This is a genomic window from Erwinia sp. QL-Z3, assembly GCF_004551645.1.
In the GTDB taxonomy this organism is placed as follows: domain Bacteria; phylum Pseudomonadota; class Gammaproteobacteria; order Enterobacterales; family Enterobacteriaceae; genus Erwinia; species Erwinia billingiae.
This window is the reverse complement of sequence record NZ_CP037950.1, coordinates 4,197,433-4,312,775: the sequence shown is the minus strand read 5'-3', so window position 1 is coordinate 4,312,775 and position 115,343 is coordinate 4,197,433. Positions and strand designations below refer to the sequence as shown.

At 52.6% G+C, this 115,343-nt stretch carries 103 protein-coding genes, 3 tRNA genes and 3 pseudogenes (2 of these 109 only partly in view); 62 read left to right on the top strand and 47 right to left on the bottom strand.

Going from position 1 to position 115,343, the window contains the following annotated elements:
• Positions 1-516: the 5' portion of a DUF1852 domain-containing protein gene (locus E2F51_RS20615; RefSeq protein ID WP_134824409.1), read on the bottom strand. Its footprint begins 462 nt before the window's first position; only the first 516 of its 978 coding nucleotides appear in the window; its start codon is at positions 514-516; its stop codon lies off the left edge, out of view.
• A gap of 294 nt (positions 517-810) precedes the next feature.
• Positions 811-1,158, bottom strand: coding sequence for an HNH nuclease YajD (gene yajD, locus E2F51_RS20610; RefSeq protein ID WP_013202720.1), 348 nt, complete (start codon positions 1,156-1,158; stop codon positions 811-813).
• A gap of 302 nt (positions 1,159-1,460) precedes the next feature.
• Here yajD and E2F51_RS20605 point away from each other — a divergent pair, with 302 nt between their 5' ends.
• The 3 genes from E2F51_RS20605 to E2F51_RS20595 all read left to right on the top strand — a co-directional run bounded on the left by E2F51_RS20605 (position 1,461) and on the right by E2F51_RS20595 (position 3,502).
• Positions 1,461-1,943, top strand: a complete 483-nt coding sequence (locus E2F51_RS20605) for a type VI secretion system tube protein Hcp (protein ID WP_134824408.1) — start codon at positions 1,461-1,463, stop codon at positions 1,941-1,943.
• Between the two features lie 17 nt (positions 1,944-1,960).
• On the top strand, positions 1,961-2,827 hold the full coding sequence (locus E2F51_RS20600; RefSeq protein WP_041692039.1) for a hypothetical protein: 867 nt from the start codon (positions 1,961-1,963) through the stop codon (positions 2,825-2,827).
• Positions 2,828-2,962: 135 nt separating this feature from the next.
• On the top strand, positions 2,963-3,502 hold the full coding sequence (locus tag E2F51_RS20595) for a DUF2058 domain-containing protein (protein ID WP_134824407.1): 540 nt from the start codon (positions 2,963-2,965) through the stop codon (positions 3,500-3,502).
• A 117-nt stretch (positions 3,503-3,619) separates the two neighbouring features.
• On the opposite strand, the gene E2F51_RS20590 is transcribed toward E2F51_RS20595, so the two are convergent.
• The 3 genes and pseudogenes from E2F51_RS20590 to E2F51_RS20580 form a co-directional block, all read right to left on the bottom strand.
• A complete protein-coding gene (locus E2F51_RS20590; protein ID WP_134824406.1) occupies positions 3,620-4,048 on the bottom strand; it encodes a putative T6SS immunity periplasmic lipoprotein in 429 nt (142 codons plus the stop codon).
• 2 nt (positions 4,049-4,050) lie between these two features.
• Positions 4,051-4,580: pseudogene (locus E2F51_RS20585) on the bottom strand (type IV secretion protein Rhs).
• 202 nt (positions 4,581-4,782) lie between these two features.
• Positions 4,783-5,481: an RluA family pseudouridine synthase gene (locus E2F51_RS20580; protein ID WP_134824405.1), complete on the bottom strand. Its 699-nt coding sequence runs from the start codon at positions 5,479-5,481 to the stop codon at positions 4,783-4,785.
• 201 nt (positions 5,482-5,682) lie between these two features.
• Between E2F51_RS20580 and E2F51_RS20575 the strand changes: the two genes are divergently transcribed.
• Positions 5,683-6,165 (top strand): cold-shock protein, encoded by a 483-nt coding sequence (locus E2F51_RS20575; protein WP_053142382.1) that lies wholly within the window; start codon positions 5,683-5,685, stop codon positions 6,163-6,165.
• A 103-nt stretch (positions 6,166-6,268) separates the two neighbouring features.
• Positions 6,269-6,514: a DUF2543 family protein gene (locus E2F51_RS20570; RefSeq protein WP_134824404.1), complete on the top strand. Its 246-nt coding sequence runs from the start codon at positions 6,269-6,271 to the stop codon at positions 6,512-6,514.
• A 917-nt stretch (positions 6,515-7,431) separates the two neighbouring features.
• Here E2F51_RS20570 and dgt read toward each other — a convergent pair.
• Positions 7,432-9,954 (bottom strand): dGTP triphosphohydrolase, encoded by a 2,523-nt coding sequence (dgt, locus tag E2F51_RS20565; protein ID WP_134824403.1) that lies wholly within the window; start codon positions 9,952-9,954, stop codon positions 7,432-7,434.
• Positions 9,955-10,169: 215 nt separating this feature from the next.
• Here dgt and E2F51_RS24145 point away from each other — a divergent pair.
• Positions 10,170-10,319 (top strand): annotated as a pseudogene (locus E2F51_RS24145) (IS3 family transposase); the annotation flags it as partial.
• A 201-nt stretch (positions 10,320-10,520) separates the two neighbouring features.
• Here E2F51_RS24145 and E2F51_RS20560 read toward each other — a convergent pair.
• Positions 10,521-13,187, bottom strand: a complete 2,667-nt coding sequence (locus tag E2F51_RS20560; RefSeq protein WP_134824402.1) for an AAA family ATPase — start codon at positions 13,185-13,187, stop codon at positions 10,521-10,523.
• Positions 13,188-13,754: 567 nt separating this feature from the next.
• On the opposite strand from E2F51_RS20560, the gene E2F51_RS20555 reads away from it, so the two are divergent.
• The 3 genes and pseudogenes from E2F51_RS20555 to E2F51_RS20545 form a co-directional block, all read left to right on the top strand.
• On the top strand, positions 13,755-15,968 hold the full coding sequence (locus E2F51_RS20555) for an AAA family ATPase (RefSeq protein ID WP_245174142.1): 2,214 nt from the start codon (positions 13,755-13,757) through the stop codon (positions 15,966-15,968).
• Between the two features lie 38 nt (positions 15,969-16,006).
• Positions 16,007-17,233: a hypothetical protein gene (locus E2F51_RS20550; protein WP_245174141.1), complete on the top strand. Its 1,227-nt coding sequence runs from the start codon at positions 16,007-16,009 to the stop codon at positions 17,231-17,233.
• A gap of 635 nt (positions 17,234-17,868) precedes the next feature.
• A pseudogene (locus E2F51_RS20545) lies at positions 17,869-18,694 on the top strand (ArdC family protein); the annotation flags it as partial.
• Between the two features lie 173 nt (positions 18,695-18,867).
• On the opposite strand, the gene E2F51_RS20540 reads toward E2F51_RS20545, so the two are convergent.
• From E2F51_RS20540 to E2F51_RS20530, 3 genes are all read right to left on the bottom strand, one after another.
• Positions 18,868-18,943, bottom strand: a tRNA-Asn gene (locus E2F51_RS20540).
• A 101-nt stretch (positions 18,944-19,044) separates the two neighbouring features.
• Complete coding sequence (mtfA, locus tag E2F51_RS20535) at positions 19,045-19,836, bottom strand: DgsA anti-repressor MtfA (RefSeq protein WP_053142398.1); 792 nt, start codon at positions 19,834-19,836, stop codon at positions 19,045-19,047.
• 186 nt (positions 19,837-20,022) lie between these two features.
• Positions 20,023-20,685: a hypothetical protein gene (locus tag E2F51_RS20530; protein ID WP_013202703.1), complete on the bottom strand. Its 663-nt coding sequence runs from the start codon at positions 20,683-20,685 to the stop codon at positions 20,023-20,025.
• A gap of 606 nt (positions 20,686-21,291) precedes the next feature.
• Here E2F51_RS20530 and E2F51_RS20525 point away from each other — a divergent pair.
• From E2F51_RS20525 to E2F51_RS20510, 4 genes are all read left to right on the top strand, one after another.
• A complete protein-coding gene (locus E2F51_RS20525; protein ID WP_013202701.1) occupies positions 21,292-21,987 on the top strand; it encodes a phosphohydrolase in 696 nt (231 codons plus the stop codon).
• A gap of 82 nt (positions 21,988-22,069) precedes the next feature.
• A complete protein-coding gene (locus E2F51_RS20520) occupies positions 22,070-22,318 on the top strand; it encodes a hypothetical protein (RefSeq protein ID WP_013202700.1) in 249 nt (82 codons plus the stop codon).
• A gap of 219 nt (positions 22,319-22,537) precedes the next feature.
• On the top strand, positions 22,538-23,938 hold the full coding sequence (locus tag E2F51_RS20515) for a DNA cytosine methyltransferase (protein ID WP_134824400.1): 1,401 nt from the start codon (positions 22,538-22,540) through the stop codon (positions 23,936-23,938).
• Positions 23,939-23,991: 53 nt separating this feature from the next.
• Complete coding sequence (locus E2F51_RS20510) at positions 23,992-24,459, top strand: very short patch repair endonuclease (protein WP_134824399.1); 468 nt, start codon at positions 23,992-23,994, stop codon at positions 24,457-24,459.
• A gap of 8 nt (positions 24,460-24,467) precedes the next feature.
• Here E2F51_RS20510 and yedA read toward each other — a convergent pair whose 3' ends face one another.
• Positions 24,468-25,385, bottom strand: a complete 918-nt coding sequence (gene yedA, locus E2F51_RS20505; protein ID WP_013202697.1) for a drug/metabolite exporter YedA — start codon at positions 25,383-25,385, stop codon at positions 24,468-24,470.
• 172 nt (positions 25,386-25,557) lie between these two features.
• Between yedA and E2F51_RS20500 the strand changes: the two genes are divergently transcribed.
• The 4 genes from E2F51_RS20500 (at position 25,558) to E2F51_RS20490 (ending at position 27,291) form a co-directional block, all read left to right on the top strand.
• A complete protein-coding gene (locus E2F51_RS20500) occupies positions 25,558-25,830 on the top strand; it encodes a hypothetical protein (RefSeq protein WP_013202696.1) in 273 nt (90 codons plus the stop codon).
• Positions 25,831-25,844: 14 nt separating this feature from the next.
• Positions 25,845-26,756 carry a DUF808 domain-containing protein gene (locus E2F51_RS20495; RefSeq protein WP_013202695.1) on the top strand — a complete coding sequence of 304 codons (912 nt, stop codon included), beginning with the start codon at positions 25,845-25,847 and terminating at the stop codon, positions 26,754-26,756.
• A 37-nt stretch (positions 26,757-26,793) separates the two neighbouring features.
• Complete coding sequence (locus tag E2F51_RS24205; RefSeq protein ID WP_013202694.1) at positions 26,794-26,925, top strand: hypothetical protein; 132 nt, start codon at positions 26,794-26,796, stop codon at positions 26,923-26,925.
• A 186-nt stretch (positions 26,926-27,111) separates the two neighbouring features.
• Entirely contained in the window at positions 27,112-27,291 is a 180-nt protein-coding gene (locus tag E2F51_RS20490; RefSeq protein WP_013202693.1) for a YodC family protein, read from the top strand.
• Positions 27,292-27,365: 74 nt separating this feature from the next.
• Here E2F51_RS20490 and E2F51_RS20485 read toward each other — a convergent pair whose 3' ends face one another.
• The 3 genes from E2F51_RS20485 to yodD all read right to left on the bottom strand — a co-directional run bounded on the left by E2F51_RS20485 (position 27,366) and on the right by yodD (position 30,032).
• Positions 27,366-28,586 carry a glycosyl transferase gene (locus tag E2F51_RS20485; protein WP_013202692.1) on the bottom strand — a complete coding sequence of 407 codons (1,221 nt, stop codon included), beginning with the start codon at positions 28,584-28,586 and terminating at the stop codon, positions 27,366-27,368.
• Positions 28,587-28,628: 42 nt separating this feature from the next.
• The gene (locus tag E2F51_RS20480; RefSeq protein WP_013202691.1) at positions 28,629-29,432 is read right to left on the bottom strand and encodes a mannosyl-3-phosphoglycerate phosphatase-related protein; all 804 of its coding nucleotides are present in this window, start codon (positions 29,430-29,432) and stop codon (positions 28,629-28,631) included.
• 366 nt (positions 29,433-29,798) lie between these two features.
• Positions 29,799-30,032 carry a YodD family peroxide/acid resistance protein gene (gene yodD, locus E2F51_RS20475; RefSeq protein ID WP_053142415.1) on the bottom strand — a complete coding sequence of 78 codons (234 nt, stop codon included), beginning with the start codon at positions 30,030-30,032 and terminating at the stop codon, positions 29,799-29,801.
• 330 nt (positions 30,033-30,362) lie between these two features.
• Here yodD and E2F51_RS20470 point away from each other — a divergent pair, with 330 nt between their 5' ends.
• Together E2F51_RS20470 and dsrB are read left to right on the top strand one after the other, a co-directional pair.
• Complete coding sequence (locus E2F51_RS20470; protein ID WP_013202689.1) at positions 30,363-30,521, top strand: YqaE/Pmp3 family membrane protein; 159 nt, start codon at positions 30,363-30,365, stop codon at positions 30,519-30,521.
• 65 nt (positions 30,522-30,586) lie between these two features.
• Positions 30,587-30,781 carry a protein DsrB gene (gene dsrB, locus E2F51_RS20465; protein ID WP_013202688.1) on the top strand — a complete coding sequence of 65 codons (195 nt, stop codon included), beginning with the start codon at positions 30,587-30,589 and terminating at the stop codon, positions 30,779-30,781.
• 91 nt (positions 30,782-30,872) lie between these two features.
• On the opposite strand, the gene E2F51_RS20460 is transcribed toward dsrB, so the two are convergent.
• From E2F51_RS20460 to fliF, 15 genes are all read right to left on the bottom strand, one after another.
• Positions 30,873-32,576, bottom strand: a complete 1,704-nt coding sequence (locus E2F51_RS20460) for a methyl-accepting chemotaxis protein (protein WP_134824398.1) — start codon at positions 32,574-32,576, stop codon at positions 30,873-30,875.
• 168 nt (positions 32,577-32,744) lie between these two features.
• Positions 32,745-33,380, bottom strand: coding sequence for a transcriptional regulator RcsA (gene rcsA, locus E2F51_RS20455; RefSeq protein ID WP_013202686.1), 636 nt, complete (start codon positions 33,378-33,380; stop codon positions 32,745-32,747).
• A gap of 652 nt (positions 33,381-34,032) precedes the next feature.
• Complete coding sequence (fliR, locus tag E2F51_RS20450) at positions 34,033-34,818, bottom strand: flagellar biosynthetic protein FliR (protein WP_013202685.1); 786 nt, start codon at positions 34,816-34,818, stop codon at positions 34,033-34,035.
• Positions 34,818-35,087 carry a flagellar biosynthesis protein FliQ gene (fliQ, locus tag E2F51_RS20445; RefSeq protein WP_013202684.1) on the bottom strand — a complete coding sequence of 90 codons (270 nt, stop codon included), beginning with the start codon at positions 35,085-35,087 and terminating at the stop codon, positions 34,818-34,820. The genes fliR and fliQ overlap by 1 nt, the downstream gene beginning before the upstream one ends.
• An 81-nt stretch (positions 35,088-35,168) precedes the next feature.
• Positions 35,169-35,903, bottom strand: coding sequence for a flagellar type III secretion system pore protein FliP (fliP, locus tag E2F51_RS20440; protein WP_013202683.1), 735 nt, complete (start codon positions 35,901-35,903; stop codon positions 35,169-35,171).
• Positions 35,903-36,298 (bottom strand): flagellar biosynthetic protein FliO, encoded by a 396-nt coding sequence (gene fliO, locus E2F51_RS20435; protein ID WP_053142421.1) that lies wholly within the window; start codon positions 36,296-36,298, stop codon positions 35,903-35,905. The genes fliP and fliO overlap by 1 nt, the downstream gene beginning before the upstream one ends.
• Positions 36,299-36,700, bottom strand: a complete 402-nt coding sequence (fliN, locus tag E2F51_RS20430) for a flagellar motor switch protein FliN (protein ID WP_013202681.1) — start codon at positions 36,698-36,700, stop codon at positions 36,299-36,301.
• On the bottom strand, positions 36,693-37,700 hold the full coding sequence (fliM, locus tag E2F51_RS20425) for a flagellar motor switch protein FliM (protein WP_134824397.1): 1,008 nt from the start codon (positions 37,698-37,700) through the stop codon (positions 36,693-36,695). Before fliM ends, fliN begins: the two co-directional genes overlap by 8 nt.
• A gap of 5 nt (positions 37,701-37,705) precedes the next feature.
• A complete protein-coding gene (gene fliL, locus E2F51_RS20420; RefSeq protein WP_013202679.1) occupies positions 37,706-38,185 on the bottom strand; it encodes a flagellar basal body-associated protein FliL in 480 nt (159 codons plus the stop codon).
• Positions 38,186-38,335: 150 nt separating this feature from the next.
• On the bottom strand, positions 38,336-39,643 hold the full coding sequence (locus E2F51_RS20415; RefSeq protein WP_134824396.1) for a flagellar hook-length control protein FliK: 1,308 nt from the start codon (positions 39,641-39,643) through the stop codon (positions 38,336-38,338).
• Entirely contained in the window at positions 39,640-40,086 is a 447-nt protein-coding gene (gene fliJ, locus E2F51_RS20410; RefSeq protein WP_013202677.1) for a flagellar export protein FliJ, read from the bottom strand. Before fliJ ends, E2F51_RS20415 begins: the two co-directional genes overlap by 4 nt.
• Positions 40,087-40,128: 42 nt before the next feature.
• The gene (gene fliI / locus E2F51_RS20405; protein WP_013202676.1) at positions 40,129-41,487 is read right to left on the bottom strand and encodes a flagellar protein export ATPase FliI; all 1,359 of its coding nucleotides are present in this window, start codon (positions 41,485-41,487) and stop codon (positions 40,129-40,131) included.
• Positions 41,487-42,176 (bottom strand): flagellar assembly protein FliH, encoded by a 690-nt coding sequence (gene fliH / locus E2F51_RS20400; RefSeq protein WP_134824395.1) that lies wholly within the window; start codon positions 42,174-42,176, stop codon positions 41,487-41,489. The genes fliI and fliH overlap by 1 nt, the downstream gene beginning before the upstream one ends.
• A complete protein-coding gene (fliG, locus tag E2F51_RS20395; RefSeq protein ID WP_013202674.1) occupies positions 42,169-43,161 on the bottom strand; it encodes a flagellar motor switch protein FliG in 993 nt (330 codons plus the stop codon). The genes fliH and fliG overlap by 8 nt, the downstream gene beginning before the upstream one ends.
• Positions 43,158-44,888 carry a flagellar basal-body MS-ring/collar protein FliF gene (fliF, locus tag E2F51_RS20390; protein ID WP_013202673.1) on the bottom strand — a complete coding sequence of 577 codons (1,731 nt, stop codon included), beginning with the start codon at positions 44,886-44,888 and terminating at the stop codon, positions 43,158-43,160. The genes fliG and fliF overlap by 4 nt, the downstream gene beginning before the upstream one ends.
• Before the next feature lie 238 nt (positions 44,889-45,126).
• Between fliF and fliE the strand changes: the two genes are divergently transcribed.
• A complete protein-coding gene (gene fliE / locus E2F51_RS20385) occupies positions 45,127-45,438 on the top strand; it encodes a flagellar hook-basal body complex protein FliE (protein WP_013202671.1) in 312 nt (103 codons plus the stop codon).
• 159 nt (positions 45,439-45,597) lie between these two features.
• Positions 45,598-45,795, top strand: coding sequence for a tail fiber assembly protein (locus tag E2F51_RS20380; protein ID WP_225309822.1), 198 nt, complete (start codon positions 45,598-45,600; stop codon positions 45,793-45,795).
• Between the two features lie 4 nt (positions 45,796-45,799).
• Here E2F51_RS20380 and E2F51_RS20375 read toward each other — a convergent pair whose 3' ends face one another.
• The 3 genes from E2F51_RS20375 to E2F51_RS20365 all read right to left on the bottom strand — a co-directional run bounded on the left by E2F51_RS20375 (position 45,800) and on the right by E2F51_RS20365 (position 48,956).
• Positions 45,800-46,864, bottom strand: coding sequence for an acyltransferase (locus E2F51_RS20375; RefSeq protein WP_134824394.1), 1,065 nt, complete (start codon positions 46,862-46,864; stop codon positions 45,800-45,802).
• 801 nt (positions 46,865-47,665) lie between these two features.
• Entirely contained in the window at positions 47,666-47,845 is a 180-nt protein-coding gene (locus tag E2F51_RS20370; RefSeq protein ID WP_134824393.1) for a hypothetical protein, read from the bottom strand.
• 391 nt (positions 47,846-48,236) lie between these two features.
• Positions 48,237-48,956: a LexA family transcriptional regulator gene (locus tag E2F51_RS20365; RefSeq protein ID WP_245174140.1), complete on the bottom strand. Its 720-nt coding sequence runs from the start codon at positions 48,954-48,956 to the stop codon at positions 48,237-48,239.
• Between the two features lie 199 nt (positions 48,957-49,155).
• Here E2F51_RS20365 and E2F51_RS20360 point away from each other — a divergent pair, with 199 nt between their 5' ends.
• The 6 genes from E2F51_RS20360 (at position 49,156) to E2F51_RS20335 (ending at position 53,209) form a co-directional block, all read left to right on the top strand.
• Positions 49,156-49,521, top strand: a complete 366-nt coding sequence (locus E2F51_RS20360) for an antiterminator Q family protein (RefSeq protein ID WP_134824392.1) — start codon at positions 49,156-49,158, stop codon at positions 49,519-49,521.
• Between the two features lie 152 nt (positions 49,522-49,673).
• Complete coding sequence (locus E2F51_RS20355) at positions 49,674-50,141, top strand: glycoside hydrolase family protein (RefSeq protein ID WP_013202667.1); 468 nt, start codon at positions 49,674-49,676, stop codon at positions 50,139-50,141.
• On the top strand, positions 50,138-50,482 hold the full coding sequence (locus tag E2F51_RS20350) for a hypothetical protein (RefSeq protein WP_134824391.1): 345 nt from the start codon (positions 50,138-50,140) through the stop codon (positions 50,480-50,482). Before E2F51_RS20355 ends, E2F51_RS20350 begins: the two co-directional genes overlap by 4 nt.
• Complete coding sequence (locus tag E2F51_RS20345) at positions 50,479-50,775, top strand: hypothetical protein (protein ID WP_134824390.1); 297 nt, start codon at positions 50,479-50,481, stop codon at positions 50,773-50,775. The genes E2F51_RS20350 and E2F51_RS20345 overlap by 4 nt, the downstream gene beginning before the upstream one ends.
• A 276-nt stretch (positions 50,776-51,051) precedes the next feature.
• Positions 51,052-52,800, top strand: a complete 1,749-nt coding sequence (locus E2F51_RS20340; RefSeq protein WP_134824389.1) for an amylovoran biosynthesis protein AmsF — start codon at positions 51,052-51,054, stop codon at positions 52,798-52,800.
• A gap of 139 nt (positions 52,801-52,939) precedes the next feature.
• Complete coding sequence (locus tag E2F51_RS20335) at positions 52,940-53,209, top strand: hypothetical protein (RefSeq protein WP_013202663.1); 270 nt, start codon at positions 52,940-52,942, stop codon at positions 53,207-53,209.
• Positions 53,210-53,269: 60 nt separating this feature from the next.
• On the opposite strand, the gene E2F51_RS20330 is transcribed toward E2F51_RS20335, so the two are convergent.
• Positions 53,270-54,526 carry a GGDEF domain-containing protein gene (locus tag E2F51_RS20330; RefSeq protein ID WP_245174139.1) on the bottom strand — a complete coding sequence of 419 codons (1,257 nt, stop codon included), beginning with the start codon at positions 54,524-54,526 and terminating at the stop codon, positions 53,270-53,272.
• Between the two features lie 565 nt (positions 54,527-55,091).
• Positions 55,092-55,415 (bottom strand): DUF6388 family protein, encoded by a 324-nt coding sequence (locus E2F51_RS20325; protein WP_134824387.1) that lies wholly within the window; start codon positions 55,413-55,415, stop codon positions 55,092-55,094.
• Positions 55,416-55,577: 162 nt separating this feature from the next.
• Here E2F51_RS20325 and yedD point away from each other — a divergent pair, with 162 nt between their 5' ends.
• Positions 55,578-56,063 (top strand): lipoprotein YedD, encoded by a 486-nt coding sequence (yedD, locus tag E2F51_RS20320; RefSeq protein WP_134824386.1) that lies wholly within the window; start codon positions 55,578-55,580, stop codon positions 56,061-56,063.
• Between the two features lie 108 nt (positions 56,064-56,171).
• On the opposite strand, the gene amyA is transcribed toward yedD, so the two are convergent.
• The 4 genes from amyA to fliD all read right to left on the bottom strand — a co-directional run bounded on the left by amyA (position 56,172) and on the right by fliD (position 59,988).
• The gene (gene amyA, locus E2F51_RS20315; RefSeq protein ID WP_134824385.1) at positions 56,172-57,653 is read right to left on the bottom strand and encodes an alpha-amylase; all 1,482 of its coding nucleotides are present in this window, start codon (positions 57,651-57,653) and stop codon (positions 56,172-56,174) included.
• A gap of 136 nt (positions 57,654-57,789) precedes the next feature.
• Positions 57,790-58,158, bottom strand: a complete 369-nt coding sequence (fliT, locus tag E2F51_RS20310; RefSeq protein WP_134824384.1) for a flagella biosynthesis regulatory protein FliT — start codon at positions 58,156-58,158, stop codon at positions 57,790-57,792.
• Complete coding sequence (fliS, locus tag E2F51_RS20305) at positions 58,159-58,566, bottom strand: flagellar export chaperone FliS (protein ID WP_134824383.1); 408 nt, start codon at positions 58,564-58,566, stop codon at positions 58,159-58,161.
• Positions 58,567-58,575: 9 nt separating this feature from the next.
• Positions 58,576-59,988: a flagellar filament capping protein FliD gene (gene fliD, locus E2F51_RS20300; RefSeq protein WP_134824382.1), complete on the bottom strand. Its 1,413-nt coding sequence runs from the start codon at positions 59,986-59,988 to the stop codon at positions 58,576-58,578.
• Between the two features lie 282 nt (positions 59,989-60,270).
• On the opposite strand from fliD, the gene E2F51_RS20295 reads away from it, so the two are divergent.
• The 11 genes from E2F51_RS20295 to E2F51_RS20245 all read left to right on the top strand — a co-directional run bounded on the left by E2F51_RS20295 (position 60,271) and on the right by E2F51_RS20245 (position 71,322).
• The gene (locus E2F51_RS20295) at positions 60,271-61,590 is read left to right on the top strand and encodes a FliC/FljB family flagellin (RefSeq protein WP_134824381.1); all 1,320 of its coding nucleotides are present in this window, start codon (positions 60,271-60,273) and stop codon (positions 61,588-61,590) included.
• 84 nt (positions 61,591-61,674) lie between these two features.
• On the top strand, positions 61,675-62,880 hold the full coding sequence (gene fliB / locus E2F51_RS20290) for a flagellin lysine-N-methylase (protein ID WP_134824380.1): 1,206 nt from the start codon (positions 61,675-61,677) through the stop codon (positions 62,878-62,880).
• 71 nt (positions 62,881-62,951) lie between these two features.
• Positions 62,952-63,920 carry an HNH endonuclease signature motif containing protein gene (locus E2F51_RS20285; protein ID WP_134824379.1) on the top strand — a complete coding sequence of 323 codons (969 nt, stop codon included), beginning with the start codon at positions 62,952-62,954 and terminating at the stop codon, positions 63,918-63,920.
• Positions 63,921-64,064: 144 nt separating this feature from the next.
• Positions 64,065-64,787, top strand: a complete 723-nt coding sequence (locus E2F51_RS20280; protein ID WP_013202652.1) for an RNA polymerase sigma factor FliA — start codon at positions 64,065-64,067, stop codon at positions 64,785-64,787.
• 43 nt (positions 64,788-64,830) lie between these two features.
• On the top strand, positions 64,831-65,334 hold the full coding sequence (gene fliZ, locus E2F51_RS20275; RefSeq protein ID WP_013202651.1) for a flagella biosynthesis regulatory protein FliZ: 504 nt from the start codon (positions 64,831-64,833) through the stop codon (positions 65,332-65,334).
• 90 nt (positions 65,335-65,424) lie between these two features.
• On the top strand, positions 65,425-66,411 hold the full coding sequence (locus E2F51_RS20270; protein WP_134824378.1) for a D-cysteine desulfhydrase: 987 nt from the start codon (positions 65,425-65,427) through the stop codon (positions 66,409-66,411).
• A 94-nt stretch (positions 66,412-66,505) separates the two neighbouring features.
• The gene (tcyJ, locus tag E2F51_RS20265) at positions 66,506-67,309 is read left to right on the top strand and encodes a cystine ABC transporter substrate-binding protein (RefSeq protein WP_013202649.1); all 804 of its coding nucleotides are present in this window, start codon (positions 66,506-66,508) and stop codon (positions 67,307-67,309) included.
• Positions 67,309-67,977 (top strand): cystine ABC transporter permease, encoded by a 669-nt coding sequence (gene tcyL / locus E2F51_RS20260; protein WP_134824377.1) that lies wholly within the window; start codon positions 67,309-67,311, stop codon positions 67,975-67,977. Before tcyJ ends, tcyL begins: the two co-directional genes overlap by 1 nt.
• The gene (gene tcyN, locus E2F51_RS20255) at positions 67,974-68,726 is read left to right on the top strand and encodes an L-cystine ABC transporter ATP-binding protein TcyN (protein ID WP_134824376.1); all 753 of its coding nucleotides are present in this window, start codon (positions 67,974-67,976) and stop codon (positions 68,724-68,726) included. Before tcyL ends, tcyN begins: the two co-directional genes overlap by 4 nt.
• Positions 68,727-68,987: 261 nt before the next feature.
• The gene (locus tag E2F51_RS20250) at positions 68,988-70,094 is read left to right on the top strand and encodes an acyltransferase family protein (protein WP_134824375.1); all 1,107 of its coding nucleotides are present in this window, start codon (positions 68,988-68,990) and stop codon (positions 70,092-70,094) included.
• Positions 70,095-70,245: 151 nt separating this feature from the next.
• Positions 70,246-71,322, top strand: coding sequence for an acyltransferase family protein (locus E2F51_RS20245; protein ID WP_134824374.1), 1,077 nt, complete (start codon positions 70,246-70,248; stop codon positions 71,320-71,322).
• Positions 71,323-71,390: 68 nt separating this feature from the next.
• Here the strand turns inward: E2F51_RS20245 and putA are convergent, their stop codons facing one another.
• On the bottom strand, positions 71,391-75,341 hold the full coding sequence (gene putA, locus E2F51_RS20240; protein WP_134824373.1) for a trifunctional transcriptional regulator/proline dehydrogenase/L-glutamate gamma-semialdehyde dehydrogenase: 3,951 nt from the start codon (positions 75,339-75,341) through the stop codon (positions 71,391-71,393).
• A 418-nt stretch (positions 75,342-75,759) separates the two neighbouring features.
• Here putA and putP point away from each other — a divergent pair, with 418 nt between their 5' ends.
• The 5 genes from putP to phoH all read left to right on the top strand — a co-directional run bounded on the left by putP (position 75,760) and on the right by phoH (position 82,136).
• A complete protein-coding gene (gene putP, locus E2F51_RS20235; protein WP_134824372.1) occupies positions 75,760-77,244 on the top strand; it encodes a sodium/proline symporter PutP in 1,485 nt (494 codons plus the stop codon).
• A 228-nt stretch (positions 77,245-77,472) separates the two neighbouring features.
• Positions 77,473-78,306 (top strand): iron uptake transporter permease EfeU, encoded by an 834-nt coding sequence (gene efeU / locus E2F51_RS20230; RefSeq protein WP_013202642.1) that lies wholly within the window; start codon positions 77,473-77,475, stop codon positions 78,304-78,306.
• Between the two features lie 53 nt (positions 78,307-78,359).
• The gene (gene efeO / locus E2F51_RS20225) at positions 78,360-79,484 is read left to right on the top strand and encodes an iron uptake system protein EfeO (RefSeq protein ID WP_013202641.1); all 1,125 of its coding nucleotides are present in this window, start codon (positions 78,360-78,362) and stop codon (positions 79,482-79,484) included.
• 6 nt (positions 79,485-79,490) lie between these two features.
• Positions 79,491-80,774 carry an iron uptake transporter deferrochelatase/peroxidase subunit gene (gene efeB, locus E2F51_RS20220; protein WP_134824371.1) on the top strand — a complete coding sequence of 428 codons (1,284 nt, stop codon included), beginning with the start codon at positions 79,491-79,493 and terminating at the stop codon, positions 80,772-80,774.
• Positions 80,775-81,347: 573 nt separating this feature from the next.
• Positions 81,348-82,136 carry a phosphate starvation-inducible protein PhoH gene (gene phoH, locus E2F51_RS20215; RefSeq protein ID WP_013202639.1) on the top strand — a complete coding sequence of 263 codons (789 nt, stop codon included), beginning with the start codon at positions 81,348-81,350 and terminating at the stop codon, positions 82,134-82,136.
• A 312-nt stretch (positions 82,137-82,448) separates the two neighbouring features.
• Here phoH and E2F51_RS20210 read toward each other — a convergent pair.
• Positions 82,449-82,536: transfer RNA gene (locus tag E2F51_RS20210), tRNA-Ser, on the bottom strand.
• Positions 82,537-82,781: 245 nt separating this feature from the next.
• On the opposite strand from E2F51_RS20210, the gene phoA reads away from it, so the two are divergent.
• Together phoA and E2F51_RS20200 are read left to right on the top strand one after the other, a co-directional pair.
• On the top strand, positions 82,782-84,188 hold the full coding sequence (gene phoA, locus E2F51_RS20205) for an alkaline phosphatase (RefSeq protein ID WP_134824370.1): 1,407 nt from the start codon (positions 82,782-82,784) through the stop codon (positions 84,186-84,188).
• 67 nt (positions 84,189-84,255) lie between these two features.
• Positions 84,256-85,416 carry a low temperature requirement protein A gene (locus E2F51_RS20200; protein ID WP_134824369.1) on the top strand — a complete coding sequence of 387 codons (1,161 nt, stop codon included), beginning with the start codon at positions 84,256-84,258 and terminating at the stop codon, positions 85,414-85,416.
• Between the two features lie 687 nt (positions 85,417-86,103).
• Here the strand turns inward: E2F51_RS20200 and E2F51_RS20195 are convergent.
• Positions 86,104-86,191, bottom strand: a tRNA-Ser gene (locus E2F51_RS20195).
• Between the two features lie 295 nt (positions 86,192-86,486).
• Here E2F51_RS20195 and ghrA point away from each other — a divergent pair.
• From ghrA to E2F51_RS20180, 3 genes are read left to right on the top strand one after another with little or no spacing between them, the layout of a single operon-like run.
• The gene (gene ghrA, locus E2F51_RS20190) at positions 86,487-87,428 is read left to right on the top strand and encodes a glyoxylate/hydroxypyruvate reductase GhrA (protein WP_134824368.1); all 942 of its coding nucleotides are present in this window, start codon (positions 86,487-86,489) and stop codon (positions 87,426-87,428) included.
• Positions 87,429-87,480: 52 nt separating this feature from the next.
• On the top strand, positions 87,481-88,218 hold the full coding sequence (locus tag E2F51_RS20185; protein ID WP_013202635.1) for a phosphatase: 738 nt from the start codon (positions 87,481-87,483) through the stop codon (positions 88,216-88,218).
• 36 nt (positions 88,219-88,254) lie between these two features.
• Entirely contained in the window at positions 88,255-88,809 is a 555-nt protein-coding gene (locus E2F51_RS20180; RefSeq protein ID WP_134824367.1) for a molecular chaperone, read from the top strand.
• Between the two features lie 77 nt (positions 88,810-88,886).
• Here E2F51_RS20180 and E2F51_RS20175 read toward each other — a convergent pair whose 3' ends face one another.
• Together E2F51_RS20175 and E2F51_RS20170 are read right to left on the bottom strand one after the other, a co-directional pair.
• A complete protein-coding gene (locus tag E2F51_RS20175) occupies positions 88,887-90,257 on the bottom strand; it encodes a CoA transferase (protein WP_134824366.1) in 1,371 nt (456 codons plus the stop codon).
• Between the two features lie 59 nt (positions 90,258-90,316).
• Positions 90,317-91,204, bottom strand: a complete 888-nt coding sequence (locus E2F51_RS20170) for a DMT family transporter (protein WP_134824365.1) — start codon at positions 91,202-91,204, stop codon at positions 90,317-90,319.
• Between the two features lie 220 nt (positions 91,205-91,424).
• Here E2F51_RS20170 and E2F51_RS20165 point away from each other — a divergent pair, with 220 nt between their 5' ends.
• The 3 genes from E2F51_RS20165 (at position 91,425) to E2F51_RS20155 (ending at position 95,559) form a co-directional block, all read left to right on the top strand.
• Positions 91,425-92,144, top strand: a complete 720-nt coding sequence (locus E2F51_RS20165) for a glutamine amidotransferase (protein ID WP_053143987.1) — start codon at positions 91,425-91,427, stop codon at positions 92,142-92,144.
• Positions 92,145-92,322: 178 nt separating this feature from the next.
• Complete coding sequence (locus tag E2F51_RS20160; protein ID WP_013202630.1) at positions 92,323-93,843, top strand: aldehyde dehydrogenase family protein; 1,521 nt, start codon at positions 92,323-92,325, stop codon at positions 93,841-93,843.
• Between the two features lie 291 nt (positions 93,844-94,134).
• Positions 94,135-95,559, top strand: coding sequence for a cytosine permease (locus E2F51_RS20155; protein ID WP_134824364.1), 1,425 nt, complete (start codon positions 94,135-94,137; stop codon positions 95,557-95,559).
• On the opposite strand, the gene E2F51_RS20150 is transcribed toward E2F51_RS20155, so the two are convergent.
• Positions 95,556-97,670, bottom strand: a complete 2,115-nt coding sequence (locus E2F51_RS20150) for an EAL domain-containing protein (RefSeq protein ID WP_245174138.1) — start codon at positions 97,668-97,670, stop codon at positions 95,556-95,558. The two genes, E2F51_RS20155 and E2F51_RS20150, sit on opposite strands and share 4 nt — an antisense overlap.
• A 924-nt stretch (positions 97,671-98,594) precedes the next feature.
• Between E2F51_RS20150 and E2F51_RS20145 the strand changes: the two genes are divergently transcribed.
• Positions 98,595-99,575 (top strand): glycosyltransferase family 2 protein, encoded by a 981-nt coding sequence (locus E2F51_RS20145; protein WP_134824362.1) that lies wholly within the window; start codon positions 98,595-98,597, stop codon positions 99,573-99,575.
• A gap of 15 nt (positions 99,576-99,590) precedes the next feature.
• Positions 99,591-100,895 carry a flippase gene (locus E2F51_RS20140; RefSeq protein WP_134824361.1) on the top strand — a complete coding sequence of 435 codons (1,305 nt, stop codon included), beginning with the start codon at positions 99,591-99,593 and terminating at the stop codon, positions 100,893-100,895.
• A gap of 18 nt (positions 100,896-100,913) precedes the next feature.
• On the opposite strand, the gene E2F51_RS20135 is transcribed toward E2F51_RS20140, so the two are convergent.
• The gene (locus E2F51_RS20135; protein ID WP_013202625.1) at positions 100,914-102,263 is read right to left on the bottom strand and encodes a sodium:proton antiporter; all 1,350 of its coding nucleotides are present in this window, start codon (positions 102,261-102,263) and stop codon (positions 100,914-100,916) included.
• Between the two features lie 174 nt (positions 102,264-102,437).
• On the opposite strand from E2F51_RS20135, the gene hemB reads away from it, so the two are divergent.
• Positions 102,438-103,415: a porphobilinogen synthase gene (hemB, locus tag E2F51_RS20130; RefSeq protein ID WP_053142491.1), complete on the top strand. Its 978-nt coding sequence runs from the start codon at positions 102,438-102,440 to the stop codon at positions 103,413-103,415.
• Positions 103,416-103,476: 61 nt separating this feature from the next.
• Here hemB and E2F51_RS20125 read toward each other — a convergent pair whose 3' ends face one another.
• Entirely contained in the window at positions 103,477-103,785 is a 309-nt protein-coding gene (locus E2F51_RS20125; protein ID WP_134824360.1) for an EthD family reductase, read from the bottom strand.
• A 168-nt stretch (positions 103,786-103,953) separates the two neighbouring features.
• Between E2F51_RS20125 and E2F51_RS20120 the strand changes: the two genes are divergently transcribed.
• The 3 genes from E2F51_RS20120 (at position 103,954) to E2F51_RS20110 (ending at position 107,097) form a co-directional block, all read left to right on the top strand.
• The gene (locus E2F51_RS20120) at positions 103,954-104,613 is read left to right on the top strand and encodes a TetR/AcrR family transcriptional regulator (RefSeq protein ID WP_167738417.1); all 660 of its coding nucleotides are present in this window, start codon (positions 103,954-103,956) and stop codon (positions 104,611-104,613) included.
• 99 nt (positions 104,614-104,712) lie between these two features.
• The gene (locus tag E2F51_RS20115; protein WP_134824358.1) at positions 104,713-105,795 is read left to right on the top strand and encodes an amidohydrolase family protein; all 1,083 of its coding nucleotides are present in this window, start codon (positions 104,713-104,715) and stop codon (positions 105,793-105,795) included.
• Positions 105,796-106,038: 243 nt separating this feature from the next.
• Positions 106,039-107,097, top strand: a complete 1,059-nt coding sequence (locus E2F51_RS20110; RefSeq protein ID WP_245174137.1) for an HPP family protein — start codon at positions 106,039-106,041, stop codon at positions 107,095-107,097.
• A 6-nt stretch (positions 107,098-107,103) separates the two neighbouring features.
• On the opposite strand, the gene E2F51_RS20105 is transcribed toward E2F51_RS20110, so the two are convergent.
• Positions 107,104-108,030, bottom strand: coding sequence for a LysR family transcriptional regulator (locus tag E2F51_RS20105; protein WP_371732144.1), 927 nt, complete (start codon positions 108,028-108,030; stop codon positions 107,104-107,106).
• 77 nt (positions 108,031-108,107) lie between these two features.
• Between E2F51_RS20105 and E2F51_RS20100 the strand changes: the two genes are divergently transcribed.
• From E2F51_RS20100 to E2F51_RS20085, 4 genes are all read left to right on the top strand, one after another.
• Positions 108,108-108,545 carry an ester cyclase gene (locus tag E2F51_RS20100; protein ID WP_134824357.1) on the top strand — a complete coding sequence of 146 codons (438 nt, stop codon included), beginning with the start codon at positions 108,108-108,110 and terminating at the stop codon, positions 108,543-108,545.
• A gap of 350 nt (positions 108,546-108,895) precedes the next feature.
• Positions 108,896-111,616, top strand: a complete 2,721-nt coding sequence (locus E2F51_RS20095) for a cation-transporting P-type ATPase (protein WP_371732143.1) — start codon at positions 108,896-108,898, stop codon at positions 111,614-111,616.
• 60 nt (positions 111,617-111,676) lie between these two features.
• Positions 111,677-112,768: an efflux RND transporter periplasmic adaptor subunit gene (locus E2F51_RS20090; protein ID WP_134824356.1), complete on the top strand. Its 1,092-nt coding sequence runs from the start codon at positions 111,677-111,679 to the stop codon at positions 112,766-112,768.
• A protein-coding gene (locus tag E2F51_RS20085) for an efflux RND transporter permease subunit (RefSeq protein ID WP_134824355.1) crosses the window boundary here: on the top strand, positions 112,768-115,343 show its 5' portion. The gene runs 520 nt beyond the window's last position; only the first 2,576 of its 3,096 coding nucleotides appear in the window; the start codon lies at positions 112,768-112,770; its stop codon lies beyond the right edge, outside the window. Before E2F51_RS20090 ends, E2F51_RS20085 begins: the two co-directional genes overlap by 1 nt.

Below are 115,343 nucleotides of genomic sequence, written 5' to 3'. Positions count from 1 at the left end.
ACAGATCACCGGCGCTTTATTGAAATGCGCTTTGTAGGCCGCAGAGTTAACGAAATATTTGAACAGGTTGCCATGCAAATCGCCGAAATTATCCGGCGTGGTGAAGGCCGTTTTGTTCTTGTTATGCTCTAACAGCACCACGCTAAAATCATAATCCCGTACGTAAGAGGAGAAGTTATTACCGACAATCCCTTCCGTGCGCTGGTTGGTCTTTTTATCAACGATGTGGGTTTTCAGAATTTCGATAACCGGGAAGGTATTTCCCTTGCCTTCAACGTCCATCTCAACGGAAATAATTTCCAGCTCGACGGAATAACGATCGCCATTGGCATTATCCTGCCGCGCCAGCGAGTTGAAACGATCGTCGATCATTTTCAAGGTGTTGCGCAGGTTATCCTGGCGTTTTTCACCACGTGCCAGATTGGCAAAATTGGTGGTAATACGCGTATTTTTTGAAGGATTATAATTTTCATCAAAAGAAAGACTTTTAATGGTAAAGGCGAATTCGTTATTCATTTTGATGGCTATCCTAATCTCAGATGTGACACTGAATGCGTTTATTTTAAGCAGTTCCAGAATTTACTTTCTGGTTTCTTATTCAGCTGTTGTCAAATTGTCTTGGGCGAAAAGCAGTGTCTAATTTATGCCATAGTCACTGAGTGAGGAAAAGTGATATAAATTCACCGAACATGAAGCAATTTCATGATCTGGATCAATTTTGAGGGGATTTCACGAGGAAGGCCGCTTAACCGGGGGAACCCGGGCTGGAGGTTAAGGCCAGCCAGGCGTCGGAAGCGGACAGGTTAACGCCTACTTCTTCTTGTTGAGCATCGACTTTAAATCGGCAAACGGATTGTAGGTCGCGGCATCCACGTCATTCTGCGCATCTTCGCCCGCCACCACCGAGGTGCCGTACTGGTCAGCTTCGGTGTACTTCGAATGCTCGTGATCATGGCAATACAGACACAACAGCTCCCAGTTACTGCCGTCTTCCGGGTTATTGGTATGGTCATGATCGATATGGTGAACCGTAAGTTCACGCAGGTTGGAGTAAACAAACTCACGCGAGCAGCGTCCACACACCCACGGATAGATCTTCAGGGCTTTCTCGCGGTAGCCGCTTTCCAGACGGGTGTAGTTTTTGGGGATCAGAGCCATGCCGATGTTACCTGTTAACAAGAAATCAATTCACGATAGTGCTGCCAATATATCCCAAAGCCCGGGTCATTCCTATCTCGCCTGAAACCAATACTTTTCCACCCGTTGCTCCCCTGATGCCGCGCCCATCCAACCCCCGTTCATCGCACAACGTCGGTGCCATTCTCCTTATCAGTGGACCTGTTTTCCAGGATAGTTCCTGGAATCAGGCGCTGGCGTTTCATCTTCTTGTAAAAAAAGTCTATTAAGTTTATTTAATAATTAGGTTGCTCATTTTTTATCTCTTTAAAAGGAACAAGCGAATGTCTGTTGATATGTATCTGAAAGTTGATGGTGTAACCGGTGAGTCCGCTGATTCGAATCATAAGAACTGGATTGATATTCAGTCCTTCAACTGGGGAGCCAGTCAGCCGGGCAACATGGCAGTAGGTGGTGGTGGCGGTGCCGGTAAGGTCCAGTTTAGCGACCTGGCGGTGCAGGCGTTTATTGATAAAGGCACTCCGGCGATCATGAAATTTTGTGCGTCAGGCAAACATGTCAACAGCGTTGAGCTTTCCGTTTGTAAGGCCGGTGGTCAGAAAGTTGAGTACACGCGTATCGTCCTTGAAGACGTGCTGGTCACAGGATGCAAATTCACCGGCGTGGGCAGCACCGATAAAATCATGGTCAGCTATTACTTCCAGGCAGCAAAAGTGAATCTTCATTACTGGGAGCAAAGCGATCAGGGTACCAAAGGCGCGGAAACGAAATCAGGATGGGACGTCAAACAGAATAAAGAAATCTAATTGTCTGGGGTATTACAATGGCTGGAATAGCATCTGCGATAACCAACGCTATTTTTAATGGTGGGTCATACGATCTTACTGAGATGAAACTGTTGGTGGATATCATCAATCACACACATGATGATGATTTATACAGTTTTGCCAATGATGATGTCGAACAGGCAATGAAAACCTACACGGCTCTGCTGAACAACACCAGTGGCCGTACGGCGATGAGCGAAGATGATGTTGAGATGGGGCTGTTATCCAACCGCGCCCATGCTGTGATGGTGACGCCCAATAACCAGAACTTCTTCAATAAACACACTGCGGGAAATTCCGGGTGGTGGAATCCCCTGAAGGTCCGGGATGTTTACAATAAGTCTAATCGGGATTTTTTATGGGAGATTCTGGCGCCCATCGGCACCTTTCTGACCTCCGGGAGTACTGTTGCCGCTATCTTGAGGGAAGTCAGCGTCAGGGTAGCGCTGTACTCCGCAGGCTCAACCTCGGCCCTGGTGTCTTTATTATTGGTGCTGAGATCAAGGAATAAAGAACATCAGCTCAAAGATAATAAAGACTTAATGAATGCGTTTAAGTCCCTTGCTAAGTCGAAAATTGAATTAAAGAAATCGTACTTGAAAGTTATTTCAAAGCTAAGGAATGATTTAGGACCGCATGTGAAAGAGGACAAGAAGGAAGATACTCTTGCTAATCTCAATAGCGATCTTAATATTTGGGGCGCGAGTGAGGGGATGAAAACCTTCATTCACGGCGGCTTTATGAATATTTCGGGCGATTCTAATCCCGAAATAAAGATTGTGGACAACGGTTGGGTGATCAATTTTGATCAAACGATGACCTTCAGTAAGAACGATATTGAGATTCTGGAAAGAATGGCTTAACCACCTTCCACCCGGCCATGAGCGATGAGGGACGCGCGCCGACTTCGTTCATGGCCTGTTCCTGCCTTGCCACCTGATTCGGCCTGAAAAAACAGGTATAATCCCCCAAAATCAGGTAACCAGTTAGAGATCAGCATGACAAAACTCACCTTACAAGAGCAGATGCTAAAAGCGGGATTAGTGTCGAGCAAGAAATTGGCCAAAGTGCAGAAGACGGCCAAGAAATCACGCGTTCAGGCGCGTGAAGCCAGAGAAGCGGTTGAAGAGAATAAAAAAGCGCAGGCCGAGCGTGATAAGCAGCTGAGTGAACAGCAAAAGCAGGCCGCGTTATCGAAAGAGCACAAGGCGCAGGTGAAGCAGCTGATTGAGATGAACCGGATCGCCATTGCCAAAGGCACCATCGATTTCAACTTCACCGACAATAATCTGATCAAGAAAATTGCCGTGGATAAAACCACGCAATCCCAGCTGATCAGCGGCCGTCTGGCCATTGCCCGCCTGAGTGCGGATAACAATGGTGAAAATATTTACGCCATTATTCCTGCCAGCGTCGCCGACAAGATTGCCCAACGTGATGCGAACAGCATTGTCCTGAACAGTGCATTGAGTCAGGAAGAGCAGGATGAAGACGATCCGTATGCGGACTTTAAAGTGCCCGATGATTTGATGTGGTGATTCGCTGGACGCTGACTGCATTTCCGGTTAAATGACCGGGTGCTTGCCGCCTGCAAACAGCAGGCGGTTTTGCCAGGAAAAAAACCTCTCTATCAGCGGCATTCTTTGCCATTCCGCTCAGCGCGTGGTTTCGTTCGCGTTTAGTGGAAAGGTTTTAACATCGCCGCCGGTGAACTCAACCCCAATCACGACGCTTCGTTGAGACTGCTGATCGTCAGGTTTCTGAAGAATGTATTGTACGATGTACTGGCGTTTCTCAGAGAATTGATAAAATGTGGGAGGGAGACAAAGTTTTCCATTTGCGACAGTCAAATCAGGTGAGTCCTTTATGGACAGCTTTTGTGGAGGCGTTCCTCTCGGGTTTATTGCGATGAGAGAAGGTTGGTAGTCACTGGCATCTGGAATATCGAAGCATATTTCAACCCCAACTTTACTGACCGTAGTCGTTTCGTCAGCTTTTAGCCTGTCACCTGAACCTGGGCATCCACTCAGGAAAATAACTGAGGCCGCTAAGATAGAGGAGCGTATTTTAATTAAGTTATTCATTATCATCCCCATGGGAAGTAACGCATCGTTTCTTGATATTTTTGTCTGATCACCGCTTCGCTTAAATCCCCGTCCAGGGTGATATCTCCCCTCCGCCTGAGGATCATCCACACGGCATAGCCGTAATGGCTCAGTATAAAGTGGTCAGCAATAATTTGAGCCTGTTGTTCCATGGGATAGCGTCTTAAAGGTCGTCCATCAAGTCTGTAGCGATAGCTGACTGCAAAGCTATTAATCCTCTTGCGATGACATTCATGCCTCTTTCACGCTGCCATACATGGCTCATCTCATGGATGAAAAGGTGCTTATAGGGATAGTCAGCTGCTGAGAAGTCATTGCAATACCAGGTCCTGAAATACAACTCTCCATTCGGAGTCATTGCGGTATCTTTATTTTGCAGGCCGAAGGGTAAGTAACTTCCATGATGAATCCAAACTTTGTTGTAATGAATCGCTTCTCCAAAAACAGACTTAGCGATTTTAATCTCACCCAGAGTAAGCAGCCTCAGACTGCCTTCCTTATTCTCACTCATTGAAACCTCCTTGTGTTTATCTAAGCTTAACATATGGATAGCTCAGTTCAATGCTTTGGTTGATGGCCAGAGAGCCTCTTTTCCTTGCTGCCAACTGATATTTCAGCCTGATATCACGTCAACCTTTCCGCTGCTAACCGCGCTCTCAGACAAGGTAAAGTCGGAAGGTCAGACAGGCAATTAGTAGCGGTTTAAAGGTTTGTCAGAACGGGCTGGGATGACAGGCGTTGATAGGGTCCAAGCTGATAGGATGCATAAAATGCAACTCGCTGGCATGCAACATCAGCCTTGGGGTCCGTTCGGTGCCGGGCAGCAACAGGCCGCCATACAGGTCACAGCCCAAAATCGGGTGGCCCAACTGCTGGCAGTGGATGCGCAGCTGGTGGGTGCGCCCGGTCTCCGGGATGAGCTGCACCCGCGTTACTGGCAGTGACGTGCCGTCTTCACTCTCACGATAAAAACGCTCAACGACCTGATAGCGCGAGCGAGCCGGCTTGCCGTTAACCGCGCAAATCGACATCAACGGGAACAGCGCCGGATCTTTCGCTATTGCGGCGTCGATAACCCCGTCATCTTCCGCCAGATGTCCGCATAGCAGAGCGCTGTACACCTTGGTCACCGTGCGCTGGCTGAACTGGTGACACAGAGCGGCATTGATCGCCTTATTGCGCGCAATCACCATCAGCCCGGAGGTGCCGAAATCCAGCCGGTGGATCAGCGTGCAGCCGGGGAACAGCTGCACCAGCCGGTGATGCACCGAATCGAGATTTTGCGGATTTTTGCCCGACAGGCTGAGCAGTCCGCTGGGCTTATTGATTAGCACCAGATGCGCGTCCTGATAAAGGATCTCAATCTGCTCAGGGCACGGCGGGGCAATAAAGGTATCGATAATCTTGGACATCAGGTGACCAGCAGCAAGAGTGGCAGCGGATGATAGCGAATTTTACGCCGACTGACGACTCTGGCGAAGGCCGCGTCAGATCACCGCCTCCTCGCAAGTCGGCAAATTATCGTCCAGACTTAAAGAAATGGTCTGCGCAGGCATTGTGATTTACACTGCGCGCTGCAAAAATTGAGCAAATAAACGATTAAGTAGGCGGTAATGGCGATGAACGGAACGATCACAACCTGGTTTAAAGATAAAGGCTTTGGATTTATCAAAGATGAAAACGGTGATAACCGGTATTTTCATGAGGTTAAGGTCGCCAACCCTGATCTGATCAAGAAAGATGCGGCGGTGACTTTCGAACCGACCACCAACAGCAAAGGGCTGTCAGCCTATGCGGTCAAGGTCGCACCGGAAAGCAAATACATTTATATCGCGGGTGAGCGCATTAAGCTTACCTCGATCAAGTCTTACGTGGTGTTCAGCGAAGAAGTGCCAGCTGATACCCGCATCGATAAAGAAAATGCCGTGCTTTCCGTGGGCATTCTGATGAGCAGCATCAAGCCGAAGTCCGCGACCACCGCGGGCGAAATGCGCTCGGTGAAAAAACTGGCGATCACCACCTTCCAGGGAACGACCTTAATCTTCTCGGAAGATGAGATCGACGTGGATACTACGGTGAAAATGCTGAAGGTCTGATTTTCGCTCCCGCGCTGAACAGCGTCGTGCAAATACGCCGGTGTTCAGCAGGGAAACATCCCCATCATTGATGACCGATCAAGACAGTAAATTTGGACTCTTTATGAATAACGAAATAGCGCTTAAATATTATGACATCGCCGATGATTATGTGGCGGAATCTGCCAAGCCGGTGAGCGAGCCACAGCGTGACGCGCTGGCTCATTATTTCCAGCTGCTGCTGACCCGCCTGTCTGATAATCAGGAAATCAGCGAAGACACGCAGAAAGAGATGGCCCGTGAAGCGGGTATCGACGCGCAGCAGATTGATGGCATCGCGAACTACCTGAATGAATGGGGCAACGAGTAGCGTTTGCCCGAAACACGTGAAGTGGATATAAGGTAACGCGCTTTATATCCGCTTCGGTTTGCGCCGAAAATTAACAGCAAAAAGCCCGCTTAAGTTTCCTTAAGCGGGCTTTTCTAATTTGGCTCCTCTGACTGGGATCGCCTTTGCCAGCAACTGGCTAATAAATAAGCTAATTCAATTGCGATGCTGTCAAGACCACCAAAATGACCACCTTTGATGATGTTAGTCGATCCGCCTCAAATATTAAACTCAGACTTTAGCTAGTGATGTCAGATTATCATTGTCTGTCTCATCGCTTCGACAGGGGAAGATAACCCCAGCGGGGTGAGATAATTCAGCATTGAATATAGATTGCAAACGTTATGATCCTGTCGCTATCCATCGCTGACATTACGCGCGTGCAGATGTCGGTTAGTCAATGCTCATTCAGACATTCATCGCGAAAGCATCCGTTAAAACCCTCTATAAATCTCTCATGCATAGACTTATGTTGTTGAAAAAACCGTAACTCGACATCATACTCATTAACCCAGAGTCCAACACCCCAAAGGTAAACTTAGGGCATTGATCTTTTCTTGATATTTTAAATATATTCTGAATAACGCAATACTGTCCAGTATTCGTAGGTAAAATTATAGTGCCGATATTGGGCTGATCTCAAAATACGTAAATATTAAAAAACACGGTTCTATAATCTGTGTGCTTACACTTAAAATGTCAATAAAATTAAAATGTTATTGATTTTATTCAAATGGTTTTTGAATGTTTCATTTTTAGAGGTTCATATAATAAATAGTAGCAATATGGAAGAGAGGGTATTTTTTTTGGTGTGAGATTGAGCTAGATATTATAAATCTAGCTCTGTATATTTATTTTATGTATATTAAAACTTTATCTATCATATTAAATTAAACTGATTAATCTAATAGCTCTTGGTAAACTCTCTTCAGCTTCTTGTCTGTTAGGCTTGCAACATAGTCCTTGGACAAAATTAAATTATACACATCTATATACTTGGTATTTCCTTGGTTGAAACCTATCATCATATCTAATGGTAAGAATCTTAAAATATTATACGGGATTTCTATGGTTTTATGTTGGTTTCTGTAATAGTTCATGTATTCAGTTGAGTTTAGTCTCTCATGCTCTATCCGAAATTGGGTGTTTATATGTTCAGGGAATAATGTGAAAAGCAATAATAATTCGCTTACCATTTTTGAAGCCTTCATGTTAGCAGATAAAACTCTTGGGTCTAAGTGAAGTTTGCTGACTTGAATTTTATCCCAGATCTCTCCCATATCACTATTTATCTGTTCACTATGAAATATGCAGTAATCACCAGCCTTAAAAACATCAGCTTTGGATTTTAATTTACTGATCCTCTTTGTGGACTCAAGAATGATATCTTCCATTAGTAGTTTTATTATCGAGCCTCTTTGCTCTATAAACTTACTATATATATTTTCGCCGCTTCTCATTCGAAAGTCTATTGGAGCCCGGTGGAACAGTCTACAACCTAATAGATCATGAATTTGTATGGCTCCTAATTTTATTCCATCCTCTATATCTGACAATAGATAAGATATTTTATCAGCAGCTCTCACGGCCTGACCTTCAAGGTGACTGTATCCTCCACATTTCAAGTATTTTTGATGTTTAGTGTGCTTCCATAAATTTTCTTGACTAGGCCCATCTCCATTGTGGCAATATGTATGTTTTAGAATGCAATCACATACCTCTGATGTTAAATTTAGCCCGTTATGTGAATCACCGATGCCATATTGATATGAGCCTTCTAAATAGCGAACAACATCTACACCATGCTCATAATGGTTAAAGCCACCTTTAAAACCTAGTTTTCGGAACATTTGGTCAATTGCGTGCTCGCCAGCATGACCAAATGGAGTATGCCCTATGTCATGAGCCAATGAGCCTGCCTCAATTAAGTCTTTATCTAAACCGAAAGCTGCTCCAATTGTTGATGCTAGTTGCATTACTTCTATACTGTGTGCCAGTCGTTGCCTTAAATGCTCATCTTCTTCAAGAGGGAATAATTGAGTTTTATCAGCAAGTTTTCTAAATCCATTAGACCAGATAATTCTATCTCGATCCCTTTGGAATTCGATACGAAAGCCATCACTTCTGCTCCCATGTTCCCTTTCAGAGGCTTTAGCTGCCCATTCACTAGATAAAGCATCGTTTATATTTTTTATTTCTTCAGATGTACGACGAACTGGGGATTCTGGGGTCATCTCCCAAAAACCAGTGTATTCCTCTAGCTGTTCTATTATCTGTTTAATTGATTTAACATTGCATTTTTTTGTTTCCCCAATAATTCTTGCTGTTTCCTCTATGTTATTTCCGTCACTCCATGATTTTATTACTTCATTAAAGAAGGCTACATCATTAACTTGGAATCCTTGTTTGCCTGAAGTCCATAAATTTACCTTCTCAACTCCATCACGATTGCTAATGGATTTCGAGAAATTATCAATCTTTCTAATGGGTAAACTAGATTCAATATCAATTTCTTCTAAGAAGACTCGAAAAATATTACTATTCCCAGCCCTGGAGAAAGATCTGACTTTGTTAATCATACCGGATTCAAAGCTAAGTGTTTTAGTACCATTGACTTTTATTACTAATAAATCGGAAGACCTCCATGGTAGATTCTTTGTCTCAATACCACTATTTTTTAATGCTTCTTCTTCAAAGTATGGAACTATATATTTCATCACATTAGGCTCAATATATAATATGCTGTGCCCACATTTTTGCAGAGATGAAATTAGCTCAGCTCTCTCTTCTCCAATCCCTGGTCGTGTAAGATGTTGGGGGATAGAACAATAAATTGTAGCCCCATCCCTTGATAATTTTATTGCTCTAGAAATGAATTTTTTAAATTCAGATGGATACCAAGGGGGATCAATAGTTATACAGTCATATTTTTTTTCATGTAAGCCAATGTTGGCATTGTTTACATCATAGACTTCGGCATTTGATACGCCTGTAAATACATCATTGAATAATGATACAACGTCTTCATCAATATCCAATAATGTTACTTTTTTGTTATGTGAAGAAATTGTTGCAGCTAAAGTCGGTGTGCCTAGACATGCAATATCATGATCATTATGATTATCCAGAAGCCTGGTGGTCATTAACTCCTGTGATTCAAGAGTATACCACCATTGGAAAAATTTAGGATTTGCAGCAGGTAGTTTGAAAAAAAATTTTGATTTATAGTCAAGAGAAGTGGTAGAACCTCTAAAGTCGGTATCTTTCAATTCGCTGAATATGCGGAATATATCTTTTGGTTGGGCTCCATCACACAGTGGTAATATATCATCAAAGTTTTTCAATCCTCGCTTAAGTAGATTTTTGATCTTTAATGTCAAGTTGGTCTCCCAAGCTTGTTCTTGATGTGATTGAGTGGTCATATACTTTCCTATTTAAAAATAGATGATTTGAAGTTATTGGTTAATAATGCTATTTATTGCCTAAAAATAATTCTTATCAACTAAAAAATCTAATATGATAAGGTGTGAGTTTTTCTGATAAAATAAATCGTCACGGGGTTAAAAAGCGCCTCAAAGTAATTTAAGACGACTGTTAAGTGTACATGAGCGGTCAACGTTATCCTTAAAAGTTTAAGATTGGAGCGGTCAAAAAAGTTGTTGAACGCGGTCATTCCATTTCAAGTGTCGCCACCCCTCTTGATATCCCCCCACATAGTCTCAATACCTAGATAGAAAAATACGGTCCTGATCCATCAATCACTAAAACGCAGTCCGATGCCCGTTCTTAGATTCGACGACTTAAGAAAGAAGCGAATTCGGTTACTGACGAGAGAGACATCCTATAACGTCAGTCCGGCTTCGACAGACTTCAGAACGGCGATGATTTGTTGTTCTGCGCATCGGGTTTTGTGCATGGCTATTTCCTCCATGGTCAGTATGCCGGAGATATTTAAAGGTAAATGGTCCGGCTAAGCGGGATACTTACACTAGCGCCCGGCTCGCAGATCGAGTCGGTCCAGTTCTTCAAGAGTTTGGACAACGGACTCCACAAGTTCTCCATCAAAGTCATCACGGTCTGCCTCCTCATGAGTACCTTTGTTGAGATAGGTCCAGACAAGATTGTTAACGGGAATGCCCAAAATACGTCCATAAGCTGTAAGAAGTGGCTCTTTGTTCGCGTGATTAAAGGTTGGAGAATCTCGCAATTTCTTGACCAATGCTTCGCATAAGTTTCTCAATCCGGGCTCAGCACCGACGCCAGCGAGCATTAGATTTAGCACACCAAGATCATGACTTCCAAGCCAGCGCCAAGTTTTCTCGCTCAGTATCTCCAAAGCTTGGCGTGACGCAGCCAACGCATCTCGGTCGTTCAGCGCTTCTCTTGCTGCTCTGGCCTTGGCGATATAGTTCGCGCTAGGTATGTTGCCGGTTACTCTCGGTTGATAGTTACCATCGTGATGTCTTAGTAGATAAACCTGGCACCCATTCCTACGCTGAGCAGGTAGGTGTTGCTGGATATCTTTTATAAACTCATTGCTATGACAGGTGACGATCAATTGGGTGTTTGTGAAGTGGTCACTTTCAAAAATAGCCTCTCGGATTCCACCTCTATGGTCATGGTCGATCGCATTGATGGCATCATCGAAAACGATAACTGGACAGCCGATGCTCTTCGCTTTAGTCATCAGGATTGCCAGTCCGAGACAGCGAATATGCCCCTCACTAAGAACATGGAGCGCATCGACGCGAACATCAGGATTACCCTGAAAACTGATTTCGATCTTGCCATCATCGGTTAAAGGCAGATACAGCGCTGATAGCTTGTCTTCTTCGCGATCATTACGATTGAAAGCGTTATAGAGATCTTTAGCTGCTTCGTTTAGGCCAGCCATTAACTGACCGGGTAGTTGATCTCTATAAGACCTCAATGTTTCAAGAAATCTGTCATAGGCAGCCTTGTATGCTGTGTCGCGGACGATATCTAGTGCTTCCTGATTCGCTTGAGCGATCAACCCAGTATTTGTTTCATCGAAGGCTTTGATTCGGTTACGCGCAGCTTCAATATCCGTTTGCAGTTGTTGCCGTTTGAGATCTTGCGCTTGGACCTTTAGTTGAAACTCATTGAGTCGACGACGTTCGTCGATGTGCGGTTGTCGCTCTCTCTGAGCCTTCCGTGACGAATCGTCTTGAGCTACCATGCGATCTACAAAAGAGAGAATATCTTCAAGTGACGGCAATCCGTGCGGACTTGCGGGCAACTGGGGGTAGATATTTGCCCACCATCGTCCGACAGGCTCAGCAGGAAGTTGCAAAACCCAACGACCGATTGCTGTTTCCTCTTCTTCATGAGCAGTTACAAAAGCGCAGAAGGAAGTTAGCATCTGCCGCAACGCGCGAGATGCCTGACCCAGTTTTACCTCAATAGTTTGCTGTTTGTCTTGAAGGGCACCCAGTTCTCCAAGCTGCACCAAGCCATCTGTTGCTTTCCTAAACGGATCTACGGCAACACGAGCATCACCTGTCAGTGGCGTATCGCAAGCGGGGCAACGATCTCCAATAGCCTTCTGCAGGGCGAGAACAGAGTTGTAAAGATTCTTGAAGGAAACCAGGTCGCTTTTGGCACGAAGATCATTGATTACTGCATCAAGTTCTTCGGAGTATTGATGTGCCTCAGCAAAAGCGTCTTGTAGACCTTGGCGTGTGGTGCCAAGAATATTCGGTGGAATCGCCCCCAAAATGTCATCAAGTTCTTGAAGACGACCTGGAGCTTCAGCAGTACCAATCAAGCCCTTGAGGGTTTGATATGTGAGTTCAACTGCGTACTCCTTCGCCAGAGACAACTCCTCTTCATCTAATATTTGCAGGGAGGCAGCGGCACCTTCAACGGCCAATCGATCTGCCGCCAACGCGTTACGGCGAAGTGACAAGGCATTCTGTTGATCACTAATTAGAACAAGTTGTCCATCGATGCTTTCGTTGAAGTTTCTTACGAACTCATTGAACTGGTCCATACCAAACAGCGTAGCAATCAGTTCAGCGCGTTGGGCATTGGGTCGGGCAGCGATTCTTGAGAATGCATCAATTCGGTTTTTTTCAATGAAGCAGAAGCGATATGTGTCGAGGTTGGCAACAACGTCAACCTCACGTCCTTGTTGATCCGTTGCCTTCAATACTGGGGGGGCGAATCTTTTATCGTGTATATTCGATAGGTACGTTCTCGCCGCAATGCGTTTGCTTCCGGCCTCTTCGACATCTCCAAGAAGGGCATATTCTAATCCTTCGCAAAGGCTGGTTTTCCCGCTACCATTTGGACCGTAGAATAGGATGATCTGCTTTGTTAGATCGAAAGGTTCAGGTGCACGGAATCCCCTAAATGGGCCGAGTGTCAGGTGACGCAACCTGTTCCAAGACCAAACACCTGCGTTTGCTTCAGCTACGTCGGCTGGAGGCACCTCAGCTATGCCGCCAAGCTCTCGCCGCATTAGACTGACGAGAAATGTGGAGCGCTGACTTCGCTGTCGCGAGGTTCCAGCTAATTCGTCAAAGTTAGCAAGGGCCAAAGTAGCCAAGCGGCGAACGTCACCCGGAACTTGCCTCTCTGGGTGGTATAGCCACCGAACAAAGCTTTCAAAATCCTGTCTCGCAGATGCCATGCCCATCTCCCTTTGAGTGACGCTATCATTGATTAACTTATCGCAACGGATGTTTGTAGCTCAATATAAAATTCTATCAACCACTAAGAAAATTGGAATTTTTTGACACAGGTTGGCACTTTACGAGGCGTAACCATTAGAAAGACCAAATGAATCTGGACCGCAGTCGATGCGGCACACACCAAACAACAGTCATCAAGCTAAGGGACAATCGCTGTGTAACACAGGCTGGTGCGTGAGATGAAAACGTTTTGGTGTATTGAGAGAATCACAATTCTCGAAATGATCGGCAAAAGACCTACCGAACACTGGTTAGGTCAACTATTAAACCCGTTACTTAGACATTACGTCAGAAATGACAATTTTCATTGGCTACTACTAACAGCAGTTCTTGTTTGAGTAAACGCTTACTTCACTCGCTTCTTGTAATCAATCCCTAGACATCCCCAACATGCACTTTAAAATAAGTATCTATTAAATCCTAAATTCTAAAAAACAATGCAATCAATCCAGTTCGACCTCCACAAACTTGGGTGGAAAGCTTTCGAGGATCTCGTATCATGTATCTTGAAAGAGACCCTTGGGCAGACATTTCAAGTATTCTCTGACGGCGTTGATGGCGGCCGCGATGGGGCTTTCTATGGCACTTGGGCTGGAACTGGTTTCGGCAATGACACCAGCAGTAGTTTTACTACTCAATGTAAACATTCCAGCAAACAAGATATGAAGCTTTCAAAGGGTGTTGTTAGTGATGAACTTCCTAAGATTGAGCGGCTTGTGAGTAAAGGGCTGGCCGATGTATACCTTCTATTCACGAATTGTTCAGTTTCCGCAGAAACAGCCGCCTTGATGGAAGAAGACATGCGGAAAGCTGGTGCAAAGTTCGCAATGATTTACGGTGCCGAATGGATAAACCATAGCATATCCTTACACCCAAGTCTTAGGCGTATGGTACCCCGAATATATGGCCTTGGTGACCTTTCCCAGATAATTACAAATCAGGCATTCCGGCAAGCAAAAAGTGTTCTCGATTCAATTGCTCCAGATCTTGCATGCTTCGTCCCCACAGAGGCATACCGACGTTGTGCACACGCTCTCAGGGATCACGGATTCGTGATGCTTATAGGTGAACCTGCAAGTGGTAAGACTATGATAGCTAATTTGTTAGCGCTCTCAGCGGCTGATGAGTGGGGGTTGCAAACGCTGATTTTAAGTTCGCCGGAAGATTTGGATAGGCAATGGAACCCAGACGATCCAGGACAATTTTTTTGGGTTGACGATGCTTTTGGATCTAATCATTGCGACTTCAACCGAGTCCAAGAGTGGAATCAAAGGCTCCCTAAGTTGAAAGCTGCTATACATAAGGGAGCGCGAGTGATTTTCACTTCGCGCAGCTATATCTTCCGTGCAGCCCAGAATCGCCTAAATACAAATAAATTCGAGTTATTCAAAGATAGCCGAGTCACAATTGAAGTTGAGAAACTCTCCGATCCCGAAAAGGCCATGATCCTGTACAACCATCTGAAGCTTGGGAAACAGACTAAAGCCTTTCGGAGGGCAATAAAGAGTTTTCTACCTTCAGTAGTATCAGTGCCCAAATTTCTTCCTGAAATTGCCCGGAGATTCGCCAATCCGCAGTTTACGAATAAGCTTGTGCCTAACGAAGTTGGGGTCGTTAATTTTTTCTCAAATCCCACTGGGGTCATGACAGACATTATTGGTGGGCTTGCACCCGCTGAAAGAGCGGCCTTAGCCCTCGTATTTGCTAATGGAGGGGAACTACCAATCCCACTGCGGCTAGAAAACCCTCAGACAACCAATATCATCACGTCCATGCAATCAAATCTTGGCGACGTAAAAGCTGCATTGTCAGCATTAGATGATTCACTCATCAGAATTAGCAAAACACAAGACGAACACTACTGGAAATTCCGCCATCCAACCATTCGCGATGCTTTCGCAACTGACGTTTCGGGTAATCCAGAACTCATCGATATCTACCTTTCCGGAGTCACAAAGGAAAGATTAATCGAGGAAATCAGTTGTGGGGATATGGGGATTGAGGGGATAAAACTGGTTGTGCCACATAGTATGTTCAACAGCGTTCTGGATATCATCGATCCTAGTGGCAACAGAGCCTCCATCAGTAAGCCAATACTCTCATTTTTGGCAAGCAGGTGTTCACCTGAATTCTTGGGACTTTATTTCAATAACAACAAAACAAAGGCTAATTTGCTTGATTTAATAAACTCTGCGAGAAAATACGATAATAGCCTTACAATATTGGGTAGGCTGAATGCAAATGGTCTACTGGGTGATGAGCTCAGAATAAAAGTACTGGACAGGCTGAGCGTTCTTGCCACAGTAAACCATTCAGATTGTTTCATCGATGCCGACTTTGTCGGAGTTTTACTCTCGCAAGAAGAGAATGCAGCCAGGCTTTCAGTCCAAAAAGTCGGGTTTTACTCTAACATGAATGAAATAATCCAAGATATAGAGGATTCCTGGGGTACAGATGATGATGTAGACGAAGCATTCTACGATGTCACACGCCTTTTGGAGCGATTTCGTGACGAGAACAATGAACTTTATTGTGCGGATTTTTATGATGAAGATGAATGGCAAAAATCTGAACAATTCATCCGTGAAATCGAAGCTAAGAAAGATATGTTGAAGCAGAAGCAATCCGAGGCAGTGGATTACGAAGAATTAGAAACAGAAGAAGCCCAGAGTACAAATTTGACTTCAGGACGAAGTATTTTCGACGATGTTGACGAGTAAAATCTTAGCATGATTATTAGTAATGATTGAGGTCTAAAATGGATTGGGAAATATTTAAACTCTCTCTTGCACAGCGAGACCTTACGGGTCTTGATTCAGAATTTACATTGTCAACAAAGCGTTTAGTTTCCCTTTTTAAAGCAGATGGGGCACATCTTAATAAATGGTGGGTTATGACCCCGGTAGAGTGGATTTGCCCCTGCTGCAGAAGGAAAAAATCAGAAATAGTGAGGCTGAATAAAAATAATTTTTTAAGCTGCCAACTACATGAACATCATGACCATATGAAAGAGGTCGTAAAGTCCCTTTTTGAGGAATTCTCAACAAAGAAGAAAACTATTGTTGCGGATGCTCTCTCTGAACGATTTGCCATAAAGACAGCATTTTCTTTATCAGCCTATGACAATACGATAATATGTTCTGACTGTAATAAAGCCGATGCTGATGCTAAGCGCTTAGTTAAATGCCATCGATTTTTTTCATTTTCACCAACGGAGATATCGGAATTTATTCATGTTGCCAGTAATCGCGAACATCAAATAAATGCTGAGGCCGCAAAAAAAGTGTGGGAGAGGGTAGAGCCTGTATTTAATATTCGTATGGATATGGCTAGAAAATTTGCAACTATAGCTGCCGAAAAACAAGACTGGTATCAACCATCAGAAAAAACCGCTAAACAGACAGAAACTTTAGCCAGGCATTTTTTTAGGATTAATGGATTGTTAGAGTTTGATCAGAATTGGCCTGAAAGTTTACTGTATAACACTGAAGTTTTTAAAGGAGCAACTAACTCTTGGAGGATGAAAAAAAGTTTTATCGCTAAACGTGAGCCAACATCAAATGAGATTTCCCACCTTTCCTCTACTAGGGGGAAATATTGGAATAGATATGATGAGCGATGGGTGTGCCCTTGTTGCAAAAGAAATAAAATTGAGTGTGTCAGAGCTTCGAAGAAAAATCCTTGGGTACTTGAAATAAAGAAAGTGCCTCTATTCAACTCTGAGAAAAAAACAGTGGATTATGAGAGCTCGCCAATGTGTGCAGATTGTATCGACTCAGTAATACACTTAGGTCGTGAGGCTTTGATCTTAGCTGGTTCAGATGCAGCTTTTCCAAGCTCGGTTATAACATTACAGGAGTTGTCTTCTGTAATATTACCTCGGCCATACTCCAAACATGCTTTAAGGAATGATTTAATAGATAATATGTTGCCATCGATTATTGAGAGATGCTCTATCTTTTTTGGATATCCAAAAAAAAGTTGAAATTAAACTTATGATTATATTTCGATAATGGCTGAGAATGGATGGTTTTTATAAAAACATCATTACATTTTGAAAATTAAAATCGGAACTGGAATTATAGAGGCAGTTTCTCCCTGCTCAGGGTTTGAAATAAATTACGTGTTTTTCATTTGTTGTCATTCAGGCTCAATAAGGAACTGAAACTCCAGATAATTACTTTTCGATGAAACTAAGGATTTTAAAATCGGCTTAGAGCATATTTATTTTTAAATTATAGGGTTGATTTTTTCAAAAAATTACTATTCATACATTTGCTATAGCTGCTACATGTAGCATGCCCTGTAAGAGTTTACACCCCTGCTTTTTATTTTACTTTTAGACCTTATCCGTAAGCCAATCAAGCCACTCCAAGTCTCTAGCCTTTACCTCTTTCACCACTGCGGCTCAAGGGGCGCTACGCTCGCCTATGCAGTGTCAGCTTTTTATCCTTGTGACTTCCGTTCTCGTATCAGCTTCCGGTTAATCGTTTCCCAACACAACCCGTCGCGCAAGGGTAAGTGGCACGCATTCTGCGCCCTTGCTGGCCGGAAAGATGCCGGGAAAGCGAACCGTCAGGCGATCCGAAGACGAAAATCACACACTGACGGAGAAAAACCATGACGATTTCCATGCATTCCCAGACAAGCGCCCCTAACACCGCAGTGGCGACCAGCGTATCCCCGCTGGACCCGTCAAGCTCCTCAAAAACGAAATTTTCCAAAAATAAAACTGATATTTATCAGACCGTCACTGACAGCATTATTTCTGCCCTTGAAACAGGCGTTAAGCCGTGGTCCTGCCCGTGGCAGCGCGTACCGGGTATGTCAGGATTGCCTTCAAATTACTCAACTGGAGCGGCTTACAGTGGGATGAATATCATGTTGCTGTGGTGCAGTGCGTCAGAACAGGGGTTCAATGATTCGCGTTAGATGACTTACAAACAGGCAAAAGCGGAAGGTGGGCAGGAACGCAAAGGAGAACACGGTACTACCGGCATTTTTTATACTTTGCTGGAACGGGAAAATGATGGAGAAACTGACTATATCCTGATGCTGAAGACGTTCACCGTGTTTAATGTTGAGCAAATTGATGGTTTGCCTCTGCGGGACGAAGCTGTTTGCCCGACAGAGTCCTTTGAGCAGTTAGCGCGTGGGGAAGCGCTTATCCGAAACAGCGGTGCAACCATCATTGAAAAGGAACAAAACGCCTTTTTTTGCACCGACAACCGACGAAATCCGGTTACCTGAGCGTTGCCTTTTTACCGATGCTGCCATTTTCTACGCAACCGGCCTGCATGAGCTGATTCACTGGAGTGGGGCAAAAAGTCGACTGAACCGTGATATGAAACGGAAGTTTGGCAGTGAGGGGTATGCGTTTGAGGAGTTGATCGCCGAACTGGGAGGCGCGTTCCTGATGGCGGATCTGGTAATCGCTGAAGAGGTGCATAGACTGATGGTCCATAATAATATGCGCGCCTGTATCGCGTGCTGCATCTAAGCCTTTCAGGGATGGTTTTGAAAGAGGGTATTTCAGCTCGTAAAGAAATATGCGATAGGGCGGCAGATATTGAAAAGCAAAAAGCCCGCTTAAGTTTCCTTAAGCGGGCTTTTCTAATATGGCTCCTCTGACTGGACTCGAACCAGTGACATACGGATTAACAGTCCGCCGTTCTACCGACTGAACTACAGAGGAATCGGTTTCGATGGGGCGCATATTAGCGAGGTAGCCCAGGTGTGTCAACAGCAAAAAACACGCTAGCTTTCAACTGGCTAGGATTAAATCAACCCGACGTATTAGTGAACAATTCCACGGTCATTTTGACGGGATTGCGCGTCTGAATAGCGTTTTGCCGGATCCTGGCGGTAAAACTGGCTAAAGCGTTGATAGAGGCTGGGGAAACGATCCTGCACAATGTCCGGCGCAGTGAAGAAGTACTCCGATAATACGGCGAAGCATTCGGCGGCATCGCTGGCGGCATAGGCATCAATGCTGGCGGCGTTCTCACCGACGGTATCGATCTCATCCTGAATATCCTTCATTGCCGCCTGCAAGTCCTGCTCCCAGCCCGCCACATCACGCAGCGCAATCGACGGTACGCCATTGGCATGGCCGCTACCGCGGCTGTCGAGCTTGTGCGCCACTTCGTGAATAATCAGGTTATAACCGGAGAGATCCCAGGAGTCCTGCACATCCAGCCAGTTCAGCACCACCGGACCTTGCTGCCAGCTCTGACCCGAATGCACCATCTTTTCATGGTGGACCAGACCAAACTCGTCCTGCCATTCATCGTCGACCATAAAAGGAGAAGGGTAGAGCAGCACTTCGTGAAAACCGTCCAGCCAGTCATAACCCAGATTCAACACGGGCAGGCAGAAGATCAGTGCGAGGCGGGTACTTTTGAGTTCATCAAGCTGGAAGTCTTGCAGCGGCACCAGGCGCTTTTGCTGTAAAAAGCGTTTCGCTAGAGAAATTAGTGATGTCTGTTCAGCATCGGTTAGCGCGCCAAGTAAGGGGATCGCCATTGCCTGCTGCCAGGGCAGGGCGTCTCTGGCATCTTCGTCGGTTTTCCACGGCCATTTGATCATGATGCACCCGGTTCGCTGAAGGGATCTTTACCATGCCGTAGCGCACCGTCTTACGCAACTGCTGCGTGGCAGCAACAGTGCCTAAGAAAGAAAGCTAAATGTGGGATACGCTGGCTTTAAGGCGCATATTCAATCACTTAAAACCAGCAGTGTCTGTGATGAAGTACAAAAAAGCGGCCTTTCGCCTCAGACGCGTTCGAACTCAATCACCCAGACCCAGGGGTTAACTTCCCAGCTGGTGCCACCGTACTGTAACGCCCATTGTTTACGATAGGCATCTTTGCTGGAAACCGCTTCGCTGTGCATGGTGAAAAAGTTATTCAGAAAATGGGAGTCGGTTTGCACACCCTCGGCGATCACATCGTCATCGCTGATATCCTGAATTTTCTCGACACGAATGCCGGTGACCACCAGATCGATACGGCTTGCCCAGCGGGGCATATGAATGCCGGCCTGCCAGCCAAACTGCTCTTGTTCATCCAGCTCGGCGGTTGCGAACTGGCTGGTATCGGCACGGTACTGGCAATAACGCGCGCTTTTAAATGCCGCTGGCGAACGCTGATATTCCGCCATTTCGTCAGGCTCGATAACCGGGCCGCGCCAGGTTTCACGGACCCAAAGCCTGTCGCCGGGTTGTCCGTAAGGGCAGTGGTAACTTAAGTTTTCCATACCCATAACCCGGTTGCCTTGCAGGTGATTATTCAGCACATCAATACCATAGCACCCCTCATGGTTATCCTGTCCGGGACCAAAGAGTTGTGACTTCATAATGCGCCGAGTTTGGCTCTGTTGGCCTGAGAGCAGCGCTCGCACCCGTTGATCGCTAAACAAAATCGGGCGTTCTTTCATGGTTTGACCTCTGTTACTTACATGTTGAACCGATGAACACAGCAACGCTAAAAAGACAAGACAGAATAATCTGAACATTAGCCTGAAGAAAAATACCAGAATCAAAAATTTAGGTAAACATTAGCTGTGCTTGTTGATTTCACTGCCAGGTTAGGGCCATCGCACCTGCTGAATGATCAGGTCGTCCTACCCGGTCTTACCCAAGATGATCCCCTAAAATAAAGGCGGGGTAACAAATTTGACATATGTCGTCTTTACAATCTCTTACAGTGCAGATGCTGAAACAGCGTACCGTCGCGAGGTAAAAATGCCCCAAAATAAGAGATTGTCGGGTAGCGTTAATTCTATCTCACTCTTTGCATAAAAGCCGACAGTTAATTTCACGGCGTTCATTATGTCTGTTTAACCATTTGCCTGAAAATTAATCAATAAATTTTCCTATGGCAAAAGGCTGAAAAGACGAAATATGTTGTGATTCCGTTAAAAATAGCGTTATAAACATGATGTGGATCTCGTTTTTGACCAATTGGTACAGGCGGGTTTCCAGCAGTGGACTGGCCTTCACCCACTGACATCTCTACAAGTCCAAACAATAAGGAGAAGTCTATGTCGCTTATTAACTGGCAACTGCGTTTTGAAAGCTGGCTCCATGAGACCTGGCCACAGGATGATAAAGCCCACGACGTGGCCCATTTGCGCCGGGTCTGGCAGACAGCACAGCGTATTATGAATGGCACCGAGGCGGATGAGCTGGTTGTGCTTACCGGCTGTTATTTCCACGATATTGTGAACCTGCCGAAAAATCACCCGGAACGTCATCTGGCGTCTGCGCAGGCCGCGGTCGAGACCCGCCGCGTATTGCGCGAGGTCTTTCCTGATTTCCCCAAAGACAAATACGAAGCGGTGGCCCACGCGGTTCATGCTCACAGCTTCAGTGCCGGCGTAACCGCTGAAACGCTGGAAGCAAAGATCGTGCAGGATGCCGACCGTCTGGAATCATTAGGCGCGATTGGATTAGCGCGGGTGTTTTATGTTTCTGGCGCGCTGGGGCGTTCACTGTTCGACAGTGCCGATCCGCTGGGACGTGAACGACAGCTAAATGATACCGAATGGGCGCTGGACCATTTCCAGAAGAAATTGCTGCGCCTGCCTGACACCATGCAAACCGTCGAAGGTAAACGTCTGGCTGAACACAATGCGCGTTTTCTGGTGACTTATATGGCCAAGCTGTGTGCAGAACTGAAAGGGGATTTCTGCGCCCTCGATGAAGACGTGCTACGAGAATTTAGTCCGGTTTCATAGAAATATTAAATTTTTATGACTGTATAGTTAAATCGCACAATACAGGCTACGTTATCTGGGACATTTTTCAGGAGAATCAGTGATGACCGATAACGTAAGCCTTACGATCAAGATTGACCCCACTTTAAAAGAAACCCTTAAATCTCTGGCGCTGGAAAATCAAATCTCCCTGAGTCAGGAAGTTTGCCAGCGTCTGCAAAACAGCCTGACCGCCGTGGAACACACCGCCGTCGATAACCAGGGCACTGCTGAAGAGACCGATGAGCAGCTGAACGCCAGCGAGCTTAAACAAATCCGCGCGTTACTGAAAAAATCTAAAAAGAAGAAGTAGGTCGCCTGTTTGTGCCCCTCACTATGGCGAGGGGCTTCCTTCCTGCCACAACCTACATCATCAACTTGTTACGCCTCCTTTTGCCGATGTCCAACCCGCCGATCTCATTATCCTGAATTAAATTTAATGCGCCGCCAGCCTTCCCGATCTTTTTTCCGCCTGGCGCGGGCGCAGCGAAGTGATAGACTGCAGGCGTTTACTTATTGATGTCGGGTGATTATGAGCGAGTTTGACAGCGTGGCGCTGCCGTTAGCCGAACAGGCAAGCCAGCAGAAATTTGATCAGGACTGCGAGTTACTGCACAGCGTGCTGGCGATTTATGACCAAAAACGGGTCCTGGCGGAATTACAGCAAACCAGCCAGCATGGCTGGACGCGCGACAGCCTGAGTCGCTGGATGAGCGGTAAAAGCGCCGCAACGCCGCTGACTGAAGCTGAACATCAGGCGCTAAGCCAGCTGCTGCCGACACCTCCCGCTCATCATCCGCATTATGCCTTCCGCTTTATCGATCTGTTTGCCGGCATCGGCGGCATTCGCAGTGGCTTTGAGGCCATTGGCGGCCAGTGCGTGTTCACCAGCGAGTGGAACAAATATTCGGTCAGAACCTATAAAGCCAACTGGTACTGCGATCCTGACGCACACCGCTTTAATCAGGATATCCGCGACGTCACCTTGAGCGGCAATCCGGCGGTGAGTGAGCAGCAGGCTTATCAACATATCGATAAGCAGGTGCCCGACCATGATGTGCTGCTGGCCGGATTCCCCTGCCAGCCGTTTTCACTGGCCGGCGTGTCGAAGAAAAATGCGCTGGGCCGGGCCCATGGATTTGAATGTGAAGCGCAGGGCACGCTGTTTTTCGACGTGGCGAGGATTATCACCGCCAAAAAGCCGGCGATCTTCGTGCTGGAAAACGTCAAAAATCTGAAGAGCCACGATAAGGGTAAAACCTTCCGCATCATCATGGATACGCTGGATGAGCTGGGTTACGACGTGGCAGATGCCGACGCCAGCGGCGCCGGGGATCCCAAGATCATTGATGGCAAACATTTCCTGCCGCAGCATCGCGAACGTATCGTGCTGGTCGGGATGCGTCGCGATCTGAAACTGCCGGAATTCACCCTGAAGTCGCTGTCCACGCTCTATCCCAAACAGCGCATCCCGCTGCGTGCCTTAATGGAGCCCGAGGTTGACGCCAAATACATTCTGACGCCGACTTTATGGAAGTACCTTTATAACTACGCCAAAAAGCATCAGGCAAAGGGTAACGGCTTTGGCTATGGCTTGGTGGATCCGCAGGTGGAGACCGGTGTGGTGCGCACGCTGTCCGCGCGCTATTACAAAGACGGCTCTGAAATTCTTATCGATCGCGGATGGGATCGTCAGCTGGGCGAAGTCGATTTTGACCAGCCCGAAAACCAGCTGCGCCGTCCGCGCCGTCTGACGCCAAGAGAGTGCGCCAGGCTGATGGGCTTCGAAGCGCCGGGCAGTTACCGCTTCCGCATTCCGGTTTCAGATACCCAGGCTTACCGCCAGTTCGGTAATTCGGTGGTCGTGCCGGCGTTTGCGGCGGTGGCAAAGCTGCTCCAGCCGTGGATAGCGTTGGCAGTGAAGCAGCGTTAACTGGCCTGATCCTAAGCTGGGCTATACTTAGCCAAAGCATAAGGATGATAACAATGGCCGACGTTCACTCCTCTGAAATCCGCAGCAAAAACATGCGCGCGATCCGCACGCGCGATACGGCGATTGAAACCCGGCTGGCAGAGTTGCTGACCGGCCTTGGCTTGCACTATCGGGTGCAGGACAAGGCACTCCCGGGCCGGCCCGATTTTGTGCTGGATGAGTATCACACCATTATCTTCGTCCACGGCTGTTTCTGGCACAAACACCATTGCCATCTGTTTAAGGTCCCGGCGACGCGGACGGCATTTTGGCTGGGGAAAATCGACAGCAATGTCGCGCGAGATAAGCGCTATATTGCCGAATTGAGCGCGGCGGGCTGGAAGGTGTTGCTGGTGTGGGAATGCGCGTTGCGGGGCAAAACGCGGCTGGAAGAAGACGCGATGACCAGCCGGCTGGAAGAGGGGATCTGTGCCGGAAAGGGAAACGGAGAGATCGATTCCCAGGGGATCCGGCAGATTTAAGGGCCGCGTTACTCGCCCAATACGCAAGGCTTTACGGTGGGCTTGGCCGGGAACAGATACTTGCCCAGCGTCACCAGAATGACCGCCAGCACAATAATCCCTAATGCCAGCCACTCTCTTGACGTCAGGCTCTCACCGCCAAATCCAATCCCCAGCAGCACGGCCACCACCGGATTCACATAGGCGTAGCTGGTGGCGATGGCCGGCGGCACATTGCGGATCAGGTACATATAGGCGTTAATGGCGATCACCGAGCCAAACAAGCTCAGATAACCCAGTGCCAGCAATCCTTCAATCCCCGGACGGGTGGTCAGATGCTCACCGCTTACGGTGCTGGCGATCAGCAGGACGATACCAGCGGTCAGCATTTCCACCGCACCTGCCATCATGCCGTGTGGCAGATTGATGCGTGAGCCCCAGACGGATCCAAACGCCCAGCTTAATGAGCCCAGTAGGATCATCAGCGCGCCCCAGGGATTTCCCCCCAGATGGCCGCCGCTATTCAGCAGCACGATGCCAACCAGCCCAACGGCAATCCCCAACCACTCAATCCAGCGGGTCTGAATGCCGAACAGTCGGCTAAAGCACATCGCAAACAGCGGCACCGTCGCCACCATCACCGCTGCAATGCCGGAAGGGACATTCTGGTGCTCAGCCACCGTCACCGCACCGTTACCAATCGCCAGCAGCATGATGCCGACCAGGGCGGCGTTTAGCGCAGGACGCCAGCCTGGCAGTTTTTCGCCACGCAGCAGCAGGAACACCAGCAACACGACACCGGCCAGCAGAAAACGCAGACCTGCCAGCATCATCGGCGGCCAGCTGGCAACGCCCACTTTAATCACGAAGTAGGTCGATCCCCAGATAAAGTAGAGGGCGAACAGCGCGGCCAACAGCGGCAGCAGGGCAGGAGCACGGCGTAACATGATATTTTTCTCGGCCTGTTAAAGGAGGGTTAACTTAACGCTAAAAAAACGTTTCAACCAGATGATAAAACACTTTTTTTCCGGCAGAAGGACGATTAGCGTCACACAAGTTGCATCCCTCGTTCATAATTGTTTAGATCACACTCTTTAACATCTCTCGGCAGGGTAAACCATGGCCAGTATCAAACTCACGGTAAGACGGCTGTATAAAATCAGCGGCGAGCGCATGGTGAATACCCATGCGACCGCACGGATATTTGTCGGTGAACACCTGGTGGCAACCGAAGAGATTAGCGGAATGACCGAAAGCCCGGTGAGTAAATACCTTCATCATCATCAGGCCGAAGGGCAACCGATCCGCGTTGAGTGGGATTGCGACGGTATTGCCGATATGGCAGTGGCCGAAATACAGGTTTGTCCCTGTTGTCAGCACGATGAACACTAATAAGGAACGTAATTTTGGCAGGAACGAGCTTACTGACACTTTTGGACGATATTGCCACGCTGCTGGATGATATTTCGGTAATGGGGAAGGTGGCGGTAAAGAAGACCGCTGGCGTCCTTGGGGACGATCTTTCGCTGAACGCGCAGCAGGTTAGCGGCGTTAAGGCCAATCGCGAACTTCCCGTGGTCTGGGGCGTCGCCAAAGGATCTTTCCTCAATAAGCTGATCCTGGTGCCGCTGGCGTTGGTGATCAGTGCGTTTGCGCCCTGGGCAATCACCCCTTTGCTGATGGTTGGCGGGGCTTACCTGTGTTACGAAGGCTTCGAGAAGGTGCTGCACAGTCTGCACAAGGACAAGTCGGCGAACACCCCGGAGGCGAGAGAAGCGCGCATCAAAAAACTCTCCCAGCAAAATGCGGCAGAGTTTGAGAAGAAGAAGGTCAAAGGCGCGATTCGGACCGACTTCATTCTGTCGGCAGAAATTGTCGCCATTACTCTGGGCATCGTCTCTGAAGCACCGTTAATGAACCAGGTGTTAATACTGGCGGGCGTGGCCATTTTGGTGACGGTGGGCGTGTACGGGATTGTGGCCGGCATCGTGAAAATTGACGATCTGGGCATGTGGCTGCAGGAGAAATCCTCGGCGGTGGCGAAAGCCATTGGCGGTGCACTGCTGGCGATGGCGCCGTGGATGATGAAGATCCTGACCGTGGTGGGCACCATTGCCATGTTCCTGGTTGGCGGTGGCATCATTGCCCATGGCGTGCCGGCCATTCATCACTTTATCGAGCATTACACCGCTGATTTTGCCGGGCTACTTGCCTCGGTAATGAGCAATCTGGCGCACCTGGTACTGGGCCTGATTGTGGGGTCAATCGTGCTGTTGGTGGTGAATTTGGTTGCCAGGATGCGGGGTAAATCAGTATAAAGGCAGCTTATTCGCGAGCAAGAACTCTGGAGTGATGATGAAAGACGACATTTTTGAATTTGATATTGATGCCGAGCTGGAACAAGCCGAAGCCAATGCGGAAAAAAAGGCCAGTGAAGTGCCTGCCGACTTAGGTGATGAAGCGGATTGTGAAGGTTGTAAAATCTGACGCCAGAGCGCCAGTACTTTCCCTTAAAAGGCGAATAACTTAGCTTATTCGCCTTTTTTATTTGCCTTAAATTGAGCGGCTTATCGGGATTTAACATAAGTTTTACTCCCCATTAACAGAATAATACTGGCCCGCCTGCTATACCTGAAGTTCCCGGTGTCAGGTCTGCAAACATGAGGGTCAGTTATGATCATGGTCAGTCAGGAAGTGCAGCTTAAAAGTGGTGGTCCGGCGATGGTGGTGACAGGCTATGCCAGTGGCATGGTTGAGTGTCGCTGGTATGACGGTCACAGCGTTCGTCGCGAAGCCTTCAGGGAGGAAGAACTCTCACCTTTGCTCACTGGCGAGAGCCAACTTGCCAGCTAGCACCATAAAGCAGGACGAAGTCGCTCTCGTCCTGCTTTTTCTTTCCTGAATTGCACTGCCGTCAGGCGCGATAATTACACGTTGCCGGCGTTATCCTCTTCTACCGCGTCATAAATCCGATGCAGAATATCCGGGAACGCTGACTGAACCCGACTCCAGCTCGGGATAAAAGGCTTCTCGTTTGGCCGTTCAATAAACGACTGACCAGCATCCAGAATCGACTGGGTAAACATCTCAACCGCCGCTTCCTCGGCATGCTGATCGAACTTCAGCCCGTTCATCGTCGCTTCGTGGTTATAGACTTCCATCATATCCAGCGCATTGCGGTAATAGGTCGCTTTCAGCACGCGGAACGAGTCGCTGGTGATGTTCACGCCCATCGTCGCCATCTTACGCAGCAGCGACTGCACAATGTCATTGCTCATCCTGCGCAAGCCACCGGTGCCATCCTCTTCCGATAATGGCTGATGCTTGTGGTCATAATTATCGGCAATCTCGACCTGACAACTCTGTCGGGTGGTGTAGTTGCGGTAAATTTCTGACAGCACGCCGATTTCCAGTCCCCAGTCGCCAGGGATCTTGATGCCGTTGAGCACGTGCGTGCGCATGGCGAATTCACCGGAGAGCGGATAACGGAAGCTGGAGAGGTAATCCAGATACTCAGAATGGCCATACACTTTTTGCAGTGAGCGCAGCAGCGGACCAACCAGCAGACGGCCCACGCGGCCATTCAGCTTGTTATCCGCCACGCGGGCATAGAAACCTTTGCAGAACTCATACTGGAACGAGGGATTGGCCAGCGGATAGAGCAGACGTGCCAGCATGCCGCGCTCGTAGGTGACAATGTCGCAGTCATGAAGCGCAACGCAGGAGGACTTGTCTGAGGCCAGCGTGTAGCCGGTACAGAACCAGACGTTGCGTCCTTTACCCGGCTGTGACGGCGACAGGCCTTCTTTATCCAGTTCCGCATCCAGCGCTTTCAGACGCGGTCCATCGTTCCACAAAATACGGTGCCGTTGTGGCAACCGCGAGAAGAACTCACGGGCAAACAGAAACTGCTCACGGTCAGCCTTGTCGAGGCCAATCACAATCTCTTCGAGATAGGGGACTTTCGCCAGCTCGTCAACGATGTTGCTTAACGCCGGTCCTTCCAGTTCAGAGAATAAAGAAGGCAGGATTAACGCCATTTTGCGCTTTTTGGAGAAACGCACCAAATCCTTCTCAAGTTCCTCAACCGGCCGGCCGGTGAGGTTATGGAAGTTGGTAATTACGCCGTTCTGGAAAAAATCACTCATCGCATTCCCCTTAATGGCGGGTTATCGGCAGCAGGCCGATCCTCACCCCTGGTTTAAAAAGTGCGTAAGACCTTCACTCCAGCCTTCAGGGCCGAAATACGCACTGTGGAAAACGTGCTCGTTATCTTCACGCTGCAGCGTGACGGGTGTTTTACTGTAACCCTTAATAATGACGGCAAAATCGACTTTATCCAGCATCGGCGCATCATTGGGACCGTCGCCTAAGCCCACCGTCAGCCAGTGTTGGCCGGATGGATTCGGGTAGTGGCTGAGCAAAAAGTCCAGCGCCGCGCCTTTTCCCGCACCCTGATTGGTGACACTCCAGAAACGTCCTCCCTGCAACAGGCCCAGCTGCTCGGCGGCCAGCGCCTGCTTAAAGGCCGTGAACTGTTGTTCGGTGTCCCGCCAGATCAGGCTTTCCGATCCTTCACGCATGCGCGCCAGCGAGGCGTTATGCAGCGTCAACCCGGTCCAGTCAGCCACTTCCTGTTCGGTCACATCGGCAAAACCGGTGAACTTGAAGTGATAGCGGTCGCGCAGCGCGTGCAGGGTCTGGCAAATCTCGGTGTAACCCTTTTGTGTCGGTTGAGCCAGGGCGTCCTTAAACCCTTCCCAATGGATAATGGCGCCATTTTCCGCAATATAGGGTGCGCCGGTCAGACCCAGCTGGCGCTGAAGCGGCAGGATTTCGGCGGCGGTTTTACTGGAACAAATGACCACCGGGATCTGCTGCTCATTAAGGCGATCCAGCCAGGGCTGAGCAGGCTGCCAACTGTAGGTATGATGATCGAGCAGGGAGCCATCTAAATCCGTCACAATCATCAGGGGATCATTCAGCGTGGGCATAAGCCATCCTCCTCGTTCACAACGATAAAAATGCAGGATAATCAGAGAGTATAACTCCGGCTGGAGACTCCGAAGGCTGAAGCGCAGAAATACTGTCCGTTAAGGCCGGAGAAGTGATGAGAATTATCCTAAAAAATAGCGGGGGTTGTACAAGGGCAAAATAAAATGAGAATGCCGTCTCAACACGCGGCAGCATTGGGTTGACCGATTTACGCCATGTACAATTTTCACAATCCTGTACAACTTTGGCGAAACTTGGGACTTGTCTTAGTAGAGAAGTCAGGTACTCTGCTGCAGTCAGAGAATTTCCTCTGTAACGAATTTCAAATGAATTTTTCATTCCCGGCCAGATGGCCGGGATTTTTTTTATCTGTTCACTTCCGAAACCGTAAAATCGCGGATATCGAGTTCGAAGGCGTCGGCCAGTTCGGTGTACGAACGGTACTCCCGACCATCCACCCTGACTTTGTGCGCGCGGTCATTATCCATAAACTCTTTGACCTCACCGCTGGAACGATCCTGGATCGCTTCCAGTAACGCCTCAACGTCAATATTGACTTCACGCTGAACGTTGTCGCTGTACTCTTTTGCAATAGTCATCATGGAGTTCCTCAGCCGATCGTATCAACTGAGTATAGATGGCGGGAAGGAAAGGGGAGGCGGGAAACAGGCAAAAAAAAGCCCGCGCTGCGCGGGCAAAAATCCTTGTTACTTTTAGGTTGACTGCGCCTTTGGGGATGGTGCAGTGGGGAGAGTGTATGCAATCTCCCTGTCAGAAGTCCCACCGCGAAACGTTAAGAAAGTGAAAAGAGGCGTTGCGCCAGACATTACGTTGTTTTACACGCTGCCACCGGGCGGCATTATGCATAACGGCTATACTTATCAGTCGATTAGACAATAATAAGTTTCAATCCACGCTATGGAGGCGACATGGACCTTTTACGTATCATTATTGCGATTATTTTACCGCCAGTTGGGGTGTTCATGCAGGTCGGTTTCGGCGGCGCGTTCTGGCTGAATATTCTGCTAACGCTTTGCGGTTATATCCCGGGAATTATCCACGCCGTGTGGGTAATTGCACGTCGTTAAGTGACTCCACTGCCAGAGGCGTTAATTTCGGTTAAACTTAGCGCATCTATCAAGGGAGGAACGCAATGAAAGTGAACGATCGGGTCACGGTCAAAACCGACGGAGGCCCACGCCGACCGGGCAAAGTGCTGGCTGTAGAAGATTTCAGTGAGGGAACGATGTTTCTGGTTGCGCTGGAAGACTATCCGCTGGGGATTTGGTTCTTCAATGAGATTGGGCACAGCGATGGCATCTTTGTGGAGCCACATCCGGAAGCCTGATGGCTGGAACGGTGTTGCGATCCTGCTGCCTCTGACCCGGCAGCCCGTTATTGAAGTGAAGGGGCGAACTGAAAAGTTCGCCCCTTTTCGATCAGAAGGTTTCCCAGTTATCGCTGTTCGCCAGCGCAGGGCGGCCGGTGGCCAGCGCGGCTTTAGGCTGAACTGCCTGCACCGGCTGCGCTACGCGGCGTGGCGCGCTGTCACTCAGATGGAAGGCGGCAACGGCCTGAGTCAGGCGTGAAGCCTGTTCTTCCAGAGAAGAGGCGGCCGCAGAGGCTTCCTCAACCAGCGAGGCGTTCTGCTGCGTTACGTTATCCATTTCGGTCACCGCCAGGCTGACCTGCTGGATCCCGCGACTCTGTTCATCAGAGGCGGCGGCAATCTCGGCCATAATGTCGGTAACACGGCGCACCGCACCGACAATGTCGGTCATGGTGTCGCCGGCATGGCTGACCTGCGAAGACCCTTTACCAATCAACTCCACCGATTCAGAAATCAATCCTTCAATCTCTTTCGCCGCGCCCGCACTGCGTTGGGCCAGGTTACGCACTTCGCTGGCGACCACGGCAAAACCGCGACCCTGTTCCCCCGCCCTGGCGGCTTCGACCGCCGCATTCAGCGCCAGAATATTGGTCTGGAAGGCGATGCTGTTGATCACCGTGGTAATTTCGGCAATTTTCTTTGAACTGGTGGAAATATTATTCATGGTGCTGATCACGCCAGAGACAATTTCACCGCCCTGACTGGCTTTACCTGAGGCATCGGCGGCCAGCTGGCTGGCATGATGCGCGTTCTCGGCATTCTGTTTCACCGTGGCGGTCAGCTGTTCCATACTGGCTGCGGTCTGTTCCAGCGCGGCGGCCTGCTGTTCGGTGCGCGAGGAGAGGTCGGTGTTCCCGGCGGAGATTTCGCTGGAACCCTGATAAATCGCCACCGCACCTTCACGGACGGTGCCGACGGTTTTCACCAGCGACTGCTGCATATTTTGCAGATTGCTGCCCAGCGTGCCGATTTCACTTCTTCCCCAGTTTTGCAGCGGCGCGGTCAAATCGCCACGGGAAATATGTTCAATTCGCTCAACCGCCTGACGCAGTGGCGTGATCACCACACGACGCAGGAAGATAAAGGTCGCCAGGGTGAGTAACAGCGCGGCAGCAAACGCGGCGGCCATCATAATAAAGCCCAGCCGGGTTTGTGATTCGGCCTGTTTATTAATGGCGTCGGCGCGTTGAGTACGAATGGCAATGGCTTTTAATAATACGGCGTTATACGCATCATCAAACTTACGGGTGTAATCCGTTTCCTGCGCAATCACCCCTTCGAAACTGCCATCTTTGGCGCTTTTCACCATCGGCAACAGGCCCTGAGTGACATAGGCATCGAATTTGGTTTTCAGCTCGCCATCCAGCGCCATATCTTCCGGGGTTTTCACCCGACGATTCAGGTAAGCATTAAAGCTTTCCGTCGCTTGCTGAATACGCTTTTCGGTTTGCTTAACATTATCGTTAAAGGCATCCATCTCGCCGATTCGGGCGGAGGCACCGGCATGGATGATATTCAGGCGGGCGGTACGTAAATGGTTAGAACTGTTCGAAATCGCCATTCGGACCTGAATTTCTTCCGTGACGTCCTTCAGTGACTGATTACTCTGGATAAGAAAATAGCTGGCCAGCGCAATACACAGGGCAAACAACAGCAGGATGCCACCCAGGATCGCGGAAAATAAAGGTACCAGTCGCAGATGTTGCCAGAAACTGATCCCGTTTTGTTCGGCATTGAGGTGTGATGATTTCATGTCCTTTTGCTCTCTGTAAGGGGTAAGCGAAGCGGGGAGCTTCGGTCTGTCTACAGAACATCGGCAACAGGCGGAAAAGGCTTAGCGGGGAAATGAGATCTGGTTAACACTTTGCTCAAAAAAAGAAAAAGCCGGCAAACGCCGGCATTTTTACTGTGCAGGATGTGATTATCTCACATTAACATAAATGCCACTGGTGACATTGTCCGTCAAACGGACCACATGATAAATAACTTGTTTGTTGTGTGTTTTAATTTTGCGTTTAATATTTCCTTTATGGGAGGAAACCGTCTTGGCCTTAATTTGCATTTTATCCGATATTTGAATTGTATCGTGGCCAGACATCCACATTTTAAGCATATTTGATTCTGTTTGGCTCAGCGTCAGTGGATGCACGTCGAAACCTGCGGAATACCGCGGGGAAACATTGAGTTTCTTTTGAAAATAAGACAGCAATAAATTATCCAGAGTGGCCGGCTTAATCGATTTTGATGTAATAATCAGGTTCTTACGAACGTAGAGATATTCCTCAAAATGGATGTTAGATATGGCCATGAAGATAAAGAACAGCGTGTCAGGATGCTGCATAATAATATTTCTTATGCGCTGACTGGCATCTGCTTCATGAATGAAACAATCTTCGTTAATAAAAACCACGCCTGGCTGATACTGTTGGCATTTTGCTTGTAATTGATCAATGTCAGTGACGGAAGTAATGTTTTTCTTTTTAACACCCTTCACAGTCATATAATCGGTAAGCCCTAGCCGTGTATAGCTGCATGAATCCATTATAATTGTTGGCATTGTAGCGACCCTCACCAAATTGTTATCCGTTTAAATCAACGATGAATTACGCGTTTGTGTAGTTACAAGAGTAAATTGTTCTTATGACGATCTTATTATTTACCCGGCAGTAAATCTGTGTGAGCGAGCGCCCACTGGTCAGATCTGTCCATGCCCGAGGTAATATTTAGGTTTAGTCAGCAGATAAAACCAGTCTTTCGACGCTGAAAATCCACGTTCAGAATGAGTGACTGGCAAATTTTCTTAGCACAGCATGCAGCATGTTTTTTGTGAGCCACGCCACTATCGCGCAAAACACAGAAAAGTCTGATAGGACGATTCCTAAAAAACATTCGTCATGCGAATGTGTGACGCTGTGTGGTGTGTTGACAATGCCGCAAAATGCGGTTTGACACAAGATAAACCACCAAAAATAAAATTTCCAGTAAAAACAGGTAGTTGTTTGTTTTATGAACGTTAACGTTCCCGTAACAATCTACCCGTTTCGAAAATCAAAATACGCTAACTGGGATTTAATAAGAATAATTTTCATTGTCCGAATTAACTTATCAGAATTTCCTTAATGAAATTCTGATAATTTTGGTTCGAAAAATGCACAAACACATTTCACATACTTAACAGTAGCGACATTATGATCTATGGATACATTAATTTATCTGGCGGGCATCTCGCTGAGTACACTGGCGAGTAAATCAAACACTTCACTGAACAAATGCTCACAGAATGGGGCGAGGAGGGGCATCATCAGGCTAATGAAGATGATCCCTATAGATAAGGTGACCGGGAAGCCAATAGCGAAAACCGACAGTTGAGGTGCAACACGGTTTAACAAACCCAGTGCCAGATTAAGGGTGAGGAGCAGAGTTATCAACGGTAGCGCTAATCGCAGACCGTTAAGGAAAATTAGACTGGCCGCTTTGGTCAGGGCAAGGAAAGCATTGCCGTTGATCGGATCGCCGCCGATTGGCAAGGTGTGAAAACTGTCGGCAACCATCGAGATCAGCCAGAGGTGTCCGTTGAAGGACAAAAACAGCAACATGGCCAGCATATCGAGAAATCTTGCCAGTACCGGCATGTTCAAACGGCTGGCCGGATCGAAGAAGGTGGCAAAGGACAGTCCCATTTGCAAACCAATCACTTCTCCCGCCGTCCGCACCGCAGCGAAGGCGAATTGCATCGTAAAACCTATCGCCACACCAATCAGAATTTGCTGAATCAACAGCCAGAATCCGCCAACTGAGAACAGCGTCACGTTTGTCGGCGGTAAAGAAGGCAGCAGAACGTAAGTGATCATCACGCCGAGGCCGATTTTCACTTTCTTGCTGATGGATTTCTCGCTCAGCAGTGGCGCGGTCATGATCAACGCCAGTACACGCGCCAGCGGCCAGAAGAGTTGGCTGATCCAGAACACCAGCTGACTGCTGTCGATGTTAATCATTAACCGATCATATACGGGAGGTTAGTGAACAGGGTACGCATATAGTCGAGTACCAGATTCAGCATCCACGGCCCGGCGATCACCATAGTGGCGACAACCGCGAGGATTTTCGGGATAAAAGAGAGGGTCTGTTCGTTGATCTGGGTCGCCGCCTGCAGCAGGCTGATAATCAGACCGCTGACCAACGCGGCCAGCAGCAGTGGGGCAGCAACCGCCAGGGCAACCTGCATTGCATCGTGCCCGATAACCATAACCGATTCAGGTGTCATAGAGACTCCGGAGAAATAAAAGGGAAGTGCATTTTTCGGGGCGAAGTGGCTCCGCCCTCAATTTTTTTGGCAAATAAACGGTTAACTGTAAAAACTTTGCGCCAGCGAGCTGACCAACAGCGACCAGCCGTCGACTAAAACAAACAGCATCAGCTTAAAGGGCAGCGAGATAGTGGCCGGTGGCACCATCATCATCCCCAGCGCCATCAGTACGCTGGCAACCACCAGGTCGATAATCAAAAACGGGATAAACACGGTAAAACCAATCTGGAAAGCCGTTTTTAATTCGCTGGTGACATAGGCGGGTAACAGGATGCGCATCGGCACGGCTTCCGGTCCCTGCAATGGCGGGGAGTTTGAAAGACGGGCAAACAGCGCAAGGTCGGCTTCACGGGTCTGGCGCAGCATAAACTCACGCAGCGGCTGTGCCCCTTTATCAATCGCATCCTGCATGCTGATCTTGTCCTGACTGAACGGCAGATAAGCATCCTGGTAAATTTTGTCGAACACCGGACCCATAATAAAGAAGGTCAGGAACAGCGCCAGACCGAGCAGCACCTGGTTCGGCGGGGCGGACGGCGTGCCCAGTGCGTTACGCAACAGGCCAAACACGATAATGATGCGGGTGAAGCTGGTCATCATCAGCAGGATGGCGGGCAGGAAGGTCAGCGAGGTGATGAATACCAGCGTCTGTACCGGTAATGACCAGCTCTGGCCGCCGTTGGCGGTTGGGTGGCTCATCAGGCCAGGCAGCTGCGCGTGCACATCAGGCGCGATCAGTAAAAACAGCGCCAGCAGAGGAAGAAAGCGTTTCATTATGGCTTACCGGGGCGTTTGAGTAAGGACTGTAACACCTGACGGAAGTCTGCCGTCGCAGCCGGAGGCTCCGGATTTTCCTGCTGCGGTTTAGGCGGCAGGGTATGTAAATGGGTAATCTGTTGACCGGTCACACCCAGCACCAAACGGGCATCTTCCACATCGACAATCACCACGCGTTCGCGCTGGCCAACCTGGCAACTGGCGCTGACGGTGAGGCTGCTTTGCCCGCGAATGCCGCGTTTCGGCGTAAAGCCGAAGCGTTTTGCTATCCAGGCACAGGCCAGGATCAGCAGGATAATCACCGCCAGCACGCTGCTGACCTGCGTCAGCATCGAACCGGTGGACACAGCAGGCTGACCTGCTGGCATTGGCTGGAGTGAACCGGTCTTCATTTAGCGGCTCAGACGACGCATACGTTCGGTCGGGGTGATGATGTCGGTGATACGCACGCCGTATTTATCGGCCACCACCACCACTTCACCCTGCGCAATCAGATAGCCGTTGATCAGGATATCCAGCGGCTCGCCCGCCAGGCCTTCCAGTGAGACCACGGAACCCTGAGTCAGACGCAGCAGCTCTTTAATGGTCATTTTGGTGCGGCCCAGCTCCACGGTCAGTTTGACCGGGATGTCCATAATCAGATCGATATCCTGCAGCGAACCGGTGATATCGTTGCTCTCCAGAGATTTAAACACCCCTTCAGAAGACGGCGTGCTGGCTTGCTCATTCATCGCGTCAGCCCACAGGTCGTCCGCGGAGATGTCGTCTTCGGACGGCTTATTCGTATCACTCATCGGGCTGTTCCTCGTTCATCGAATTCAAAATCGGGTTAATCAGATGTTCCACACGCAGCGCGTACTGCCCGTTAAGGGTGCCGTACTGGCTGGTTAACACCGGCACGCCGTCGACATGGGCGATGATGCGGTCCGGCTTTTCAATCGGTAAAACGTCACCTGGCTTCAGCGCCAGCAGACGGGAAATGCGCATCGACACTTCACCAAAGTTGGCAATCAGCTCCAGTTCGGAGTGCTGAACCTGCTTCACCAGCGTGTCGCGCCAGTTCTGGTCTTCCTGACGGGAGTTCTCCAGCGGTTGATTGACCAGCGTTTCACGCAGTGGCTCAATCATGCTGAACGGGATACAGATATTGAACTCGCCGACCAGGTTACCAATCTCGACCTGGAACGGCGTGGTGATCACGATATCGTTCGGCGAGGTGGTGATGTTGGTGAACTTCACCTGCATTTCTGAGCGCACATACTCTACGTCCAGCGGATAAATCGGCTTCCACGCTTCGCTATAGCCTTCAAGGGCCAGTTTCAGCATGCGGCGGATTACCCGCTGTTCGGTCGCGGTAAACTCGCGGCCTTCCACTTTTGTCGGGAAACGACCGTCACCGCCAAACAGGTTATCCACGGCGATAAACACCAGGCTTGGCGAGAACACCACCAACGCCGTACCGCGCAGCGGCTTCAGGTGGATCAAGTTCAGGTTGGTCGGCACCGGCAGGTTACGGGCAAACTCATGGTAAGGCTGAATTTTAATCGCCCCTACCGTGATGTCCGGGCTGCGGCGCAGCAGGTTAAACAACGCCATGCGATAAGAGCGGGCAAAACGTTCGTTGATGATCTCCAGCGCCTGCAGACGTTCGCGAACCATGCGACGCTGGGTATTAGGATCATACGGACGAATGTCGTTATCGCCCTTGCTGGTGGTGGTTTCTTCTGCCGCACTGTCGCTGTCGCCATTGAGCAGTGCGTCGATTTCCGCTTGTGAGAGAATGCTGTCGCCCATAATGTCTACCTCAGGATAAAGGCAGTGAACAGAACATCGTTCACAACCTGCTGAGGTTCACCTTGTACCAGCGGTGGTGCCAGTACAGCTTTGATTTGTTTCATCAGTTCCTGTTTGCCCTGCTCGCTGCTTAACGCGGAAGCGTCCTGGCGGGAGAGCAACAGAAGCAGACGGCTGCGAACTTCCGGCAGATAGTCGTTAATGCGACGACGGGTGTCTTCGTCAGGCAGACGCAGCGTAAAGCCAACATACAGCACCCGATCGGGATCGTTGTCTGGATTGATTAAGTTAACGGTGAAGGTGTCCAGCGCATAGAAGACCGGTGCGACAGGCACGGCAGGTTTTTCAGCCTTCGCACTGTCAGCAGGGGACTTCATCATGTGCCAGACCATATAGCCCGCCACGCTGCAAGCAACCACTGTTACGAGCAGTAACAGGGGTATCAGGAGCTTACGTTTGCCGCTTTTGGCTTTCTTATCAGTCATATGAGCTATAACTTCCTGTGATTATCTTCGAGGTGCGGTGCCACTTAATCCGCTATCCCACGGTGTTATGGGCAGATTATGGCGCGTCTTGCGCTAAACAATAGGCAGATAAGACGCGCGTTTTGCCACTAGCTTATGCGTTTGTCACCGTCAGGCGAAAATATCAACAGCGTTGGAACCGGCTGCACGCGCCTGTAATGAGGCTGGAACGGCAATCGCGGTGACATCACTGTCGTTTTCTGCTGCAAGACTAAATGTGTTACCACGTGAGTTATTACGCTGCGGATCCTGCTGGTTGCCAGAGCTCTGACCCTGCTGGAACGCATCGCTGCTAACGTTACTCTGGCCGAGGTTGATGCCGTTTTCTGCCAGTGCGGTACGCAGCTGCGGAATAGCCGCTTCCAACGCCGCACGAACCTGGCTGTGGCCCGACACCATATTCAACTGCGCCTGGTCGTTATCCAGCTTCAGACTGATCTGAATGCTGCCCAAATCCTGTGGATGCAAATGCAGTTCAGCCGTTTGCTGACCGTTTTTGCTGAACATCAGGATCTGCTGACCTAACGCCTGCTGCCACTCCTGGCTGCCAAGCTGTGAACTTAGCTGCGCGCTGGCCGGCGCCGTCACCAGTGAAGTTGTGACCGGCGTGGTCAGTGAAGAAGCCGCACTGATAACATTATTGGTTATCGTCGACGCGGGGGCAGAACTTGAATTTTCTTTATCTGTCTCTTTGCCCGCGTGGCCCATGGCCTGCTGGAAAGCGGTATTCAGCACGCTGGTATCCACCGTGGCTTTCTGAGACGCGCCGGCAGTGGATGCGGTGGTGGTGGCCGTATCAGCCTTGCCGCTGACGTTGCCTTTATCACTCTCTTCCGTGGTGTCCGCGCCGAGCAGCGAAGCGAGGGTCGACTGCTTCGCGCCCTTAATGCTTTGTTCGTCAGACAGCGATTCGGTGCCTTTGGCTTGCGTCGTCACCGGCTGGGCGGTGGTGGGTGGCAGCATGGCGAACAGCGCCTGCAGGGTTTGCATATCGCTCTGATTCAGCGTTGGCGCGGCGGCCTGACTTTCGTCCGTGGTTTTATCGTCGGTCTTGATGTCTTTGCCGGTTTTCTCTGGCTGCAGCAGGGCACTCAGGGTTTCCGGCTTGTCCAGCGCCGCCAGCAGGGCATTCAGCCTGGCTTTGGAAGACTGGCCCGCGTCGGCGGTTTCACCGGCAGCCGCGGTGGTGGCTGCGGCGGCAGTGGCCTGGCCTTTTTCGCTCTGTTGCGCCAGGGTCAGCAGCTTGTTTCCCAACAGGGTCAAAAAGCCTTTAGCGGTGCCTTCACCCGCAGCGGACGCTTCGCCTGCTGCGGCGGTGGTGGTATCGGTCCCCACGTCTGCTGACGCTGACGCAGAGGCGGAATGACTGGACGTCGTGGTTTTGGTCCCGGAAGTAACAACAAGTGGCAAAGTGATCATTCGCCTTTCCTCAATGATGCCCGTTGGGCAAATTCATCCATCCGTTTCTGATCGAGACGGTTTTCCTGTAATAATTCGTTGGCCTGCGCACGCGCATGCAGCGTTTCGTAGGCATGGAGCCGCTGCTGCTTATCGCGCCAGAAGGTCAGGGCGTTTTCCACCCGACTGCTCCAGTGCAGGAGCTGCTGACGATGCTGTTCGATGGCTTTTTCCAGCGTTTCAATAAACTGGTGGTAGTTGTACCAGCGGGTGCTGGCAATGCCTTCCGCCATGGTGTTGTTCAGCGTTTTACGGTATTCGTCCTGGTAGTTCAGCAGCATGGATAACTGTTCGTCGGCCTGCTTGTGCGCGCGCCGGACGTCACCCAACTGGATGGCCGCCTTCTCAAGATCTTTCTGTGCCAGACCGCACAGGGTTTCAATGGGTGATGCTTGTTTTGCCATGCTTCCTCCGCCAGGGTCGGACTTCTCCGCTCGGGCCGCCCGTTAGCCAAAGATTGCCTGTAGGTGCAAACAGGCATCGTCAAATGTGCTGCGCTCAAACATGCCCTGTTGCAGGAAGGTTTCCAGCTCGGGGTAGAGTTTGATTGCTTTATCCAGTGTCGGATCGCTGCCTGCGGCGTAAGCGCCGACGCTGACCAGATCGCGGTTACGCTGATAGCTCGACAGTAACTGCTTGAACTGGCGAACCCGCGCGTAGTGCGGCTCATCAATCAGGTGCGCCATCACGCGGCTGATTGAGGCTTCAATATCGATGGCCGGATAGTGGCCGGACTCCGCCAGACGGCGGGACAGCACAATGTGTCCGTCCAGAATGGCGCGGGCGGAGTCCGCAATCGGATCCTGCTGATCGTCGCCTTCGGTGAGAACGGTATAGAAAGCGGTAATCGAGCCGCCGCCATCAATGCCGTTACCGGCACGTTCAACCAGCGCCGGCAGCTTGGCGAAAACCGATGGCGGATAGCCTTTGGTTGCCGGCGGTTCGCCAATCGCCAGCGCGATTTCACGCTGTGCCATCGCGTAACGGGTCAGTGAATCCATAATCAGCAGCACGTGCTGGCCACGGTCACGGAAATCTTCGGCGATACGGGTAGCGTAAGACGCGCCCTGCATACGCAGCAGGGGGGAAACGTCAGCCGGCGCCGCAATCACTACCGCACGCGCACGGCCTTCGGTGCCGAGAATATTTTCGATAAAGTCTTTTACTTCGCGACCACGTTCGCCGATCAGGCCAACCACAATCACGTCCGCTTTGGTGTAGCGGGCCATCATGCCCAGCAGCACGCTTTTACCGACGCCCGAGCCGGCAAACAGGCCCATACGCTGTCCACGTCCGACCGTCAGCAGGGCGTTGATGGCGCGCACGCCGGTATCCAGTACGTCGGTTATCGGCGTTCTCTGCAACGGGTTGAATGGCGGGGTGATTAACGGTGCGCGATAACCGGTTTCCGGTGCCGGCAAACCATCCAGCGGACGACCGCTGCCATCCAGCACGCGGCCCAATAATTCCGGGCCGAGCATCAGCTGCTTGCCGCTGTGCTTATCGCCAGACAGACGGGCGTAAACGCGTGCGCCGGGTAAGATGCCTTCCACTTCTTCCAGTGGCATCAGGAACAGCCGCTGGCCATTGAAGCCAACCACTTCGGCCTCAACTTCCGCCACGCCATTATTGTCCGCGCGTTCAATCACGCAGGTGGCGCCGAGCGGCAGCTGCAAGCCGGTCGCTTCCAGCACCAGCCCGGTCGCACGGGTTAACCGTCCGTAGCGACGCACTTCGGGTAACTGGTTCAAACGTTGTTCGAACGATTCCATGGCGCCAAGCCAGCGTGAAAGGCGAGTGGTCATTACAGTTCTCCCGGTGCTGCAAGGCGGCAAAGTTCATGCCAGCGGGTGGCGAGGCTGGCATCCAGATCGCCATCTTCAGCGCTGACTTTGCAGCCGCCAGGATGGATCGTGCTGTCAGCCATCAGACGCCAGCCGTGCAGGCTGAGCGTGGCACCCAGCGTTTGTTCTACGCGCTGTAAATCGTCCGGATGCACCCGCAGCGTCGGTTTGCCGCTTAACATCGGTTCCTGCTGGATCATGCCCTGAATCTGACGAAGCAGGGCGGTGCCATCGACGTGCGGCGCCTGACCGATGACCTGACGCGCGGCTTCCAGCGCCAGCTGCATCAGTCGAGCGGCAATCACGCTGTCCAGCGCTTCCAGCGTATGGTTGAATTCTGATACCAGCTGCTGCATACGCGCCTGAAGCGGCGCCTGCTGCTGCTGTGCTTCCGCCAGACCCTGCTGAAAACCGGCGTCGTATCCCGCTTTCTGGCCTTCGGAAAAGCCTTTCTGCTGACCTTCGGCATAGCCCAGACCCTGGGCTTCACTGCGCACCTGGGTCTGGAGCTGCTCCAGCTCAAACTGCTGCCGGTTGAAGGGTTCTTCCGGCTGCTCTTCCTCGACGATTTCTTCGATCTTGGGCTTGTTCAACTGCCCGAGATCGTTGGGCTGCCAGCGCTGCCACGGTAAGGAAGATTTATCAGACATACTGTTCCTCGCCACCACCAATCACCATCTCGCCACTTTCTGCCAGACGACGAACGATAAGCAGGATGGCTTTCTGTTCGCTTTCCACCGCAGACATACGCATCGGGCCACGGTTGGACAGGTCGTCGCGCAGGATATCTGCCGCACGCGAGGACATGTTTTTCAGGAACTTCTCGCGCAACGGCTGCTCGGAACCTTTCAGAGCCACCAGCAGAGATTCGGATTCCACTTCCTGCAACAGGCGCTGGATGCTGCGATCGTCGACCTGGATAAGGTTTTCGAACAGGAACATCTCGTCGATAATTTTCTGTGCCAGCTCGCCGTCGAACTCGCGAACCGCTTCGATAACCGCTTCTTCCTGCTGGGTCTTCATCAGGTTGATGATTTCCGCCGCCGTTCTCACGCCGCCCATCTTCGCGCGCTTGAGGTTCTGGCCATCGAGCAGGCCGTTCAGCACTTCGGTCAGTTCTGCCAACGCCGCCGGCTGTACGCCGCCGAAGGTGGCAATACGCAGCATCACATCGTGGCGCAGACGTTCGTCGAACTGAGCAACAATATCCGCCGCCTGAGCACGTTTGAGGTGCACAAGGATGGTGGCGATAATCTGCGGGTGTTCGTCGCGGATAAGATCGGCCGCCGCTTGTGGCTCCATAAAGTTGAGGGTGTCCATGCCGCTGGTGGTTTCCCGCGTTTCGAGAATATCTTCCAGCAGGGTGGCGGCCTTCTCCTCGCCCAGCGCTTTAACCAGCACCGTACGCAGATAATCATTCGAGTTGACGCTCAGTGCCGCAAACTGCTCGGCATCGATTTCGAACTCGCGCAGCACATCGGTCAGCTGCTTGTGGGACACCTGACGCATATTAGAGATGGCAGAACTCAGGTGTTGGACTTCGCGGCTGTCGAGGTGTTTGAACACCTCAGCAGCGCGGTCTTCACCAATCGTCATCATCAGGATGGCGCTTTTTTCAGTACCGGTGAGACTCATAGCTCGTCCTTCATCCACTGGCGAATAACCAGAGCCACCACACGCGGGTCATTTTCTGACATATCGCGAATACGCTGGCTCATGACCTCAGCACTCATGCGGTGCTGAGATTTACGTTCCTGATCCTGCTCGTCTTTCGACAGGCTGACGGCCACGGCATCGTCACCGGATTCTTCCCGAGCCTGCTTAGCAACGGCCGCGGCTTCAACAGCAGCCTTCTCCAGCTCTGCCTTGCGGCGCAGCTGTGGGCGAACCAGCTTGCGGTAAAGGATCCAGGCAACAATCAGTACCAGTAACCAGCGTCCCAGTTCCATCATCTGGTCGATGAAGGCCGGCTGTTTCCAGAACGGTACGTCATCACTGGTGTCTTCAGTTACGGTGAACGGTGAGTTAACCACGTTCAGACTGTCTCCGCGTTTGTCCGAATAGCCCATCGCCTCACGGGTCAGGTTTTCAATCTGTTTCAACTGTGCATCGGTCAGCGCAATTGGCTTACCGGCTGCGTCTGCTTTGTAGTTCACCACCACCGCGACCGACAGGCGCTGGACTTCACCGACGTTCATCTTGGTGTGAAGGATGGTGCGGTCCACTTCATAGTTGGTGGTGTTGTCGGTGCGGGTATTCGACGGACCGGCCTTGGCGGTGCTGGCGCTGGAACCCTGATTCGCCGCTGCCGCGTTGCCGTTCTGTCCATTCTGACCGTTTTGGCCGTTCTGGTTGTTTGCCGCAGGCGTGGTCACCGGTGCGGTATTCGCCGGAGCAGGCTGGTTGGAAAGGGCACCCGGAACGCCGCCAGGATACTGTCCGCCAATCTGTTCGCTGTCGCTGGTCTGGCGAGAGCGGACAGCCTGAGTAGACGGGTCGCTGTTTGGCTGATATTTCTCGTCGGTCTGCTCACGGGCATTAAAGTCGATCTGCGCAGTCACCTGAGCATGAACGTTGCCGGTTCCGACAATAGGATTAAGGATGGCTTCGATGCGAGACTGGAAGCGGTTTTCAACATCGGTGGCGTATTTCAGCTGAGCATCATTCAGATCGCGGCCAGCATTATCTGATTGGGTCAGCAGGTGACCGGCCTGGTCAACAACGGTCACATTGCCCGGTGGCAGTCCGGCGACGCTGCTGGAAACCATATGCACGATGGCACTGATTTGCCCCTGATCGAGCGCACGACCCGGTTGCAGCGTTAAGGTGACGGAAGCGGTTGGGGATTTCTGCTCGCGGACAAACAGGGACGGTTTTGGCATCGCGAGGTGGACACGAACATTTTTAACCGGGCCCAGCGTTTCGATGGTCCGCGCGAGTTCACCTTCCAGCGCGCGCTGATAGTTAACCTGCTCGCTGAACTGGCTGATGCCGAATTTTTCCTGATCCAACAGCTCAAAGCCCACGGCTCCGCCTTTCGGCAGACCCTGTTGGGCTAAACGCAGGCGCAGCTCATGCACTTTTTCAGCCGGCACCATTAATGCACCGCCTTTATCATCAAACTGATAAGGGATGTTCATTTGGGTGAGCTGAGTAATGATTGCTCCGCCGTCTTCATCACTGAGGTTGTTGTACAGCACACGGTACTCAGGCTGTTTAGCCCAGAGCGCCATGGCGATAACGATGGCGATCACCGCCGCCGCCGCAATGATGATTGGGATGCGAGGATTAGCGCGTAAACGAGTAAAAAGGTCGTTCAGACCTTTCTTCTCGGGTTGATCCTGCGTGACAGTTGCATTCATGACTCTTTCCTGGCTGACAGTTGACCGGACTGTTTCGTGTAGTGTCGTAACAAAACTGACTCCCTGATGCGCTGGCGAAAAATTTTCACTTCTAATGGCTGCCATTATTTTCTGAATCAGGAAATTCGATGGCTGGATAAGCCGTGTTTTATGCGCTTATTTAGCGGCTTTGTCTTATTGACATTGTGTTAAGTTTTCACCCATCAAAAAAATCACCGTCCACTTAGCAAGGTAAAATATGTCAATTCAGGGTATCGAAAGTGTTATGCAGCAGCTGCAAACCGCAGCGATTCAGGCCAGCGGCAAGAGTACCGATGCCTCCAGCCATGCGGATTTTGCCGGTGAGCTGAAAGCCGCACTGAACAAGATCAGCGACACGCAGAATGAAGCCCGCACGCAAGCGCAGGACTTTGAGCTGGGTAAGCCAGGCATCAACCTGAACGATGTGATGGTGGATATGCAGAAGTCGTCGGTGTCGATGCAGATGGGGATTCAGGTGCGTAACAAGCTGGTGAGCGCGTACACCGACATCATGAATATGCAAGTATAAGTCGGTTAACTTATTGGCAGGAAAGGAATTAGAGGCTAGACGGCTTTGCTGTGGGACAGTGATGGGACAAAATCATTGAGCTTTTCGTTAAGCAGGCTCATTTGCGCTTCGTCATTTTCGCTCATCCATAAAGCGGCTTAAGATGCTGCGGGCGTTTCCTTGCATATCACCCTCAAGCCCACGCTCATAAATGAAGTTAGCCAGCGCATAAGCGTGCTACAGGATGCCGTAGGTCTTGAACTGGCAACCGCTTATGAAACAAAGACGCTTCTCTTTTGGAAGAAGTGTCGAGTTATACTTAGTCGGGTAAATGCTTATATTGCCTTGCCAGTCACATGTTCCTACAAGCCAAACTAATCTTTTAACGCTGGACTTTACCTTGAAGCTTTCTTCCAATTTTTATAAATGGTAACTCGACCAGCCTGTGCAACGCGTATGCAAACACAATGGCGATAAGCGTTGAAGTCACAAGCTTGATCAGGTTGCCAGCTTCCATCCAAAAAAACGGTGGGTGTTCAATAAGAAGATACATTATAAAAAAGTGCGAGATGTATATCGAAAAAGAAATGTCACCAAAAAAATACATTATTCGCGAATTAAATACTCGGAAGTTCGATTCGTGAATAATAATGGCAACAAACAATGGCAGCGCTATGAGATAGAACTTGGTTAAACCCGAGCCATAGACTATCTCTGAGAAATACAGCGAACCAGAAAGGGCAACTAATAGCATAATCATAGCACAAGCTATGATGGGGCTTATTTTCATCCATCCTCTATTGAACGTTTCGCACAGCCACATGCCGAGCAGGAATTCTAAATGAAGGGATGTGCTAAAGAACTTTAAGGCATGATCGACGTAGGAGCTATCTCCTAGAGCCGCGACATAGCTGGAGTTGAGCGATACCGAGCCTGTGAAGGTGAGCTGAAGTAAGAATACCTGAGCTAACAACATGGCTGATGCTATCAGCACTCTATATCTGTGACTTATCATCATTGCTATGCCGAACACAAAGTAAAACCAGATTTCGTATGAAAGCGTCCAGGCAGGGCCAATAAAATTAAAGTCGAATTCCGGAGCTGGCCGGTTATAGTCTTGAAGAATAAACATGCCTGATTTAATCATTGTCCATATGGGGTGGACGTTGTATCGGATCAGGAATATTGAGGAGATAACCAGTATGAATAGAAATAGCGGGTAGATTCGAAAAAAACGCTTAAGGAAGTACTTAGCGACATTATCCTTCTTTGCGGTGACATAAGTTATAATAAAGCCACTTATCAAAAAGAACAGATCAACGCCGAAACCGCCGTTCAACAATGCCCTGTTAAAAGGCTCTACCTTGCCGATATACATAAAAGAAAAGTGAAACAAAACGACCAGAAGCGCCGCAAATCCTCTTGTGTAATGAATGCTTTTTAACATAGTTAGTCCAAAGTTTTAGATACGCGCAAGTACGCGCCAGATAGTATCAATCAATCCCTCTGGCTGGTAGTCAAAAAAAACCGTGATGGGGTTCCACTTCTTTTGGATTCCAGCTCTAAGCCAATGTCTGAAGATGTGATCCGTTTTGAGTTTTACGTCGAGGGTGCTGGCATACGTGTCGGGCAGTCCATCATCACCCGTCACGGCTCAAAAAAAAGCCCGCATGGCACGGGGCTAGTTTCCCAAACTGTCATTGATGGCGTATGCGTTGGCCAAATTTAAGACATTAAACCGTTCTTCAGTCGGTAGTTAAGGCCTGTTGTTGCATGAATGTTACTTTTAAGACTAATACCCCCCAGATAATTCGGACAGAAGCGTCGGGGAGTGATATTGTAATTTCTTCTTGTTCACAGTTTATGAAGGTTACTATTCCTATTATCAGATTCAAATGCCCGTCATGTCATGGATGTCAGTTCCGTTTATCGCCCCATAACATCACGCCAAAAAATCCCCACGGTGCTAACTGTATTTTCTGCAAAGCCGGAATGCAGGCCAGCGCTCAGACTCTTACTCACTAACACACTTCGACCGTAAAAACTCTTGATTGCCGCGAATGAAAATCGGGTGAGTCACTAACCCAGCACTTCAGCGCTGCAATCAGGGTGTAAAACTGCTCTTACCCCTCGCTTACCCCGACAATCAATCTTCTATTTAAGAAATCAATCGCTTACCCCGATAATCAATTTTCTATTTCAGAAATCAGTCGCTCACCTCAAATCACTCTTTTACCTCAACAATCACTCACGTATCCCTGACCGATTTCACCACGCGTTGGCTGCACCCACTCAGCGCTTCAGCAATCTTACTGGCCAACCGACGATCGCGCTGTCGCCGCGCCAGGGCTTCTGCACGGCGGGCTTTGTAACGACTTTTGCTGGTGCCATGTTGCTGACACGCTTTCCAGATGATCGTGGTCATCATAACCTCCTGATTTTTACGGCTGGCTGGTATTCATTCAGGGAAAATATGACCATTAAATCAGTTAACAGCATAAATATATCCCCTCCTAAAAACGATAGCCATAGTTATTATTAATATCAATGGTTATGATGAAAATAACTGTGCTTATAGGTTTAATTCATTGAATTTAAATGAAAAAATGTTTTTTTATCGCTTTTTTTACGCTTTATTCTGGCGATGTTATAGAAAGCTTTACTAATCTATTCAGTTGAATCAATGCGTCAAAACCCCTGTGCAGGTTAACTGTCACAGAGGGGGGAATTTGCGAGGAGTAACTGATGATATCTGTACTGCACAGAGTATCCGGAGGGCGATACAAGGAAACCATTCTGCAAGGGCAGGATGTCAGTACTTACCGTCTTAAATCACGGATCAGGAAGATTGCAACACCCGTCAGTTCTGACTCGTCAGAGAGCTCTACAGCGGGCAATCTGGGATCATCTACGGTTAAAAAACCATTAGAGGGGCCCTCAAGATAACGGTATACGGAGAGGCGGGAATTGACCTTTGCAATCACCAAATCTCCAGATTCTGCTGGTACTTCAGTGTCGATGATGACGATGCTGCCGGCGGTGGCTTCTGAGCAACCGCTGTTGCGGTCAAGAATATAGGCTCGCCAGCTCTTCTTCGCCTTTGCGCCATTAGGAGCTGAGACCACTTCTCCTGTTTTTCCATCTGGCCCCCAAACGGAAATAGTAGTACCACTCTTTACTTTGTCAATGGCGCTAATGGCGGAGGCGCCGCGCATCTCTCCTTCGCCGTTAGCCAGCCACTGTACGTTCACGTCGAGGGCGCGGGCAATGTCGACCAGTTTGCGGGAGCCTTCTGCTTCCCCTTTGGTCAGACGCCAGATTGTAGGCTGCGATACGCCGGAGGCTTTAGCTAAAGCACCCTGGGTAATTCCCATCATGGACATAGCCATGTTCAGTCGGTAAGCGAGTGTATTCGGTTTCATATACCAGAATTTATAGCGAAGGCTATTTTTCGTCAAACACGCTTTGCTATTGACGAAGATAATAGCTATTGCTATTAATTTATCATAAGCAATAGCAAGGAGGATATTCAGCGCCACGGAATGCTATCGGATTTACCGCTCTTTCACAATCTGGCCGCCCAGCCTAATCGCTGGCAACGCATCCGACGTCTTCGTATGACGCAGATTTATCCCGATATTTGGCTCAGATCTGCCGACTTGAACTTAGCAGGTGTTTACGAAAAGTGCCGAAGAGATCGGCTCGTTACCTGCCTGAATGCTGATTTAAGGAGTCATTATGCGAGACATCAAGCTATTACTGGAAAGCTGGGGCGGCTGGGCGGCCACCGATCGCAATGGTATCGGTTACTCTTCTGTTGCGGCCGGTTTCCGTGGTCTGATTACCTCCTCACCGGTTCCCCGTCCTATCTGCAGTGACAACGACGGCATTCTGCTCGACAGCTGCATCAGCCGTCTGAAAAAAAATCATCCTGATGAACATGCGCTGCTGGTTGCTCACTATCTGTTCAGAATTTCACTTCGCTCCATTGCCCGCCGACGCCGTTGCGCCGACGGCACCATTCGCAAGCAACTCCAGACCGCAGAAGGTTTTGTCGAAGGGGTGTTATCCGCGCTGGATATAACGCTTGAATGTGAAAAATAATTTATTTTCAGAAAAAGTGGTTGCGTACGCAATTACCGATCCATGATGTTAAAAAGGCAATTTAATCTTCACCCTTGAAGCACTTTCAATACCGGGGAATTCACTTTACATGAATTCAGGCTGGTGCCTGTTTTCGCATGAGGAGGTGGGGAATGAGTAAGATAATACAGATATTAACCTATGAAGAAGGATATAAGGATCGGCCTTATATTGACACTGAAGGTTATCCAACCGTTGCCTGTGGGATCGTTATCGGTCCCAAAGACGCTTCGCTGGTTAATTATCAATTTACCGTGCCAAAAACGGTGGGCGATATTTGGATGCAAAAAATGCTGGATGACAAAATTCAGCTGATGAATACGCGTCCTTCTATTGTCGCTGCATTGAAGCAATGTAATCCAGCGCGTGCCGATGTGCTGTACAGCATGGCCTATCAGCTGGGTGTTGATGGCCTGGCAGCCTTCAAAAATACGCTAGTGATGATCTCAAACGGTCATTTCGATGGCGCGGCGGAAGGCATGCTCAGCAGCTTGTGGGCACGGCAAACGCCGCAGCGGGCAAAACGACTGGCGCAGGTGATGCGCAGCGGTACGTATGATGCTTATCAGGGGGTTATATGAAATTCATTCTGTTTTTACTGATTGTGCTGGCGGTGATTTTCCTGGTCTGGTGGGTAAGCAAGCACGGCAAAATCGAGTTGGTCTCCCATACCAAACTGCTGTTTAAGACCTGGTCGGTCTGGCTGGCGTCAGCCGGTTCCGCCATCGGCGCCTGGGCCCAGTCATTCCCGGATTCCGCGATGAATGCCTGGACCGCATTACCGGAAGATGTGAAGACCTTTATGCCTCAGCACTATCTCGGTCTGGTGGCCTCTTTTATGGTCGCGATGGCGGTTATCGCCCAGTTTGTTCGGCAGAAAACGTTAGCCATACAGCGCCAGGCAACGGAGGGTAAAGCATGAGCACACTTCTTTCTCTTTTCACCGGCAGCTGGCATGGGCTGGCTGCAATCGGGGTGGTGTTTGCCGCGTTAATCGCCAGCTGGTTTGGCGGCAAAAAAATCGGCAAGGTGCAGCAAAAAGCCACCTCTGACGTCACGGCGGCAAAGCAGGAAGCCGATCGTGTGGCTATCGTCGCCAATAAACAGGCTCTGGATATTAAGGAGGTTAAAAATGTTCAGGACAGTAATAACGTGCTTACTGATGACGCTGCTCGTAACAAGCTGCGCGACTCAACATGGAACAGCCCACAATAGTCCTCAGCTTATTCAGGACTCCTCCTGTACGTTATTTTCACCCATCCGCACTTACGGTAAGGACTGGCAGGTCATTGATATCAGGACGGTGAAGGAAATTAACGTCCACAACGATACCTGGAATAAAGTTTGCGCAACTAAAAAGGAAGATTAACCCATTCACCCACAGGGAAAGGGTGATTTTATCCCTCAGGAGTTATGACTTATCTTTTATTTTTCCTTTAATGAATTTTTCATTTAGGCGATTCGCTACGGCTTATTGCCGCGGAGGTTATTATGATTGAAGTTAACTCATTTGCTGAATTAAGAACAACTGCACCTGCCAAAGCTGGCGATTTGGCTATTCTGCGCCGTTATTACGATAAGGATTCCACATTCCGTGGCGGCGGTGATTTTGTCGGTTTCCTCAGCGCCACGCCGCCGGCGGATGATTCAGGCACGCTGGCAGCCGGCAGCACTTTTTACTGGAAACGCGTCATTCACGATCCGGATGAACTCAACATCTATCACTTTGGCGGGAAGGGTGACGGCGTGACCGATGACAGTGGCGCCTTCAAGCTGATGATGAGCTGGGCGCAGACCTTTAATACCAACGCCAAGGATCTCGGTGTGCGCTTCCCGGCCGGAAAGTTCCTGATTAATCCCATCGATTATACCGGGACCGACGCCGCCTTCTTTTATATCTACGGCGATGACAATCCCCATGGTGCCATGCCCCGTACCACCATCGTGTCCAACAAATCCACCGCACCGGTGTTCAAAGTGCAGGCACGGCGTGTGGCCATCAAAGGCATCGCGTGGAATGGCCAGGCCACGGCGGATATCACCACCAATAAAGCGGCGATTACCTCGGCGATGTGTACCAACCAGCAGCCGTTTTTTGAAAATACCATCGTTGCGGGGGAGTCGGTGGTGATCAATCGCTTCAGGGCGTCAAACAATGGCGGCACGGTCATCAAGCTGTTGGATACCCTGGATTCGAAGTTTGACCAGATCTATACCTTAACCACCTATGGCCGGGTGTTTGATATTGGCTGGTCCGATACCGCGGCCGGTGTCTGGGATCACTCAACGGCGATTGAGTTAACCAATGCGAATTTCCAGACCGGCTATGGTGATGCAACGCTGTATATGCCGCGCGTCACGCAAGGTATTTTGCGCAACGTGTGGAGTGAGCATACGCGCTTCCCGGGCGACCTGAGTGATGGCGGCTGGACGATTGATACCCTGAATCTGGAAGACTGTGCCAATCCGTTCAACATGAACAATGGACGCGTGCAGATCCGCCAGCTGAACCTGCAATCCGGCGGTAAAGTCAGTCTGGATACTACGTCTCCTCGCTGGCTTTCAGGCTATGAATACGGCTGGCGTCGCGATGAGAGTTTTGGCTCAACCATGACCGGTTCGATGAAGGCGGGCTGGTACACCGGCTTCAAGGTGACCAATACCTCGACCAGCGACAAATGGTACAAGCTGGGCAAAATCAACATGCCGAAGGATAATCAGCAGTGGGTGGTGGAGATGATCAGCAAAGCCACTAACGATGTCCTGACGGGCACGGCGGGTAACCCGGTCACGGCGCTCTCTTCCTGTATGACCTGGCTGAATATCTCGCGTTGTTCAACCGCCATCTATGCTGACATTCAGCATAAAGGTTCCCCGGCGGTGCTGGACGTGAAGTTGAACCGCATCGGTGTGACCTACGCCGAAATCTGGGTCAAGCTGAAAGCCGCCAGCGGCGACATGATGTTCAACCTGAAATCGACCGGGCCGAGTCGTTTTGAGTCGGGCGAATGTAACCTGTTCACCCCGGATCTCAGCGAAGTGACCGACAGCACCACCATCGGCACCACCTCACCGAACGCCCGGATGAGCCTGCATAACGGGCTGGCGGGAATTGGCGCGAACGAGAAGGGGGTACTTACGGTGGCTACCGTGGCGGCCACCGCGCCAACCACCACTACGGCAGCGGGCTATATCACCGTCAACATCAACGGTACGGACCGCAAAATCGCCTATTTTTGACCTGTAAAACAGCAGCGGCCGCCAGTAATGGCGGCCTTTTTCAGTGTTTTACTTTGTTGGTTAAAAAATTGTTGTGAACTTCTGCGAAACGCAGCGGTCAGAATTGATGAGTAATTTTTTAACCCAGAAGGATAAACGCATGAGTGATAACACCGAAGAACGTAAATCTCCGACTGAACACGTACGCGATGTGACTTCTCAGTTAAAAGAAATGCGCCACTATGCCCAATCCAATGTGGAAACGCTTTCAGCTCACTGGCTGGCTTTTGATCAGGGTGAGTACAAACATCCCGAATTCGCTGAAAGAGTGAACGACTTGCTAACTAAGCAGGGTCAGCTACTGGATGAGTTAGATAAAAACATTCAGGATATGGAAATTGAAGCGAACCGTATCGACAACGAAGCCTGATAATTCAGACTGAGTGAACGCAACCCGCCACGGCGGGTTGTTTTGTTTTTGTGGCAGGCACTACAGCACGAACTCCGGGCTGACGCGGTTTCTGCCGCTGCTTTTCGCAATGTACAGTTGCTCATCGGCATTTTTGATCGACTCGTCCAGACTGCCCGCATCTATCACGTGCAAGGTACTGATGCCAATACTCACCGTCACGCTGAGGTTCTGCTCGTTGAGCATAATGGTATTGCGCTCGATGCTCTGGCGCAGCCGATCGGCCAGCAGATACGCTCTTGGCTGAGAAATCCCCTCTATCAACACCAAAAACTCCTCGCCTCCCATCCTGCTGATGATTGCCGTCTGTTGCAGCGACTGGCGGATGCACTCCACCGTCTTCGCCAGCACCTGATCGCCGGCCGCGTGCCCGTAGGTATCATTGATGTTTTTGAAACGATCGATATCCACCACGAAAACCGCGCCGTAAAAGCCGCTGGTTTTATTCTTGCGGGCAATCAGCGCGTTCAGCTGCGAGGAGAGGCCGCTGCGGGTCAGTGCGCCGGTGAGGAAATCATAATCCGCCCGCTTGGTAATGCGCGCCACCAGCTTTTTATTGGCGGTGGTACTCAATGCCACAATCAGCGGGCTGATGGTCATCGCGGCAACGCCCAGTCGGGCGGATGCCAGGCTGTCGATGCGGAAGAAATCATCGGAGCCCTGGATAGTCAGCACCTTACTGGCCACCAGGATGATTTCAGTGATACCGGTTAACAGCGTGAGCAGGCAGGTAAAGAAGATCGGATAGCTGACCGCACACCACATCAGCGCAGGCAGCGGGAAGATCAGGCTGCCGCCGCCGCCAACATAAATGCCGCACACGGTGGAAACCAGCAGCATCACCAGCGGCATCAGATTGCTTTCGCGGAGTTCATTGAACAGCTGGTCCAGCTCATCACGGCGCGGGAAGGTGATCACCAATGGCAGGATCAGGATCGACGTGGACACCTGTTCGCAGAACCACGAGATCCATCCTTGCATCAGGTCATCATGAAAATAACGCTGGCCGGCGAAGGAGCCAATGGCGGCACACACCGCGGCGGCGATAATGGAAGCCGGGAAGACGCGAATCAAGGCCTGCAGTCGTCGCGGATAGGGACGCGTCAGATAGGGTGACAGCAGCACCGCCTTGCCCACCGTCACAAAGGCGATATTCGCGGCATCCATTCCCAGCGAAACAACAACCGGGGTGCCGTAAAGCATATCGGCGGCAACCATGCCGAGATACATCGCCGGCAGGCTGGAAAGGGTATCGAAGCGAGGAAAACGGATCAGCACCCCTAATAACAGGGCATTACACGGCCAGAAAAGAGAAAGTGCCTGATAACTACGGCAATGCAGGCCCAGGGTCGCTAAACATAATGCGAGAAAAAATAAGAATATAACCTGGTCAAACTTATATTTATTAATTTGCATTTTTTATGGCTCAAGGTGCTTACCGGAGTCCGGCGAAGACTGTCTGCGCGGTAACTACCGTGTCATGTCCGACTGCGGCCGGCTCCGTGGTACACATTTCTCAGGGTGAAAAGTGTGTAAGGGTGGCATCCACTCGCAGTAAAGCCATGGTTTAAGAATGTTCTTAATTCGGCTGGTGTGCCGCTCAGAATATCGCTAAGGCTGTTTAATTTCAATCACTACCAGGCGTAACTGGCGTGAACAACATAGCTGACAGGTTAAGGGCAATCGCTAGCATATATATCGTAATAGCCTGTGATTTTCGAACGATAATCTGCTGCCCTTTTCGATTTGGGAGCATTCTTAGCAGCTAAAAAGCAGAAAAAGTTGTGGGGGCAAAATGCGGGTCATCGTAATCACTGGCCCGATTACAGGCCAGTGAAGGGGATTACAGTTCGTTCTTGATGCAGAATTCTTCCCAGCTCATGCCGAGTGCGGTCGCATGTTGACGCAGGTAAGCTTCAATGGCCTCCGCTGCGACCGCTTTATCCGGTTCGGCTAGCTGAATGGCGAACAGCATGCCGTCGAGCTTTTTCTCACGGGTGAACGCGGCATAGGCGCGGTCGGTTTGCATATCCTGTAACTGGGGCAGGGTCATGCCCAGTTTGGCCGCATCGGCGTCGGTGAGTTGAGCAATGCCGGTTTTGATTTCCGGGTGTGCTTCAAGAAAAAGAACGCGCGCGATGGCGTAATACTCTTCAATGCTTTTCATAAAAAATCCTGCGGTCAGTAATGGGCGCTAGTTTACACGGCTGCGGGCTGCGGTGAAATGGCGACGGTAAGGTCAGTGCCTGCGGGAATTGTTGCGGTAATTGTTGCGGTGAATAAGGAGAAATTATACCGTAGCGCCTGACTGCAGAATTTGGAACTGAAAATGAAAAAGTGGATGATTACGACCTTAGCCGCCGTCACGCTGGCTGGCTGTGCAGATATACCCAACTATCAGGGTGCAGTAAAAACCCCACCGCCGGCGAACCTGGTCGGAAACTGGCAGAGCATGGGACCACAGAAAGGTCTGGTCAGTAAGGAGGCGATTGCCAGCCTGATTATTACTGCGCAAGGCGACACGCTGGATTGCCGTCAGTGGCAGCGGGTGATTGCTAAACCTGGCAAGATCACGCTGTTTAAAGGCGACTGGGTTAACGTCAATAAAGACGTCCGGGTGATGCCGCTGGAGCTGGAAGGCACCGAGTTGCATTATGACAAGCTGGTTCTGCAGCGCGTCAATCAGCCAACGGCAGAGTGTCAGCAGGCGCTGGCCCATGAAAACGATGCGGTTGCTACTGCCACCAAAGCCAAATCTGCCGAATCCGGCGCTAAAAAGCACCATAAAGCGTCGTTCAAAAACGCCAAGTCTTAAGCAAAACAGGCCGTCTGAGGATCCCCAGACGGCCTGTTGTTATTTAGAAACTGCCGAATCGAGCAAATCACCTTCGGGTTGCCCAATCATTACCCGTCAGTCCGGGCGCTATTCCGTCAGCACCCACACGCTGACGCTGCCGGGATTGCAGCGGAACACCGCGTTCCCCTGTTCGTCAGCGGTAATGGTCTCCGTCTGATGGCCAAGATAATCCCGCCAGCTTTTCCCTGCCAGCGCCTCGCCCATTGGCAACGATTTTTCTCCTGCGTCACCATTTGACAGGATCACCACGCAGCCCGGCTGTTCTTCGGTTCCGCTGCGCGCGAACGCCACACAGTTGGGATGATCGAACCACTCGGTCTGTACGCCGTGCGCATACAGCTGACGGGCGCGGATCAAGGCTTCCAGCTCCGGGATCACCGGCATATCGATGTGGTGATTTTCGCCGTCGCCACCTTCATCTTCATAGCTGGCACCGAACAGATCCGGATAGAACACCACCGGAACACCCTGTTCCCGCAGCAGGATCAGCGCGTAGGCCAGCGGTTTGAACCAGGGTTCGACCGGCGCTTCCAGCGACTGCAGCGGTTGCGTGTCGTGGTTGGCGACGATGGTCACCGCATGCCAGTGATCTTTCTCAACCAGGGTGTCATTAAAAATCTGGCTAAGGTCGTAGCTGGCGCCTTCGCGGGAGGCATTGTGGAATTTCATCTGCAGCGGGGCGTCGAACAGCATGGTTTTGCCCTCGACCTGATGGATGTACTGCTGCAGCTTATCCACTTCGTGCGACCAGTATTCCGCAACAATAAACAGCGGTTGTTCAGCGACTTCCTGAATATGCTCAATCCACTCTTTATAGAACCAGGCGGGAATATGTTTGACCGCATCCAGCCTGAAGCCGGTGCAGGGCAGTTGTTCCAGCATCCAGCGCGCCCAGTACTTCAACTCTTCCGTGACGGCATGATTGCGGAAGTCGATGTTGGCACCCATCAGATAATCGAAGTTGCCCAGTTCATCATCGACCTGATCGTTCCAGCCTTCGCCGGTGTAATCATTAACGATTTTGAATACGCCATTTTCGTCGGGGTTTTCGATGTAATCAACGCCGTTGAAGCACTTATAATCCCACACAAATTTTGAATACTGGCCCGCGCGGACCGGGAAGGTAAATTTGGTCCAGGCATCGGCTTCGAAGGCTTCAGGATCGATCTCATCGCGGTTGTCGGGGTTGGTGCGGTTAACCTGAATACGTTCCTTTTCATCTGCCCCCATTTTATGGTTGAGCACCACATCCATGATCACACCAACCTGGTGCGCGCGAAGGGCGTCCACCGCGGCTTTCAGCTGTTCTTTGTCGCCATACTTGGTGGCACGCGAGCCTTTCTGATCGAACTCGCCCAAATCAAACAGATCGTAACTGTCGTAGCCGACGGAGTAGCCGCCGGATTCGCCTTTATAGGCAGGCGGCAACCAGACGTCGGTGATGCCGATTTCAGCCAGTTTTTCCGCTCGTTCGGCGGCTTCGGGCCAGAGTTTACTGCCGTCGGGATAGTACCAATGGAAGAATTGCAACAGGGTCGAATTAGGCATGTCCTTGCTCCGGGTGTTCAGGCTGGGATCTGAAGTATGGAGCAGGCGGAGAGAAAAGCGCGGGTCAGAAGCTAAAAAAGTTTAGCGTTCTGCCCGCCGGCTGGTGTGAGTTGAATTCATACTGAAAAAGGTCTTTTTATGCGCCTTGTGATCCCTGCGGGAACAGCACAACACCCTGCATTCCGCTATAGGCTTTATTCACGGATTTCTGCCGGGTTGCCTGGCCAATCAGCGAGGAGAGCTCGCTCATCCGCGACTGCAAAAGGCTTTTCACTTCGGCTTCGTTGTTAAGAATATGGCGCAGCACAGGACGCAACTGATCCTGTGTCTGATCCGGAACAGGGGAAAGCTTGGTGCTCTCCGCCAGTATTTCTACCGCACTGACGTAATCGACTTCCATTTCAATGAGTTCATCCCATTTACCTTCGCTTGCCAGGCGCAACATAGACTGGCTGAGGACTAATAACTGTTGGTAAATCGTGAGCAGCTGCGGAGCAATATTCATTTAAACGGCGTCCTGAAGGGCGTTAGTTGCAGAAACTTCTTTCCAGGCATCGGCAATGTTGCGCAGCAACGTTTCGACTTCCAGAATCGCTTCGGCGTCATTATGCAGATTGGCTTTAAGCAGCCGGTGGACCATATAGCGGTAAAGACTGGCAAGATTATCAGCAAGTTCATCGCCTTTATTCTCATCCAGACCCTGCTTAAGGCCGTTCTCAATAATGTTGATGGCTTTGGAGAGCGACTCTCCTTTGCCAGCAATGTTGCCATCCAGCAAAAATAACCGGGCACGAACCAGGGCGCTAAGCGCCCCGTCGAACAGCATGGTGACCAGTTGATCCGATGTGGCGCTCATCACTGCGCTTTCCACACCGATTTTTGCATAGGCTTTGGTACCGCTTGCGCTATACATTTTGTCTCCTTATGACGATGAACTGCTTGAGCTGCTGGTAGTACTGAACTGCGACGTCAGATAGCTACTGGTACTGTTCAGTTTGCTCATCATGACATCCAGTGCGGTGAACTGGGTTTTGTAACGCGCGATGGTGGCATCGATGCGCGTGCTGGCCGCGTTGTACTGCGTGGTCAGGTTATTCAGCGTTTTGCTGACGCCATCTGTCGCCGCCTGCAATATGCCGGTGCTGGATAACCAGCCGGTGATATTGGTGGCGATGGTGGTCGCGATACCGTTGGTTTTGCCATCACCGATAATCATTGCCTTCACGCCGTCCGGATCGCTGGTCAGTGCCGTTGACAGCTTGTCGTCGTCCACCTCAAGCTCGCCAGTAGATGGGTCTGATGTGACACCAATCTGCGACAGTGATTTATAGGTAGAAGAGCTTTGCGCATTGGTCAGCATGGTCTTTAGCTGCGACTGAATAGTACGCAACGTACTGTCACCTAACAGGGCGCCGTTGCTGGTGTCCTGGGTATCGGTACCAACATCAACAGCGGTATATTTGGTCAGGCTGGCAAAGCTATCCTGCAAAGTATTGTACGCAGCGACCCAGCTGGTAATTGCGCTGGAAGCCTTTGAAGTATCGCTGGTAATAGTCAGCGTCTGGTTTCCGGTAGTCACGTCACTCAGGTTCAGCGTAATCCCTTCCAGCGCATCGCTGATGGTGTTGCTGCTGTTCTCGATTGCCACGTTATTCACGGTCAGCTGTGAGTTTTTCGCCTCGACGCTCTGCGTCATATTGCTGCTTGAGGTACCGTCGTAGCTCAACATGCTCTGAATGGCGCTGTCGCCGGTCACAGCAATGGTCACCGCGTTGTCAGTCCCAGTTTCTTTCGAGGTCATCGACAGACGATAGCTGCCGTCACCGGTTTTAATAATACTGGCGGTCACGCCGGCATCAGACTTATTGATCGCGTCACGAATGCCGGTCAGCGAGGACGTGCCTGCAGGAATAGAGACGCTAACCGCCGCATCACCTTTCGCATTCTGGAAGGTAAGGGTGCTGTCAGAGGTGGCCAGCGCCGTGGTGTTGCTGGTCTGCACTGCTGACGTCAGCGTTTGTGCGGCGGCCAGCTGGCTGACGCTTACCGTATATTTACCGGCGACGGCACCCGCAGCAGTCGTGGCGCTAAAGGCGCTGGAGCTGCTGGTGGTTTTGGTCGAGCTAAACAGGTCGGCATTGTTCAGCGTGGTGTTTGCGGTTTGAAAGGTGGTCAGCGCGCTTTTCAGCGTGCCGTAAGCACTGAGTTTGGCTGTATAGGAAGACTGCTGCGTAGAGATAGGTGTTAATGCAGCCTTCTCGGAAGTTTGCAGACTGTCCAGTATAGAAGCTAAATCAAGGCCTGAGCCGATACCCAACGTAGAAATAGTGGCCATAGATGTTTCCTTAATAGAGTCAACACGGAGAATGAATACCGTGGTTATCGGCCAGTGATGAGTAAAGTTTACGATTTTTTGCGCAGGGGTAATTCCACGAATAGCGGTAATAGAGAGGGGTATTTCAACGAGTAGGGAAGTGGAGAAAAAATTGCGGTTGGGAGTAAAAAAATTCTAAAGGTTAGTTAAGTGCTGACGATAATAAGTTTGACGGCGATGAAGCCGGGCGGCAAACAAGCCCCACTCCCTTAACAAGATTCGATTTTAATAGGAAACTTTATCATGGCACAAGTAATTAATACCAACAGCCTCTCGCTGATCACTCAGAACAACATCAACAAAAACCAGTCTGCTCTGTCTACTTCTATTGAGCGTCTGTCTTCTGGTCTGCGTATCAACAGCGCAAAAGATGATGCAGCTGGCCAGGCAATTGCCAACCGCTTCACTTCTAACATCAACGGCCTGACTCAGGCTGCTCGTAACGCCAACGACGGTATCTCTGCTGCGCAGACTACTGAAGGCGCACTGTCAGAAATAAACAACAACTTACAGCGTGTTCGTGAGCTGACTGTACAGTCTCAGAACGGCACCAACTCCGATTCCGACCTGTCTTCAATCCAGGACGAAATCAAATCCCGTCTGGACGAAATTGACCGCGTATCTGGTCAGACTCAGTTCAACGGCGTGAACGTGCTGGCGAAAGACGGCAAAATGTCTATCCAGGTTGGCGCTAACGATGGCCAGACTATCGATATCAACCTGCAGAAGATTGACTCGACTACCCTAGGTCTCTCTGGCTTTGCGGTAGACAAATCATCCTTGAGTTTGAGCGATTCAATCACTCAGGTTGGTGCAAGTGGAGCCCTTAAAGATGTGGACTTGTCCGCAGTAGCTACTGGCCTTAAGGTTGACGCCAGTTCATTAACGCTCCACAACGTACAAGATGCAAATGGTGCTGCGACTAAAACCTATGTAGTGTCTTCAGGTAACGATAACTACGCAGTTTCAATCGATGATACTACTGGTAAGGTCAATCTTAACAGTACCGATGTTAAATATACTGATACTGCAAACGGTGTCACCACCGCAGCAACTTTGACCGGAAAATATACTAAGGTTGGTTCTGATGGTAACGGTGGTTTAGTCGGATATGTAACTGTTCAGGGCAAAGACTATTCAGTTGACACTGCTGCTGCCGGCGCAGAAGGTACCAAGGCCCTGAAAAACAGTGGTGGGGCAGCTGGTTCAGTCAACCAATCAGTTGATATTAGTGATATTTCTCCAACTACAGGCACTAACGCCAGTCTTTATACCGGCTCAGCGACTTCTGACCCGCTGGCTCTGTTGGATAAAGCGATTTCTCAGGTTGACAAATTCCGTTCAAGCCTGGGTGCGGTACAGAACCGTCTGGATTCAGCGGTAACTAACCTGAACAACACCACCACTAACCTGTCTGAAGCACAGTCACGTATCCAGGATGCTGACTACGCAACAGAAGTGTCTAACCTGTCTAAAGCACAGATTATTCAGCAGGCTGGTAACTCGGTCTTGGCTAAAGCTAACTCCGTACCACAGCAGGTTCTGTCTCTGCTGCAGGGTTAATCAGCTAACTGAATATCATAAAAAAAGGCGACCATTGGTCGCCTTTTTATTGAAGAAATATTTCGATTTTGAGCGAGAATAGCTATGAAAGAGATTTCCGTCATTGAACCCCTGTTTGTTACATCATTCAAGTGCATTGGTAGCGAATGTCGCGATCATTGCTGTAAAGGATGGGATATCACGCTGGATAAAACCACGGTGAATCGCTACCTAAAAAGTTCTCAGATTGAAATCAGAAATATTGCTTCGGGAAACATTATCACGACTAAAGAGAGTTTCGCAAATTGGGGCAAGATGAAGCTATCAAAAAAAGGAGACTGCGCCTTCCTGGACGAATCCAGTCTGTGTAAAGTACATAAGAATTTAGGTGCTTCGGCATTGAGCACTACATGCTCTACGTACCCCCGCCAACAGAAAACATATAGAAGCGAAATAAATAAAAGTATTACGTTATCATGCCCGGAAGCCGCAAAAAAACTTCTTTCAGAACAGGATGCCATGCTGTTTTCCTGTGCCTCATCGATTCAGGGAAAACTAAACAACATGGCAAGCGTTGACCAGGAACAACGATTGGTTAACCTTATGTGCGCTAATTTGATTAAAGTAAGTCAAGCTAATGTAGCTAACGGGCTATATGGCATCGCTATACTTCTTGTCCATTTTGATAAAATGAAAAGTGAGGACAGGTTTTCTGCTGATGTGCTTGAACAGGCATACCTCGATATCATTAATTCGATAGAGCAGGGTGGGGTTTCCAAGTCAATTGCTGAGTTAAACAGTAACCACGAATTGCAGTGGGCTTTGCTAATGCGTATGCAAACCTATTTTGGCGCGAAATTTAGTGGGCGTGCATTGAGTACTTTCAATCATTACCTTGAAAAGTTAATTTACATTCAAGCTTCGGGAGCGGAGATCAATGATGTCGCTTCCTCAATGAAGCGCCTTGACTCGGTATGGAGTGCGAAAGTTTCACCATGGCTCTCCGAGCGTCCGCACTTGATGAGTAATTATTTGCAATATCGTATCTATAATGATGTTTTTCCTGGCTATGAAGGTCGTTCTCCTTTGGCTAGCCTTTATCTTCTTACTGCCGAATGGTTCTTGATAAAGTCGCTAATTTCGGCATGTGCAGAGCTTGTGGGTGATGTCCATGAAGAAGATGTTATCAATATCATTTATAGTTTCCATGCTGTGACTAAACACAGTTCCACCTCGACGGCAGCATTCTTCGAAGAAATTGATAAAGTTAAAGTTAATGATGATTTATCTCTCATCTTCTTGTTGAAATGAGTGTTTTTTTCAATCAATTAAATTTTTCACATAATCCCGCGCTCGCGGGGTTTTTTATATCTGGAGTGTCTATGCGCTTCAATGTCGATCTTACACCTGGGGACTTGCTGACCTTTGAGGAGATAGCGCAGCGCTATGCGTTGAAATATCCCGAAGAGAAGGAGCTGACGGCGCGTGCGCTGTTAAGCCCCTCGACCAGCTACCGCAACCTGGTGATCCGCGCGGTGTTTGCCAATGAAGAAACCAACAGTCCGTTAGAAGACCTGTTGTTCGTCTCCAATGACAACGAGCGCAAAAACTACCTGCGGCGATTTGAGTCCTATCTCAAACAGCAGCAGTCCTTCTTCTATTTCCGCCGCACGGCAGAAGCCAAGCAGGAGAACCGCTGGAAGGTGATGGGCGAAAGCCAGGTGTACGCCATGCTGGACCCCGCGTCGGCAGCGGCACAGAACCTGATATCGAGCCGGGGCTATAAACTGTCGCTGATGCGTAAAGAGGGCGAGGATGACTACTGGCAGCTGTTTGATGCCCAGGCGCATCCGTGCTTCACCGTGTCGCGGCGTATTCAGTTTGTGGTGGTGTTGACCAGCCCGTTACTGAAACTCCCGGCCGGGGTGATTGCCGGCACCCAGGTGGGCAGACAGGTGAAAGCCAACGTCTGGCAGCGCGCCAGTCAGGCGGAATTTGCCGCGTCGGTGAAAGCCCGTTATGGCGCCTGCGTCATCACCGGCACCCGGCTGATGGAGCACAGTCAGTATCCGTGGGTGGAAGCCTGTCATATTGATACTCAAGAGAATGACGATGGTTTCCTGCAGGACAACAGCGTCGACAATGGCCTGTTTTTGCGCAGCGATTTGCAACGGCTGTTCACCAGTCGCTTGCTGACCATCCATCCGACAACCGGAACGGTGAACTTCCGCCACGGTTTGCAGGAGGAAAGTCAAATAAGTGCGTTTTATCAAGAGATTGACGGCAAGATCTGTGCGCTTTGGCAGCAGGTTCCTGCCGCCACCCGCGAGAAACTTCATCCCCTAAGGTAAATCCTCAGCAGGCGGTTGCGCAACGCGCCGCCTTTTTAAACAAAAATGAAATAACCCGCCTTTAGTACCGCTATTCAGCCAATCAATCTCCCCTACAGAAACGGATAATCATGCCGATAACTTAACTAACGCAGGGTCGTCATCGTGAATGATCTCTATACCGCCGATGGTGTGATGGACAAAAACTCGCTCTGGCAGCGATACGTACCGCTGGTGCGCCATGAAGCGTTGCGCCTCCAGGTCCGGCTGCCAGCCAGCGTGGAATTGGATGATTTGTTACAGGCAGGGGGAATTGGTCTGTTGAATGCCGTGGAGCGCTATGACGCGTTACAGGGCACCGCCTTTACCACCTACGCGGTACAGCGCATCCGTGGCGCGATGTTGGACGAACTGCGCAGCCGTGACTGGGCACCTCGCAGCGTGCGGCGTAATGCACGTGAAGTGGCCGGCGCGATGCACAAGGTCGAGCAGTCGCTGGGGCGAACGGCGACCGAGCAGGAAGTTGCTGCATCGCTCGATGTTTCATTACAGGAATACCGGCAGATCTTGCTGGATACCAATAACAGCCAGTTGTTCTCCTACGACGAGTTTCGTGAAGAGCACGGCGATACCGCAGAACTGGTGACAGATGGCCACGAAGAGGCCAATCCACTGCACCAGTTAATGGAAGGGAATCTGCGCGAACGCGTCATTGAAGCGATTGAAGCCTTACCCGATCGCGAAAAGATGGTTCTGACGCTCTATTACCAGGAAGAGCTGAATCTGAAAGAGATTGGCGCAGTGCTGGAAGTGGGTGAATCCCGCGTAAGCCAACTGCACAGTCAGGCGATTAAACGCCTGCGCGCCCGGTTAACGGGAGCGCGCTGACGGAGTCAGTATTGCACTCTCAACACCAACCGGGGACTCTCAGATGGGATCCAAAACTAAAATGAGGCCGTTGAGCCGCTATTTGAAAGACTACAAACACAGCCAGAGTAACTGTTCACATTGTGGCAAAGTACTGGACCGCATGGCGTTAGTGTTTCGCGGTCAGATAATAAATAAAGAGGCCATAGCCCGGATGGACCAGCTGATCGACGATCAGGTCTGGTTAAAGCTCCAAAACGAACTGACGGCACTGTGCCGTTTTTGCAGTGATATCTACTGCAACACGCATCCGAATTATTTCGATATTATGGCGTTCAAACAGTATCTGTTTGAACAGACCGAAATGAGCCACAGCACCATTCGCGAATACGTCGTTCGCCTGCGCCGCCTTGACGATATGCTATCGGCGCGCAACTTCCCTGCTGAAAAACTCAGCGGCAACAGCTGGCACGAATGCCTGGAAAATGATTTACCGGATGCCGGTAATAATAACTATCGCATTGCTCTGCGCAAATATGACCAGTTTTTAGGCTGGCAGCGCGCTTAAGGTGACATCAACTCACTCTTTTACGTTACCTTTTTGCTATCTTCTGTAAGACTGTAAGGATAACTGTTAGCGCCATCTCAGGAGGCTGCATTGTCCTTACATCTTTTACCCTCATTCCCCAAGCTTGAGCTGCTGGGTGCGCCCACGCCGCTGGAGCATCTGCCACGCCTGTCTGACTACCTCGGCCGCGATATTTTTATCAAACGGGATGACTTCACGCCCGTTGCGCTCGGTGGCAATAAACTCCGAAAACTCGAATTCCTCGCCGCCGATGCCTTGCGTCAGGGGGCCGATGTGCTGCTTACCGCTGGTGCGATTCAGTCCAACCACGTGCGTCAAACCGCGGCCGTCGCGGCTAAGCTCGGTCTGAAATGCGTGGCGCTGCTCGAAAATCCACTCGCCACCACTTCGTCAAATTACCTGTCTAACGGCAACCGTCTGCTGCTTGATCTGATGGACACCGAAGTGGTGATGGTCGATGCGCTGCACGATCCTGCGGCACAGCTCGAAGAACAGGCGACGCGGCTGGAAGCGCAGGGCTTTCGTCCCTATATTGTGCCCGTCGGGGGATCGAATGCCCTTGGCGCGCTGGGCTATGTGGAATGTGCCCAGGAAATGGCGCATCAAATCGAAGGCGTGGTGGATTTTGCTGCGGTGGTCGTGGCGTCTGGCAGCGCCGGCACCCATGCCGGGCTGGCGGTGGGGCTGGAAGTGCTGATGCCCGAAACCGAACTGGTCGGCGTCACCGTCTCGCGTAAGGCGGATGAACAGCGGCCAAAAGTGGTGGCGATCCAGCAGCAACTGGCGGCCTCGCTGGAACTGACGGCCAGCGCACCGATCACCCTGTGGGATGAGTATTTTGGCCCGCAATACGGCATGCCGAACGAAGAGGGGATGGAAGCGATCAAGCTGCTGGCCCGTCTTGAGGGGATCTTCCTTGACCCGGTCTATACTGGCAAAGCAATGGCCGGATTAATTGACGGTATCTCGCAGAAACGTTTCCGCCGTGAAGGACCGATTGCTTTCGTCCATACCGGCGGTTCACCGGCGCTGTTTGCTTATCATCCTTCGGTCTGAGCTGGAACGAAATAATCTTTGCAGGCCGCTGGTATTCACGCGGCCGCTCGAATAAATTCTGCGGGTCGGAATCTAATAACACAGTGGAGTCTTTATGAATTTATCTCTGGTACGTCGCCGTCTGGTGATGGGAGCCGTGTCGCTGGCGCTGGTGGCGGGCTTTTCAGTCAACGCCTTTGCGGCGGATGAAAACCTGCTCAGCAAGGTAAAAGAGCGCGGTTCTCTGTTAGTGGGTCTGGAAGGCACCTATCCGCCGTTCAGTTTCCAGGATGAAAACGGCAAGCTGGCCGGTTTTGAAGTGGATTTCGCTGACGCGTTGGCGCAGCACCTGGGCGTGAAGGCCAGCCTGAAGCCGACCAAATGGGATGGTATGCTGGCGTCGCTGGACTCCAAACGCATCGATGTGGTGATCAATCAGGTGACCATTTCCGATGAGCGTAAGAAAAAATATGACTTCTCCACGCCGTACACCATCTCCGGTATTCAGGCGCTGACCAAAAAAGAGAATGCGGCAAGCATCAGCAAGCCGGAAGATCTGAGCGGCAAGAAAGTCGGTGTTGGCCTGGGCTCTAACTATGAGCAGTGGCTGCGCGCCAACGTGAAGGGCGTCGACATCCGTACCTATGATGATGACCCAACGAAATATCAGGATCTGCGCGTAGGCCGTATCAATGCGATTCTGGTGGATCGCCTGGCCGCCCTGGATCTGGTGAAGAAAACCGGCAATACGCTGGCTGTCGCCGGTCCGGCATTCTCCCGTCAGGAATCGGGTGTGGCATTGCGTAAAGGCAATACCCAACTGCTGGACGCGATCAACAAAGCCATTGCGGACATGCAGAAAGACGGCACCATGGCTAAACTGTCTGAAAAATGGTTTGGCGCGGACGTGACTAAATAATGCAGGAAAGTATTCAACTGGTGCTGGATTCAGCACCTTTTTTATTGAAGGGTGCCGTATTTACCCTGCAGCTGAGCATCGGCGGCATGTTCTTTGGCCTGTTGCTCGGCTTCATTCTGGCGATGATGCGCCTGTCGCGTTTCTGGCCGATTTCATGGCTGTCGCGCTGCTACGTGTCGATTTTCCGCGGCACGCCGCTGATCGCCCAGCTGTTTATGATCTACTACGGCCTGCCGCAGTTCGGCATTGAGCTGGATCCGATCCCGTCGGCGATGATTGGCCTGTCGCTGAATACCGCCGCTTACGCTTCCGAATCCCTGCGGGGTGCCATTGCCTCGATCGAACGCGGGCAATGGGAAGCCGCATCCAGTATTGGCATGACGCGCTGGCAGACCATGCGTCGCGTTATCCTGCCGCAGGCGGCCCGCACCGCGTTGCCGCCGCTGGGCAACAGCTTTATCAGCCTGGTGAAAGATACCTCACTGGCCGCCACCATCCAGGTGCCGGAGCTGTTCCGTCAGGCACAGCTGATTACCTCGCGTACGCTGGAAGTGTTCACCATGTATCTGGCTGCGTCACTGATTTACTGGGTGATGGCAACCGTGCTCTCCATCCTGCAAAGCAAGCTGGAAGACCGCGTTAATCGCCAGGATCGGGAGTCGAAATGAGTGCCATCGAAGTCAGAAATCTGGTTAAACAGTTTAACGGGCAGACGGTGCTAAATGGCATCGATCTTGAGGTCAAATCCGGCGAAGTCGTGGCAATTATTGGCCCCAGCGGTTCCGGTAAAACCACGCTGCTGCGCTGCATCAACCTGCTGGAAGTGCCGGAAAGCGGCACGATCCAGGTTGGCGAGATTAAAATTGATGCCGCACTGGGCATCAACAAACAGAAAGAGCTGGTGCGTCGGTTGCGTCAACAGGTGGGGTTTGTCTTCCAGAGCTTCAATCTGTTCCCGCACCGCTCGGTAATGGAAAACATTATTGAAGGGCCAACCATCGTTAAGCGCGAACCGAAGGCCGAGGCGATTGCCCGTGCCCGCCAGTTGCTGGAGAAAGTCGGTTTGCAGGGCAAAGAAGAGAGCTACCCGCGCAAACTGTCCGGTGGACAGCAACAGCGCGTAGCAATTGCCCGTGCGCTGGCGATGCGTCCTGAAGTGATCCTGTTTGATGAACCGACCTCGGCGCTGGATCCGGAGCTGGTGGGCGAGGTGCTCAGCACCATTCGCGCGCTGGCAGAAGAGAAGCGCACGCTGGTGATCGTTACGCATGAGATGAGCTTTGCCCGCGACGTGGCTGACCGGGCGATCTTTATGGATCAGGGCCGCATTGTGGAGCAGGGCGACGCCAAAAGCCTGTTTACAAATCCGCAGCAGCCGCGTACCCGGCAGTTCCTTGAGAAATTCCTCAATAATTAATTCCCTCATCTAATTTCCTCCTCGCCGGGTTCCCCGGCGAGTTATTTTTCGTTTCCCCCGTTTCTGCCATTCGCTTATTACTAAGGATTATCTTAATTACGCCCGGCGCTTATTTGGCTTAATGACTGAGATAACGCCCGAAATCGCTTAGCTGACTGATAATCACCGTCGTTATCAGGCCAATTAGGAGTAACCCCATGGCCTTTTCGTGGACAAGAGTTAATAATTCCTAAAGTTTTACGTTAATTTGGGTTAAATGCTATGTCTGCTTCTGGGTCTTCTTCAACTAAAAATGAAGTTTTATGGATCAATACGCTGAAGGGCGGTTGTATTCTATTGGTTGTTTTGCATCACACTATTATCACTACTTTCGCCCCATCTTTACAATATCTTACCGCCGGCGTCTTGCCAGCGGAAATATGGATCGCGTTTAATAAGTACCTGTCGCCATTAAGAATGCCAGCGTTCTTTTTTGTTTCTGGTTTGCTGGCAATCAGTGCCATTAATAAAAAGTCCTGGAGCGAGGTTTTTACTAAAAAATTCAGCAATATTTTTTACCTGTATATCCTGTGGGGCGTGATCCAGTGGGTCAGTATCTACAATATTTCAGCGAATTTGATTGGAGAGAAACTCTCCACGGCTAAGAACGCAGCCTACGCTGAAAGCCCGCAGGAATTCGTGAAATTGCTGTTTTTATCGATGACCAGCCTGTGGTACCTGTACGCGCTGGCGGGGTATTTTGTGGTGGCTAAGCTGTTCCATCGCCAGAAGATGGCGTTGATAGTGGCGGCATTGCTGATGAACTATGCCACGCAGTTCAGCCTGGTGCCAGGCTGGGGACCGGCAAGCGTGGTGCAGAACTTTGTCTACTTCCTGTTAGGGGCGTACTTCAGCCACTACCTGGTCGAGCTGAGTTTTATGAACCGACGCAACGTGCTGATCCTCAGTGCCTTCGCCCTGACCGGCGTCGCGCACCATGCGGTGGGACTGTATAAGAACCCGTTCTACTGCATGCTGTCGATTGTGTTTGGCATTGTGCTCTGTCGGGCGCTGAACAACCGATTCAATATGGCCTGGCTGAACTGGATTGGCCGTAACACGTTACAGATTTATGTTTTGCATCGCATTTTTATCGAACTGCTGGGACTGAGCGTGCTGACGCTGGCCGTGCAGTACAACCTGTTCGATAACAGTGCGTTTTCACTGATTTGGGCGTTGACGCTTCCGGTGGTTGCCGTCAGTACCTGTACTGCTGTCTCGTTGCTGGTCTGGTCGCTGCTCAATCGTGGCCCTGGTCGGGCTCTGTTCCTCTATCCGGTATTGATGAGAAAAACAAAGCCTAAACCCGATATCGCCAGCAATCACTGACAGTCTCCATTCAGGGCCGATAATATCGGCCCTGAATGTTTCTGAACCACCGCATTACCCTGTACCACATAATAATAAAATTACACTCAGCACCGGGAAAGATGCTGCCACTGTTTTATAAAAATACGACGATAACAGCTGGAGTATTATAATGAAACCTACTCAAAAGAAAGATATCGCCTGGGTGAATAGCCTGAAAGGCGCTTGTATATTGTTGGTTGTCTTATATCACGTTGTACTACCAGGTTATGCTGATATGGTAACGCATTTAACCGCCGGTTTTTTCCCGGCGAAATTATGGGTTGCTTTTAATAACACACTCTCACCGCTTCGAATGCCTGCGTTCTTCTTTGTCTCCGGTCTGCTGGCGGCCAATGCCATTGTCAATCGTCCCTGGAAACAGGTATTCACCAGTCGCGTCACCAATCTGTTCTATCTCTATTTTCTGTGGGGACTGATTCAGTGGCTGATGATCAACGGCGTCTCCGGTGAAATCATGGGCGATCACCTCTCCGACAACATCAACGCTGCCTGGGCTTCCACGCCGTGGGAGTTTTTGAAGCTGATGCTGCTGGCGATGAGTTCTTCCTGGTATCTCTATGCGCTGGGCCTGTTCTTTGTTTTTGCCAAGCTGTTCCGCCAGCAGAAGGTGTTGATGATGCTGGTGGCGGCGGCACTGAACTATGCGGCGATAGTGAAAGCCATCCCCGGTTGGGGACCGGAAAGCCTGTCGCAGTATTTTATCTTCTTCCTGTTTGGCGCGTTCTACAGCAGTACGATGATCCGCTGGAGCGAGTGGCATCGCAGTAATGTGCTGCCGTGGGCCGCGATTGGGGTGCTGGCGGGCATTCATGCAATGGTGGGATTACCGAAAAGTCTGTTTATGTGCGTCATCGCTATCCTGTTCTGCATCGCCGCGTGTCGGGCGTTGAACAGCCGCTTCTCGATGAACTGGTTAAACTGGATCGGTAAAAACACGCTGCAAATCTACGTGCTGCACCGTATTTTTATCGAGTTCTTTGGCATGTCGGCGATCCTGTTTGCCGTGCATCACCATCTGTTTGCCAGCAAAGCCTTCTCGATGGTGTGGGCGGTGGGCTTCCCGATCGCCATGGTCGCGCTCTGTTCGGGCTGCTCGGTGGCTATCTGGACGCTGCTCAATCGTGGAGTCGGCAAGAACCTGTTTATCTACCCGAAGCTGTTACGGATGAAGCTGAACGTACAGTAAGGGCGTCTGCTTTCAGGCAATAAAAAACGGGGCGAATAATCGCCCCGTTTTGTTTTCCGTTATGCCGCTTAGCCAATGGTCATCAGGCTGGCATTGCCGCCGGCCGCGGCGGTGTTAACGCTCAGGGAACGCTCGATCAGCAGACGTTCCAGCAGCAGATTGGTTTCCCCGCGCGCAAAGCCCTGTACCGACACAATCGGCCCTTCACGAGAGGCGACGGTTTCACATACGGTGCGTAACTGATCGGCGTCACCGTGATAGATCACCGCGTCAAACGCTTCGCTGGCCGCCAGCGGCTGCGCGCGCAGGCTGATGCGTTTCTGCACCTCAGCAGGCAGGGATTTCAGCAATGCGCGGTGCAGCTCATCATCGCTCCAGATCGCCTGGCTACCCACGGCAGTCACCCCAGCCAGCTGGATCAGCGCATCCTGCTCATTATCCGCCAGGCACAGGACATGCTCTCTTGGCAGCAGCGCAAAGGTGTTGCGCTCGCCCGTTGGACCCGGCAGCAGGCGGACGGTGCCGCCCTGACCCAGCTCGGCAAAGCGAGCGCAGCAGGCCGCAAGTTCCGGTTTGTCTTTCGCCCATTCGGTCAGCGCCTGGTGGGCGGCTAACAGCGTTGGACGCAGGGCCGCATCGACCGGACGTTCGCCATCCTGACGATCGAGGGTCACGCGCAGCGCGCCATCCGGGCGGTGCGATAACAGGCGATAGAGATACAGCGGGCCACCGGCTTTCGGTCCGGTGCCGGATAAGCCTTCGCCGCCAAATGGCTGAACGCCCACCACCGCGCCCACCATATTACGGTTAACGTAGAGGTTGCCGACGCGGGCATGGTTGGTGACCTGCAGGATGGTCTCATCAATACGCGTGTGCACACCCAGCGTCAGGCCGTAACCCGAGGCATTGATCTGCTCAATCACCTGCGGCAGGGAACTGCGCGCGTAGCGCACCACGTGCAGCACCGGGCCAAACACTTCTTTATCGAGGTCGCTGACGCTGCCGAGTTCAATCAGCGTTGGCTGGATAAAGGTTCCGCTCTGCCACTCTTTGCTGTCTTCCTGGCTGGCGTAGGCGGCCTGATAAACGGTCATGCCTTTGCTGCGCATGCTCTGAATATGACGTTCGATGTTCTCGCGGGCTTCGGCATCAATCACCGGGCCGATATCGGTGGACAGGCGTTCAGGATTGCCCATCCGGCACTCGGCCATCGCCCCACGCAGCATTTTCAGCGTGTGGTCAGCCACATCGTCCTGAATGCACAGCAGACGCAGCGCGGAGCAACGCTGTCCGGCACTGTCAAAGGCCGAGGCGACAATATCAATCACCACCTGTTCGGTCAGCGCGGAGGAGTCGACGATCATCGCATTCATCCCGCCGGTTTCGGCGATTAACGGCGTCGGGCGGCCTTGTGGATCGAGACGACCGGCCAGATTGCGCTGCAGTAAGGTGGCCACGGCGGTAGAGCCGGTAAACATCACGCCACGGACGCGCGCATCGCCCGTCAGCTGCGCACCGACGGTTTCCCCCAGGCCTGGCAGCAGTTGCAGCGCGCCGACCGGCACGCCCGCTTCATGCAGCAGCGCCACGGCTTCGGCCGCCACTAACGGCGTCTGTTCCGCCGGTTTCGCCAGCACGCTGTTGCCGGCGGCTAACGCTGCCGCAATCTGTCCGGTGAAGATCGCCAGCGGGAAGTTCCACGGGCTGATACAGACCACCGGACCCAGCGGGCGGTGGGTTTCATTATCAAAGTCATCACGCACCTGGCCGGCATAGTAATGCAGGAAGTCGACCGCTTCACGCACTTCGGCAATGGCGTTGCTGAAGGTTTTACCGGCTTCACGCACCAGGATCCCCAGCAGGCGCTGCATCTGGCCTTCCATCAGGATCGCCGCGCGTTCCAGAATGGCGGCTCGCTCCTGCGGCGGCGTGGCGAACCAGATTGGGCCTGCACGGGTAGCCGCATCCAGCGCAACCGACACCTCGGCTTCGCTGGCATGACGAACGTAACCGACGATATCGGTCGGCTCTGCCGGGTTAATCACCGGCAGCGATTCACCGGCTTCCAGCTCGCCGTCAATCATTGGCACAGCCTGCCACGGCTGGATCGCACTGTTCAGCAAGGCGCTGGAAAGCGACGCCAGGCGATGTTCATTGGCCATGTCCAGGCCGGCGGAGTTCTGTCGCTTCTTGCCATACAGATCGCGCGGCAGCGGAATCTTCGGATGCGGTAAGCCAATCGCCCCTTCAACCCGCGCCATTTTCTCCACTTCTTCCACCGGATCGGCCACCAGATCTTCAATCGGCAGGGTGTTATCGGCGATGCGGTTAACAAAGGAGGTGTTGGCGCCATTTTCCAGCAGACGACGAACCAGATAGGCCAGCAGAGTTTCGTGGGTGCCCACCGGCGCATAGATACGGCAGGGACGGTTTAACTTGCCGTCCGCCACTTTGCCTACCACCTGTTCGTACAGCGGTTCGCCCATGCCATGCAGGCACTGGAACTCATACTGGCCAGGATAGTAGTTGTTGCCCGCCAGCTGGTAAATCGCTGCCAGCGTGTGGGCGTTATGGGTGGCAAACTGCGGGTAAATCAGGTTTGGCACCGACAGCAGTTTGCGGGCGCAGGCCAGATACGAAATATCGGTGTACACCTTGCGGGTGTATACCGGATAGCCTTCCAGACCTTCGACCTGGGCGCGCTTAATTTCGCTGTCCCAGTAAGCGCCTTTCACCAGGCGGATCATCAGGCGGCGACGGCTGCGTTGCGCCATATCGATCAGCGAATCGATCACAAACGGACAGCGCTTCATATACGCCTGGATCACAAAGCCAATGCCGTTCCAGCCTTCCAGCTCCGGTTCAAAGCAGAGTTTTTCCAGCAGATCCAGCGACAGCTCCAGGCGGTCAGCTTCTTCTGCATCGATATTGATGCCGATGTCATAAGAGCGGGCCAGCAGCGTCAGCGATTTAAGGATCGGGTACAGCTCGGTCATCACGCGCTCGTACTGCGCGCGGCTGTAGCGCGGGTGCAGGGCGGAAAGCTTGATCGAAATGCCCGGACCTTCGTAAATGCCGCGGCCGTTGGAGGCTTTACCGATGGCGTGAATCGCCTGCTGATAGGACTGCAGATAGGCTTTGGCATCCTGCGCGGTCAGCGCCGCTTCGCCGAGCATATCGTAAGAGTAGCGGAAGCCTTTCTCTTCCAGCTTGCGGGCGTTGGCCAGCGCTTCGGCAATGGTTTCACCGGTGACAAACTGTTCGCCCATCAACCGCATCGCCATATCCACCCCTTTGCGGATCAGCGGTTCGCCACTTTTACCGATAATGCGGTTCAGCGAGCGGGACAGGTTGGCTTCGTTATGGGTGGACACCAGACGGCCGGTAAACAGCAGTCCCCAGGTCGCCGCATTGACGAACAGAGACGGGCTGCGGCCGAGGTGTGAATGCCAGTTGCCGTTGCTGATTTTGTCGCGAATTAACGCGTCACGGGTCGGTTTATCAGGAATGCGCAGCAAGGCTTCGGCCAGACACATTAACGCCACGCCTTCCTGCGAGGAGAGTGAGAACTCCTGCAGCAGGCTTTGCACCATGCCAGCGCGTCCGGTTGCACCTTTCTGGTGCCGAAGCTTCTCCGCCAGCTGATGGGCGAGGCGATAGGTTTGCTGTGCCAGCGGCAGCGGTAAACGCGCCTGTTCCAGCATCATCGGCACGGCTTCCGTCTCTGGCCGACGCCATGCGGAGGTGATGGCGGCGCGGTTTACCGACTGCGGCAGAATATGTTCCGCAAATTGCAGGAACGGCTGGCGTTGCTCGTCTGCCGGGGCTTCATCGGTTTCCTGGGTCACCGTCTGCAGCGGGATCTCAGGCAGGGCATGGCCACTTTCCAGCTGCTCAAGATAGTTAAAGATCGCCTGCTTGATCAGCCAGTGTGGGGTGCGGTCAATCTGGCCTGCCGCCAGCTTAATGCGCTCGCGCGTGGCTTCATCCAGCTTCACGCCCATGGTAGTTGTGCCCATGCCTGAGAACTCCTTAAAAAAAATGACAATGTTGGCAAGCAATATCACTGAAGTTGCAACTTTGTGCAACCGTGTTAAATGTGACGCCGTTTGCAGAGTTTGAAACCGATTATTTAAAAGCGGCATGGATATTGTTGCAAGAATCCGGCCAAGGTTGAAAGTGACCGATTTCCCTGGGCTGTATGGGGGTTTAGTACAGGTGCAACCGGTTAAAATGTGATCCAGTGCAACCTGTTAAAACTCCGCCTGTGACGAAGGGTGAAATTGCTGTAACTGCTGTGTTAAATCGTTTGTGCGTCAAAGCGGTTTACGGCAGGATACCCCGCGCTGAGCCAGGGAGGTAGCGCCGCGACGTTCCAGCGGTGACTACGGATAGCTCCAGTGGTTGCGCATAAACAATAATAAGTGGAGAACCTGAATGACTCTGAGTACACCAATGATGGTGACCTTTTGTGTTTATATCCTCGGCATGGTGCTGATAGGTTTTATTGCATACCGGTCTACAAAAAACTTCGATGATTACATCCTCGGCGGTCGCAGTCTGGGTAGCGTGGTCACCGCGCTGTCGGCGGGCGCATCGGATATGAGCGGCTGGCTGTTGATGGGGTTGCCGGGTGCCATTTTCCTGTCGGGCATCTCAGAAAGCTGGATTGCCATCGGCCTGACCATCGGCGCCTACCTTAACTGGAAAATTGTCGCGGGCCGTCTGCGCGTGCAGACCGAGCATCACGATAACGCCTTAACCCTGCCAGACTTCTTCTCCAGTCGTTTCGAGGACAAAAGCAAAATGCTGCGGGTGATCTCAGCGCTGGTGATCCTGGTGTTCTTCACTATCTATTGTGCTTCTGGCGTGGTTGCCGGTGCGCGACTGTTCGAAAGCACCTTCGGCATGAGTTATGAAACCGCGCTGTGGGCCGGTGCTGCGGCCACCATCATCTATACCTTCGTTGGCGGCTTCCTCGCCGTCAGCTGGACCGATACCGTGCAGGCCAGCCTGATGTTCTTCGCGCTGATCCTGACGCCGGTGATGGTGATTTTCGCCGTCGGCGGTCTGAGCGATTCGCTTAAGGTGATTGAAGCGAAGAGTATCGAAAACCTCGATATGCTGAAGAACCTGAACTTTGTCGCGGTGATTTCGCTGCTGGGTTGGGGACTGGGCTACTTCGGGCAACCGCATATTCTGGCGCGCTTTATGGCGGCCGATTCCCACCGCTCAATCCGCAGTGCACGCCGCATCGGCATGATCTGGATGATCCTGTGTCTGGGTGGGGCGGTTGCAGTGGGCTTCTTCGGCATCGCGTATTTCCAGAACCATCCGGAGCAGGCCGTGGGCGTATCTGAAAACGGCGAGCGCATCTTTATTGAGCTGGCGCGTATTCTGTTTAACCCGTGGCTTGCCGGTATCCTGCTCTCCGCTATCCTGGCGGCGGTGATGTCGACCCTGAGCTGTCAGCTGCTGGTGTGTTCAAGCGCACTGACGGAAGATTTGTACAAAAACTTCCTGCGCAAAAACGCCACTCAGCGTGAGCTGGTGTGGGTAGGGCGCCTGATGGTTCTGCTGGTGGCGGTGATCGCCATTGCGCTGGCCTCGAACCCGGAGAACCGCGTGTTGGGACTGGTAAGCTACGCTTGGGCGGGCTTCGGTGCGGCGTTTGGTCCGGTGGTGCTGTTGTCGCTGATTTGGAAGCGTATGACCCGTAACGGCGCGCTGGCAGGCATGATTATCGGTGCGGCAACCGTACTGATCTGGAAACAGTACGGCTGGCTGGATCTGTATGAAATCATCCCTGGCTTCCTGTTCGCCAGCCTGGCAATTTGGATCGTCAGCCTGATGGGCCGCGAGCCAAGCGCTGCGGCACAGCAACGTTTCGAAGCAGCAGAAATCGAATACAACACCAAATAAGTCAGCGTTTAGCACCGGGCGTCGCACTGACGCCCGGTCGGTTGACTGCCGTTCACTCTTCGCACGCCCCGTTTGTATCCGCTACAGCACCGCCGCGCCCCTTCTCGCAGATTGCGAAAATACCCACGATGCCTCTTGTTTTTTCGTTGCCGATAATGATAATCGATATCGTTTTGATTTACGTTTCTTTACCGCAACTGAAATTCTTTCACACTCGAGGGTGTAGGCATGTTTGTTCCATTTCTCATCATGTTACGCGAAGGCCTGGAAGCCGCGCTGATTGTCAGCCTGATCGCCAGTTACCTGAAGCGTACCCATCGCAGTGAATGGTTTGGCGCAATGTGGGTGGGCGTGTTTGTTGCCGCCGCACTCTGCCTTGGCGTTGGCTACTTTATCAACGAAACCACCGGCGAATTCCCGCAGAAAGAGCAGGAGCTGTTTGAAGGGATCGTGGCCGTGGTGGCCGTGTGTATCCTGACCTACATGGTGTTCTGGATGCGCAAAGTGTCCCGCAACGTCAAGGCCCAGCTGGAAGATGCCGTGGACAATGCGTTGCAGAAGGGCAAAAGCAGCGGCTGGGCGCTGATTATGATGGTGTTCCTGGCGGTTGCCCGTGAAGGCCTCGAATCGGTGTTTTTCCTGCTCGCGGCGTTCCAGCAGGATGTGGGCATTGGTCCACCGTTGGGCGCCATACTGGGCCTGGCGACCGCGATTATCCTCGGCATGCTGATCTACTGGGGCGGCGTGCGTCTTAACCTGGCGACCTTCTTCAAGTGGACCAGCCTGTTTATCCTGTTTGTGGCCGCCGGTCTGGCCGCCGGTGCAATCCGCGCCTTCCACGAAGCCGGACTGTGGAATCATTTCCAGGACATCGCCTTTGATATGAGTAATACGCTCTCCACCAGCACCCTTATCGGTACGCTGCTGGAAGGGATGTTGGGCTACCAGGAAACGCCAAGCGTCAGCGAAGTGGCGGTCTGGTTTATCTATTTAGTTCCTGCGCTGCTGCTGTTCTTTATGCCAGTGCGTCCACAGGCTACGGCAGTGCGTACCACACGCTAAGCCTTTGTCCGCGCCTGTTTTGCAGGCGCGTAACTTTTTCACAGGGATTTACTATGACTCTTCGTTTTCGCCAGCACGCGCTGAATGCTGCGCTCGTGACTTTGCTGACCGGTTCTGCCGCTGCGATGGCCGCTGATATTCCGCAGGTTAAAATCAGCGTGAATGACAAACAGTGTGATCCAATGAACGTCACGGTGAACGCGGGTAAAACCCAGTTCATCATCCAGAACAACAGCCAGAAAGGGCTGGAGTGGGAGATCCTGAAAGGGGTGATGGTGGTCGAAGAGCGTGAAAATATCGCGCCTGGCTTTACCCAGAAGCTGACGGCGAATCTGGAAGCCGGTGAATATGACCTGACCTGCGGCCTGTTAAGCAACCCGAAAGGCAAGCTGATCGTCAAGGGCACTAACGCGCCATCTGACGGAAAGCCGGACGTGATGCAGTTGGTCGGACCGATTGCTGAATACAAAACCTACGTCACCAAAGAAGTGGTGGAACTGGTTGCCGGCACCAAAGCCTTTACCGATGCGGTGAAAGCGGGCGATATCGAAAAAGCCAAAGCGCTGTACGCACCGACCCGCCGTCATTACGAGCGCATCGAACCGATTGCCGAACTGTTCTCTGACCTGGATGGCAGCATCGACGCCCGTGAAGACGATTTCGAGAAGAAAGCGGAAGATCCTAAGTTCACCGGTTTCCACCGCATCGAGAAAGCACTGTGGGGCGATAAGAGCACCAAAGGCATGGAGTCCTTTGCGACTCAGCTGAACACCGACGTGTTGGATCTGCAGAAGCGCATTGACGAACTGGCCTTCCCGCCAAGCAAAGTAGTTGGCGGTGCGGCGGGTCTGATTGAAGAAGTGGCCTCCAGCAAAATCTCCGGCGAAGAAGATCGTTACAGCCGCACTGACCTGTGGGATTTCCAGGCTAACGTTGACGGCGCGCAGAAAATTGTTAACCTGCTCCGTCCAATGCTGCAGAAGGCCGATGCGCCTCTGCTGGCGAAAATCGATGCGAACTTCAAGAAAGTGGACGGCATCTTGTCAAAATACCGGACCAAAGACGGTTACGAATCTTATGACAAGCTGACTGACGCTGACCGCAATGCAATGAAAGGCCCGATCACCACACTGGCGGAAGACCTTGCTAAGCTGCGCGGAACGCTGGGACTGGATTAACTGTAAATGGCAAAATCTGTGGATGACGCGGCACTGCCGTCGCGTCGTCGTTTATTAAAAGGCATGGGCATCCTTGGGGGGGCCTTTGCTGTAAGTGGTGGCTGTCCGGTGCATGCGGCACCGGATGATAAATCCTTCTCGCCAGGCGCCTTGTCGCCTTCGGCAAGACAGGAGGCACAGCCGTTCTATGGTCTGCATCAGGCGGGCGTAACCACACCTCAACAGGCTGCGATGATGATCGTGGCCTTTGACGTTTTGGCGACCGACAAAGCGGATTTGCAACGGCTGTTCCGCTTGCTCAACGATCGCATTGCCTTCCTGACCAAAGGCGGCAAAGCGCCGCTGGTGACCAATCCACGCTTACCGCCAATGGATTCCGGCATTCTGGGAGATGATATTTACCCGGATAATCTGACCATTACGGTGTCGGTGGGGCATTCGCTGTTTGACGAGCGCTATGGGTTACAGGCGCACAAGCCGGTGAAATTACAGGCAATGACGCGTTTTCCTAACGATGCGTTGGATGCCCGTCTGTGTCACGGCGATCTGCTGCTGCAAATCTGTGCCAACACCAATGACACGGTGATCCATGCCCTGCGCGATATCATCAAGCATTCGCCGGATCTGCTTAGCGTGCGCTGGCGTCGTGAAGGTTTTATCTCTGACCATGCTGCGCGTAGCAAGGGCAAGGAGACGCCAATCAATCTGTTGGGCTTCAAGGACGGTACGGCGAATCCGGATACCACCAACCAGCCGCTGATGGACTCGATTCTGTGGGTCACCGCCGGGCAGGGCGAACCGGCCTGGACCGTGGGCGGCAGCTATCAGGCGGCGAGGATAATCCAGTTCCACGTTGAGTTCTGGGACCGCACGCCACTGCGCGAGCAGGAGACGATCTTTGGTCGCGTGAAGCACAGCGGTGCGCCGTTAGGGATGCAGAACGAGCATGATGTGCCTGACTATGCCAGCGATCCTGATGGCAACGTCACGCCGCTGGATGCCCATATACGTCTGGCAAATCCCCGTACGCCTGAAACGCAGAGCAATTTAATGCTGCGTCGCGGCTACAGCTATTCGGCGGGGGTATCAAACGCGGGTCAGCTGGAAATGGGCCTGTTGTTTGTTTGTTATCAGCATGATTTAGAAAAAGGTTTTCTCAGCGTGCAAAAAAGACTGAACGGTGAAGCCCTCGAGGAATATATCAAGCCGATTGGCGGGGGATATTTCTTTGTGCTACCCGGTGTCCAGGATGATAAGCATTATCTTGGGCAGTCTTTGCTGGAAGCCTGATAGTTTCATTAAAGAACCTTCTGCTTCGTTGTGAAGCGGGAGGTTATTTTTTAATCAGTTGTTTTTTTCCCCCCTTTTTACTCCTCCCAGTGCAATTATCGATTCAGAAAAACCCGTAAGAAAAATCCATCTCGTTGAATTGCATCGTTATTTAATTTCTCACAGCCAGGGTGCGAGCTATTAACCGATAAAATGTTACGTCAGACGTAAAATAGATGTTGCATTGATCCTGAGATCTGTAGCACCTTATTAACAGCGGGTGTTTAAAGTGTTGACATGTCCACCACGGAGATCGCGAATGGTAAAGTGTTGTAACGGACAGATGTACCATAAACAAAGTTTCGCGGCTCCATGCGAGGGCGCTACTCCCGCTTCAACTTTCTCTTCTCTCTTATATTCTAACGGCCAACTTCTTTCTTTTTCAAACCGGTGCACAGCTGCGCTCAAACACGGCTATGCGCTAACACAATGGCCAGACAAGGCTTAAAAGGAAGCCACCGAAACCTCTAAAGCGTTCACGTAATCGCATCGATTTGCAGGTGCGGGAAATGAAACCAACTGTAAGGTGCCACTATGGGAAGACAGAAAGCAGTGATCAAAGCGCGTCGTGAAGCAAAACGTGTGCTTCGTAGCGATTCACGCAGTCACCGTCAGCGTGAAGAAGAATCGGTCACCTCGCTGGTGCAGATGGGTGGGTTAGAGTCAATTGGCATGGCGCGTGATACCCGTGACCATTCCCCGATTGAAGCCCGAAATGAAGCTCAGGCGCACTATCTTAAAGCCATAGAAAGCAAACAACTGATCTTTGCCACAGGCGAAGCCGGTTGCGGTAAAACCTGGATCAGCGCAGCGAAAGCGGCTGAGGCCCTGATTCATAAGGATGTTGACAGGATTATTGTTACGCGTCCGGTGTTGCAGGCGGATGAGGATTTGGGATTCCTCCCTGGAGATATCTCAGAAAAATTCGCTCCGTACTTCCGGCCAGTGTATGACGTTCTGGTTAAACGTCTGGGCTCTTCCTTTATGCAGTATTGTCTGCGTCCCGAAATTGGCAAAGTGGAGATCGCTCCCTTCGCTTATATGCGTGGACGAACGTTTGAAAATGCCGTGGTGATCCTTGATGAGGCGCAAAACGTCACCGCCGCCCAGATGAAGATGTTTCTGACACGCCTTGGGGAAAACGTCACCGTGATTGTGAACGGCGATATCACACAGTGTGATTTGCCGTCCCATGTGAAGTCGGGTCTCAGCGATGCGCTATCTCGCTTTGAGGACGACGACATGGTCAGCGTGGTGCGTTTCGAGAAAGAAGATTGCGTACGTTCACAGCTCTGCCAGCGTACGCTTCTCGCTTACGGCTAAGAATCTGACTAGCTGAACCGAGCCCGGATGAAAGTCCGGGCTTTTTTATGCAAATAAAAAGCCTGAACGGGAATATGTGCTGAATTTTTTGCAAAAAAAAAGTCTGAACGTGAATTCAGACTCCTCTTCGAATATGGTGGTGAGAGAGGGGGATCACGAGGCACATCCCTGTGCCTCGCCCTTCGGGCAGCAGAGCTGTGCAAAACGGCTGTCCTGCCGTTTTGTCGAACCCTGTCGAGGCTTCTCACCCCTCTCTCCTGAATTTTATGCAAAAAAAAAGTCTGAACGTAAGTTCAGACTCTTCTTTAAATATGGTGGTGAGAGAGGGGTTCGAACCCTCGATACGTTGCCGTATACACACTTTCCAGGCGTGCTCCTTCAGCCACTCGGACACCTCACCATATTTTTACTGCTGCGTCCCAGAGGGGCGACGGGGCGCTACTATAGGCAGTCGCAGGGAAGTGGTCAAGCAGAATTTTCTTTGCTTCTATCAGCTTATCCTCAATTCACTCACTGATTTATCCAGAAAGTTCACAGAAATCAGGTCATAAAACTGACATCAACTAAACACAAAAATGTCATGGTTGTGTCGCAGACTGGCTCCCTGAAATGTTTAGCAAAACTTACTCATGGAGCCTTGAGTTTATGAACGTTAAAAGCCTGTTTACCCTGTCTTTGGTTGCCTCTGTTATCTCTTCCTCCGCCATCGCCGATATCGCCACTTACACCCGTGCCGCGCAGGGCGATATCACCCAGCCTGGCGGTGCCCGTCGACTGACCGGCGACCAGACCGACGCGCTGAAAGCCTCGCTGAACAGCAATAAAGCCAAAAACGTAATCCTGTTGATTGGCGATGGCATGGGCGACTCTGAAATTACCGCAGCACGTAACTATGCCGAGGGCGCGGGCGGCTTTTTTAAAGGGATTGATGCGCTGCCGCTAACCGGGCAATACACGCATTACGCGCTGGACAAGAAAACCCATAAACCGGATTACGTCACTGACTCTGCCGCATCAGCCACCGCGTGGAGCACCGGGGTGAAATCGTATAACGGCGCAATCGGCGTGGACGTTAACGGCAACGATCATCCAACCATTATGGAAATGGCGAAAGCGGCGGGTAAAGCAACGGGCAACGTCTCAACCGCTGAGCTGGAAGATGCGACGCCAGCGGCGCAGATCGCCCATGTCACTTCGCGTAAGTGTTATGGCCCGGAAAAAACCAGCGAGCTATGCGCCAGTAATGCGTTAGAAAAAGGCGGCAGGGGATCGATTGCTGAGCAGCTGCTGAATGCCCGTGCGGATGTGACGCTCGGCGGCGGCGGTAAAACCTTCAGCGAAACCGCGAAAGCCGGCGAGTGGCAAGGCAAGACGCTGGAAGAGCAGGCTAAGCTGCGGGGTTATCAGTGGGTCAGCGATCTTAACGGCATGACGGCCATTACCGAGGCGAATCAGGACAAACCGGTGTTAGGTCTGTTTGCTCAGGGCAACATGCCGGTACGTTGGAAAGGGCCGAAAGCGACCTGGCACGGCAACGGTGAAGACAAGGCGATAAGTTGTGAAGTGAATGCCGAACGTCCGGCAACCACGCCGACGTTGGCGCAGATGACCGACAAAGCAATTGCGTTGTTGAGCAAGGACCAGAATGGCTTTTTCCTGCAGGTTGAAGGCGCGTCGATAGATAAGCAGGATCACGCTGCCAACCCATGTGGTCAGATTGGTGAGACGGTCGATCTGGACGAGGCGGTACAGAGGGCGCTGGAGTTTGCCCGTAAAGACGGTAACACGCTGGTGATTGTGACGGCTGACCATGCGCACTCCAGCCAGATCGTTGCCAATGACAGCAAAGCGCCTGGCCTGACGCAAACGCTGAAGACCAAAGAGGGGGGGGTTATGACCCTCAGTTACGGCAATTCTGAGGAGGATTCTCAGGGCCACACCGGCACGCAGTTGCGTATTGCTGCTTACGGTCCACATGCGGCTAACGTTGTCGGGCTGACCGATCAGACCGATCTGTTCTACACGCTGAAATCGGCGATGGAAATCCAGTAACTTTTTCTGGTTAGCCTGGGGGAGCTTCGCTAAGCTGAATCAGCGACTCCCCTTCAGGAATAATGTCATGCGGCAGAGCTTGTTACGTGTACGCGATGGTCAGGGCGCCACCGTGTCGTTTTCTGAATTACTGTTCGATCTGATTTACGTCTTCGCCGTTACCCAACTTTCCCACTATTTGCTGCATCATCTGACGCTGGTCGGCGCGTTGCAGACGCTGTTGCTGTGGTTTGCCGTCTGGCTGGCCTGGCAATATACCGCCTGGGTCACCAACTGGTTCGATCCGGAAACCCGGCAAATCCGTCTGTTGTTGTTCGCCATTATGTTGCTGGGGCTGTTTGCATCTTCAGCCTTGCCTGAAGCCTTTGGCGAAAGGGGATTGGTGTTTGCCTTATTCTACATTGCAATGCAGGTTGGCCGTGCGGCGGTGACGCTGTTCTGGTTGCCGGACAATCATCTGTTACAACGTAACTTTCAGCGCATCTTAGGCTGGATGGTAATTTCCGCGGTGTTTTGGCTGATTGGCGGTCTTGTAGAGGGGAATGCGCGGATGGTGTGGTGGGCGATCGCCATTGCCTGTACCTACATTTCGCCGATGATAGGTTTCTGGTTGCCGGTGTTAGGGCGTTCAAATACGTCCAGCGAGTGGACGATTGAGGGCCATCATCTGGCGGAGCGCAGTCAGCTGTTTGTGATTGTGGCGCTAGGGGAGACCATTCTGATCACTGGTGCGACATTGAGTGAGCTGGAGCGTTGGGATGCGCCGGTGATCATTGCCTCATTGGTGGCATTTCTTGGCAGTCTGGCGATGTGGTGGGTCTATTTTGACTCCAGCAGTAAAGCGGGCAGTCATGCGATCCAGCAGTCGGAAAACCCGGGACAAATGGGGGCCTGTTATCATTATGTGCATGTGGTATTGGTCGGTGCGATTATCGTTTGTGCGGTGGCGAACGAGTTGGTGATCGTCCATCCCGACGGGCATATGGATGCCAGCGCAATAGCGGTTTTGTTATTGGGTCCCGCCGCCTATCTGGCCGCAAACGGCATTTATAAAACGATGGTGTACCGGCGTTTCCCGCTTTCGCACATTGCCGGGTTGGTGGCTCTGTTGGCGCTGTTACCGGTTTGTTTTATCACCGACAGGCTGATGATTAACGGATTAACAACAGTGGTGATGATCGCCGTCGCCGGATGGGAAAGCATATCGCGAGGGAAGGGAGTGGCTTAAGGTCAACATCGGGTTGGGTGGCACGGCGTCGGCATTACTGAGGTCAACACCGGGTCGGGTGGTAGGGCGTCGACATAGAGCGCCTTATCCGAGGCGCCGTGAATCCATCCCTGGAGGCTTGGCTGCGGCATCCCTGCCGCAGACACTCGGCTAAGGCGCTCTGTGCCGCCACCTCATAGCATTGGTGTCGGTGGGTGGACTGGTGGACGCACGAGGCAAAACCGGGTCGGGTGGCACGGCGTCGACATTGCGGAGGTCAACACCGGGTTGGGTGGCACGGCGTCGGCACAGAGCGCCTTATCCGAGACGCCGTGAATCCATCCCTGGAGGCTTGGCTGCGGCATCCCTGCCGCAGACACTCGGCTAAGGCGCTCTGAGCCGCCACCTTATAGCATTGGTGTCGATGGGTGGACTGGTGGACGCACAAATCAAAGGAATGCATCGAAGAGGGTTTTGACCTGTGTGTCCACAATCAAGCATTCGATACTGAAGCTTAGGGGAAGGGAGAGAAGGTTGATAGCGAGTCTTCGGCGACAGGGATGTCGCCGCTGAGCCCCCAGGGATGGGTTCACGGCGACTTTGCGTTCAACCTTCTCTCCCTGACCTGCTACCACAGTTAGCAGACGACTTACCCTAACTTCAGGCAAAAAAAAAGTCTGAACGTAAGTTCAGACTCTTCTTCAAAAATGGTGGTGAGAGAGGGGTTCGAACCCTCGATACGTTGCCGTATACACACTTTCCAGGCGTGCTCCTTCAGCCACTCGGACACCTCACCATATTGTTGTCGCAACATGGTTGCTGACGGGCGCTAATGTAGGCAAAAGCGCTGCCGCGGTCAACTCCCTTTCTCCACTTTTCTGCGCGTTTAGCCAGTTTTGCAGCAGTTTGCTGCTTAAATCACCAAAATCCCCACTAACCATAACGAAACGGCCTATCCGCTGTTAATAACCCCATACGTCCATTGCCGATCCTGACGAATACTTCATCGCGATACTATTGGTATCGCAACAATTTTTGCTTGCCAGACGCGCTGTTTTCCCCGAGCCTTGAGAAAAAACAGGAGAGCAAACGTGGATATCATTTTTTACCATCCGTCATTTAATGCAGAAACCTGGATCGATGGCCTGCAACAACGCCTGCCCGACGCCCGTATCCGCCAATGGACACCCGGCGATGATGCGCCTGCCGACTTCGCGCTGGTGCGCCAACCTCCTGTCGCCATGCTGCAAGGTCGTAAAGGACTGAGAGCAGTATTCGCGCCCGGCGCGGGCGTGGATGATATTCTCGGCCAGCTGCGCCAACATCCTGAAATGCTGGCTAAAGAGGTGCCGCTATTCCGCCTGGAAGACACCGGCATGGGCCGACAGATGCAGGAATACGCTGTTTACCATGTTTTAGGCTGGTTCCGCCGCTTCACCGAATATCAACAGCAGAAGGCACAGTCGCTGTGGAAACACCTGCCTAACTACAGCCGCAAAGATTTCAGCATAGGTATTCTGGGCGCGGGCGTACTGGGGCAGAGCGTGGTAGAAAGCCTGAAAAGTTGGGGCTTTCCGGTGCGTTGCTGGAGCCGTTCACCAAAAGACTTGCCGGGTGTCACCAGTTTCCATGGCGCGGAACAGCTGGGCGAATTCCTGGCCGGCAGCCAGGTGCTGATTAACCTGTTGCCCAACACGCCACAGACCGAAGGGATCCTGAACCGCAGCTTGCTTAGCCAACTTAAACCGCAGGCATTCTTGCTTAACCTCGCCCGTGGCGCGCATCTGGTCGAAGACGATCTGCTGGCGGCGATCGAAGCCGGTGAGGTCAAAGCCGCCGCGCTGGACGTCTTCGTACGTGAGCCGCTCGATACTTCCCATCCGTTCTGGACGCATCCGGATATTGCCATCACGCCGCATAATGCCCCTGTAACCTTGCCAGACGAAGCTATGGACTCTATCGCGAAATCGATCGCTACCCTGGAAGCCGGTGAAATGCCTGGCGGTCTGGTCGACGTGACCCGCGGTTATTAAGTCAATCAGGGGCAGGAATGCTATTCTTGCCCTAAGCCTAAAGGAGAATGTTATGTACCCCGTTGACCTTCATATGCATACCGTTGCCAGTACTCATGCCTACAGCACACTCCGCGACTACGTGGTGCAGGCGCAAACCTGTGGCGTCAAACTGCTGGCGATCACCGATCACGGCCCGGATATGGCCGATGCACCGCACTACTGGCACTTTGTGAATATGCGCGTCTGGCCACGTGTGGTGGATGGCGTGGGCATCCTGCGCGGCATCGAGGCTAACATCAAGAATACCGACGGTGATATTGACTGCACCGGGCCGATGATGGGATCGGTGGATATCGTGGTGGCGGGCTTCCATGAACCGGTGTTCGCCCCGCGCGATAAGGCCACGCATACCGAAGCGATGATTGCGGCGATGGCCAGTGGCAATGTGCATATCATCAGCCATCCGGGCAACCCGAAATACCCGGTCGATATCCCGGCGATTGCCGAAGCGGCGGCGAAATATAACGTCGCGCTGGAGTTAAACAACTCCTCCTTTACTCATTCCCGCCCGGGCAGCGAACCTAACTGCCGCGCAATCGTCGCGGCAGTGCGCGATGCCGGCGGATGGATCTCCTGCGGATCGGATTCCCATACTGCGTTTACCCTCGGCAACTTCGAACACTGCCTGCGGATTATGAAGGAAGTGGATTTCCCGGAAGATCGCGTATTAAATGTTACCCCACGCCGCTTGCTGGATTTCCTCGAGCTGCGTACCGGCACCAAAATTGCTGAATTTGCTGATATGTGACATTGTCACAATTAACCTCTGAATGGACTGACCGTCATGAATGAATTCTCTATCATCTGCCGTATTCTTGGCTCGCTGTACAACCGCCAGCCGCAGGATCCGTTGCTGGTGCCGCTGTTTACGATGTTGCGTGAAGGCAAACTGCAACAGCACTGGCCGCTGGAGCAGGATGAGCTGCTGATCCGCCTGCAGGAAAACAGCGACCCGCAGGCGCTGGCGGGGGATTATAACGCGCTGTTTGTCGGCAGCGACTGCAAAGTGCCGCCGTACGGATCGCATTGGGATAACGGCCCGCAGGAGAGCGACGTGCGTGGCTTCCTGCAAAGCCGCGGTATGCCGTTAGGCGAAGGCCCAGCCGATCATATTGGTGCGCTGCTGCTGGCCGCTTCATGGCTGGAAGACCAGTCTGCGGTGGATGAAGTGCAGGCGCAGGTGACGCTGTTTGATGAGTATTTATTGCCGTGGGTGGGTCAGTTCCTGGGCAAAGTTGAAGCCCATGCCACCACCGCGTTTTACCGCACGCTGGCCGCGTTAAGCCGCGAAGCGATTCAGGCGATGCGTGACGAACTGGAAGAAGAAGGGGACGTCTGAGCCCTGTTCCAGCCTGAGCCATAACCTGACGTAAGCCCGCCGGTAGCCCATTAGCGACCGGCGGGCTTTTTACTGCGTTACTGCCACTCCGCGTTGGCCGATCCCAACCGCGACGCCGCTCGTGACCAGATCAACGGGGTGCCGGGTAACCACACTGGCGAACGCAGGCGATAGCCCATGCCCCACGGGGTGATTTCAATCTCGACGTTTTCATCCTGTGGCTTAAGCGGGCCCAAACCCTGCGGTTGTTCACTTTCTGGATACGGATTGTCGATCAACAGGCAGGCAGTTCTGGCCAGCGATAGGCGGGCGGTGTAGCCGGTATTGTGCAGCAGTCGCTGGCGCAATCCTTCCAGCACCGCGGCCGCCATCAGATAACCGGTGGCATGATCCAGCGCCTGCACCGGCAGCGGCGAGGGCGCATCGCGCTGTTTCCACTCGCGGCCGCTGTCGGCAATGCCGCATCCCATTTGCACCAGGCTGTCGAAGCCACGGCGATTGCGCCATGGGCCGGTCCATCCCCACGCATTCAGGCTGACGTCCACTAATCCCGGCGACATTTTTTGCCGGGTTTGCGCATCATACCCAAGCGCGCTCAACGCATCGGCACGATAGCCATGCACCAGCACGTCCGCCTGACTCAGCAAGGTTTCAAAGTGTTTGCGTCCCTGCGCGGATTTCAGGTCGAGCCTGGCGCAGCGCTTACCCAAGGTCACCTCTTCTTCCAGCGAGGGTTCTTCCCAACCGGGCGGATCGAACCGCAATACCTCAGCGCCCAGTCCGGCCAGAAATCGCGTGGCCACCGGGCCTGCGATGATGCGGGTCAGATCCAGCACGCGCACGCCATGCAGCGGACGCGCGGGGAACAGGCGCCAGGTGGGTGCCGGGCCCTCGGGCTGCAAGGTTTGTTCGATTAACGCTTCGCGCCTGACGGCCTGGCCTTGCGGATGCTGCTGCCACGCCTCCACGCTGCGCATCTCTGCCGCACAGCCGCCCGCGGCGACCACCGCGTCTTCCAGTGCGGTGTTATTCCACTGGCTGACGGCGGCAGCAAGGCTGGCGCGATCGGCATGCTGACCGAGCACGCTTTCCATCGCCGCGCGATGATGGGGCGCATTGGTATGCAGGCGGATCCAGCCATCCGCGGTGGGATAATCCCCGGCAAAAGGGTCCCACAAGGCAGGCGCGGGGCGATTAATCGGGCGGAAGCTGTGCTGGAACCAGCGTGAAGCCAGCGCGGTATTCACCTCAAGCGGATGCGGATTGCCAATCAGATCGGCCGCAGCCTGCATCGCCAGTGCGATGCTGGTGCTGGCCAGTTCGGTGACCGGATACAGCGAGCAGAGTTGCGCGTCCCCGTGGAAGGTGACCTGAGGAACGGCATCGCTGGCAGCGCGCAGCCCGTGCCAAAGCTGTTGCCAGAGGTGTGTGGTAAGCCCATTGTCCATTGCGTCCTCCTTGGATGATGCTTATCACCTTAGCAATGAACGCCGTTTTTTGCCTGGCGTTAACGCAGGCGGCGGAATTTTGGCAGACGGGCGTGCATGCGCAGATTACGCAGATTAATGACCGCGATGGCCGTGCCGGCAACCACCAGCAGCGCGCCGATAATTTTGAACATATTCATCTCGTCGCCCAGCACCACCACGCCCATAATCACCGCCAGCACCGGCGTCAGCAGCGAATACGGCATGATCAGATTGACGTTGTAGCTGCGCAGCAGCCAGTACCACAGCGAGTAGGCGATAATCGAAGAGAAAATCGCGCTGTACAGAATGCCAAACCAGCCGCGCCAGCTGGAGTGGATCAGGCTGTCGATCTGATTGGATTCCATCACCCAGGAGGCGAGGCCGACAATTGGGATCGCCAGGAAACAGAGCCAGCCGGTCATGGTCAGCGGCTTGATCGGCGGGGATTTTTTCACCAGCATATTGCTGATCGCCCAGCCCGCGGCGCTGCACAGCAAGATACACAGCACCCACCAGGAAGGAATGGTCGGGCTGCCGGCCAGCACCACCACACCGGTCAGGGAGACGGCAATGCCGGTCATCTGCACCACCGACAGTTTCTCCTTCAGGATCACCATCGCCAGCAGCATGGCAAACGGCGTACAGAGCTGCACCACAATCGCGCCGGTGCCGGCATCGGTGTATTTCATGCCAACAAACAGCAGTGAAAAGTGCAGGAAGCCAAAGGTAAACGCCAGCGGCACCAGATAGCGCAACTGCGCGCGGTTAACGCGGGTGAACGGGACCAAAATCAGCGCCACAACCACAAAGCGCATCAGGGTTAAAAACAGCGGGGGAAGATCGAGCAGACCCCATTTGATCGCGACGTTATTGAACGCCCAAAGGGTCACTACCAGTAAAATAAGAAAAAAATGCCGCAAAGCCACGAGACTGTCCTGTTGTGCGTGTGATCACCTTTTTATCATGGCATGAATTGCCGCTAAATTAAGCGGGCTCAGGCAATTTATTTCGCACCGGGCGTTAGCTGAATTTGTTTTACTGCCCTCAGAAAAAGTGATGAGACAGCCGGCGGTCAACATGCCATCATAATCTTCAGATCCCTGTCGTCAGATGCATGTTGATAATCATTAAGGATAACTTCCCGCTATGCCTTCTGCACTTCCGTTAGCCATCATTCAGTTTGAAACCCCGCCTGACGCGGTCATCGATCGCGTTGGTGAACAACAGCACTGGTTTGTTGCCGCTCTGGGCCTGCAACCGGGCGAATATGTGGTGATCCGCCCGGATTTGGGTGAAGCCCTGCCGGATGCCGGTTCCGTTGCCGCCGCGGTGCTGAGCGGCTCCTGGGCAATGGTGACCGATCACGCCGAATGGAGCGAGCGCAGCGCGGCCTGGATCCGCAGCGCGGTCGAGCAGGGCTTACCGCTGCTCGGCGTCTGTTACGGTCATCAGCTGATGGCTTACGCGCTGGGCGGGCGGGTGGATGATAATCCACGCGGCTGGGAACGCGGTCTGCAACAGCTGGAGATGAACGCCTGCTCCGCCAGCGATCCGTTACTGAGCCAGCTGCCGACGCACTTCTCCGCGTGGCTGTCCCATCGTCAGTCGGTGCTGCAGCCGCCGCCGGGCGCGCAGGTGCTGGCCGCGTCCGCACAGGATGACTGTCAGATTATCCGTTACACCCCGCAGGCGCTTTCGGTGCAGTTTCATCCGGAATTTACCGGCACCATCATGACCGCCTGTCTGCAAAGCAGCCAGAATAGTGAAATCAGTAGCCTGATGGCGCATCAGCAGGAGCCGGCCACGCCGTTGCAGCTGCTGCAAACCTTCTGGCATCAGCATCGTCAGGCCAGCAAGCTGGCCTGATTTACCCGGGCCATTGTTGTGCGTTACCTCACAATGATGGCTTCCCGACCCGCTTTCATGGCACTCCCGTCACAGTTTCCTCTTCGGCAATCTGACATGCTCATTTTTATCAATATTGTTAATGATGAGTTATTTGATTGTTAAATCGCTCCGGCGAATTTACTCCGAGGAAACCACCATGCGTTATGCATATCCGGGCACTACAGATTCATTGATCACCCTGAAGTCTCAGTACGGCAACTTTATCAACGGTGAGTTTGTGCCGCCGGTTAACGGGGCCTATTTCGAGAACACCTCGCCGGTAAATGGATCGGTGATCGGTGAGTTCCCCCGTTCCGATAAAGATGATGTGGAAAAAGCGCTGGATGCAGCCCATGCCGCTGCCGACGCCTGGGGCAAAACCTCTGTTCAGGCACGTTCGCTGGCGTTGCTGAAAATTGCCGACCGGCTGGAAGAGAATCTGGAATTTATCGCGGTAAACGAAACCTGGGACAACGGCAAACCGGTGCGCGAAACGCTGGCCGCCGACCTGCCGCTGGCGGTGGATCATTTCCGTTATTACGCCGGCTGTATTCGCGCTCAGGAAGGATCGTCTGCGGAGATCGACGAATTCACCGCCGCGTACCACTTCCACGAACCGCTGGGCGTGGTGGCGCAAATTATCCCGTGGAACTTCCCGCTGCTGATGGCCGCGTGGAAACTGGCGCCCGCGCTGGCTGCCGGCAACTGCGTGATTTTGAAACCGGCTGAACAAACGCCGCTGTCCATTACGCTGTTTGTGGAACTGATTGCCGACCTGCTGCCGAAAGGGGTGCTGAATGTGGTTCACGGCTACGGCCGTGAAGCGGGCGAAGCGCTGGCGGGCAATCCGCGTATCGCCAAGGTGGCCTTTACCGGCTCCACCGCAACCGGTGGCCATATCCTTGAGCTGGCGGCGAAGAACCTGATCCCGTCCACGGTGGAGCTGGGCGGTAAATCGCCAAACATCTTCTTCGAAGACATCATGCAGGCCGAACCGTCCTTTATTGAGAAAGCGGCGGAAGGCGTGGTGCTGGGCTTCCTTAATCAGGGCGAAGTCTGTACCTGTCCATCGCGTGCGCTGGTGCAGGAGTCCATTTACGAGCCCTTTATGGAAGCTGTGTTGAAACGCGTGAAAACCATCAAGCGCGGCGATCCGATGGATACCGACACCATGGTTGGCGCGCAGGCGTCACAGCAACAGTTCGACAAAATCCTCTCCTATCTGGAAATCGCTCAGCAGGAAGGCGCTGAAGTGCTGACCGGCGGCGGGGTGGAAAAACTGGAAGGCGGTCTGTCCACCGGCTATTACATTCAGCCGACGCTGCTGAAAGGCAACAACAGTATGCGCGTGTTCCAGGAAGAGATTTTTGGACCGGTCGTGGGCATCCTGACCTTTAAGGATGAGGCCGAAGCGATCGCCATTGCAAACGACTCGATTTATGGCCTCGGTGCCGGCGTCTGGACCCGCGACATCAACCGCGCGTATCGCGTGGGCAGGGCGATCAAAGCCGGACGCGTCTGGACCAACTGTTACCACCTGTATCCGGCGCATGCCGCTTTCGGGGGTTACAAAAAATCCGGTATTGGCCGTGAAACCCATAAAATGATGCTCGATCACTACCAGCAAACCAAGAACCTGCTGGTCAGCTACAGCATTGAGCCGCTGGGCTTCTTCTGAGGTAAGCGCATCACCCAACAGGGCCGCAATAGCGGCCCTTTTTATGCTGTTCCCCGCCATAACCTCGACCGGTTTAAAAACGCCTGCACCTCACCTCCACGCGCGTTTGCGCGGCCTCACACATTGGTTTTTGTTATGACCCATCATCTTGCCGACTAAAGCCAAATATGGCACGCTGCCATAGGGTTGTATATACAAGACTAAACAACACAACCCGCACACATCATCGCGCCACCTCGCCTCATGTCGTTCCCATGAGCGGGCGGCTCCCTTTCAGGCAAGGAGTTGGTTATGTCATCCGTATCCTCTGCGCGTACCGAGCGTGCAGAAAGCAAACTGATTGAGACCCGCAGCATCGACTACATTCCCGAATCCGAACGTCACGGCAACGTCTTCAGCCAGTTCACCCTGTGGTTCGGCGGCAACTTACAAATCACCGCAATTGTCACCGGCGCGTTAACCGTGGTGCTGGGCGGCGATGTGGTCTGGTCGCTGATTGGGCTGCTGGTGGGGCAGATACTCGGTGCCGGCATTATGGCGCTGCATGCGGTGCAGGGACCGAGGCTGGGCCTGCCGCAGATGATCACCTGCCGGACGCAATTCGGCGTGTATGGCGCGGTGATCCCGCTGGTGCTGGTCTGCGTGATGTATATCGGCTTCTCAGCCAGCGGCACGGTCCTGGCCGGACAGGCGCTGGCGCATCTGGCGAACATCAGCGACAGGGCCGGGATTATCGGCTTTGGGCTGATCATTATCGTTGTTGCCACGCTGGGATACCGGCTGATCCACGGGCTGGGCAAAGTGGCCAGCGTGGTTGGCGTGCTGACCTTTATCTATCTGTTCTTCCGGCTGCTGCTGGAGAACGATATTGGCGCGCTGCTAAGCAATAATCACTTCTCGTTGGCGAACTTCCTGCTGGCGATGTCGCTGTCGTCTTCCTGGCAGATCGCCTTTTGTCCCTACGTCTCCGACTACTCGCGCTATCTGCCGCGTAACGTCTCGGCGGGCAAAACCTTCTTCGCCGTCTTTGCCGGCACTGCGTTGGGCACCCAGCTGTCGATGACGCTGGGCGTAATTGCCGCCGCGCTGGCCGGAAAGGCGTTCTCAGGCAATGAAGTGGGTTACATCGTGGGACTGGGATCGAGCGGGACGCTGGCGCTGGTACTCTATTTTTCGATCTGCTTCGGCAAAATCACCTTCACTACCTTAAATGCCTACGGCAGCTTTATGTCGCTGACCACCATCGTCTGTGGTTTCCGCCAGACTGCCACCATCAGCAAAGCCGGACGGATTACCTTTATTGTCTGTATGGTGCTGATCAGCTGTGCGATTGCGATGCTTAGCGCGCCGTCGTTCCTCAAATCCTTCACCCAGTTCCTGCTGTTCCTGCTGGCGTTCTTTGTGCCCTGGAGCGCCATGAATTTGATGGATTATTACTTTATTACCCGTGGGCATATCGACATTCCGGCACTGTCCGATCCTGACGGTCGGTATAAGCGCTGGAATCTGGTGGGGATTGCCACCTATGTGGCGGGCGTGTTGATCCAGCTGCCGTTTATCTCCAATGGTTTCTACAGCGGCTCGTTGGTGTACCTGTTCGACGGGAATGATGTTTCCTGGATTATCGGCTGGGTGTTTACCGCGCTGAGCTGGCTGCTGGTCAATCAGCGCAATAAGGCGGCCCGTTTACAGGCCACCGTGCTGCCGCAGGGTTAACTGGCTTTTCGCTGCGCCAGTAATTCAACGATGTGTTCTTCGGAAACCGCCTGAGAGAAAAGGTAGCCCTGCAGCTGATTACATCCGGCTTCTGCCAGGGCTGCCATCTGTCCGTGGGTTTCCACGCCTTCTGCGGTCACCGTCAGACCCATAGCCTGGCCCAGTTTCACCACCGATTCGATGATCGCCATCGAGTTCTCCGTCACGCCCAATGACTGGGTGAACGAGCGGTCGATTTTGATTTTATCGACCGAGAAATGGCTGAGGTAATTGAGGCTGGAGTAGCCGGTGCCAAAATCGTCCAGCGCGATGCGGAAGCCGGCCTCGCGCAGTTTTTTCATCGTCTCCTGCGCGCCTTTTTCGTCTTCAATCAGCACGCCTTCGGTCACTTCCAGCTCAATGCGCGTCGCCAGGGTTTTTTCCTGCTTCACAATCGCCTTAAAACGCTCGACAAAGCCGGCCGCGCGGAACTGCAATGGCGAGACGTTAACCGCAATGGTCAGATCCGGCCACTTGAGCGAGACGCGGCAGGCTTCCCGCAGCACCCATTCGCCAATCTGAATAATCAGCCCCATTTCTTCGGCCAGCGGGATAAATTCGCTCGGTGAGATGGCGCCATGAACCGGATGATTCCAGCGCATCAGCGCTTCCAGTGCCACCACCTTCTGCCCGGAAATGTCCATCAGCGGCTGATAGAACACCGCCAGATCCTTTTTGGTTTGCATCGCCAGACGCAAATCGGCGGCGATTTGCTGGCGGGTTTTCACCGACTCATCCATCGCCCGCTCAAATACCCGGTACTGCCCGCGTCCCTGACTTTTTGCTTCGTACAGCGCGATATCCGCTTTGCGCATCATCTCTGAGCGATCGACCGCATCCTCCGGCGCAATAGCCACGCCGATACTGACCCCAATCCAGGTATCGCTGCCGAGCAGGGTAAAGGGACGCGACAGCGCGGCAATAATTTGCTCGCACATGGTCTGGATCACGCGCGGAGAGCTGACCACATCAAGGATCACCACAAACTCATCGCCGCCCAGTCGGCCAACGGTATTCTGTTCGCCCACCAGGCTGCTGACCCGGTGGCCCACTTCAATAATCAAATCATCCCCGGCGTGATGGCCGTAGGTGTCATTAATCAGCTTAAATCTGTCCAGGTCTAATAACAGTAACGCCACCTTGTCGCCGTTACGCATCAGTCTGCCTAACGCTTGCGTCAGGCGTTCTTCCACCATCGCGCGGTTGGGTAAACCGGTCAGCACATCATGGAAGGCCAGATGCTGTGCCTGCGCCTCGCTGGCGCCGAGTTGCAGCACCGACTGCGACAGCCGCAGGGAAGAGAGCCACAGGCGACGGATCATCACGCCGCAGATTGCGGTGATGATTAACACCACAATGGCGACCAGCGGACCGATCACCGCCAGCATGCGCGTGCCAGGCCGGTCGGGCTGCCAGGAGAGGTGGCCGAGAGACTGACCGCTGTGGGTGGTTAACAGGTAATTGGCGCCGTCCGCAATGGGATTGCCATCGGTATAGCGCAGATCTTTCAGCAGGCTGCGCTGGGAAAGCGAGCTCAGGTAGGTATTGTCGAGATACTTAACGCTGACCAGGGTGAACGGGCTTGAACGGCCACGTTCTCCTTCTATATTGCCCATGGCCAGCACGGCAGGGCGGTTATCGATCAGGGTAAAGTCGATCGCCTCACGATGACCATTTTGACTGGCATAGGGCACCTTCAGCTTTTGCATAAAGGTTTCAACCGGCTGCTGCAGGTGCGCAAACTGAGAGACCGCCACGTTACGACCGTTCTCCCAGCGATAGACCGGCTGGTTGTTCGCATCGAGGATATAGACCAGCTGATGGCCGAACATAGTCGACAGCCAGTCGCCCACGTTTTGATTAAGCCAGACGGTATCTTGCGGCGATCTGGCCAGTCGTCGGGCAAGCGGTTGCCACAGCGCCAGGCTGCGATGCTGCTTGATCATTTCGTCAAGGCTTTGAGAAAGTGAAGTTTTTATTATCTGTTGCTGCTGTGCAGCGGCAATATCATTGCTTTTTGCGGTCGCCCACCAGACGGTAAAGCTGGCCGCCACAAAAGTAATAATCAACACTAAAACCAGAGGAACAAGAACTTCACGAACAAAGTGGAGACGGAAACTGTCTGATATCTTCATGTTTTTTATCAGCCTGCGGCGAAGGACGGACCTTCTTTCAGGCTAGCATAAATCTGATTTCTGTCTTTTTTCTGCGCCTGAAACGTGCGGCTCCGCTGATTTTTCACAGATTTATATGTGAAGCAGAAATTAACTGATGAGGTCTTTTAACTTTTGGCGGTTTGGTAATTTGACTTAAAACTGTAAAAGCGATGGGTTAATCATTACGGGGTAAAAACGCAGGGCATGGCGTCGACAGTTTAGCGATCTGTAAGTGTCCAGATTTGCCGCACGCTGTTTTATCGCCAATAACATAGGATTATTCCTTATTATTCTTGCCGGGTTGTTACAAAGGCCGCTGCGGCTGTGAGATTGCCGTCTTACCAGCGATAAAAATATGTGTAACCAGGTTTCGCCTGGGCATCAAAGCGGATAAACAGGTATTTGGCTTAAATGTTTTGTTATCCCTGATGCCTTATGGCTTTCTTTGAGGATGAGTGAATCGTTGCGGTGAATTAGCCTTCGGCGGTGGACACACCTTTTTAAGGGGATGGACTGAGGATTATCCTAATACCACAGTTTGTTTAACCTTGGTTGTAGTGAGATTTTGGAATAAAACATCCTTTGCGGAAATAAATAATCATTCCTTCTGATTGGCCGGATAAAGATTATCATCTGACATCAATTTAAATAGGTTCGCTAATCTTATTATTGGGCCAGAATGAATTAACTTAGAAATGTAAAAAATGACATGCTTTATAATATTTAAGCGCCATTCCTGGTATTAATCCGAATAAGCGCAGGGCGGTTCATTCTGCGTTGATTTTATTTTGGTATTGTTGTTAATTAGCAGCCATTCCACTCTCACAAGAGATGAGACCTATGTCAGCTAAATTGTTGTCAGTCATTATTCCTGCGTATAATGTTGGGAATTATATTGTTGAATGTATTGATTCATTGCTGAGTCAAATTCCTTCCCCGAATGAACTTATTATCATTAACGATGGATCTACCGATAATACTCTGGCGCTGGTGCAGCAAAAGTACGGTGCGCTGGACAATGTAAAAGTGGTCACCATTGCCAACGGTGGCTTGGGTAATGCACGCGACGTCGGCATTGCGATGGCGCAGGGTGAGTTCATCTTCTGCTGTGACCCCGATGACGTGGTATGCGACGGCCTGTTCAGAGAGCTGAGCGACACCGTGGCCCTGCATCCCGAAGTGGAACTGTTTTGCTTCAACTCGCAGATGTTTGAGGATGATGACTCCGGGCGCACCTATGGCAAAGTCGAGCACCGCGAATTTGGCTTAATGAAACCGAAGGAGGTTTTTGCCTCTTTGCTGCGTTCAGGGGCCTATACCTCGGCGACCTGGAATTATATTTTGAAAAAAGAGGTCATCGAAACTTACCAATTAAAATATGTTAAGCGTCTGCATGAAGACCATTGTTTTACGCTGGAAGTGTTTTTGCGCTCGCGCAGCGCATTTGTCAGTCAGAATCTTTACTATAAGCAACGTATTCGCAGCGGCTCTTTAACCAACAGCGTGAAGAGCGAAAGCTTTTTCCGCCAGCGTTATGATGCTTTTGTCTGTTCCTATGAGAAATTACTCAGGGCAGTGGACGATCAAAAGGAACTGGCCGAATTGCGCCGGCTGTATCTGATTCACTCGTTCAAGTTAATGATTAATCTGGCACTTGCCGATAACCGCAGCGTTCCTGCCTATGTCACCCACGCGATTCACTATTTGGGGAAAAGTCTGAAACCAGGCTCTGTTACCAACTGGCTACTGTTAAGGAAGCCGGAATTATACTCTAATCTGATCAAAGTCAGGCAGAATCTGCGCAGTATGACGGTTTCTTGAAAAGGTTAAGGGCTGATGGCTAAGGTATTTGATAAAAGTTTAATCATTAATATTTTTTCTTTGTTGGGGCTGCGTGGCGCCTCCTTTATTTTTCCGTTAGTCACCTTGCCCTACCTTGCCCGTATTTTGGGTGTAGAGCATATGGGGGTATTGGCACTGGGTCTGGCCTGCGTCATGTACTGCAGTACCATCTCCGATTGGGGCTTTAACGTTTACACCACCAAGGATATCGCGCAGCACCGGGAAGACAAAAGCAAGGTGACCCAGCTGTTCTGGTCAACCTTCAATGCCAAGCTGATTATGGGGACCGCCACGCTGGCGATCCTGCTACTGGTCACCTGGTTTAATCCGAAGTGGCATAATTTGTTCTTTATTGTGCTGGCGAACTCAACGGTCTTATATGGCCAGTTGCTGTCCTTTGGCTGGTTGATGCAGGGCTTTGAGAAGCTGGGGAAAACCGCGCTGATATCCACCGTCGGGCAGTTCTGTTCTATTCCGTTGACCTTCCTGCTGGTGAAAACGCCGGATGACACCTGGCTGGCGGCGCTGATACCGGGCGTAACGGCCACCATTACCGCGGTGATCACCCTGTATTTCGTGGTCAATATGAAGGTGATTGGTTTTTACCGCTTTGAGCCGCGCGAAATCATGCAACGCATTAAAGACAGTCTGCATGTCTTTCTGGCGATTGCCGGCGCCAACCTGTTTAACAACGTCAACGTGTTAATTCTGGCCAGCATGACCAGCAATTATATGGTCGGCTTATATAACGGCGGCGACCGCCTGAAGAAAGCCGCCAATACCTTGCCTGAGCAAATTGGTAATGCCTTCTTCCCGCGCGTCAGCTATCTGTTCCATAAGGATCCGCATGCGGTGATCCACGCCACCCGCAAAAGCATTACCTTCTCCTTCGGTATTAGCGTGTTTATTGTGGTGTTCACCTTCTTCTTCGCGGATTTAATCGTCAAGCTGCTGTTGGGACCCGATTTCCACGAATCGGCCAACGTGCTGCGGGTGATGGTGTGCGGATTTATCTTCGGTAACGTCAGCTACCCGGCGGGGCTGCAAATCCTGATCCCTCACGGGCTGGCCAAGCAGCGTATGCATGTGATGTTTATTGTTGGCCTGATTAACGTGCCGGTCTGTGCGCTGTTGGCATGGCAGTTTGGCGCGATTGGCGCGGCGAGTTCGCTGGTGCTGTCCGAGTTCCTGGTCTTCCTCGGCATCCTGCGGATTATGATCAAACACAATATCCTCAAGAGCTATCTGTTGAAAGAGAGCCCACGAGGATTTGAAGCGCCGAAAGAAAACGCGGGTTAAGGCTAACCCGCGCCGTTTTTAATCGTCCTTTTTCTGTCTGGCGGCAATTTTAGCCTGCCGCCAGTTCAGCAACGGCGTTACCGACACGCCATGCACGATGACGCTGGCGACAATCAGCGTGAAGGCCATATTCGCCATTCGGGTGACTTCTCCTCCCGCCACGCCATGGGTGTAGGCCCAGGCAATGTAGTTAATACTGCCAATCCCTCTAATCCCTAACCAGCCGATAATCAGGCGCTGATTGCGCGGCGCGTTCATGCCGGCGGTGGCGATCCACACCGAAGCCGGGCGGATAACGAGAAACAGTATCACCGCCATCAGCAGACCTTGTGGATCCCAGTGATGGGCCAGCGTAACGCCCAACACAATGATGATCACGGCGGCGAACAGCCGTTCCACCGTGTCACCGAAGGAGAGCGCATCGCCAACCACCAGGCCGACCGAGCTGGCGGCATTGGTTTCGCCCGGCGCGTGGCGGATATGCGGATTGACCAGCACCTCAGCCGGTGGACGATTGTCGCTGTCGGTAAAGTCATCGGCCGGTTGACGGTTAATCACCCGCATTTCTGCGCGACGCAGTCCCACACCGGCGGCAAAGGCGGCGAGGAAGCCGGAAGCATCCAGCGCCTGGGCGGCGGCATAGCTCAGCGCAATCAGCGCCAGCGCCAGGAAGTCATTCGGGGCGACATCCTGATGCCGGTGGCGCAAATGGGTGATGTACTGACCAACAAACCGGCCGAGAATAAAGCCAATCCCCAGCCCGCCAACAATCGCCCACAGCACATCGACCAGCGCCCATTGCGCAAAGTCAGGCAGCGTTAACTCGCCCTGGGTGGTCAACAGCATCACCGCCAGCATCAGCAGCGGCAGGGCGGTGCCGTCGTTCATCCCGGCTTCGCTGGAAAGGGAAACCCGCAGGTTGTCGCTATCCCGGGCATCGTTAACCGAAATCAGGCTGGCCAGCACCGGATCGGTCGGGGCGACGATCGCGCCAAAGGCCAGCGAGAGCGGCCAGGAAAGGTCCGCCAGATAGTGCGCCACCACGGTGACTCCCAGCACCGTTAGCAGCATCCCCGGAAACGCCAGCCGCAGACCAATCCGCCAGCCCTGACTTTTTAGCGGCAGCCTGAGCTTCAGCCCGGTAATAAACAGCGAAGCGGCCATGGCGATCTCAGTGAGATTTTTTGCCAGTTCGGCATGGGCCGCAATATCAATCGATAATAAGCCGAGCACCCAGGGGCCGCAGGCAATGCCCACGGCGAGATATAACGCAAATGCGGTAATCGGGCCACGTTTGATCCAGCCCGATGCCAGCGTCATTAACAGTAATAATCCACCGGTGGCGGCGGTCCAGCCAAGAAATCCCATTGCTTCTCCTTTTTGTGTTGAGCCGTTAAGTATGGACGATAAAATTACGCATTCTGTGCCGCGCGCCGCCGCAAAGATTGTCAGCAGGCGTTCAGAGGTATACTGTTAGCAGACTCATTTTTTCTCGCTGACGACGTTTCTTCTTCAGCGATCCTCCGCTAAACCGAGGTTGTTTTGTCCAGTTATACGCCTAATCAACGTCCACGACGTCTCCGTCAGACCCCGTCTCTTCGCGCCATGTTCCAGGAAACTTCACTGAGTATCAACGATTTGGCATTGCCTATTTTCGTTGAAGAAGGTCTTGATGACTATAAAGCCATTCAGGCGATGCCGGGCGTCATGCGCATTCCTGAAAAGCGTCTGGCCTATGAAATTGAACGTATTGCTAAGGCCGGTATCCGTTCGGTGATGACCTTTGGTATTTCGCATCATACCGACGCGGATGGCAGTGACTCATGGCAGGAAAACGGTCTGGTTTCGCGTATGTCGCGGATCTGCAAAGAGACCGTGCCGGAAATGATCGTGATGTCCGACACCTGCTTCTGTGAGTACACCACCCACGGTCATTGCGGTGTGCTGCACGACCATGGCGTGGATAACGACGCCACGCTGATTAACCTCGGCAAACAGGCCGTTGCGGCGGCTCACGCAGGTGCCGATTTTATCGCGCCTTCCGCGGCAATGGATGGCCAGGTTGCCGCCATTCGTCACGCGCTGGATGCCGCTGGTTTCACTGACACCGCCATCATGTCCTACTCGACCAAGTTTGCTTCCTCGTTCTACGGCCCGTTCCGTGAAGCGGCAGGCACCTCGCTGAAGGGCGATCGTAAAACGTACCAGATGAACCCGATGAACCGCCGCGAAGCGCTGCGTGAGTCGTTAATCGATCAGGCCGAAGGTGCCGATGCGCTGATGGTCAAACCTGCCGGCGCCTATCTGGATATCATCCGTGACGTCCGCGACCACACTGAACTGCCGCTGGCGGCCTATCAGGTGAGCGGTGAGTACGCGATGATCAAGTTTGCCGCACAGGCTGGCGCAATCAGCGAGCGTGATGTGGTGCTGGAAAGTCTCGGTGCCATCAAACGCGCCGGTGCCGATCTGATCTTCAGCTACTTCGCGCTGGAGCTGGCCGAGAAGAAACTGCTGTAGTCCGGCAGTGCGTGATAAAACCGGCCGTTGAGCCGGTTTTTTTATGCCTGCTGGGGGCGGGTTATACCACCACTTCCGCGATCCACTTCACCGATGTGATGTTGGTGAAGTTATCGACATCACCGACAATCTCATCCACATGTCCCGCCATGCCTTTTTGTAACGCCTCGGCAGAATGGCAGATCAGATGGCAGGCCGCGACGTATGGCGCTGGCGTGCCATCGGGGGCAGAGAGAATTTTGTCGATGCTGTACGAGACCAGATAGTCGCCCATCCGCGCTTTGATTAACGGCAGATGCACGTCGCGATAGTAGTCATGATCAAAGTGGCCGTTTTCAGTAGTCGGATAGAGCACGCTGTATTTAATCAAACCTTCACCTCATTGAGTTTCCCCGGTACGCTTACCGCACCGTGCCCTCTAGTATAGCGAGGATGTCAGCGAAGCGATTAGCGCTTTGGAGTCATTGGGTGCCTGTCCTTTACATGCCTCCGGGGAATGACTAAATTACCGCAAACCGGATGGCAGAGTGACCCGATAATGACTGATAACCAGACCCGAGGCAGACCCTCCGCGCCGGAAAGTGACGTGCGTGACAAGGTACTCAATACCGCCTTCATCCTCATTGTTGAGCGGGATATGGCCAGTCTTACCATTGATGAGATCGCCAAACGAGGCGGTCTGGCTAAAAAAACCATCTACAAATTTTTCAGCAACAAAGACGCCATCGTCGAAGGCATGATTGCGAAATGGACCTCCACCAGTGAGGTTGTTGCCCCGGCTTTACCTGCGACTGAGCAGGAGGTTATCGCATTGCTGGAAGCCTTTTTCATCACCCTGATGCATCGGGTGCTCTCTCTGGAATCCGTGGTGATCTATCAGTTTCTTCAGGGCGAGTTAAAGAAAAAAGCAGAGTACCTCAAGCTGTACCGGGCCAATGGTTTTGATACCGCTGGCAGTGTGCTCGACGGCTGGCTGAACGCGGTGAGGGCGGCGGGGTTGCTAAACCCGCTCTGGCCGGCAAATTCAGCGGTCTATCTTCAGTCGCTGATCGTGACGCCGCTGCTGCGTGATATTTCGCTGGGGATCCTGCCGCCGGTTCCGACCTACAACCCCCAGCCGCGGATTGCACAGATCCTGCAAGATTTCAGCCCGATGCTGCTGGCCTCCCGCCCGTCGTTAACACGCGCTTTCAACTGATTACGTTTTGCAACGAGGTGCCAGACGATTTCAGGCCGCGTTACGGTTATCTTAATTAGGAAACGATATTCGTTTCCTAATTGTGGCCGGAGCCCTGATATGACCAATCGTCGTGATTTTCTTAAGAATGCGACCGCCGTGATGGCGGGAAGCACCGTATTTGCAGGAAGCAGCCATTTTGCCTCGGCGGCGGCTGTCGAACCTGCCGCCGTTCAACCGCCCCGGCGCATCATTGCTCTTGAAGAGCATTTCATGCTGCCTGAGTTCGTAGGCTACCTGCATGAAACTCAGCAGAACTTACGCAATGGGCTGGTGGATAAAGTGGTCACCCCATTGTCTGATTTTGGCAAGGGCAGGCTGGAAATTATGGATAAAAATGGCGTGGATTTTGCCGTGCTGTCCTTATCCGGTCCTGGCGTGCAGGCCGAGCCTGACAAAGTGAAGGCGGTGCGACTGGCCCGTTATGCCAATGACAAACTGGCCACCGAGATGCAAAAGAATCCCCGTCGTTACGGCGGTTTTGCCCACCTGGCGATGCAGGATCCGCTTGCGGCGGCGAATGAACTGGAGCGCTGCGTAAAACAGCTTCATATGCAGGGTGGCATGATCAACGGCGAGACGGACGGATTGTATCTGGATGACCGCCGCTATGACGTGTTCTGGGAGCGCGTAGAAGCGCTGAACGTGCCGATTTACATTCACCCTGGCAACCCACCAGACTACCCGCATATGTTTGCAGGTCACCCTGAGATGTGGGGGCCGGTCTGGAGCTGGGCAGTAGAAACCTGTTCCCATGCGCTGAGGCTGATTTTCAGCGGGACGTTTGACCGTTACCCTGGCGCGCGGGTGATATTGGGCCATATGGGCGAGACGCTACCCATCCAGTTGTGGCGTCTGGATAGCCGCTATCAAATTGCCAATCAGACGTTTGCCATCAAGCATCCGCCTTCCTGGTATGCCAAAAAGAACATCACCATCACCACCTCGGGTGTCTGTAATGATGCCGCGCTCAGGTGTGCGCTGGATTCAATGGGCAGTGAAAATGTGATGTTCTCGATCGACTACCCGTTTGAAAGCACCGAAATTGCGGTGAACTGGCTTAAAACCGCCAATATCACTGAGCAGGAGCGTAATGCGGTTGCCTGGGGAAATGCCACATCGATTCTTCGCCTCGGCGCATAAGCCTCGCATTCCTCACGCGGCAGGGAAGGCAGGTAGCATCAGTTGACCGCCTGAACGCCTGACCGGTTTACAAAGATTCGCCGACCGGGCATTCTCTGAGTTAATCGCCATTTATCTGGCTATCGTTATCTTGGCTAGCTAAAATGCTAGCCTTATTTTTATTCCGGACACTTCCCCCCTATATTGATGAAGCTCATATTCCCCCTAATCCGCTGGGCCCGCACCTTTTGGCCGCAGGCGACCGTGCCTTCCCTGAAAGAACGTCTGGCTGCCGCCATCGGTGCCGCCATTGCGCTCACCGCCACCTTTCAGTTGTCCCACCTGATGCTTGGCGAAGCCAACCCGTGGTTTATTGCGCCGATGGGCGCATCTGCGGTGCTGTTGTTTGGCGTGCCTGCCAGTCCTTTAGCGCAACCCTGGTCAATCATTGGCGGCAATCTGCTGGCCTCGGTGATCGGTGTTGCCTGCGCGCAATGGATAGGGCATAGCGGCCTGGCGGGCGGAATTGCCGTGGGCCTGACCATCGCCCTGATGTTCTCTTTACGCTGCCTGCATCCGCCGAGTGGCGCCGTGGCGCTAACCGCCGTTTTTGGCGGACCGGCGATTAACCATCTTGGCTGGGCGTTTGCCATCGTGCCGGTGCTGGTGAATTCGCTGTTACTGACCGCCGTGGCGCTGGTGTTCAACAATGCGCTGCGTCGGCGCTATCCTCACGCCGCACCGGTCAACGCCGCCGATAAAACGCCGGTCAGGCCGGCGCAGCGGATTGGCGTCAGCCGGGAAGATTTGCATGCGGTGCTGGCGGAGCGGGGCGAGTATGTTGATATCGATGAGGGTGACCTGCAGGCGATTTTGTCTCAGGCTGAGCAGCGCGCGCATCGCCGGCATTTTGGTGGGCTGCGCTGCGCCGATTTTATGACCCGAGAGCTGTGGACCATTGAACCGGATGCCTCCTGTCACGAGGCGGGCAGCCTGCTGCGACAGCATCGCATCGATGTTCTGCCGGTGGTATCGAAAGCGGGTGAGCTGTTGGGGATCGTCACCTCGCGGGATTTACTGGCGGACGCGGAGAGGCGGCCGGACGATCTGGCCACGCATCCCGTTTCACAGGTGATGTGCACAGCCTTCCCGCGCTGTGCGCCTGATGATGCCGTTGAGCAGCTGGTGTTGCCGTTCACGCTGCAGAGCATGCAGTGTTCGCTGGTGATCGATCCGGCTGGCAAGCTGGTCGGGCTGGTGACCGCCTCCGACGTGCTGGCGGCGTTGTACCAGGAGCAGCTTGAGAAGGGCCGTGCGGCCTGAGCGCCGTTAAAGTGACGACGCCAGCGCGGCGATCAGCGCTCTGAGCCACGTCTGTGCGGAAGATCCGGCGTTACGGCGATGCCACATCAGGTCGAACGGCACCACCGGCAAGGTCACTGGCGGCGGGAACATGCGTAATTGCCCGCTGGCCGACGCGTGCTGCGCGACGCGCTTCATTACCGTGGTCACCATATCCGTGGCGGCGACCAGCGCGGGTGCCGCAAACATCTGCGGCAGCGTCAGCGCCCGGATACGCTGTAATCCCTGCTGCGCCAACACCTGCTCCACCAGGCCATAGCCATCACCTTCCGGCGAAACCAGCACATGCTTCAGCTGCAGAAACGTCGCCATATCCATCTCGCGGCTGGCCAGCGGATGGTCGTGCCGCAGCAGCGTGACAAACTCGTCCTGCAACAGCGGCTGCGAAAGAATGCGGTTATTCTGCTGACCGGTCGGCACGCCAATCGCCGCATCAATTTTCCCCGCATCCAGCAGGTCAATCGCCCGATCGCGGTGATCGAAATTCAGCACCGTCAGCCGGATCCCCGGTGCCTGCTGCTCCAGCGCCTGACTCAGTAAAGGCAGCAGCACATAGGCCGGATACTCAGACATGCCGAGCCGGAAAGTCTGATTCACCGTGCTGGGATCGAAAGCCGGTCTGGCGATCAGCGTCACTTCCAGCTGTTGCAGGGCATTGCCAATCGGTTCCGCCAGTTCTCTGGCCCGGGCGGTCGGTTGTAAACCGTCGGCACTGCGTTGGAACAGCGGATCGCCAAACAGCGTGCGCAAGCGGGCGAGGGCCGCACTCATCGCCGGCTGGCTGACGCCTACACGGCTGGCCGCGCGGGTGACATTGCGTTCTTCACTCAGCGCATTAAACGCCACCAGCAGATTCAGATCGATGCCATGAAAATCCATAAATCGTATAGTCATCTATATCGGTTATTTGTTGGATTGATAATAGCGGGCGCTTTATCCTCAGGCAATCATCTACACCACAGGAGTCAACCATGAGCCATGCCGAAACAGAACTGGGATTAACAGAACGTCGCGCTGTTGAAACGATCTACCGCGCTTTTAACGATAAGGATCCGGATTTACTGGATCGCGTTGTCAGCGACGACTGGCAGGACATCCCGCTGGCACCGGGCCAGGGGCCAGGCGCCGCAGGCTTGAAGCCGATTATTCTCGGCTTTATCGCGGCGATGCCGGATGTGCATATTCATGTCCATGAGGTGATGCAGACGCCTGGCCGCGTTGGCGTGCGCGCAGAAATCACCGGCACCCATCTTGGCAATTTTATGGGCATTCCGCCGACGGGCAAGTCGGTAAGTTTCCCGATCTTTGAGTTTCATCATCTGTCCGCCGGACGTATTACCCACACCTGGCATCTCGAAGACTGGTTTGGCTTATTCCGCCAACTGGGGCAGTTTCCTCAGCGGGGATAATCACGCGACCGAACTATTTGACGAAAAATAATAAAGCCAATATGGGGAGATTCATTCACCCCATATGGCTGACAAATGTAAAGGTGCTTAAGCCAATAATGACAACAATAACAATGGCCAAGACCACATAAGAAAAAATACGTTTACCGCTGTAAATTCCGTTCATCAGACGCCTTTATTTGAAGTTAAACTAAACGAACATTAAACCGATTGTTAAAATAATCTCGCTGAATAGTATCGCAATAACATCCCCGGCAAATATTGCGACGGATCAAGTCGCCTTCATCACTATTCCATTAAGATAATTCAAATCGTAAATTTTGAATTCTACTCTTTGATGGAGTTATATTTTGACTAAACTCGCCACGGAAAATAAAAACTTTCCTCCCACGCCTGCGGCAGATATTCCTTATTATCAGCTTTCTGCAGAACAAGGCTTACAACGTCAACATTCGTCGCGTAACGGCCTGAGTCAGGCGGAAGTTAACGCCCGTCAGCATCAGTATGGCCCGAACGCCTTACCGCAAACGAAAGGCAAGCCGGCATGGCTGCGCTTCCTCGCTCACTTCAATGATGTGCTGATCTATATCCTGCTGGCAGCCGCATTACTGACTGCGGTGATGGGGCACTGGGTCGACACGCTTGTCATCCTGGGTGTGGCGGTAATTAACGCGCTGATTGGCCATATCCAGGAAAACAACGCCGAGAAATCCCTCAAAAGCATCAGCAATATGCTCGCCAGCGAAGCCGTGGTGGTGCGTGATGGCCAGCACAGCACGCAGCCCACGCGCGATCTGGTGCCTGGCGATATCGTCATCCTGCGCGCGGGTGACCGCATTCCGGCTGACCTGCGGGTGATTGAGGCGCACAACCTGCGGGTGGAAGAAGCCATCCTCACCGGCGAATCGGTCTCGGTATCAAAAACCGCTGAGCCGCTGAGCGGTGAACTGGCATTGGGCGATCGCACCAATCTGCTGTTCTCCGGCACCACGCTCAGTGCCGGTAGCGGCAGCGGCGTGGTAATTGCCACCGGTGGCGACACCGAGTTGGGCCATATTAACCAGATGATTTCCGGCATTGAAAAACACCGTACGCCGTTGCTGGTTCAGATTGATAAACTCGGCAAAGCGATATTCGTCATTATTCTGTTGATGATGGTGGCGTTATTTATTTTCAGCCTGTTATGGCGGGATATTCCCCTCGACGAATTACTGCTGTCTTTAATTAGCCTGGCGGTTGCTGCCGTACCTGAAGGCTTACCGGCAATCATTTCGATTATTCTGTCACTGGGTATTCAAACCATGGCGCGGAAACACGCCATTATTCGCAAATTACCGATTGTCGAAACGCTTGGCGCAATGACCGTGGTCTGTTCGGATAAAACCGGCACGCTGACGATGAATGAAATGACCGTCAAAGCGGTGATCACCGCCGATGCCTGTTATCAGGTTGAAGGCGACAGCTATGAGCCGGTGGGCAATATTTCCCTTGAAGGGGAATCAACGCCGCTGAATATCGCGCCCGGTTCGGTGCTTGAAGACTATCTGCGCACCATCGACCTCTGTAATGACAGCCAACTGATGAAGGATGAACAGGGACACTGGACCGTCACCGGCGGCCCAACGGAAGGGGCACTTAAGGTGCTGGCGGCCAAATCCGGCCTACCGGCGATTCAGGTCGAGCTGAAAGGGAAGATCCCCTTTGACTCCCAGTACAAATACATGGCGACCCATCATCAGGTCGGCGATCGCAATAAGATCCTGGTGACCGGCGCGCCGGATGTGCTGTTCGCACTGGCCCGCCAGCAGCAAAGCGCTCACGGCCTGTGCGCCTTTGACCAGGCTTACTGGGAAGAGAAAATCACCCACTATGCCAGACAGGGACTGCGGATGGTGGCAGCAGCGTGGATGCCGGCACCTGACGACCTGACCCAGCTCGATCATGATGTGCTGCACGGAGGATTAATTTTCCTCGGTATCGCCGGCATGATGGATCCCCCGCGGCCGGAGGCTATCTATGCCATCCGTACCTGTCAGCAGGCGGGCGTGCGCGTCAAAATGATCACCGGCGATCATCCGCAAACCGCGATGAATATTGCGCAAATGCTGGGCATGGCCAACAGTGACCGTGCGCTGACCGGCCACGATCTTGAGGCAATGAATGATGCGGAACTGCGCGAAGCGGCGGTCAGTTACGATATTTTTGCCCGCACCAGCCCGGAGCATAAGTTGCGGCTGGTCAAAGCCCTGCAGGACAAAGGCGAAATCGTTGGCATGACCGGCGATGGCGTCAACGATGCCCCGGCGTTGAAGCAGGCGGATGTCGGCATCGCCATGGGTATCAAAGGCACCGAAGTGACCAAAGAAGCCGCCGATATGGTGCTGACCGATGACAACTTTGCCACCATTGCCGGCGCCGTGCAGGAAGGACGTCGGGTGTATGACAACCTGAAGAAAACCATCCTGTTTATTATGCCGACCAACCTGGCGCAAGGCTTGCTGATCATCATTGCGCTGCTGGCGGGCAATATCGTGCCGTTAACCCCGGTGCTGATCCTGTGGATGAATATGGCGACCTCCGCCACGCTCTCGTTCGCCCTGGCGTTTGAAGCCGCCGAGCGCAACGTGATGCAACGTCCGCCGCGCAACCCGACGCAGCATGTGATGGATGGTTTTGCCATCTGGCGTGTGGCCTTTGTCGGCACGCTGATTGCGCTCAGCGCCTTCGCGCTGGAAGCCTGGCTACAACCACGCGGACACAGTCCGGAATTTATCCGCACCGTGCTGCTGCAGACGCTGGTGACCGCACAGTGGTTCTATATGCTCAACTGCCGCGTCAGCAACGGTTTCTCGCTTGGTCGCAGCGTGTTGGCCAACAAAGGTCTGTGGCTGGTCAGCGGCGTGTTATTGCTGCTGCAACTGATGATTATCTATCTGCCGTTTATGCAACTGCTGTTCGGCACTGAGGCGATCCCGCTGCGTTACTGGGGCATTACCCTGGCGATTGGCGCAGTGCTGTTCCTGATCGTCGAACTGGAGAAACCCCTTACGCGCCGCTTCCGCAGCCGTTAATGCCCGCAGATGCCCTGCGGGGCATCTGTCTTCGCTTGCCTCCCGTTTTTGGAAAACACGATGAACAGGTTATGCCCAACAATCGCCCTGGCGATTGCTCTCGTTATCAGCTGGCCAACGCTGAGCGTCGCCAGTCAGTCCGTGCAGGTGGTACAGGTTGAACCCGCGCCGCTGCTGATGGAGCGCCGCCTGCCGGGACGGATTGAAGCCGTCCATGCGGTGGCACTGCGCAGCCGCATTGAAGGCATCATTACTCAGGTCCATTTCAGCGACGGGCAGCAGGTGAAGGCCGGCGATCTGCTGTATGAGCTCGATGATGCGGAGCAGCGTGCCGCACTGTCGCTGGCCCAGGCCGAGTTGCGCAGCAGTGAAGCCTCCCTGCGCCAGGCACAGCAGCAGTTCGACCGTTTCCAGCGGCTGAAGCCGGCGCAGGCCATCAGTAACCATGACGTTGATGGCGCGCGTATGCAGCGTGATATCGCCCGGGCTGCGGTGGATCAGGCGAAATCCCGCCTGAAGGCCCGTGAGATTACCCTCGGCTATACGCGGATCGCCTCACCGGTCAGCGGACGGGTAGGGCACAGCCAGTTTCATCGGGGCAGCCTGGTGAATCCTGCCAGCGGCATGCTGGTGGAAATTGTGCAGCTGGACCCGATCCGCATCGCCTTTGCCATTGAAGAACACGCCTTTTTTGATAAGGCCGGTCAGCATCCCGACCTGAAAACGCTGCGTCAGGCCTGGCTGCCAGAAATTGAACTGGCGGGCAAACGCCAGGCGGGCACGCTGGTCTCGGTTGATAACCGCATCGATCCGCGCAGCGGCAGCGTCACCTTACGTGCAGAATTCGCCAATCCCGGTGAGCGGCTGTTGCCCGGCGGCAGTATCGATCTGTTTTTCCGGCCAAAACAGAGCGCATCAGCACTGATGATCCCGGCAATGGCGATCCAGCAAGATCCGCAAGGGTTCTTCTGTTGGCTGGTTAACGACGAGAATAAAACCGAAAAACGCCGCCTCACCCTGGGCAGCCAACAAGGCCAGCAGTATCAGGTGCTAAGCGGTCTGCAGCGTGGCGAGCGGGTGATTGTAGAGGGCACGCAGCGCCTTCAGGCCGGGAGCCCGGTGAACGCAATCGCCGCCGGAGGAAACCGCTGATGTTGACGTTCTTCCTGACCCGCCCGCGTTTTGCGATGGTGATCGCGCTGGTGATTGGCTTACTCGGTGCCATCGCCCTGAAAATCATTCCGGTAGAGCAGTACCCGGAAATCACCCCGCCGGTGATTAACGTCAGCGCCTCCTGGCCGGGCGCCAGTGCGTCAGACGTGGCCGAAGCTGTAGCGGCTCCGCTGGAAACGCAAATCAACGGCGTGGACCATATGCTGTATATGGAATCCACCAGTTCGGACGATGGCAGCTATGCGCTGGCGATCTCCTTTGCCGCCGGCACCGATGCCGATCTGGCGGCCATTGACGTGCAGAACCGGGTGGCGCAGACCGTGGCCCAGCTGCCGCAACAGGTGCAGGAAATGGGAGTGCAGGTCCGCAAGCGCACCACCAACCTGATGCTGGGCGTCAGCCTGTTCTCCCCTGATAAAACCCGTGATGCGCTGTTTATCAGCAATTACGCCAGCACCCACGTTCGTGATGCGCTGGCGCGACTGCCGGGCGTGGGCCAGGTGCAGATGTTCGGTGCGCGCGATTACAGTATGCGTATCTGGCTGAACCCGCAGCGGATGAATGCGCTGAATATTACCGCCGACGATATCACCCTCGCGATCCGCCAGCAGAACGTGCAGGGCGCTGCCGGACAGGTCGGCACGCCACCGGTGTTTAACGGCCAGCAGCAAACACTGACCATTAATGGCCTTGGCCGCCTGAACAGCGCGGAAGCGTTCCGCGATATCATTATCCGCAGCTCGGCACAGGGGCAGCTGGTGCGGCTGCGGGATGTCGCTTTTATTGATATCGGCGCGCGTAGCTACAACTCCAGCGCGACGCTGAACGGCAACGACACGGCTTATCTGGGAATTTACCCTTCGCCAGGCGCAAACGCGCTGAATGTGGCCGGTCTGGTGCGCACCGAGCTGAAGCGGCTGAGCCATACCTTCCCGGCAGACGTGAAGTGGGAAATCAAATTCGACTCCACGAAATTTGTCTCTGCCACCATCAAAGAGATGGGCTGGTCGCTGGGACTGACGCTGGCGGTAGTGATCCTGGTGGTGTCGTTATTCCTGCAAAGCTGGCGCGCCACCTTTATCGTCGCCATGGCCATTCCGACCTCGCTGCTCGGCACCTTCGCCATCCTCTATCTGCTTGGCTACTCGGCCAATACCCTCAGCCTGTTTGCCATTATTCTGGCGTTAACCATGGTGGTGGATGACGCCATTGTGGTGGTGGAAAATGTCGAAACGCTGATGGCGGAAGGCATCGATCGGCTCAGCGCCACCACGCAGGCGATGCGCCAGGTCGCCGGACCGGTTATCGCCACCACGCTGGTGCTGCTGGCGGTGTTTATTCCGGTGGCGATGTTGCCCGGAATTACCGGTGAGCTGTACCGGCAGTTTGCGGTGACGCTCTCCAGCGCGGTGACGCTTTCCAGCCTGGTGGCCCTGAGCCTGACGCCGGCGCTGTGTGCGTTAATGCTACGGCCACGCATAGCGGCACCGGGCCGCATTTTCCAGCTGTTCAACCGGGGACTGGATAAAACCCGTGCCGGTTACGGCAGCCTGGTGAAGGGCATGAACCGCCGGCCGTGGCTGGCACTGGTGGCCACCACTGCCGCCGCGCTGACCGTGGCCGTCAGCTTTATGCTGATGCCCAAAGGCTTTTTACCTGCCGAGGATCAGGGCTATTTCTTTGCCAACGTGCAGCTGCCCGCCGCCGCGTCATTAGAGCGCACGGAAGCCACCATGGAGCGCGCGCGGCTGTTGATTGCCAGCAATCCCGCCGTCGAGGACGTCATTATGGTGTCCGGGTTTGATATTCTCAGCGGCACCACCACCTCTAACGGCGGCTTTATGTCGGTGATGCTGAAACCCTGGGGTGAACGCGCGGCGTTGGATCAGGTCGCCGGGCAGATCCAGCAGCAGCTGGCGCAGATCGCCACGGCCAACATTATGACCTTCAATCCGCCGACGCTGCCGGGGCTGGGCAATGCCGCCGGCTTTGATCTGCGTCTGCTGGCCCAGCAGGGGCAATCCTCTGCCGGGCTGGAGCAGGTCACGCGCGCGGTGCTGGCGAAAGCCAATCAGCATCCTCAGCTGCAGGCGGTATTTACCACCTGGAGCAGCAACGTGCCTCAGCTGACGCTCAACGTCGATCGCAACCGGGCTGCCCTGTTGGATGTGCCGGTATCCCGCATCTTCAGCACTCTGCAAACCGCGTTCGGCGGCACGCGCGCCGGCGACTTCACCTTAAACAACCGCGCTTATCACGTGGTGGTGCAAAATGAGATGAGCTGGCGTGAACGGGCAGAGCAAATCAGCGATCTGTATGTGCGCAGCGATAACGGTGAACGCGTGCGGCTCAGTCATCTGGTTACCGTGACGCCAGGCGTCGGTGCGCCTTATCTGAAGCAGTACAACCAGTTCCCGTCGGTGGCCATCAGCGGATCGGCGGCGGCAAACGTCAGCAGCAACGATGCGATGAACGCCATGACCGCGATCCTCAATGACAGCTTACCGGAGGGCTACGGCTACGCCTGGAGCGGGCTGTCATTGCAGGAACAACA

Coding starts and splice junctions, on each gene's coding strand:
- fliG (WP_013202674.1), bottom strand. CDS start 43,161: ATGAGTCTCACCGGTACTGAAAAAAGCGCCATCCTGATGATGACGATT.
- fliB (WP_134824380.1), top strand. CDS start 61,675: ATGAAAGAGATTTCCGTCATTGAACCCCTGTTTGTTACATCATTCAAG.
- fliE (WP_013202671.1), top strand. CDS start 45,127: ATGTCAATTCAGGGTATCGAAAGTGTTATGCAGCAGCTGCAAACCGCA.
- fliJ (WP_013202677.1), bottom strand. CDS start 40,086: ATGGCAAAACAAGCATCACCCATTGAAACCCTGTGCGGTCTGGCACAG.
- mtfA (WP_053142398.1), bottom strand. CDS start 19,836: ATGATCAAATGGCCGTGGAAAACCGACGAAGATGCCAGAGACGCCCTG.
- E2F51_RS20480 (WP_013202691.1), bottom strand. CDS start 29,432: ATGCCCACGCTGAATGATCCCCTGATGATTGTGACGGATTTAGATGGC.
- E2F51_RS24205 (WP_013202694.1), top strand. CDS start 26,794: ATGAAAGACGACATTTTTGAATTTGATATTGATGCCGAGCTGGAACAA.
- E2F51_RS20155 (WP_134824364.1), top strand. CDS start 94,135: ATGTCATCCGTATCCTCTGCGCGTACCGAGCGTGCAGAAAGCAAACTG.
- E2F51_RS20325 (WP_134824387.1), bottom strand. CDS start 55,415: ATGAAAAGCATTGAAGAGTATTACGCCATCGCGCGCGTTCTTTTTCTT.
- E2F51_RS20100 (WP_134824357.1), top strand. CDS start 108,108: ATGAGCCATGCCGAAACAGAACTGGGATTAACAGAACGTCGCGCTGTT.
- E2F51_RS20525 (WP_013202701.1), top strand. CDS start 21,292: ATGTCGCTTATTAACTGGCAACTGCGTTTTGAAAGCTGGCTCCATGAG.
- E2F51_RS20175 (WP_134824366.1), bottom strand. CDS start 90,257: ATGGACAATGGGCTTACCACACACCTCTGGCAACAGCTTTGGCACGGG.
- fliT (WP_134824384.1), bottom strand. CDS start 58,158: ATGAATATTGCTCCGCAGCTGCTCACGATTTACCAACAGTTATTAGTC.
- E2F51_RS20245 (WP_134824374.1), top strand. CDS start 70,246: ATGAAACCTACTCAAAAGAAAGATATCGCCTGGGTGAATAGCCTGAAA.
- E2F51_RS20285 (WP_134824379.1), top strand. CDS start 62,952: ATGCGCTTCAATGTCGATCTTACACCTGGGGACTTGCTGACCTTTGAG.
- E2F51_RS20570 (WP_134824404.1), top strand. CDS start 6,269: ATGAATAACGAAATAGCGCTTAAATATTATGACATCGCCGATGATTAT.
- E2F51_RS20415 (WP_134824396.1), bottom strand. CDS start 39,643: ATGATCACTTTGCCACTTGTTGTTACTTCCGGGACCAAAACCACGACG.
- E2F51_RS20600 (WP_041692039.1), top strand. CDS start 1,961: ATGGCTGGAATAGCATCTGCGATAACCAACGCTATTTTTAATGGTGGG.
- E2F51_RS20580 (WP_134824405.1), bottom strand. CDS start 5,481: ATGTCCAAGATTATCGATACCTTTATTGCCCCGCCGTGCCCTGAGCAG.
- fliH (WP_134824395.1), bottom strand. CDS start 42,176: ATGTCTGATAAATCTTCCTTACCGTGGCAGCGCTGGCAGCCCAACGAT.
- E2F51_RS20185 (WP_013202635.1), top strand. CDS start 87,481: ATGTACCCCGTTGACCTTCATATGCATACCGTTGCCAGTACTCATGCC.
- rcsA (WP_013202686.1), bottom strand. CDS start 33,380: ATGCCAACAATTATAATGGATTCATGCAGCTATACACGGCTAGGGCTT.
- efeU (WP_013202642.1), top strand. CDS start 77,473: ATGTTTGTTCCATTTCTCATCATGTTACGCGAAGGCCTGGAAGCCGCG.
- fliD (WP_134824382.1), bottom strand. CDS start 59,988: ATGGCCACTATTTCTACGTTGGGTATCGGCTCAGGCCTTGATTTAGCT.
- E2F51_RS20595 (WP_134824407.1), top strand. CDS start 2,963: ATGACAAAACTCACCTTACAAGAGCAGATGCTAAAAGCGGGATTAGTG.
- E2F51_RS20520 (WP_013202700.1), top strand. CDS start 22,070: ATGACCGATAACGTAAGCCTTACGATCAAGATTGACCCCACTTTAAAA.
- phoA (WP_134824370.1), top strand. CDS start 82,782: ATGAACGTTAAAAGCCTGTTTACCCTGTCTTTGGTTGCCTCTGTTATC.
- E2F51_RS20605 (WP_134824408.1), top strand. CDS start 1,461: ATGTCTGTTGATATGTATCTGAAAGTTGATGGTGTAACCGGTGAGTCC.
- E2F51_RS20515 (WP_134824400.1), top strand. CDS start 22,538: ATGAGCGAGTTTGACAGCGTGGCGCTGCCGTTAGCCGAACAGGCAAGC.
- fliM (WP_134824397.1), bottom strand. CDS start 37,700: ATGGGCGACAGCATTCTCTCACAAGCGGAAATCGACGCACTGCTCAAT.
- dsrB (WP_013202688.1), top strand. CDS start 30,587: ATGAAAGTGAACGATCGGGTCACGGTCAAAACCGACGGAGGCCCACGC.
- putA (WP_134824373.1), bottom strand. CDS start 75,341: ATGGGCACAACTACCATGGGCGTGAAGCTGGATGAAGCCACGCGCGAG.
- efeO (WP_013202641.1), top strand. CDS start 78,360: ATGACTCTTCGTTTTCGCCAGCACGCGCTGAATGCTGCGCTCGTGACT.
- tcyJ (WP_013202649.1), top strand. CDS start 66,506: ATGAATTTATCTCTGGTACGTCGCCGTCTGGTGATGGGAGCCGTGTCG.
- E2F51_RS20200 (WP_134824369.1), top strand. CDS start 84,256: ATGCGGCAGAGCTTGTTACGTGTACGCGATGGTCAGGGCGCCACCGTG.
- E2F51_RS20530 (WP_013202703.1), bottom strand. CDS start 20,685: ATGAAAGAACGCCCGATTTTGTTTAGCGATCAACGGGTGCGAGCGCTG.
- yajD (WP_013202720.1), bottom strand. CDS start 1,158: ATGGCTCTGATCCCCAAAAACTACACCCGTCTGGAAAGCGGCTACCGC.
- E2F51_RS20500 (WP_013202696.1), top strand. CDS start 25,558: ATGGCCAGTATCAAACTCACGGTAAGACGGCTGTATAAAATCAGCGGC.
- E2F51_RS20575 (WP_053142382.1), top strand. CDS start 5,683: ATGGCGATGAACGGAACGATCACAACCTGGTTTAAAGATAAAGGCTTT.
- E2F51_RS20140 (WP_134824361.1), top strand. CDS start 99,591: ATGGCTAAGGTATTTGATAAAAGTTTAATCATTAATATTTTTTCTTTG.
- E2F51_RS20160 (WP_013202630.1), top strand. CDS start 92,323: ATGCGTTATGCATATCCGGGCACTACAGATTCATTGATCACCCTGAAG.
- E2F51_RS20335 (WP_013202663.1), top strand. CDS start 52,940: ATGAGTGATAACACCGAAGAACGTAAATCTCCGACTGAACACGTACGC.
- E2F51_RS20340 (WP_134824389.1), top strand. CDS start 51,052: ATGATTGAAGTTAACTCATTTGCTGAATTAAGAACAACTGCACCTGCC.
- E2F51_RS20590 (WP_134824406.1), bottom strand. CDS start 4,048: ATGAATAACTTAATTAAAATACGCTCCTCTATCTTAGCGGCCTCAGTT.
- E2F51_RS20165 (WP_053143987.1), top strand. CDS start 91,425: ATGCCTTCTGCACTTCCGTTAGCCATCATTCAGTTTGAAACCCCGCCT.
- E2F51_RS20250 (WP_134824375.1), top strand. CDS start 68,988: ATGTCTGCTTCTGGGTCTTCTTCAACTAAAAATGAAGTTTTATGGATC.
- E2F51_RS20490 (WP_013202693.1), top strand. CDS start 27,112: ATGATCATGGTCAGTCAGGAAGTGCAGCTTAAAAGTGGTGGTCCGGCG.
- E2F51_RS20355 (WP_013202667.1), top strand. CDS start 49,674: ATGAGTAAGATAATACAGATATTAACCTATGAAGAAGGATATAAGGAT.
- fliI (WP_013202676.1), bottom strand. CDS start 41,487: ATGACCACTCGCCTTTCACGCTGGCTTGGCGCCATGGAATCGTTCGAA.
- yodD (WP_053142415.1), bottom strand. CDS start 30,032: ATGACTATTGCAAAAGAGTACAGCGACAACGTTCAGCGTGAAGTCAAT.
- E2F51_RS20145 (WP_134824362.1), top strand. CDS start 98,595: ATGTCAGCTAAATTGTTGTCAGTCATTATTCCTGCGTATAATGTTGGG.
- E2F51_RS20510 (WP_134824399.1), top strand. CDS start 23,992: ATGGCCGACGTTCACTCCTCTGAAATCCGCAGCAAAAACATGCGCGCG.
- phoH (WP_013202639.1), top strand. CDS start 81,348: ATGGGAAGACAGAAAGCAGTGATCAAAGCGCGTCGTGAAGCAAAACGT.
- E2F51_RS20295 (WP_134824381.1), top strand. CDS start 60,271: ATGGCACAAGTAATTAATACCAACAGCCTCTCGCTGATCACTCAGAAC.
- E2F51_RS20105 (WP_371732144.1), bottom strand. CDS start 108,030: ATGACTATACGATTTATGGATTTTCATGGCATCGATCTGAATCTGCTG.
- dgt (WP_134824403.1), bottom strand. CDS start 9,954: ATGACCACTCAATCACATCAAGAACAAGCTTGGGAGACCAACTTGACA.
- E2F51_RS20350 (WP_134824391.1), top strand. CDS start 50,138: ATGAAATTCATTCTGTTTTTACTGATTGTGCTGGCGGTGATTTTCCTG.
- fliZ (WP_013202651.1), top strand. CDS start 64,831: ATGGGATCCAAAACTAAAATGAGGCCGTTGAGCCGCTATTTGAAAGAC.
- fliP (WP_013202683.1), bottom strand. CDS start 35,903: ATGAAACGCTTTCTTCCTCTGCTGGCGCTGTTTTTACTGATCGCGCCT.
- E2F51_RS20485 (WP_013202692.1), bottom strand. CDS start 28,586: ATGAGTGATTTTTTCCAGAACGGCGTAATTACCAACTTCCATAACCTC.
- E2F51_RS20120 (WP_167738417.1), top strand. CDS start 103,954: ATGACTGATAACCAGACCCGAGGCAGACCCTCCGCGCCGGAAAGTGAC.
- fliF (WP_013202673.1), bottom strand. CDS start 44,888: ATGAATGCAACTGTCACGCAGGATCAACCCGAGAAGAAAGGTCTGAAC.
- E2F51_RS20090 (WP_134824356.1), top strand. CDS start 111,677: ATGAACAGGTTATGCCCAACAATCGCCCTGGCGATTGCTCTCGTTATC.
- E2F51_RS20345 (WP_134824390.1), top strand. CDS start 50,479: ATGAGCACACTTCTTTCTCTTTTCACCGGCAGCTGGCATGGGCTGGCT.
- fliL (WP_013202679.1), bottom strand. CDS start 38,185: ATGACTGATAAGAAAGCCAAAAGCGGCAAACGTAAGCTCCTGATACCC.
- fliO (WP_053142421.1), bottom strand. CDS start 36,298: ATGAAGACCGGTTCACTCCAGCCAATGCCAGCAGGTCAGCCTGCTGTG.
- E2F51_RS20360 (WP_134824392.1), top strand. CDS start 49,156: ATGCGAGACATCAAGCTATTACTGGAAAGCTGGGGCGGCTGGGCGGCC.
- yedD (WP_134824386.1), top strand. CDS start 55,578: ATGAAAAAGTGGATGATTACGACCTTAGCCGCCGTCACGCTGGCTGGC.
- E2F51_RS20180 (WP_134824367.1), top strand. CDS start 88,255: ATGAATGAATTCTCTATCATCTGCCGTATTCTTGGCTCGCTGTACAAC.
- efeB (WP_134824371.1), top strand. CDS start 79,491: ATGGCAAAATCTGTGGATGACGCGGCACTGCCGTCGCGTCGTCGTTTA.
- fliN (WP_013202681.1), bottom strand. CDS start 36,700: ATGAGTGATACGAATAAGCCGTCCGAAGACGACATCTCCGCGGACGAC.
- tcyN (WP_134824376.1), top strand. CDS start 67,974: ATGAGTGCCATCGAAGTCAGAAATCTGGTTAAACAGTTTAACGGGCAG.
- E2F51_RS20470 (WP_013202689.1), top strand. CDS start 30,363: ATGGACCTTTTACGTATCATTATTGCGATTATTTTACCGCCAGTTGGG.
- E2F51_RS20560 (WP_134824402.1), bottom strand. CDS start 13,187: ATGGCATCTGCGAGACAGGATTTTGAAAGCTTTGTTCGGTGGCTATAC.
- fliQ (WP_013202684.1), bottom strand. CDS start 35,087: ATGACACCTGAATCGGTTATGGTTATCGGGCACGATGCAATGCAGGTT.
- fliS (WP_134824383.1), bottom strand. CDS start 58,566: ATGTATAGCGCAAGCGGTACCAAAGCCTATGCAAAAATCGGTGTGGAA.
- fliR (WP_013202685.1), bottom strand. CDS start 34,818: ATGATTAACATCGACAGCAGTCAGCTGGTGTTCTGGATCAGCCAACTC.
- amyA (WP_134824385.1), bottom strand. CDS start 57,653: ATGCCTAATTCGACCCTGTTGCAATTCTTCCATTGGTACTATCCCGAC.
- putP (WP_134824372.1), top strand. CDS start 75,760: ATGACTCTGAGTACACCAATGATGGTGACCTTTTGTGTTTATATCCTC.
- E2F51_RS20135 (WP_013202625.1), bottom strand. CDS start 102,263: ATGGGATTTCTTGGCTGGACCGCCGCCACCGGTGGATTATTACTGTTA.
- E2F51_RS20115 (WP_134824358.1), top strand. CDS start 104,713: ATGACCAATCGTCGTGATTTTCTTAAGAATGCGACCGCCGTGATGGCG.
- E2F51_RS20460 (WP_134824398.1), bottom strand. CDS start 32,576: ATGAAATCATCACACCTCAATGCCGAACAAAACGGGATCAGTTTCTGG.
- E2F51_RS20550 (WP_245174141.1), top strand. CDS start 16,007: ATGGATTGGGAAATATTTAAACTCTCTCTTGCACAGCGAGACCTTACG.
- tcyL (WP_134824377.1), top strand. CDS start 67,309: ATGCAGGAAAGTATTCAACTGGTGCTGGATTCAGCACCTTTTTTATTG.
- E2F51_RS20375 (WP_134824394.1), bottom strand. CDS start 46,864: ATGTTAAAAAGCATTCATTACACAAGAGGATTTGCGGCGCTTCTGGTC.
- E2F51_RS20370 (WP_134824393.1), bottom strand. CDS start 47,845: ATGATGACCACGATCATCTGGAAAGCGTGTCAGCAACATGGCACCAGC.
- yedA (WP_013202697.1), bottom strand. CDS start 25,385: ATGTTACGCCGTGCTCCTGCCCTGCTGCCGCTGTTGGCCGCGCTGTTC.